This is a genomic window from Streptomyces sp. NPDC054834 (genome assembly GCF_053611185.1).
Genome location: NZ_JBSGZV010000003.1, coordinates 56527 through 171200 on the forward strand (window position 1 = coordinate 56527; position 114674 = coordinate 171200).

The window sequence follows — 114674 nt, forward strand, 5'->3', positions numbered from 1 at the left end:
CTGGGTGCCGTAGGAGTTCATCGTGGTGTCGCCGGCCTTGGCCGGACGCCCGCCCTCGTTGCTGACGTAGAGCTTGTCGCCGACCATGGCGATGCCACGGGGGGCGTTGCCCACGGCCCAGCTCTGCTTGACGGTCCCGGTCGCCGCGTCGATGGCGACCACCCGGTTCTGGCCGTTGACCGCGGAGTACACGGTGGAGCCGTCGGCCGAGAACACCGCCGCACCCACCAGTGCGTGCTTGGAGCCGTCGGCCGGGATCGAGACGGTCGTCGGGTTGGAGAGGGTACCGTCCGCGTTCACGGTGAACTTGGTGTAGCCGTCGCTCTGACCCAGCCACAACTGCGAGCCGTCGGGCGAGTACGTCGGGCCCTCCTGGCCGACTGAGCCGCTGCTGATGCGCAGGTCGTCCGCCTTGTTGGTGCCGACCTTCTGCTTCACCTGCCCGGTCCCCAGGTCCATGATGACCAGTGACGCATCGCCGTCGGCGACCGAGGCGGCGAGGTGGGTGCCGTCCGGGCTGACCGAGGACGACATGATCTTGCCGTCGTTGATGACGGTGCGGTTGCCGTACGGGGCGATGTACTGGTCCGCGGAGACGACCTGGCCGTCATCGGTGACCTGGCCGACCTGCTGGGTGCCGAACTGGTGCGTCGAGGCAACCGCGGTGCCCGTGACGGCGAGGGCGACCGCGATGCCCGCCGTCACCAGCAAGGTCCGGCGGCCGACGCGTCTGCCGAGAAGGCTGACCTGCTCCTTCTCACTGATCCGACGCTGCCGTGTTACCTGCATGGAGCTGTCCCTTCGAGGGAGGGGTGGAGGTCGGGGGGGTGGAGATCAGGGGGTGGAGATCAGTTCGACGTTGCCGTCGAACTGCCACAAGGGGTTCGGCGCGTCCCCGGTCGGGGTCCGCACAAGGAAGTAGCCGTTCACTTCCTTCGGTCCGTCGCCATCGGCCACGAACCGCCCGTCGGCAGTGACGTCGAGTTGGTAGATGGCCTGCCCGGTGACCTGAACGCCGGGCAGGTGCCAGGAGACGACGCACCGCCAGTCGTTGCCCGGGCCCTCGGCCGCGCGCTGGCCGGCGCCCTTGTTGCACGCCGCCTCGGCCCGCAACTGCGCCTCGGTGACGGCGGGGCGGTTGAGTTGCTCGGTCTGCAAGCGGTAGAGGTGCGCGAATGCCGTGGCGACGGACCGCTGCACCTTGTCCTGCTGGATGCCGGAACCCGCGGACGGGGTTGCCGCGGCGACGACCGCGACCGTGAGAGCGACCAGTCCGGCCAGCGGCAGGAGTCCGGTGGTGATGGCGCGGCGCCCGGAGCCGTCGTAGGTCAGGTTGGTGAAGTCGCGCCGCAGGAAGAGCAGGTAGGCCAGCGCGGTCGCCAGCACGGCCCACAGCAGGCTGACAACGATGCCGATCAGCAGCGGGCCGGGCTGTGTCGGGCTGGTGAACAGGCCGTTCCAGGCGATGAAGGCGTAGCTGGGCAGGGCGAGGCGTACGGCGACGGGCAGCGGCAGCATCTGGGCGAGCTGCATGGCGAGCGCGACGAGTGCGGGCAGCAGCAGTCCCATCGGGGACCGCCCCAGCGCGACCGACCCGAGGAGTCCGATCCCGGCGAGGGCCAGGGTCGGGGCGAGTACGGAGACCCAGGCGAGGACGACCTTCCCGGCGGCGTCCCCCGGCGCCAGCAGGTGGCCGTCGAGGCCGACCAGCGGCTGGTTGCCGACCGCCACGACCCCGCCGGCCGTGCTGGAACAGGCCAGCCCGGCCACGAGCAGCAGAATGACGGTGAAGCTGGCCAGCGCCTTCGCCACGAAGATCCGTCGAGGCGAGCGGACCGCCACGAGCAGGTGGCGCCAGGTACCGAGCCGGTCCTCGGAGGCGAACACGTCACCGGCGACCACCGAGGTCAGCAGCGGGAGCGCCCATGTACCCGCGAAGCCGAGCATCACCAGCGGTCCGGCCCACCCTGTGGCGTGCATCCAGCGGCCGAAGAGGGTGTCGGAGGGGAGCGTGCTCTGCCTGCTCACCGCGGCGACGAAGAGTGCCGGTGCGATCCAGCAGGCGAGGACCAGCAGGCGGATCCGCCATTGCGAGACCAGTTTGACCAGCTCGAAGCGGTAGCCGCGCGGCACCGAGACACGACTGGCGGCAGCAGCACGGTCGTTGACTGTGGTCGCGGTCATCTACCGGCCTCCTGCTGCTCGGTGAGGGCGAGGAACGCGGCCTCGAGGGGTGACACCACGGGGGTGAGCTCGCGCACCGCGATGCCCGCGTGCACGAGCCCCACCACCAGTTCGTCGAGGGCGGGCACCAGCGCGCGCACGACGAGCCTCTCGGCGTCGTCCCGTGCACCGGCGTCGTCGACGACGCGGATCCCGGCCGTGTCGACAGCCACCCGGCGGGCGGCCTGCTGGTCGGAGGTGACCAACCGGTAGTCGAGTTCACGGTTCTCGGCGGCCAGCTTGCCGAGCGGGCCGGAGAAGACGACCCGTCCGGTGGCCAGGATCGTGACCTCGGAGCACAGTGCCTCGAGGTCGTCCATGCGGTGGCTCGAGAGCACGACGCCGGTTCCGTCCGCCGCGAGCCGGGTGAGGACGCCGTGTACGTGTTTCTTGCCGGCCGGGTCGAGGCCGTTGGCAGGCTCGTCGAGCACGAGCAGTCGGGGCTTGCTGAGCAGAGCGGCGGCGAGCCCGAGCCGCTGGCGCATACCGAGGGAGAATCCCCGTGTCCGGTCGTCGGCGACGTCGGTGAGCCCGACCTGGTCGAGCACGTCGTCGATCCCCGCTGTCCGCGCGTCGCTGCCGCGGAGAGCGGCCAGCGCGGCGAGGTTCTGCCTGGCGGTGAGGGAGGGGTAGAGGCCGGGGCCGTCCACGAAGCCGGTGACACCGTCGGGAGCGGCGAGCGCCCTCCCTACCGGCGTACCCAGGATCTCCAGGCGGCCGCGGTCGGCGACGGCCAGGCCCAGAAGGAGGCCGAGCAGTGTCGTCTTGCCTGCGCCGTTCGGTCCGACCAGGCCGTGAATCTGCCCCTGCGTCACATCCAGATCGATGCCGTCGAGTGCGACGACGTCACCGAAACACTTGGTGATCCCGCGAGCCCGGACTGCGTGGAGTGCGTCCATGGATCCCTTCTCTCTCAACGGTCACGGAACATAGGCACGGCACACGACCCAGGCAGGGACTGCTGGTTGAACGTCCATGGAACGGATCGTCAAAGCATCGGCAAGCTCGTTCGTACGGACCAGCCGGTATCGAGCCGTAGTTGGGCGACGCATCGCGGGCGGATTCCGTATGAACCACCCGTGTCCGGCAATTCGGTGCACTTTCAGGACGAAGCGTGCGCCCACCGGCCGTCGTCGAGCAGCGTTCGGGTTCAGGGAGACCGATGGACCTCGTGCTGAGCGAGCCGTAGTGCTTCGGACCTGACGTCGGCGTCCACCTGTGCCGATGTTCTGTCGCCGTATTCGAGGATGTCGTACTCGTCGTCCAGTTCGGCGAGTCGTTCGGCCTGCGGCAGCCCGTGCCCGAAGCGCCGGTGGATCCGGAAGGCCAGCTCGCGGGGCGTCAGCTCGCCGGCCAGCATCCGGGCGGCCAGTGCCCGCGCGGCGGCTTCCTGGCCGGCAACGCTGCCCACCGGGTAAAAGACGAGGCCCAGTTCGTCGAGTGCTGGGGGAAGGAGGTCAGGGACGTCCTGATCCGCCTCCGCGCGCGTGCACGCGGCCAGGATCCGCAGCGCAGGAGTGTCGAGACCGGCGACGAGCGCGTCACAGGCACCGGCGACGACATCGGCCGCACGGATCTCGCCGATGCTCCAGAGAACGGCACGGTCCTGGAACTGACGGGCTGCTGGTCCGGTCGACGGCACCTGCCCATGGTCTCGTCTGCGGGTTGAGCGGGTCGAGCGGGTTTCTCCGCGACACCTGCTCGGCAGCCCCTCGCGGAAGCGCACGGTGAGTACGTGGACCGTGCCGGTTTCGCAGCCGCAGCCGCAGCCGCAGGCCGTTGAACCGGAGGATCGTCACATCTACGTGGTGCGCGCGCGTCATCGGGCACAGCTCGTCCTCACCGGCGGGCAGGCTCGGTGGCGGCTGCGAAGACCGAGCCCGCGCGGCAGGGCCTTCGCCTCCACGTCCCTGGTCCGCGGGGAGTACTCGGACAGCGCAGCGGCGGCGACCGGATGGACGGCGTGAGCGCGGCGGATCGTACCCGGGGCCGCCTCGGACAGGCCTATGTAACGGATCTTGCCCTCCGTGACGAGGTCGGCGAGGGCACCGATGGTCTCCTCGATGGGCGTGTCGGGGTCGATGCGGTGCTGGTAGTACAGGTCGATGTGGTCGGTGCCGAGCCGTTTCAGGGAGCGCTTCCAGCGCGGTGCGGTGGTTCTCCCGGGTGCCGTCGATGTCTCCCACGCGGTCGGTACGGTGCGCGTACATGCCGAACTTCGACGCGAGGACGACCTGGTCACGGCGGCCGCGCACGGCACGGCCGACGAGTTCCTCGTTGACGAAGGGGCCGTACGCCTCCGTCCTGTCGAGGTGGGTGACGCCTGGGTCTGCCGAACGCTCATGACAAAATCAGCGGGTGCAGATCGGGATGCTGGGTCCATTGGAGGTTCGCGGGGACGATGGCGGCTTGGCCGACGTGCCGGGCGCGCGGTTACGCGGACTGCTGATCGCCCTCGCGCTCAAGCCGGGTCACGTGGTCCCGAAAGCGTCGCTCGTCGACTGGATCTGGGGGGAACACCCGCCCGCCGATGCGACGAACGCCCTGCAGCGCTTGGTTTCCCGGCTGCGGAAGGCATTGCCGGGCGGGGTGGTCGAGGGGTTGACGGACGGCTACCGGTTGGCCGTGGAGCCCGATGCCGTCGACAGCGTGCGGTTCGAACGCCTCGTCGTCGCGGGCCAGGTCCGTACCGAGGACGGTTCCCGGCGGGTGCGGCTGCTGCGCGAAGCCCTCGAACTGTGGCGCGGGGCGGCCCTGCAGGACGTCGGGCTCCAGGACAGCGCCGCGTTCGACGCCGCGGTCGTCCGGCTGGAGGGGCTGCGGCTGACTGCCACCGAGGAGCGGGTCGACGCGGAGGTCGCCCTCGGACGCGGGGCGGAGCTGGTCACGGAGCTGACCGACCTGGTGGCCGCGCACCCGCTGCGGGAACGGCTCGTCGCCGCGCTGATACGCGCCCTCGCCGCGGCCGGCCGCGACAGCGAGGCGCTGCTGGTGTACCAGCGCGCGCGGGAGGCCCTCGCCGACGCGCTGGGCGTCGACCCCTCTCCGGAGCTGGCCGCGCTGCATGTCGCGCTGCTGCGGGGCGAGTTGGGGCGGCGGGAGGAGAGTCGCAGGACCAACCTGCGCGCCGAGCTGACCAGTTTCATCGGCCGGGATGCCGATGTCGCCGCGGTGCGCGAGCTCGTCGCCGGGCATCGGCTCACCACCGTGATCGGGCCGGGCGGCGCGGGGAAGACCCGGCTGGCCACGGAGACCGCGCGCACACTGACCGGCGAACTGCCCGACGGGGCCTGGCTGGTGGAGCTCGCCGCCATCGGCACGGACGGCGACGTGGCACAGTCGGCGCTCGCCGCGCTCGGCCTGCGGGACGCCCTGCTCGGCGGGGCCCCGAACGCGGAGCCGGCCGACCGTCTCGTCGCCGCGATCCGCGAGCGGGAGGCGCTGCTGATCCTGGACAACTGCGAGCACGTGATCGAGTCCGCGGCCGTCTTCGCCCACCGGATGCTCGGCGAGTGCCGACGGCTGCGGATCCTGGCGACGAGCCGGGAACCGCTCGGCATCACCGGCGAGGCGCTGTGGCAGATCGAGCCGCTCGCCCTGCCGGAGCGGGACGCGGGACCGGGCGAGATCGAGGCCGCACCCGCCGTCCGGCTGTTGCGGGACCGGGCGGGTGCCGTGCGCCGGGACCTCGCGGCCGACCCCCGCACGCTGGCGACGATGGGGCATGTCTGCCGGGCGCTGGACGGGATGCCGCTGGCGATCGAACTGGCCGCGGCCCGCCTGCGCACCATGTCCGTCGACCAGCTCGCGGGCCGGCTCGACGACCGGTTCCGCCTGCTGACCGGCGGCAGCCGGACCGCGCTGCCGCGGCACCGGACGCTGCGTGCGGTGGTCGACTGGAGCTGGGGACTGCTCACCGACGCCGAGCGGACGGTGCTTCGCAGGCTCTCGGTGTTCGCCGGCGGGGCGAGCCTGGAAGCGGCCGAGCGGGTCTGCGCGGGCGACACGGTCGAGCCGGATCAGGTCCTCGAACTGCTCACCGCGCTGACCGAGAAGTCGTTGCTGCGCGCCGACGGCGACGGCGCCCCGCGCTATCGGATGACCGGCACGATCAGGGAGTACGCCGGGCAGCGGCTCGCGGAGGAGGGGGAAGCGGAGTCGGCGCGCCTCGCGCATCTCGCTCACTTCACCGAGCTCGCCGAGACCGCGGAGCCGCATCTGCGCCGCTCCGAGCAGCTGGAGTGGCTGGCCGTGCTCGCGGGCGAGCACGACAATATCGGTTCGGCGATGCGCGGTGCGCTCGCGGCCGGTGAGGCGCAGGCGGCGATGCGGCTGGCGGCGGCCGCCGGCTCGTACTGGTGGCTCGGCGGGCACAGGGCCGAAGGCTTCGAGCTGCTCACCGCGGCCTCCAGGATGCCCGGCGAGGTGACCGACGAGGCCCGGGCCATGGTGTACGCGCTGGTCGTGCTGTTCGTGAGCGACGGACGGGGCGGCGAACAGCAGGCCGCGGAGTGGATCCGTGAGGCGTACCGGTTCAGTCGGCGCATCCGGCGCCGCCCCCCGATGTTCGGGCTCGTCGACGCGCTGGAACGCCTGCTGCGGACGCCCGGTCCGTCCGCGTTCGAACCGCTCCTCGACAGCGAGGACCCCTGGGTGCGCGCGCTGGCCCGGCTACAGCTGGGCAAGATGCGGATCGTTCTCGGCCGTGGCGGGCGGGACGCGGACGCGCACCTGGAGAAGGCGCTCGCCGAGTTCCGGGCGCTCGGCGAGCGGTTCGGGATCATGTTCGCCCTGAGCGAGCTGGCGGGCCGGACCGCCGTGCGCGGTGAGTTCGCCGGTGCGTGCGCGTACTACGAGGAGGCGGTCGCGGTCGTCACCGAGGTCGGTGCCACCGAGGACGTCATCCGGTTGCGGTCGCAGCAGGCCTGGCTGTACCGGCTGCTGGGCGACGAGGACGCCTGCGCGGCCGCCCTGGGCGAGGCGCAGCGGTACGCGGAGCGAGTCACCTGGCCGGACGCACTGGCCGAGCTGGCCTTCGTGAAGGCCGGACTCGCCCGGTGGGACGGCGACATCGAGGAGGCCCGCGAACAACTCGACGCTGCGATGGCCTTGTTGGGTGACCAAGCGGAGCTGGCGCACATGCGCGCGGTGCGGCACGACCTGCTCGGCTACCTCACCGACGACCTCGACGAGGCCCGAGCGCACCGTGCGGCGGCCTGCGCGGCGGCGGCTGAGTCGGGATACCCGCTGGCGATCGGGCAGGTGCTCATCGGGGTCGCCGAACTGGCCCTGCGCCGCGATGAGTTCGAACAGGCCGTACGGCTGCTCGCGGCGAGCGCGGCCGTACGGGGCCTGAAGGACCGCTCCCATCCGGACGTGGCCCGCATCGAGCAGGTGGCACGGAGCCGCCTCGGCGACGCGCGGTTCGCCGAGGCGGCCAGGGAAGGGACGCGGACCGACTGGTCTCAGCTGGTCGAGGTCACGCTCGCCTCTTGAAGGTGGCGACCGCGCACACGTATCCGATGACCGCGAACCCGACGCACCAGGCGAAGGCCGCGATCATGAGGCCGGTCGACGGGTGGCCGCCCGACAGCAGCCCGCGCAGCGTCTCGACGATCGGGGTGAAGGGCTGGTACTCCGCGAACTGCCGCACACCGGTCCCCATCGTGTCCGCGGGCACGAACGCGCTGCTCAGGAAGGGCAGCATGATCAGCGGGATGGTGGCGAAGGCCGCCGACTCCACGGTCTTCGCGGCCAGTCCCAGGGCGACCGTGAGCCAGCTGGCCCCGAAGCTGAGCAGCAGCATGATGCCGACCGCGCCGAGCCAGCCGAGGAAGCTCGCATGCGAACGGAACCCCATCGCGAAACCGACGCCGACGATGACCGCGTCGCCGACCAGGCAGCGCACCGTGGTGGAGACGACATGACCGGTCAGCACGGCGCCGTGCGAGACATCCATAGTCTTGAACCGGTTGATGATGCCCTTCGTCATGTCGTCGTTCACGGCCGTCGCGGTGGCCCCCAACCCGTAACTGATGGTCATCACGAGCAGGCCCGGCAGCGCGTAGTCGACGTACTTGCCCTGGACTTTGAAGGCGCCTCCCAACACGTAGACGAACATGAGCATCATCACGACGGGAAACAGGACCGAATTGAACAGCGTGACCGGATTCCGGACCGAGTGCTTGAAGTTGCGGCGAAGCATGATCGCCGAGTCGCCGAACGACGTCGAGACACTGCTCACGGTGCGATCACCTCCGCGTCGGCGCGCCCGGTCAGCGCGAGGAACACGTCGTCCAGGTCGGGGGTGTGCATCGTCAGCGCCTCGGCCTGGATGCCGGAGCCTTCGAGTACGTCGAGCACGGCGCGGAGTGCGGGGATGCTGCCGTCGCTCGGGATCTGGAGGGCGAGCGCCTCGTCGTCGCGCGTGACCGTGCTGAGCGCGAGGCGGTTCTGGGCGGCGTCCATCTGCCGGACGTCGTTGAACTGGAGGCGGATGTGGCCGCCGGGGACCTGGCGCTTGAGCTCCTGGGGGGTGCCCTCGGCGACCAGCCGGCCCTGGTCGAGCACCGCGATCCGGTCGGCCAGCTGGTCGGCCTCGTCGAGGTACTGGGTGGTGAGGAAGATGGTGGTGCCGTCGGCCACCAACGCGCGGACGATCTCCCACATCGTGCGCCGGCTACGGGGGTCAAGACCCGTCGTCGGCTCGTCCAGGAAGATGATCCGCGGGCTGCCGACCAGCGTCATCGCCAGGTCCAGCTTCCGGCGCATGCCGCCGGAGTACGTCGATGCCAGCTTGTCCGCCGACTCCACCAGGTCGAACCGCTCCAGCAGCCCCGCGACCACCCGGCCACCGTCACGCACCCGCTTCAGATCCGCCATCATCCGCAGGTTCTCCCGGCCCGACAGCAGTTCGTCCACCGCGGCGAACTGCCCGGTCACACCGATGACCGCACGCACCTCCTTGGTCGCCGTCGCCACGTCGTGCCCGCCGACGTACACCGTCCCGGCGTCGGCCCTCGTCAACGTCGCCAGGACGTTCACCGCCGTCGTCTTGCCCGCCCCGTTCGGGCCGAGCATGGAAAAAACCGATCCCGCGGCAACATCGAAGTCGATGCCGTCGAGCACGACCTTGTCGCCATATGCCTTGCGCAGCCCTGAGACCGCGATCGCCGAACTCTTCATGCGCCCACCGTCACCGGCGGGCCTGACACCCGCCTGTCACGCCTCTGACACGACCGCTGACATGACCGCTGCCACGGCGTTCGGCTTCCCGTGACGTGCCTGCGCCGACAGCCGGTCCAGGAGCACCATCGCCTGGTGATCCGGGGTGCCAGTTCGCCGATGAGCGCCACCAGGTCGGGGCATCCGGCTCGATTCCGCGCAGTCCGCGCGGCCACGCAACGACGCAGCGCACGGCGTCCTGCCACCGAACAGATCGCGGGCCGCCGGGTGTGCGACGACGTACCGGGCCAGGTTCCGCCGCTCCGAAGGCCACTCCTCCAGCCCAGCGAACAGCCCCAGCCCGCCGGGATGCGCGGCGAGCGGGCCGAAGGAGCGTCCCACGACGTAAACGGGGTGCGGACGCATGCTGCCGAGGTGCCATGCCCTCAGGCAGTACGTGACCCGAACGCCGTATACGCAGACCTCGCGGCCTATGACCCGGCGCCGAAGAAGCCGGACTTCAGATCCCCGATGATGGCGTCGAGGGGATGTCCACTGACGATGAACGGTCCGTTCCAGGGCGCGCTGAGTGCGAAGAGCAACGCCAGGCTCAGCCCGACCACGCTCGCGACACCCGCGATGAGCAGTGACGTTCGCAGGCTGCTGCGGAAGACCAGCGCGCCGGCGTTCACGATCAGGGCCAGTCCGCTGGCCACGAGCGTGATGACGTAGAGCACGGGTACGGCGCGCGAGGCGGCGGCGATGCGGGCGCGACGACCATTGGTGACACCGTCCAGGGCAGCCACCAGTTCCGTGCCGGCCGGGGTTCCCACCTCGGGCCGGGCCGCCTCGGCGCGCACTGTGCGTTCCAGCCCTGCGATCGCACGAGCGGTCTCCGGGTCGTCGCCGGACGCCGCCGCACCTTTCCATTCCCTGGCACGCGTCGTCCGCAAGTATTCCATCAGCGCCGCGTGGATCGGCTCCGAATCGACTCTCGGACTTGTCGCCGCCCACGCCAGGCGCGAAGCTGCGGCCGCCTCGTCGCTCACCAGCCCCTCCGCCGCACGCAGGTAGCCGGACTCGCTGGCCAGTGTGAGTGCCGCGAAGATCGCGAAGGCGGCTCCGAGTGTCGGCATCAGGGGCGTGACGATCTGCGGTACCCGGTCCTGTTCCGCGACCGGTACGAGCGCCCGGACACCGATCCGTGCCAGGGCCGCGACCAGGAAGGCGAGCAGAAGCCCGCCCACAACCAGCACCACCGCCGGCAGCGAGGTCAACCAGTTCACCACATCACCTACAGCCCATTGCCCCGGGCACCGGGCGGCGGCGACACATCGACCTCCGCGACCTGGCGCTCCTCGTCGATCGCCTTCACCGAACGCTCCATGATCACAGGTAGAAGACCTTTGAGGCTCGCGACGCCCGGCACGGCATGTCGCTTTGTTGTAAGGGGCCGTCCGAGCGTGGCCGCGTTTCAGATGTCGTCAGGTGTTCAGGGCGTCGATGAGCGCCTTGATGACGTCCTCGGCGATGATGAGCGTGGCGAGGGAGAGGTAGATCGTCGCGCCGTCGAGGTTGAAGCTGTAGCCGGTCGGTACGACCAGCCCCACCGTGGACTTCTCGGCCCCCATGTAACCGCAGCTTGCGCATCAGCCCGGGGAGGGCCGGTCCGCCGTGGACGTGCCCAGGATCAGTAAGAACTCCTCCTTGAAGCAGCGCACGAGCTGGAAGATGTTCAGCTTCACGTATGCGGCGAGCACGCCGCCGAGCACGACCACGACGAACAGGGCGGAGGTGACGCAGAAGAGCAGGATCAGCGAGCCGGGGCTGGTCAGCGTGGACAGGCCGAACTTCCCGATGACGTACGACAGCACCTTGAAGAGAGGGGGTCCACGACCAAAAACCGATGCCCCGTACGGGCCGGGCCTATCAGTTCGCGGACGACGTGTCCTCGGCGAGCCTGAGGTCCGTGGTGCGTGGCCCGGGTGCCGATCGGCATGCGGCGACCATCATCACGGCGAGCCCGGTCAGGACGATGGCCGCGCCGACGTACAGCGGAGCCGTGTAGCCCAGACCGGCGCTGATGGCGAGGCCGCCGAGCCAGGCGCCCAGGGCGTTGCCGATGTTGGAGGCGGATACGTTGGCGCTCGCGGCGAGCGGAACCCCGTGGGCGTGGTCGGTGACGCGGGTGATGAAGCCGGGAACCCCGGCGAAGCCGAACAGCCCCGTCAGAAAGACCAGGACCGCCGATGCCGTGGGGCTGGCGGCCAGCAGCCCGAACAAGGCGAGGGTGGCACCGAGACCGGCGAGGGAAGCCACCAGGGTGAGGTCGCGATTGCGGTCGGCGGCCCGTCCGCCGGCCATGTTGCCGATCACGAGACCGGTGCCGTACACGACGAGCAGCCAGGCGACGTCGGTGCTGGAGAAGCCGGTGACCCGGGTGAAGGTGTACGCGAGGTAGCTGAACGCGCCGAACATCCCGCCGTAACCGAGCGCGGTGGCGGCGAGGGTCAGCCAGACCTGTACCGACCGGAAGGCGCGGAGTTGGGCACGCAGCCCGTCCGCCCGTCCGGTGGCCGTGCCGGAACTCTCCGCGTACTGCGGCCGGTCGACGGCGCCGGCCCAGCCCGGCACCAGCACGGCGATGGCGACCGCGGCGATGACACCCATGCCGGTGATCGCCCAGAACGTGGCGCGCCAGCCCCACCGTTCGCCGACGAGGGCGCCGAACGGTACGCCCAGCACGTTCGCGACCGTCAGCCCGGCGAACATCACCGCCACCGCCCTCGACGCCCGCTCGGGAGCGACCATGCGCCGCGCGACGAGCGAGCCGATGCCGAAGAACGAGCCGTGGCACAGTGCCGCGACCACGCGCCCGAGCATCATGACGGGGTAGTTCGGTGCGACGGCGGACAGCAGATTGCCGACGACGAACAGCGCCACCAACCCGACGAGGACGGCCTTGCGCGGCAGGCCGGCGGTGGCGGCGGTCACCACGATCGCGCCGACCGCGACCGTCAGGGCGTACCCGGAGATCAGCCACCCTGCCGCGGCCTCGGACACCGCGAGGCTCCGCCCCACTTGCGGTAGCAGCCCGGCGATCACGAATTCGGTCAGGCCGATCCCGAACCCGCCGAGAGCGAGCGCGACGAGCCCGGCGGGCATCTGCCGTGCACTGCCGATCGGTTGAATGGACATCCGCCCATCATCATGCACGGACGACGGCCGGAGAGAAGGAGTTCGGGGTCGCCCGCCGGCCGTCGGTCATGAGGAGGGCGCGATCCGCCGCGGAGACTGTCCTTCCTGCGTCGAGTGGTCCGGTCCGCTCTTCGGGGCGTCGTCGTCGGCGCGTTCGTGGCCGCCTCGCAGGGCCGAGGCCAGGGCGGAGACCAGGGCCATGCCCGCCGCGACGCCGAAGACGATACCCAGGCCGTGGTGGAAGGGCCCGGAGACCAGTTCCGGGAAGAAGGTGTGGCCGGTCAGGGTGGCGCGCTGGGCCGCGGTGAGATGGTCCAGGGTGCCGCCGGCGCCGAGCAGATGGCCGATGGGGTTGTCACCCAGGAACGTCGCGAACAGGGTGCTGACCGGCGGCAGCGAGGCCACGTCGTGGGCGGTTCCGGCGGGTACGCCGTGTGCCTGGAGGCCGCTGCTGAGGGTGGCGGGCAGGGAGGAGGCCAGCCCGGACACCATCAGCGAGAAGAAGACGCCGATGGACAGGGCCGTGCCCGAGTTCTGGAAGGTGGAGCGCATCCCGGAGGCCACGCCCCGGTAGCGGGCCGGGACACTTCCCATGATGGACGAGGTGTTGGGCGAGGAGAACATGCCCTGGCCCAGACCGTTGAGGAACAGCAGCGCGGCGAACAGGCCGTACTCGAAGTTCACGGGCAGCGCCAGCAGGCCGAGGAAGGAGGCGGCGACCACGATCAGGCCGGCCGTGGAGAACAGCCTGGCGCCGAACCGGTCGGAGAGGTAGCCGGAGACGGGACCGGCGATCAGGAAGCCGAGGGTCAGCGGCAGCATGAAGATGCCGGCCCACAGCGGGGTGTCCTCGAAGTCGTAGCCGTGCAGCGGCAGCCAGATGCCCTGCAACCAGATGATGAGCATGAACTGGAGGCCGCCGCGGGCGATCGAGGTGAGCAGGGCGGCCAGGTTGCCCGCCGCGAACGCCCGCACGCGGAACAGGGACAGCCGGAACATGGGATCGGCGACCCGGGTCTCCGCGACGCAGAACACCAGCAGCAGGAACACGCCACCGATCAGGCCCGCGAGTACCCAGGGATTGGTCCAGCCGGTGGGGTGGCCGCCGTAGGGCTGGACGCCGTAGGTGATGCCGGCCAGCAGGATGCCCGCGCCCGTGGCGAAGGTGATGTTGCCCAGCCAGTCGATGCGACCCCGTCCGCCGACCGCTGTCTCGCGCAGGCTCAGATACGACCAGACGGTGCCGGTGACGCTGACCGGGACGCTGATCCAGAACACCGCTCGCCAGTCGACCGCGGCGAGCAGACCGCCGGCGAGCAGACCGAGGAACTGCCCGGCGAGCGCGGTGATCTGGTTGACGCCGAGGGCCATGCCGCGTTGCCGGGCCGGGAAGGCGTCGGTGAGGATGGCGGCCGAGTTGGCGGTGAGCATGGAGCCGCCGAAGGCCTGGACGATGCGCCACAGGATCAGCCACAGCGCGCCCGCGCCGGCCCGGAACGGGTCGAGGGACAGGGCGACGGAGGCGCAGGCGAAGACCAGGAAGCCAAGGTTGTAGATGCGGACCCGGCCGAACATGTCGCCGAGGCGGCCGAGGACGACGACCAGCACGGCCGAGACCAGCAGGTAGCCGAGGATCATCCACAGCAGATAGCCGATGTTGCCGGCCGCGAGCGGGTCCAGACCGATCCCGCGGAAGATGGCCGGCAGGGAGATGATCACGATGGAGGCGTCCATCGTGGCGATCAGTACGCCCAGCGTGGTGTTGGACAGGGCAACCCACTTGTAGCCGGGGCCCGGGGGTGTGTCCCGGTGGCGGGCGGAGTGGGCGAGCAGCCGGCCGCGGAGCCCTTCGGCGGGGTGCCCGCCCTCCGGAGCGGGCGTCGGCCCGCTCACAGCCGTTCCGCCAGCCGGTCGAGGAGGGGCAGGGCGGCACGGAGCGACTCGCGTTCCTCGGGCGCGAGCTCGTCAAGGGCCTCGGCGAGCCGGCCGAGGGACTCGGAGCGGCGCTCCTCGAGCACGGCCCGGCCCTCGTCGGTGATCGACACGATGGCCCTGCGTCCGTCAGTCGCGTCCGGGGTGCGACGGACCAGCCCGCGCTGTTCGAGCCCCGCGAGCGTGGTGGCCATCGCCTGCGGCCTGACGCGCTCGAGCTCGGCGAGCGAACCGGGCGAGTCCGGTCCGGTGCGGGCCAGCCGGGCCAGTACCGAGACACCGGAGAGGGAGACGTCCCCCACGGCGTGAGCCTGGCGCAGTCGGCGGACTATCCGGCCCATGGCCAGCCGCAGTGCGCCGGCGAGTGCCGCCGTCTCCGGCGATCGGTCGCGGCCGCCGGTGTGGCCGCCGGTCTTGTCCAGCACATCCATGGTTACTAACCATAGGTTTATCAGTCTGGACTGTTCAATCAAGTGTTAGTAATTGATTCCGATTCCACCTCGTCCCAGCTGCCGCCGGAGGCCACCACGGGCGACCGGGTCAGTCCGACGATGCCCGCCGCCATGAGGCCGACCCCCACGGCCTCGGGCAGCATGCGCCAGCCCAGCGCGATGCTCTCCCCGAACAGCAGGCCGCCCAGGGTGATGCTGATCAGGGCATCTCCCAGGGTCAGGGCCGGCTGGGAGGCCGCCAGGGTGCCGGCCCGCAGCGTCCACTGGAGCAGCAGCACGCTCAGCAGGCCGGTGACGGCAGCGGCGTAGGTGTGCCAGGTGGTGAGGACCGCGGTGGGCCCCGCCGCGAATCGCCCGGTCACCTCCTTGATGAGAGCGGCGGTGACCGCGAAGCAAGCGGCGGTGGCGGTGCCCAGCGTGGCGGCCTGCAAGGGGCCCCGCATACGGCGGGCGGCTGCCAGCAGGACGGCGACGCAGCACGCCAGCCCGCCTCCCACGACGAGCCAGCGCCAGTCGTCGGCCCGTTCACTGCCGGGCGACGGGGACGCGCTGAGCAGGAAGAGCGCCAGTCCGCCGGCGAGCATCACGAAGGACCGCCAGGTCCCGGCGCCGGGGCGGTGACGGAACACCGCCGCGCCCACGAGCAGGGTGAACAGCAGTTCGCTGGCCAGCAGGGGCTGCACCACCGACAGTTGCCCGGCGTCCAGGGCGATGACCTGGAAGACGGCCGAAAGCATCAGGGCCGCCGCTCCGGCCCACCAGTGCGGATGGCTCAGGAGCCCCGCCAGGCGGGCCATCGCCGCCTTGGCTCCGCGGCCGGTGACTTCGTCCGGTTCGACGGCGGCCCTGCGTTGAAGGACGGACGCCGTCGCGTTGGACAGCGCCGAGAGCAGGGCCATGACGACCGTGAGCACGTTCATGCGCATGCCTGCCGTTGACGGGATGTACGCGGTGATAAACCTACCCATACCGGCGGTGTCCGTTAGCCGGCCGGTGCTGCGGATACCTGTTGCTCACTGCTCGAAGCGAGGTGACCATGCCGCGGACGTGCCCTTGCCGCCTGTTGGTGGTCAGCGCGAGCATGGGGTCGGGCCACGACGCGGTTGCCGTGGAGCTGGCCCGGCGCCTGCGCGAGGCCGGGCACGAGGCGTTGCACACGGACGTACTGGAGATGCTGCCCGCCCGCGTCGGGGCCGGGCTGCGCGGTTTCTACCGCGCGACGGTCCGGCATGCCCCGCTGCTGTACTCGGGCATCTACGCCGCCTTCTTCCGTACCGGCGGCGGTCCGCGGCCGGGCAGTGCGCCGCTCGCGGCGCTCGCCGAGGACCGGTTGCGGGCGGAGGTGGCGGGCGGGCGCGCCGACGCGGTCGTCGCGGTCTTCCACCTCGCCGCCCAGCTGACCGGCCGGATGCGGGCACTCGGACGGCTGCCGGTGCCCAGCGCGGTGGTCATCACCGACTTCGACGTCCACCGCCAATGGCTGCACCGGGGCAACGACCTCAACCTGTGCCTCACCCCGCAGATCGCCCGGAACGTGCGGCACGGACTGGGCCGGCCGGCCATCGCCTGCGGCCCGCTGCTCTCCGACCGCTTCCGCCCGCATCCGGCGGGCGCGGCGTACTGGCGGCAGCGGCTCAAGGCCGGCGACGGGCGCCTGCCCGTGCTGCTGTCCGCGGGCGCGTGGGGCGTGGGAAGCCGGCTCGACGCGACGGCCCGGCTGCTGGTCGGCGCCGGCTATCTGCCGGTCGTCCTGTGCGGGCGGAACGAGCGCCTGCGCCGCCGGCTGGCGCGGGTGCCGGGAACGCTCGCCATGGGCTGGGTGGACGACATGCCGGGCCTGATCGCGGCATGCGGGGCACTGGTCGACAACGCCGCGGGGCAGACCGCGCTCGAAGCACTCGCCGTCGGTGTCCCCGTCGTCGGGTACCGTCCGATCCCCGGCCACGGCGCGGAGGGGGTACGCCGGATGGCGGCGCTCGGCCTGACCGATCACGCCGCCGACTCCTGGCAGCTGGTGCAGTCCCTGGACCGCCTCACAGCGGGCGGCACGGTACCCGGTCGCCCGGCCCCCGCCGCCCGCCGTCTCTTCCAGGGCGACGTCGTACGTCCGCTGGAACAGCTCTGCGCCTGAGGAGCGACCTGACGGTCGGACGGCGGTGCCGGGCGGCAGACCTGACCATGTGACGGAACCCGGCCGCCTGCTCGATCAGTCCCGGTCCGCGACGCGGTGCTCGCCGAGCGGCCCGACTGCCAGGCCCGCCGCCCGGCACGCGCCCACCAGCCGGGGCAGCGCGCCCAGCGCCGCCCGCCGTCTCTTCCAGGGCGACGTTGAGGAGCGACCTGGCGGTCGGACGGCGGTGCCCGGCGGCAGACCTGACCATCTGACGGAACCCGGCCGCCTGCTCGATCAGTCCCGGTCCGCGACGCGGTGCTCGCCGAGCGGCCCGACTGCCAGGCCCGCCGCCCGGCACGCACCCACCAGCCGGGGCAGCGCGCCCAGCGCCGCCCGCCAGCAGCCCGGTGCCGACTGGCGGTCGGTGTCGTGCAGCACCACCGTGCCGCCGCCCCGCAAGTCCGCCAGGACGGTCGCCGCCACGGACTCGGCGGTGGCACGGTCCGTCCAATCGCGGCCCCAGGCCGTCCACAGGACCGGGCGCAGTCCGGTGCGGCGCGCGGCCAGTAGCCGGTCACCGGTCAGGATGCCGTACGGGGGCCGGTACCAGGTGGGGATCACACCGGACACCTCCGCCACCGCGTGCGCGGCTCGCGCCAGCTGTCGGGCCTCCCGGGCCGGTGCCGGCCGCCAGGGGCGGTTGTGCGTCCAGCCGTGGACCGCGAGTTCGTGACCGCGCCGGACGATGTCGTGGCTCAGCCGCCGGTGGCGCAGCACCTGCTCGCCCACCACGAAGAAGGTGGCACGGACCGACAGCTCGTCCAGCGCGGCAAGGAAAGCGGGGGTGGAACGGGGATCGGGCCCGTCGTCGAAGGTGAGCGCCACGTGGTCGTCGCCGCCGACGCCCGCCAGGGCCGGCAGCCAGGCGCGCCGCGGACCGGGGAGCCAGGTCCCGGCGGGCACGATGTGGGCCGCGGCGACGAGCGCCGGGACGACGGCGACGGCCGTGGTGAACAACCGGCCGTGATCGACGCTGCCTCGCATGCCCTCCTCGCCTCAGCCGAACCGAGCCGCCAGGCGCCGGTACGAGGAGGGCGCGAGGCGGCGAACCACGACCGGCACACGGAGCCAGCCGGGCACGAACACCTCGTCGCGTTCCCCGCGCAGCGCCGCGACGACCGCTGCGGCCACCCGCTCGGGCGGGATCGGACGCGGGCGGCGGCGGGAGTAGGGCGCCCCTCTCCGGGTGAAGAAGGGAGTGTCCACCGCGCCCGGCACGACGTGGGTCAGCCGCACGCCGGTGCCGTCGAGTTCGTACCGCAGCGCGTCGGCGAAGGCGCCGAGTCCCGCTTTCGCCGCGGAGTACACCGCTTCCTCCCGCACCCCGACGCAGCCCGCGATGGAGCCGATCAGCACCAGCCGGCCTCGGCGCCGCGCCACCATGTGCGGCAGGGCCTGCCGGACGAGATGCACCACCGATGCCAGATCCACGGTGAGCAGCCGGTCCACCTCGCCGCCGGGCATCGAGGTGAACGGCCCGGCCCAGCCCACACCGGCCGCGGCGACGAGCAGATCGATGCCCGGTACCTGCCGAAGGGCCCGGTCGACCAGCTGCCGGGCGCCGTCGGCGCCGGACAGGTCGCAGGGAATCGCGACGCCCGACGTCTCGCGGGCCACCGCGTCCAGCCGGGCCCGGTCACGGCCGGAGACCAGCAGCGCCCACCTCTCGTTCGCCAGGGCCCGCGCGACAGCCGCCCCGATCCCGGAGGAGGCACCCGTCACCAGCGCCACACCTGTCCCGGGCGTGCCTGGCAGGACGGTGGACGGGGCCGGGCCCGGATCCGCCGCCGTGGTGCGTCCCAAGCTGACCTCCCCGCCCGCACCCGCGCATCCGACGATGACTACGACCATCGAGGGGTAGCCGGAGCTGACGGCTTTCAAACGTGGGGCAGCGCATGGACGGCACAGTGATGAGCCACGTGGGTGTCTTTGCGCAACGCTCGCGGCCGGGCCCCGGCCGTACAGGGCCTCCGTGCGGTCCGGGCAGGAGGATGACAGGCCGTGGTGTACCTCTTCAGCCTTCCCGCCGCGTGCCTGCTGGGCTTCGGCTTCGTGCTCCAGCAGCACGCGGCCGAACGCGAACCGCTGTCCTTGATGTTGTCCTTCCGACTGCTGCTGGACCTTGCGCGGGTGCCACTGTGGCTGGCGGGCATCGGCTGCATGGTCGTGGGCCAGATCCTCGGGGCGCTCGCGCTGACGCGCGGCAGCCTGGCCCAGGTGGAGCCGTTGCTCACCACAAACCTGCTCTTCGCGATGGCCCTCGCCCGGTGGATGGGCGATCAGCCGCTCGGCCGGTCGGGGTGGCTGGGGGCACTTGCCCTCAGCGGCGGGGTGGCGGCCTTCGTCCTGGCGGGGCACCCGCACAGCGGTCAGGGCCAGGTCAGTGCGTTGCGGCACTGGCTCGTGATCGGCTGCGTACTGGGGCTGGCCGGGGTCCTCGTCGCCGTCGCCCAGCACCTGCGGCTGCTGCACCGGCCGCCCTTCCTGGCCGCCGCGGCCGGCACGCTCTACGGCCTCCAGGACGCGCTCACCCGCGTCAGCGGCGGCATCGTGGGTGAGAGGGGAATCACCGGTCTGCTCGTCTCGTGGCAGCCCTGGGCCGTCGTGGCGCTGGCGGTGGTGGGACTGCTGCTGGTGCAGAGTGCCTTCGAGGCCGGGCCGTTGCGCCTGTCCCTGCCGGCGCTGACCGCTGCCGAACCACTGATCGGTATCGCCTGCGGCATCGGCTTCCTCCAGGACGAGTTGCGCACCGAGCCCGGCGCACTGGCGTGGCAGGCCGCCGGGGTGGTCGCGGTGATCACCGGCGTCTTCGTCCTCGGGCGACACCCTGTCATGCCGAGCGGCGAGCGGCGCGGGCCCTGAGCCGGGAGTGGTCGCTCACGCCCTGATGCCGCCGGTGTTCCCGGGGGTTCTCGGGGCGCGCGCCGCGAGTGCGTCCAGGAGCAGGTCCACGGACTCCTCGAAGGAGCTGTCCGCCATCCCGGGCAGCTCGCTGCGGGTCGCGGTCAGCGCCGGGTAGGACTCGGGGTCCAGACCCTGGTAGACGTCCCGCCAGGCCCGCTGGTCGGCTTCGCGCTGCTGCCGGGGAAGCGCGTGGAACGCCGCGTCCGTGGCGGCATGGCTGAGCACGGTGTCGATGAAGGCCAGGTAGAGCCGTACGGCGCGGGCGGGTTCGAAGCCCGCGGACAGCAGTAGCCCGATTCCCGTCTCCACGGCCTGGATCTCGTTCTCGCGCCGGGTCACCCGGTGCGAGGCCATGGCGGCCGCCCGGGGATGGGCGAGATATCCGACGCGCACCCGCAGCGCCATCTCGCGCAGTGAGGCCACCCAGTCGTCCCCGGGTACGAACCCCGCCATCGCGTCGCCGATGATCCGGTCGGCGATGGCGAGCACCAGGTCGTCGGTGTCGTGGAAGTAGCGGTAGAGGGCGGTCGGATCGCAGCCCAGTGCCGCCCCCAGCCGGCGCACGCTCAGTGCCTCGGGGCCGTGTTCGCCGATCAGCCGGAGGGCGGTCTCCACGATCAGGTCCTCCGACAGCAGGACGCCCGAGCGGGTGGGCCGTCGGCGTCTGCGTTCCTGCGGGACACGGGTGGGCATCCGGGGTTCCTCTCGTCCGGGCCGGCACAGAGCGGCGTACCCGCAGTGAACGACCCCCGCCCTCCTTACGTCAACAGGATTGACGGAATGCGGGCGCCGGATGTTCCATCGCATTCCCGCGCGGCTCTTCCCCTGCCCCCGTCCTGCGAGGAGCCCTTCATGTCCGCCACGTCCTCCCCGTCCTCTCCGTCCCCCGGGTCCTCTCCGAGACCGCAACCGTCCGCCGAACCACGCCCCGCCCTGCGCCGTTCCCTCGGCGTCGTCGACGGCGTCGCCCTCGCCGCATCCAGTACCGCCGCCACCACCAGCATCGCCATCGGCATGGGCACCATCGCCTCCATCGTGGGCCTCCAGGCTCCGGCGCTGTTGCTGCTGGCCTTCCTGCCGGTCCTCGGCATCGCCATCGCCTACGCCCGGCTCAACCGCTCGGAACCCAACTGCGGCAACGGCTACGTGTGGGTCGGCAAGTCCCTCGGCCCGTGGCCCGGCTTCCTGACGGGCTGGGTCACCCTGGTCGGCTCGGTCATCTTCTGCGCCTACACGAGCGCGGTCATGGGCTCGGTCGTCCTGATCCTGGCCAACAGGGCCGGGCTGCACAGCCTCGTCGGCATCACCCTCGATCCGGGGTCGACCGGTGTCAGTACGGCGGTCGGTCTGGTCATCCTCCTCGCCCTCGCCGCCCTGACCGTCACCGGGATGCGTGCCGCCACCCGGTTCCAGTTCTCCCTGCTGGTCTTCGAGTACACGGTGCTGCTGGCCTTCTGCGGCTGGGCCCTGGTCTCCGGCGGCCACACCATCTCCTTCTCCTGGTTCAACCCCTTCGACATCTCCGACGGCACCGCGTTCGCCCAGGGCATGGTGCTCGCGGTGTTCTTCTTCTGGGGCTGGGACGCCGCCTTCAGCGTCACCGAGGAGACCAGGAGCGTGGACGACTCCGCCCGGGGAGGCTTCATCGCCCTGTTCGCCATGCTGGGGCTGTTCCTCTTCGCCTCGGTCGCCTTCCAGCGGGAGATGAGCCTGCCCGAGCTCGTCCGGAACGGTCCCCAGGCCCTCCCCTACCTCGGTTCGAAGCTGGCCGCCGAGCCCTGGGCAACCCTGCCCCTGGTCGCCCTGATGTTCTCCGCGGTGGCCTCCGTCCAGGCCACCCTGATCCCGACGGCGCGCGGGCTGCTGGCCATGGGCCGGGACCGGACCATGGGACAGATGTGGACCCGCGTCCATCCGCGATACGGCACTCCCGCCGTCGGCACGGTCGTCGTGATGGCCATCGCCGCCGTGATCGCCCTGCTCGCCGTCGCCATCCCCAAGCTGAGCGACATGCTGCTGACCGCCGTCAACGCCATCGGCCTGGTCGTCGCCCTCTACTACGGCCTCACCGCGCTGGCCTGCGCCGTCCGCTTCCGCTCCGCCCTGCGCGAAGGACCACGCGAGGCACTGCTCGCCGTCGGCATACCCGGCGCGTCCAGCCTGGTCCTGCTGGGCCTCGGCGGCTACCTCGGATACTCGTACCTGACCATGAGCGACCACTTCGAACTCAGCCCGGACAACGGCTGGTTCATGTTCTCCCTGCCCGCCGCCATCGTCCTGTTCGGCCTCGGCATGGCCGCCGTCGCCAAGTACGTCCGCCGCTCGCCGTACTTCACCACGGGACGCGGCACCGATGCCGAAGCCCTGACCCTGCCGATGGACCGCACGGCGGTCTGATCCCCCTCTCCCCCACCCGGAGTTCCCTCACATGACGCATTCCCAGGCCACGGGTCCCGCCGATCTCGTTCTGACCGGCGGTCCCGTGCACACCGTGGATCCCGCCCGCAGCCGCGCCACCGCGGTGGCCGTGCGCGGCGGGCGGATCGCCGCCGTCGGCCACGACGAGGTGCACGAGCTGATCGGGCCGGGCACCGAGATCGTCGACCTCGCCGGAAAGCTGCTGCTGCCCGGCTTCCAGGACGCCCATGTCCATCCGCAGGGCGCGGGCATCGAGCTCGGCCTGTGCCATCTCGGCGACACCGTCGACCCGGCCGAGTATCTGCGCAGGATCAAGGCGTACGCCGACGAGCACCCGGACACCGAGTGGATCACCGGTGGCGGCTGGTCCCTGGAGGCGTTCCCCGGCGGCTCCCCCACGGCCGCCGCCCTCGACGCGATCGTCCCGGACCGGCCCGTCTTCCTGCCCAACCGCGACCATCACGGCGCCTGGGTCAACAGCCGGGCACTGGAGCGGGCCGGCATCGACTCCGGTACCCCGGACCCGGCCGACGGCCGGATCGAGCGTGACGCCGAGGGCAACCCGACCGGAATGCTCCAGGAGGGCGCGGTCCACCTCGTGGGCAGGCTGGTGCCCGACCCCACGCCCGGGGAACAGCTCACGGCCCTGCTGCGCGCACAGGCCGTACTGCACTCCTACGGCGTCACCGCCTGGCAGGACGCCATCGTCGGCACCTACACCAACATGACGGACCCGGCACCCGCCTACCAGGCGGCCCTCGACCAAGGCCTGCTCACCGCCCGCGTCGTCGGCGCCCTGTGGTGGGACCGCGAGCGCGGCGCCGAGCAGCTCCCGGAACTGCTCGCCGGCCGCGCGGAGTTGAGCAGGGGACGGTTCCGGGCCGGGACCGTGAAGATCATGCAGGACGGCATCGCGGAGAACCACACCGCCGCCCTGCTCGACCCGTACCTCACCGGCTGCGGCTGTGCCTCCGACAACAGCGGCATCAGCTTCGTCGAGCCCGAAGCGCTGAAGAAGTACGTCACCGAACTCGACGCGCTGGACTTCCAGGTCCACTTCCACGCCCTCGGCGACCGCGCGGTGCGCGAGGCACTCGACGCCGTGGAGGCCGCCCGCCGGGCCAACGGCCACCGCGACACCCGACACCATCTGGCCCATCTCCAAGTCGTCCACCCGCACGACGTCCCGCGCTTCCGGACCCTGGGGGCGACCGCCAACCTACAGATGCTGTGGGCCGCGCACGAACCGCAGATGGACGAACTGACCCTGCCCTTCCTCGGCGCCGAACGCGGCGCCCGGCAGTACCCGTTCGGCGACCTCCTGCGCGCGGGCACGACGCTGGCCGCGGGCAGCGACTGGCCGGTCAGCAGCCCCGATCCGTTCCAGGCCATCCACGTCGCCGTCAACCGAATCGCCCCGGACGCACCCACGGACACCCCGGCCTTCCTCCCCGAGCAGGGCCTCGACCTGGGTACCGCCATCGCCGCGTACACGGCGGGCAGCGCCTACGCGAACCATCTCGACACCACCACCGGCAGCATCACCGTAGGAAAATCGGCCGACCTGGTCGTCCTCGACCGCGACCCGTTCGCGGCCCCCGCCGAGGAGATCGCCACCACCCGCGTCCTCCAGACCTTCGTCGCGGGCCGACGCGTCCACGCGGCTCCCGACGCCTGATCCGGGGGCCGCACGCGGGGAGTCAGTCCCACCAGAGGGACCACACCGTCGAGCGAACCATGCCGTCGCCGGCGCTCCGCGGGTCCTGCACGGTGTCGTCGCAGTAACCCATCAGTTCTGTGGCGGCCTGCGCAGCGGCCCGCGGATGCAGGGGCGGCCTGTCGACGACCAGTTCCAGGTAGGCGCCGTGAGCGAGGAAGAGCTCGGCGCCCCACCTTTCGTGCCAGCGTCTGAGCAGGGCCGCGTCGTCCGCGGGGGTGAGGATCCGGTCGCCGTACCCGAACCAGTTGCCCGTCCCGATCAGGTGGGGCAGGACCACGGGCACCTCGTAGCCGCCTCGCGCCGGTACGAAGTTGATCCACCGGCGACTCCCGCCCCAGGAGATGTTGTCCAGGTCGCCGGTGCCCCACCGTGACACGCCCACGAGCGGCTCCACCAAGGCGGGGCCCAATCGTGGTGCCAGCCGGTCGGGGTCGTAGTCGTCGCGCCAGCTCTCCTGCTCCTCCACGTCGTCACCGGTGCCGTCCATCACCCACCGGAAGTTCGACACCACGACGGACGCCGCACGTGCGTCGTGGTCCTGGCACACCACCTCGGCCGTCAGTTCCTCGAGGGCGCCGGCATCGACGCCCGCGTGCCGACGGGACCGGGCCACGTCGTCCGGCGACAGCAGGGTGACGTAAGGCCACCAGCCGGTCTCGCCGTGCCTCCTGCGCCACTCGTCCCACACCTCCCGCACCCGGCCACGCGCCACGGACACCCCGATCACCTCGATGCCCGCGTCCGTGGTGGCCCGCTCCAGGCCGTTCTGAGGAAAACGTGCGTGCAGGGCGTGGAAGAGGTCGTCGGCAGGTAGACGCGGCTGGTGGTCAAAGGTGCTCACAAGTGCGGGACCCTACCGGTCGGCCGGTGGGGCTTCAGTGCTGGTGGGCCGCGGAGATCTGGCCGACCAGGACGGCGAAGGGCATGTCGAGGGCGGCGTAGACGGCGCCGGACTCGGTAAGGGCGTTGTCGGCCAGGGCCTCGACCATGAGGGTGGCGTAGTCGCTGACGACGACGCCCGCCTGCTGCATGCGCAGCAGTCCGGCTTCCCGCTTGGCCTGGCTGAAGGTGCCGGAGGCGTCCACGGCGACGTACGCGTCGTACCCGGCGGCCGTCGCGGAGAGCGCGGGCAGCGCCGCGCACACCTCGAGCGACACCCCGGCGAAAATCAGCTTCTGCCGGCCGGTGGCCTCGATGGCCTCGCGGACCCGCTCGTCGTGCCACGCGTTGACCGTGCTGCGGTCGATGATCTTGTGCCCGGCCGGCAGCGCCTCGACCAGTTCGGGGGTGGTCGGGCCCCACATGCTGTCGGCCGCTGTGGTGGTGACGACCAGCGGGACCCCCAACACGGTCGCCGCCCGTGCCAGCGCCACCACGTTGTGCTTCAGCTCGCCGACCGGGATGTCCCGGACGCCGGAGAGGAGGCCGACCTGGTGGTCGACCAGCACCACGGCGGCGTTCTCCCGGGTGATCGGCTCGAGGAACTTGCTGCGCTCGCTCATCTCGCGCTCCTTCGAGGTATGAGCCACAACCTCATTAGTCACTAATCTTGATAGTCATTTTTCGTGACAATTCGAAGCTATACCTCGGCTCCCGCAGGTGCAAGCGCCGCTAAAATCGCAGATCACACCGCACAGTGGCGAAGACCGCCGAGACGGGAGAGGCATTGACCGGGCACCCGACCGCGGAACCGGACCTCGGCGTGCTGGCCGCCCAGGTCCTGCTCTCCGTTCAACGTGAGCTGTTCATCGCGCTCGCCGAGCAGGGGTTCGACGACATCCAACCCCGCGCCGGCGCCGTCCTCGCCCACCTGCGCGCCGACGGCATCCGGGCCAGCGAGCTCGCCCGCGCCTCCGGACAGCACAAGCAGGTCATCGGCTCCCTCATCGACGACCTCGAACGCCTGGGCTACGTCGAACGCAAACCCGACCCCGCGGACCGCCGCGCGAAACTGATCTGCCCCACCGAACGCGGGCTGCTCCAGATGGAGACCGCCGCCTCCATCATGCGCACGATCGAGGAACGCCACTCGAAGGCACTGGGCAAGCAGGAGTACACCGCCTTCAAGACGGCCCTCCACCGCGTGGCCGAACTGCAACGCCAGGCCAGTACGCCGGCCGCAGCACCGGGACACAGGCAGAGCAACTGATCAGGCGGCCTCGGCCGGCCCGCGGAGTTCTTCGCGCAGGCCGAGGGCGAACATGCGGCTGAAGGCACGCGACGGCCCGTACACGGTCTCGTAGGGCGTGGGCACGGTGGCGGAGAGGGACGAGGTGATCAGGATGCGGCCGCGCCGGTTGGCCTCCATGTGCCGGGCGACGTGCTTGGCCAGGTGAACGACGAAGGTGACGTTCAGGTCGATCAGGCTCAGTTCGTCGTCGAGGTCGGTGTCCAGGAAGGCTCCGCCGATGCTCCGCCCGGCGTTCAGGACTGCCGCTTCGAGTGGCCGGCCGGTCTTCTCCACCGCACGCCACACGGTTTTCCCTCGCCGGCGCACCCCTGACCCCGTTCACGGTCGTATCTCGTAGACCGCGTTGAACACGGTCACCGCGGCCTGCCGGAACCGGGTGAAACCGGCCTGGGTGGACAGTTCACGCACCGCCGACTCGCCGGCCTGCGCACCCAGTGCGTAACCTCCTTGCTGCGAAAGGGAGTTGGGCACGCAGAGGAATATGGAGCCGCTGTAGTACAGCCGGCCCACCGGGTTGAAATTCTCCTCGACCCGGTCGGATGCCAACGGTTCCACCAGCAGCCAGGTGCCGTCCTCCGCCAGTGCCTCCCGCACCCGGCGGGCGGCTCCGAGGGGATCACCCATGTCGTGCAGGCAGTCGAACATGGTCACCAGGTCGTAGTCCGACCCCGCGAAGGTCTGGGCGGTGGCGACCTCGAAGGTGACCCGCTCGGCGACCCCGGCCTCGGCGGCCTTCTCGCGGGCCAGCTCGATCGACTCACGGTGGTAGTCGGAACCGACGACCGTCGTCCGCGGGTACGCCTCGGCCAGCAGCACCGCGGACGAGCCGAGCCCGCAGCCGACGTCGGCGACCCGGGCCCCTTCGGTGAGCTTGGTGTCGATCCCGTCCAGCGCGGGGATCCAGTTGGGGACCAGCTCGGCCTCGTAGCCGGGCCGGAAGAAAGCGTCGACTCCGACGAACACCTCCTCGTCGTGCTGGTGCCAGCCGAAGCCCTCGCCGGCGCGGAACGCGTCGGCGATACGGGGCTCGGCGCGCAGCATGCCCAGGGCGAAGCGGAACGCGGCCGCGACATTGGGACCGTTCGGGTCGGCCAGGCAGAACGCCTGCTCCTCGGTCAGCGCGAACCGGCCGGTTTCCGGGTCGTAGCCGACGTATCCGCCCGCGGCCTGGCCGCGCAGCCACTCGGTGAGGTAGCGCGGATGGCAGCCGGTGCGCTCCGCGAACTCCTCGGGTGTCGTGGAGCCCTCGGCGAGCGCGCGGTACAGGCCGAGCCGGTGGCCGAGCGCGACTGATCCGGCGGCCTCGGTCGCCGCGAGGTCGGTCACGAAGCGGCCCAGGAACTCGTTGATCTTCTCTTGGTCCATTTCCCGTTCTCCCTTTCTGTCGGACCGGCTGTGCGGTCACACCAGGAAGGCTCGGCGCGCACACTGTCACGGCCCTCGCACGGGATATCGTCGTACTAAAACACGTCCAGTTTTATCCGTTTCATACATGGTTGTACTGCTTTGTACGGTCGTGCAGGACACCGGGAGGCGCCATGACGGACGGGCCGCAGCCGCCGTCGGTGCGGGTGGAGGTCCTCGGGCCCCTGCGTCTCCTCGTCGACGGTGCCGCGGTGGAGGTCCCCGGCCCGCGGCGGCGCGCAGTGCTCGCCCTGCTCGCGCTCGCCGAAGGGCGGTCCGTGACCGTCGACCGGCTCGTGGACGCCCTGTGGCCGTCGGGGGTGCCCGCGTCGGGGCGGCAGGCCCTGCACAACCACGTGTCCCGGCTGCGCGGGCACCTCGGTCCCGCGGCGGGCAGGCTGGAGACACGGCACGACGGTTACCGGCTCGTCCTCCGGCCCGGCGAGCTCGACCTGGCACGGGCGCGGGCGATGCTCGCCAGGGCACGGGAGCAGGCGCGGCGGGACCCGGCCGGCGCGTGCGCACTGTTGCGGGAGGCGCACGTGCTGTGGCGCGGGCCGGTGCTCGCCGACCTCACCGACGTCGTCCCCGTGGCCGCCGCGGTCGAGGAGTGCCGGCAGCTGGGCCGCGAGGTGACCGACGCGCTGATCGCCGCCGCCGTCGCCGCGGGGCAGGCCGAGGAGGTGATGGGGCTCGCCGCCGCGCGGGCGGCCGCCGCCCCGCTGCGGGAGCCCGCGGTGCTCCTGCACATGCGGGCACTGGCGGCGACCGGGCAGGCCCCGGAGGCGTTGCGCGTCGGACGGGAGTACCGGCGCCGCCTGGTCGACGAGACGGGTCTCGATCCGTCGCCCACCCTGGACGACGTCGAGAAGGACCTCTGCGGCGTGGGCACCGCGCCCGTGCCCGCCCGGCCGGCCACCCGGCTGTTCGGCCGCGAGTCCGAGGTCGCTTCCCTGCACCGGCTGCTGGCGGCCGAACGCCTGGTCACGCTCGTCGGGACCGGCGGCGTCGGCAAGACCCGCGTCGCATATGAGGTCGCCCGGCAGAGCAGCACGGCGACGGTCCTGCGCCTCGCACCGGTCACCGATCCCGCCGCCGTCCCGCACGCGCTGGCGGCGGCCCTGCACCTGAGGGTCGACCACGGAGACGTCCTCGCCGCCAGCGTGTCCGTGCTGGCCGAGCGGACCGGTCTGCTGGTGATCGACAACTGCGAGCACCTGCTCGACGCCGTCCGGGACATGGTGGACGTGATCCTCGCCCGCTGTCCCGGCACCACGCTGCTGGCCACCAGCCGCGAGCCACTGGGGCAGGCCTCCGAACACGTCTGGCGGCTGCCGCCGCTCCCGCTGCCCCGCCCCGGCCGGGATCCCGCGGAGGCGGCGTCCGTGGCGCTCTTCCTGGACCGGGCCCGCCGGGTCCGCCCCGGCCGGCCCCCGACCCGCGCCGAATTGGCCGCGGTAGCCGATGTCGTGCGGCGTGTCGACGGTATACCGCTGGCGATCGAACTGGCCGCCGGTCGACTGTCCACGTTCTCCCTCGGCGATCTCCGACGGCGCCTGAAACGTTCGCTCGACCTGCTCGGTGGGGGCAGCACCAGCGCGGAGGCCCGGCACCGGACCCTGCGCGCGACCGTCGAGTGGTCGTACCGGCTCCTCACGGAGGACGAGCAGCGGCTGTTCCGGCATCTGTCGGTCTTCGCCGACGGCGTGGACCTCGACACCGCCGAGCGGATCGCCACCGACCTGGAGCCGGCGGGTGAACCCGGCAGCGCGGTGGCCCGCCTCGTCGACGCCTCCATGATCGACGCCACGTTCGACGGGAGCACGCGGTACCGCATGCTCGAGACACTGCGGGCGTTCGGGCTGGACCGGCTCGCGGCCCTCGGTGAGGACGAGGCTGCGGCGGAGCGGATGGTGCGGTGGGCCGTCGAGCTGACCGGACGGTTCCGTGCCGCCATGGCAGCGGAACGGGAGCCGGCGGCCGATGCGGAACTGCGCCGCGAGCTGCCGAACCTGCGGGCCGCATGGCGGCTGGTCCGCAGCCGGGGGCTCCTGGGCTACGCCGTCGCGATGGTCGTCGGACTGTTCGACGCGATCGCCTACCGCGACCTCGTCGAGATCCGGGACTGGGCGGAGGAACTCGCCGCCGACCCGGCGCTCGCCGGCCACCCGGGCGCGGGCCTTGTCCTCGGGGCCGCCGGTGAAGCCGTCTACCACCGCGGGGAGTTCGTCCGCGCGGAACGGTTCGCCCGCGCCGGGCTCCGCGCCGGGCCGGAGAGGAACGCCGGAGGCGAGGCGCCCTGGCAGTGCCTGATGGTGCTCGCCGTGTCCGAGTTGGCACGCGGCGCCCACGACGCCGCGGTGGGGCACGCCCTGGCCGCGGCCGATCTCGTCGGTCCGCACCGGGAGTGCCTCGGGATCGCGGCACTCGCGACGGCTTGTGCGGGTGCCCCTGACGCGGCGCGCCGGCTCAACGAGCGGGGGTGGGCCGACGCGGTGTCGCCCTCGATGCGTGCCTGGGGTGCCTATGTCGCCGGGGAGATCGAGAACCTCGCGGGCCGCGATGAACTCGCCGAACGGCACTACGTCGAGGCCGTCGACCTGGCCTGCGCCTCCGGCGCGACATTCCTCGTCGGCGTCTCGACCGTCGGGCTGCTGTCGGTGCGTGCCGCGCAGGGCCGGGTCCACGAGGCTTTGGAGGGCTACCGCGACGTCATCGGGTACTTCGCCCGCACCGGCAACTGGACCCATCTGTGGACCACCTTGCGCGATCTCGCCGGCCTGTTGCGCGGCCTCGGGGACGACGAGCCGGCGGCCCTGATCGACGCCGCGGCGGACCGGGCCCCGGACGCGCCCGCGGTACCCGGCTCCCGGCGCACCACGACACGTCGGCCGGTCCCCGGCCGGACCGCCGTACTCGAGGTGGCCCAGCAGGCCATCGAGCGGAACCTCACCAGCGGCCGGCTGAGCACCCGTTAGGATCTTGACGGCTCGGAGCGACGGGACGCGGTGGTCATGTGCTGCGCGGTCAGACGGATGAAGCGAGGCGGTCGAGGTCCGGTCAAGCAGTTGTCGGAGATGAGTGAGTGCGAGTATCTCGCCTGCGTCGGGCAGCGGCCCGGCGTGTTCGTCGGAAAGACGTCCTTCCCCCTGCACGTCGCTTTCCTGACCGGCCACGACCAGCATGCAGGGCGACACGGCGGCGCGGGACCGGCCGGCCGGCGTGACCGGCTCGTGGCTCGGCGCGGCCGTGACCGCAACCATGCCTGGCCGGGGCAGGTCCTGCACATCGCCCTGCCCGAGGGCGGGAGCCCCGGTCGCGGGGTCAGGAGGCGCGGCTTAGCGTTGATGGCAGGACGCGTCCCAACGGGGTACGCCAGGGCGGGCGCGTGGTCGGCCTGCTTCGGGAGGAGTCCCAGTGGGTACCGTCTCGTTCCTGCTCGTCGTGGTCGTCCTGACGGCTTTGGCCTTCGACTTCACCAACGGGTTCCACGACACGGCCAACTCGATGGCGACATCGATCGCCACGGGGGCCCTGAGACCGCGCGTGGCCGTCGCCGTCGCGGGGGTGCTGAATCTGGCGGGCGCGTTCCTGTCCACGACGGTCGCCAAGACCATCTCCGGCGGCATCGTGGACGATGCCAGAGTGTCCCTGGTGATGGTCTTCGCCGGGCTCGTCGGCGCCCTGTTGTGGAATCTGCTGACCTGGCTCGCCGGGCTGCCGTCGAGTTCGTCGCACGCGCTGTTCGGCGGGCTGATCGGTGCCGTGTGGGTCGGCGCCGGCGGATCCGCGGTGCAGTTCGGGGTGATCGTGGAGAAGATCGTGATCCCTGCCGTCCTCTCACCGCTCGTCGCCTGCGTCGTGGCCGTGCTGGGCACCTACCTCGCGTACGTCATCACCCGACGGTCGGGTCCCGACCGGGCGCGGCGCGGATTCCGCAGGGGTCAGATCGGTTCGGCATCGCTGGTGGCGCTCGCCCACGGCACCAACGACGCGCAGAAGACCATGGGTGTCATCACCCTGGCCCTGATCTCCGCCGGGGTGCTCGCCCACGATTCCGCGCCGCCCTGGTGGGTGGTGCTCTCCGCCGGGCTGGCCATCGCGCTCGGCACGTACGCGGGCGGCTGGCGGATCATCCGCACCATGGGCAAGGGGCTCACCGACATCGAGGCGCCGCAGGGCTTCACGGCCGAGACCAGTGCGACGGCCGTGATTCTCGCTTCGTCCCACATGGGATTCCCCCTGTCGACCACGCAGGTGTGTACCGGCAGCATCCTGGGCGCGGGCCTGGGCCGCAGGATGGCCGAGGTGCGGTGGGGCGTGGCTGGACGCATCGCACTGGCCTGGCTGTGCACGCTGCCCGCGGCGGCGGCCATGGGCGGCACGGCGGCCTGGATAGCCAGTCGCGGCACCGTGGGTGTGGCCCTGGTGGCCGCCGCCGCCGCCGCCTCGGCGGCCGGGTTCTGGGCCCTGTCGCGCCGCCGTCCCGTTACCCCGGACAACGTCAACGAACCGCCCGCGCCACTGCCCGGGCAGGTGCAGCGGACAGCGGCGTGAGGGCCGGGCGGCCGTCGCGTCCCGCGGCGAAAGGAGGCGGGCGATGAACATCCACTGGGGCGGCCTCGGCACCGTGTTCGGTATCAGCCTCGGGATCACACTGCTCACGGTCGTGCTGTTCTCCCTCGGCGTCGCCGCCTGGCCCCGTGGCGACGACGGAGGACGCGCCCGCGGCGCCAACCGGCCGGCCGCCGCAGCGGCAGCGGTGCTGTGCTTCGCCGCGTGCCTGGCGGTCGCCGCCTACGGGCTCGCCCTGATCGTCGGCGGTTGACAGGCCGACCGCCGGAACAAAGGCAGTTGAGTCCGGAGCCCGAACACCCCGGGCAGCTCGGTCCCCCTGCCGCTGCTCGTCGCCGCTCACGCCTCGGACTCGGCGGACGCCGGCTGTGCCGGTCCGGCCGTCCACTTCTCCTCGATCCGGCCGATCTTCCACACCAGCAGGACGCCGGCCCAGGTGGCGAAGAAGAGGCCGACGATGACGTAGCCGGTGATGTTCGGGTCCAGGCCGGAGATCCAGTCCCAGAAGGGGCTGTGCAGGTCCGCGTTCTCGGCGACCAGGCCGAGGAGTTCGACGGTGCCGATGATGAACGGCACCGGCAGGCACAGGATGGCGTACCAGGCCAGCCCGGAGGCCGCGCCCGAGCCGGCGAGGACGAGGAGCGCGATCTCGGTCGCCGTGTCGAAGCCCAGGCCGAGGAGGAGGCCCAGGGGGTACATCTGCCAGGCACGCCGAGGAGGGACGCATCGGCCTCTACACCGGCGCGCTGTCCTCCGTATCCGGACTGATCGTCCTCATCGGCAGCTCGGCCACCGGCTCCCTGCCAGACCTGGACCTCCCGGCCGCCGCCCCCTGGCTCGTCCTCAGCCCGGTTCCCGCTCTGGCGGTGGTTCTGCTTCCCCGCCGCCCCCGTGAACCGAGGAAGAGGACGGATGACGCGCCGGCTTCACCCCGCGTCCGGCCCGAGCCGTGCCCGCGCCCAGTCCTCGTCGCCGAGCCCCAGGAGCCGCTCGACCGTGTCCGCGTCGGGCAGCGGCCCGTGGTCCGCGGTCGTCCTGAGCGCGGCCGACGCCGTGATGTGTCCGAGCCGCAGGGCATGCCGCAGGTCCCCGCCGTTCAGCAGCCCGGCGAGGAATCCGGCGGCGAAGGCGTCCCCCGCGCCGACGGGTTCCACGACGTGCGTTCGCAAGGCGAGTACCGTGCAGGTCCCCTGGTCGCCGAAGGCGGTGGCGGACCGGGCGCCGTCCTTGACGACGAGGATGCGCGGATTCCCCAACAGCCGTCTCACGTCGGCCGCTGCGAGGTCCGCGCCCCACAGGTCCTGTGCTTCGTCGAGACCGACGAAGGCGATGTCGGCGCGGTCGGCGAGGTCGCGCAGCACGGTGGCGGCCGTGCCGTCACGCCAGAGCGCGGGGCGGTGGTTGACGTCGAAGCTGACGGCGTGGGGGCGGGCGCCCGCCGGGGTGTCGAGGGTGCGTTGCACCAGGTTCCGGCAGGAGGGGGACAGCGCCGGGGTCACCCCGGTGAGATGCACGACGGAAGCCGTCCGCAGCCGCTCGTCGTCCAGGATGCCGGGGCCGAGGGCGGAGGCCGCCGAACCGGTCCGGTAGTAGTGGACGCGGGTGCGGGCGGGGCCCGGGTCCTTCACGAGCAGACCGGTCGGCCGGTCCGGGTCGGTGCGTACGCCGGTGACGTCGACGCCCGCGGCGGCGACAGCGGCGCGCACCCGCCGGCCGAACGCGTCGTCGCCGAGCGCCGACAGCCAGGAGACCGGGCGGCCCAGGCCGGCCAGGTGCATGGCCACGTTCGACTCCGCTCCGGCCACCGACACGCGCAGGTCCTCGGCGCTGTCGAGCGGACGGGGTGGTGTGGGAGCCAGGGCGGCCATCGTCTCGCCGACACACACGACGGGTCCGTCCGCCGGACGCCACATGCCCGTCATGCGGCCTCCCCCGCAGGACGGTAGGCGGCCACGGGCGGGCCCGGCACGTCGACCCGCGCGGTGAACAGGGCTCCGTCCTCGGGGCCGGGGTCGGTGAGGCCCACGCGGGCCGAGGTGATGTGCAGGACGTCCCCCTGGAGGCACACTCCAGCGGGCTGGCGCGCGGGCAGCCGCAAGGTGCGCTCCAGCCTGCCGTCCGGCAGGTAACGGCGTACGGTGCCGGTGCCCCACACCGCGATCCACACGGCGCCCTCGAGGTCGACCGTCATGCCGTCCGGGCTGCCGTCCGCGACGGTGACGAACGTGTGCGCCGCGCCGAGTGCACCGGTGGCCGGGTCGACCTCGTGGCGGCGGACGACTCCCCGGGCGCTGTCGGCGAGGTACAGGGTGCCGCCGTCGGGCGTGAAGGCGGGCCCGTTCGGCACGGTGATGCCGTCGAGCACCCGGGTGACCGTGCCGTCGTGGTCGACCCGGTAGAGGGAACCGGCGCCCTCGTCCCCGGTGTACGCCATGCTGCCCGCCCAGAACCGTCCGGCGGGGTCGGCGCTCGCGTCGTTCATGCGCATGGGCAGGGGGGTGTCCGCCTCGGGCCGGTCCAGCCACGTGGTGGATCCGTCGGGGTCGAGCAGGCAGATCCCGGTTCCCGCGGCGGCTATCCAGCTTCCGGGGCGACCGGCCACGGGGGCCACCGCGCCCAGTGGGAAGGGCAGCCGGGCGAGTTGCCGCAGGGGCGCGGTGGGCTCGTCGGGGGCGGCCAGCAGCCGGCCGGTCAGGATGTCGACGAGCACGATGCCGTCGCCGGTCCAGCGGATACCCTCGCCGAGTTCCAGCCGGTCGGGGCGGAGGGTCTCGGTCACGGCGTGAACTCCTCGGCGACGGCACGGAAGGCGCGGGCGCGGGCGCGCAGGCCGGTGATGCTTCCGCCGTCGGCGGCGTCGCCGACGAGGGGGGAGCCGATGCCGACCGCGGTCGCCCCGGCGGTCAGGTAGGCGCGGGCCGCGGCCTCGTCGACCCCGCCCACGGGCACGAACGGCTCGTGCGGGAAGGGCCCGCGCAGGGCCTTGAGGTAGCCGGGGCCACCGGCCTGGGCGGCCGGGAAGATCTTCAGCGCGGTGGCGCCGAGGCCGCGTGCGGTCACGATGTCGGTCGGGGTCAGCACTCCCGCCAGGACCGGCAGACCCGCCTCGATCGCCGCGCCGACGCCCTCGCCCAGCGCGGGGGTGACGACGAAGTCCGCGCCGGCGTCGTGGGCGGCCCGGGCGTCGCCGGCGGTCAGCACGGTGCCGGCGCCGAGGGGGCGGTCGGGGCCGAGGGCCTGCCGGGCCCGCTCGACGACGGTCAGGGCGCCCTTGCCGGTCAGCGACACCTCGATGAGTGCTATGCCCTCGTCGGCCAGGGTCAGTACGGTGCGCAGCGCGGCGTCGGGGTCGTTCCCGCGCACGATGGCGACGAGACGGTGGGCGGTCAGGGCCGCACGCAGGTCCATGAAGCGGGGTCCAATCCACTCGGTTTCGGCGGAGGTCAGGGGCAGGCGCAGCCGTCGGTCAGGGTCAGCCGCCAGTGCACCTCACCGGATGCGGGGACGACGGCCGCTTGCCCGGGGCCTGCCTCGGCGAGGTCGAAGACGCGGCCGAGCATCGGCTCCACGCCGGTACTGCGGTAGGGCTGGCCGGCGGGGAAGCCGCCCAGGTTGCGCCACAGGGCGATCGACAGCGGTTGTCCGTCGGCCTCCACGGACAGGGCCAGCATGTCCCCGTCGTCGTGCACACAGCAGCGGGCGGAGTCGACGACCGCTCCGACCGCGGTGCCGTCGTCCGGTCCCAGGCGGTCCAGCCGGACTCCGCGGGGTGCGGGCCAGCTGCCCTCCACGCACGGCTCCGGGTCGGGGTAGAGGCGGGTGTGCGCTCCTTCGCGCAGGTGCAGTACCGCCCGCGCGGAGAGGTCGAGGAGGGCGTGGGCCGCCCAGACGAAGCGGTGGCCGGGGTCGGCCGTGAGGGCGTAGTCGGCCTCGGCGCCGTCGGCGGTGGGGCGGATGGTCCGGGTCAGCGCGAACCGCTCGCAGCGCACGCTCTGCGTGCCGTTCCCGTGGTCCGTCCAGGCCCGTGACCAGGCGTCGCCGTGGTCGGGTGTGCCGCGGACGGTCGGCACGCACTCCTCCAGTCCGCCGGCGTCGATGAAGGCGTCGCCCGGTGCCACGTCCGCGCGCAGGGGGTCCTCGCGTCGCCACAGCCACTCCCGCGAGCCTGCGCGCAGCGAGGTCCACCGGCCGCCGTTCGCCGGGTCGGTGAGGATGTCGAGTGGCACGTCACCACTCCGCGAAGGAGCCGTCGGCGTGCCGCCACACCGGGTTGCGCCAGGTGTGACCGGTGCGGTCGGCGGCGCGTACGGCGGCCTCGTCGACCGTGATGCCCAGGCCGGGGGCGTCGCCGCGGGGCGCGTGTCCGGCCACGAAGCGGAACGGCTCGGGGTCGACCAGGTAGGAGAGGAGGTCGGCGTCCTTGTTGTAGTGGATGCCCCGGCTCTGTTCCTGGATCAGGAAGTTGGGGGTGGCGAAGGCGACCTGGAGGCTGGCCGCCAGGGCGATCGGGCCGAGCGGGCAGTGCGGGGCGAGCTGGGCGCCGTAGGTCTCGGCAAGGGAGGCGATGCGGTGGACCTCGGAGATGCCGCCCGCGTGGGAGAGGTCGGGCTGGGCCACCGCGACTCCGGCGGCGAGGACGGGGAGGAACTCGGCACGGCCGTAGAGGCGTTCGCCGGTCGCGAGGGGGACAGAGGTGGAGGTGACGAGGCCGGGCAGCAGATGGCTCTGCTCCGGGACGACCGGTTCCTCCACGAACAGCGGGTGCAGCTCGGCCAGTTCGGTCAGCACCCGGCGGGAGGTGGCGGCGGTGAAGCGGCCGTGGAAGTCGACGGCGACGTCGCGGTCCGGCCCGAGGGCCTCGCGTGCGGCGGCCACGCGGGCGACGACGGCCGCGGTCTCGGCGGCCGTGGCGATGGGCGAGGTGGCTCCGGCCGCGTTCATCTTGACCGCGGTGAAGCCGGCCTCCACCTGGGCGGCGATCTGCTCGGTGAGTTCGGCGGGTTCGTCGCCGCCGACCCAGGCGTAGACGCGGACCCGGTCGCGTACGGGGCCGCCCAGCAGGGCGTGCACGGGGGCGCCGTAGGACTTGCCGGCGATGTCCCACAGGGCCTGGTCGAGGCCGGCGACGGCGCTGGACAGGACGGGGCCGCCGCGGTAGAAGCCGCCCTTGGTGAGCACCTGCCAGTGGTCCTGGATACGCAGCGGGTCCTGTCCGAGGAGGTGTTCGGCGAGGACGTCGACCGCGGCCCGGACGACTTCGGCGCGGCCCTCGACGACGGGTTCGCCCCAGCCGACGACGCCGTCATCGGTCTCGACGCGGCAGAACAGCCAGCGCGGGGGGACGAGGAAGGTTTCGATGCGGGTTATCTTCACTGGGCGCGGGAGCCTTCCGTGTCGTCGGGGCCGCCGATGCGGTCCAGGTCGCGTCCGGCCTGGTCGAGCAGGGCCCGCATCGCGGCCTCGGCGGCGCGGGGGTCGCGGGCGCGGACGGCGTCCAGGACAGCGCGGTGGGCCGGGACGGGATCCTCGCTGTGCGGGGAGCTGTGCACGATGCGGTCACGGTGGGCGAGGCCCGATTCGATGACCATCTCCATGCGTTCGAGGAGTTCGTTGTGGGTGGCGGCGAGCAGGGCGCGGTGGAAGGCGAGGTCGGCGTCGACGGCGTGTGCGGCGCCCGCGTCCTCCTCCCCCATCGCGTCCAGGGCGCCGTCCAGGGCGGCGAGGTCGGCGTCGGTGCGCCGCTCGGCGGCGAGGCGGACGGCGGCCGGTTCGATGATGGCGCGGACCTCGGCGAGGTTGTGCAGCAGCGCCCGGTCGGCCTCGGTGGTGCTGCCGCCCTCGAACTGCCAGCGCAGCACGTCGGCGTCGAGCAGGTTCCAGTCGGCGCGGGAGCGCACGAAGGTGCCGCGCTTCTGGCGGGCGTCGACCATGCCCTTCGCGGCGAGCACCTTCAGGGACTCGCGCAGGGCGGTGAGGCTCACGTCCAGCTCGCTCTGCAACGCCACCAGGTCGAGCGTGGCCCCCTCGGGGATGTCGCCGCCGAGGATGCGGCGGGCGAGGGCTTCCACGGTCTGGCCGTGTACGCCGCGGCGGGCGTAGGGCGTCATGTCGTACAGCCTTTCTGCTTCGGCCGGTGCGCGGTCGGCGCGGTCATGCGGAGGCCTTGACGACGCTCCAGCCGCCGTCCACGACGAGGCTGGTTCCGGTGATGTAGGAGGCCTCTTCGGCGGCGAGGAACGCGATGGCCGCGGCCACCTCCTCGGGGGTGCCGAAGCGGCGGGCCGCCGTCTCGGCGACGCTGCGCTCCCGGTCCTCCTCCGACACCCTGTCCCAGGCCGCGGTCAGGATCGGGCCCGGCACGACGGCGTTGACGCGCACCTCGGGCCCGTATTCCACCGCGAGCTGGCCGCACAGGGAGAGCAGGGCGCCCTTCGCGGCGGCGTAGGCCGGGTGGCCGGGGATGCCCCTGCGGGCGTGCACGGACGAGGTGAGCACCACTGATCCGCGGCGTTCGCGCAGGTCGGGCAGGACCGCCCGGAAGCCGAGGAAGGTGCCGGTGAGGTTGACGTCGAGCTGCCGCTGCCAGGAGGGGAGGGTCATTCGGTGGGCGGGCGTGACGTCGACGGTGTAGGCGTTGCTGACGAGGACGTCCACCGGTCCGTAGGTGTGCGCGGCGGCGACGAGCCGGGCCCAGTCGTCCTCGGCGGCGACGTCGGCGGCCACGAAGCCGGCGCGGCCGCCGTTCTTGGTGATCCGCTCGGCCACGGCCGCGCCGCGTTCCTCGGCGATGTCGGCGAGCACGACGGCGGCTCCCTCCCCGGCGAGGCGTGCGGCCGTGGCGGCACCGATGCCGGAGGCCGCTCCGGTGACCAGGGCCGTGCGGCCGGTGAACCGGGCGCCGTGCCGTCGTGCTGGCTGCTCCATCGTGGGGTTCGACTCCTTCGCGTGCGGGACGGGCCCTTCGGAAAACATATGCGCCTCACCGACGTGTCAGCACGACCAGGTCGGCGTCGTGCTCGGCGCTCCATGAGAACGGCAGTCCGTAGTGCAGCAGGTGGGCTCCTCCGTACGTCGTGCCGGTCCGCTCGTCGCGGTAGTGCGCCGCCGGGTCCAGGCCCCGCAGGCGGAGCCGGTCGGGGCGTCCGGGCAGGAGCGGGGCCCCGTCGAGGCGGCCGGTGCTCAGCGCGGCCACGACCGTGCGGTCGCCGCGGTCGTACTGCACACCGCAGGTGGTGTCCTCGGGGGTGCCGAGGAGCCGGGCCTCGCCGTGGTGCACGATGTCGCGCACCTCCTTGTAGCGGGCGATCCACCCGGCGGCCTCGGCCCGCTGCTCCTGGCTCCAGGCGCGCAGGTCGGCGCCGATGCCGAGGACCCCGCACATGGCGTTGACGAAGCGGAAGGCGAGGCTGCGCGGGCGCGGGTCGAAGACGCCGGGTGCGTCGGTGACCCAGGAGCTCATGGTGTGCGGGGCGTGGGCGTGCAGGAATCCGTACTGGATGGACAGCCGGTCCAGCGGGGCGGTGTTGTCGCTGGGCCAGACGACGTCGGTCCGTGCGAGGGTGGCGTGCTCGATGCGTCCGCCGCCGCCCGCGCAGCCCTCGACGGTGACGTCGGGGTGGGCGGTGCGCAGGTGGTCGAGGACACGGAGGTAACCGGCGACGTGCTCCGCGTCCAGGTCGACGGGGCCGGCACCGGGGCGGCCTCGCTCGGTGGGCGGCCGGTTCATGTCCCACTTCAGGTAGCTGATGTCGTACGTGCCCAGGAGCCGGTCCAGGGTGCCGGTGACGAAATCCTGGACGTCCCCGCGGCCGAGGTCGAGCAGGAGCTGGTTGCGGATCAGCCGGGCGGGGCGGCCGTCGAGGCGGTAGACCCACTCGGGGTGCTCGGCGTACAGCCGGCTGGTGGGGCTCACGGCCTCGGGCTCCACCCAGAGGCCGAAGTCGAGGCCGAGGGCGCGTACCTCGTCGACGAACCGGTCGAAGCCCTGGGGGAAGGCCGCCGGGTCCGGGTGCCAGTCGCCCAGTCCGCCGGTGTCGTCGGCGCGGCCGGTGAACCATCCGTCGTCCACGACGAACAGTTCGGCCCCGATGTCGGTGGCGGCCTTGGCCAGCTCCAGCTGCCCGGCCGCGTCGACGTCGAAGCCGGTCGCCTCCCAGGAGTTGTAGAGCACTTTGCGCGGGCGGTGCAGCCGGTCGCCGGCGAGCCGGCGTTCGTAGCGGTGCCAGACCCGGGCGAGCCCGTCGAGGCCGTCCGGGCTGAACGCGCAGGCGAGCCTCGGGGTGGTCAGGGTGTCGCCGGGTGCCAGGCGTACGAAGCCCTCGTGCGGGACCCGTCCGGCGCGGACCCGTACGGCGCCGCCTGGTTCGGCCTCGGCTGTGATGTGCCAGTTGCCCGGCCATGCGAGGGCGATGCCGTAGGCGGCCGGTGCGTCGCCGTCCTGCACGGCGAGCCAGGGCGCGTACGCGTGTCCGGGCACGGCCTGGACGCTGCCCATGGTGAACGTGCCCCGGGGCAGGTCGAGTCGCGTCCTCTGGAACTCCTGGGACCACTGGCCGGTGAGGTAGGTCAGCCGGGCGACGTCCGTGACGGGGATGTTCACGGCGGCCGAGTCGAGCCGCTCCAGGTGGAGTTCGGTGTGCGCGGTGAACTCGGTCCAGCGCAGGATCACGTCGGTGTCCGGCACGGTCTCGTAGCACAGCACGGTCCGCAGGCCCGACCGGGCGTCGTGGAAGGCGAGGCGCAGTGAGTCCTCGCCTTCCTCCGCCCCGGCGAACTCCCACCACACTCCGCGCTCGCCGTCCGGCCGGGCGGCCACCAGGTCGCTGCCGGTGAACGGTCGCAGTCCGAAGGGCAGATATTCGGCGGGGGCGGCGTCGGCGGGTGTGATGAAGTGGGTGCGCCGCGACCAGTCCAGGGCGGAGGGTCCGGTCTCGACGCCGAGCGGGCCCCAGGCGTCGAGTTCGGCCCACGGGCCGTCCGGGGACAGGCGCACGGTGTAGCTCGTGTGCTCCGTGCGCAGGGTCCAGCGCGGGCAGGTCGTCACTTCACCGCTCCCAGGTTGAGGCCGGCCACGAAGTGCCGCTGGAACCGCAGGAACACGGCGACCGTGGGCGCGGCGGCGATCACGGATCCGGCCGCGATCACGTTCCACATCGACACGTACTGGCCCTGGAGACCGATGAGTGCGGCGGTGATCGGCATCTTGGTGTCGCTGCGCAGCACGGTGATCGCCCAGAGCAGGTCGTTGAAGATCCAGGTGAAGGACAGGGCGCTGAGGGCGGCCAGGGCGGGGCGGGCCAGCGGGAGGATGATCCGCCAGAAGATCTGCCACGGTCCGGCGCCGTCGACGACCGCCGCCTGCTGGATCTCCGGCGGTATCGCGCGCATGAAGCCGTGCAGGACGAAGACGTAGAAGCCGACGCCGAAGCCGATCTGCACGCCGACGAGGGCGGGCAGGGTGTCGTAGACGCCCAGCAGTTCGCTGAGTTTGGACACCGGGATGAGCAGGATCTGGGGTGGGAGCAGGTTGCCGCCGAGCATGAGCAGCAACAGCGCGCGGCGGAAGGGGAGTTCGTAGCGGCTGAGGGCGAACGCGGCCATGGCGGCGAGGGCGAGGGTGGCCAGGACGCACGGCACGGTCACGACCAGGCTGTTGATCAGCGCGCGCTGCTGGCCGCCGTTGACCCAGGCCTGGCGGAAGTTTCCCAGGGTGAAGGAGTGCGGCCAACTGCCCAGGCCGTGTGCGGCGATGTCGTCGAAGGTGCGCAGGCTGGTCACCAGGACCAGGGCGATGGGCAGCAGCCAGAGGACGGCCAGGGCGCCGGCGCCCAGGTGGAATCCGGCGGTCGCGGCCCGCTTGCGGCGCAGCGCGCCGGACGTGGCGGATGGGGCGGACATCAGTCGGCCTCCCGGAACGCGCGGACGAGGTAGGAGGCGATGACTCCGAAGGCCAGCACGAAGATGACGACGGCCAGCGCGGAGCCGTAGCCGAGTCGCAGGGACTGGAAGGCGGTCGAGTACATGTACGTGCTCAGCAGCTCGGACGAGTGGTAGGGGCCGCCGCGGGTCAGCGACCACACGACGTCGAAGGAGCGCAGCGAGTCGATGACGATGACGGACAGGACGACCGCGTTGACGCTGCGCAGCTGGGGCAGCGTGACGTGGCGGAAGCGCTGCCAGGCGCTCGCGCCGTCGACCTTCGCCGCCTCGTACAGGGCGGGGTCGATGCCCTTGAGGCCGGCCAGGTACAGGACCATGACGTAGCCGATCTGGCGCCACAGCGCGGGCACGATCACCGCGTACAGGGCGGTGTCCTGGTCGGCGAGCCAGGCGTGGCGGAGGCTGTCGAGGCCGACGGCGTGCAGGAGCTGGTTGAGGACGCCGTCCGGCTGGTAGATCGCCTGCCAGACGAGGGCGGTGGCGACCAGGGAGAAGACGACGGGCAGGAACAGGGCGCCCCGGTAGAAGCCGACGCCGCGCCGCTCCTGCTGGAGCAGCAGGGCGGCGGCCAGACCGAGCACGGCGGACAGTCCGCCGAAGAGCGCCAGCCACAGCACCGTGTGGCCGGCCGCGCTGCGGAAGACGTCGTCGTGGGCCATCTCGCGGAAGTTGTCCAGGCCGATGAACTGCGGTGGGGAGACTCCGTCCCACTTGGTGAGGGCGAGGTAGAAGCCCTGGAGGGCGGGCCAGAACACCCACAGTGCCTCGGCGAGGAGCGGGACCAGGACGAAGGCCAGGACCAGGGGTGGGGTGCGCCGGGGGCCCCGGGCCCGCCTGCCGCTCACGGGCACGCGGGCCGGGGACTTCCGGTCGGGGGCGGTCAGGACGGCCATGTCAGGCGGCCCAGATCTTCTCGGCATCGCGCTGCCAGTCGGTCAGGATGCTGCCGATCGACTTCGGTTTGGCCAGGAACTTGGTCAGTGCGGTGTCCGCGGTGGGCTGGAGGGCGTCGCTGGAGTCCCGGTTGAAGAACTGGGTTATCTCGGCCGCCGCCTCGATGTGCTTGCGGCCCTTCTTCACGAGCGCGGTGCCGGCGTCCTTGGCATCCGGGTTGCAGGGCAGGACGGTGCCGGAGGAGCCCTTGATGTACGTCTCCTGGGCCTCGGCGGTGGCGAGGTAGCGCATCAGGTCGAAGACCTGGTCTCGGCGGCCGGTGCGGGCGCTGGCGAAGTAGCCGTCGGTGGGCGCCTCTTCGGCGAGCGGGACCTTGGCGTCGATGACGGGGAAGCGGAAGAAGTCGATGTCGTCCAGGGCGCTCTTGGGAGCCGCGTCGGCGAAGAAGGTGCCGATGAGCATCATGCCGCTGCGGCCGTTGAGCAGGGCGGTGGTGGCGTCCTGGAAGGGGACGGCGGCGCCGTTCGGGTCGAAGTACGGCAGCACCTCCTGCCAGCGGTCGAAGACCTTGCGCACCTCGGGGTCGTCGAACCGGTGCTTGCCCGCGAGGAGTTCACGGTGGTACTCGGCGCCGTTGATGCGGATGTCGAGGTAGTCGAACCAGGCCGACGCCACCCAGGCCGTGTTGCCGCCCGCGCCGAGTCCGATCGGGGCGACGCCCTTGCTCTTGAGCTTGTCGCACAGGTCGAGGAAGTCGTCCCAGCTCTTGGGCTCGCTCACGCCCCACTTGGCGAAGTTGGACTTGCGGTAGAACATGCCCCACCAGTAGTAGGTGGCGGGCACGAAGACCTTCTTGCCGGAGCTCGACGTGCACAGCGAGTTCAGCGCCTTGGAGTAGCGCTTGAGGTCGGGCGACGAGGTCCACACCTCGTCGAGGTCCAGCAGCAGCTTCTTCTTCGCGTAGGCGTCCGCCACCGAGCCGGGGTACCAGGTGAGCACGTCCGGCGGGTTGGCCGAGGTCAGATACGTCGGCAGCTGGGTGCGGAAGGTCTCCGCGGCGACCGTGTTGAGGCTCGCCCGCCCGGACCCCTTCTTGCCGTACGCCGCGACGAGGTCCTCCATCGCGGCCTTGGCCTGCGGGGCGGAGAGGTTGGACTGGAGGGTGACCGCGCCCTTCGAGGAACTCCTGGCGGAGGAGGTGGAGGTGACACAGCCGCTGAGCAGTGCCGCTGACCCGGCGGCACCGAGTCCGGTGAGGAACCGGCGTCGGCCGATCTGGTGGTTGGCCATGATTGATTCCTAATTTATTTGAATTGGGTTCGGTGCACATAGCCGTCGACTCCGCGGAACACCGCGTCGACCGCTCCGTCCGGGCCGGCGACCGCACCGAGCGCACCGTCGAAAGCGGCACTCGGGAACTCCTGCCGCTTGCTCCAGCCCTGCCAGGCACCGTCGGCGTACCGCTGCTGCCAGAGCGTGTAGTCGGCGGCCCGCGCGTACAACACCACCGTGTCCCCTGTGGCGACCAGCGTCGGGCTCCCGCTGACGGTCCCGCCGAGCGACGTCCACGCGGACCACTCCCCGGAGGTGTCCCGCGACCGTGTCCACACGTCGTCGGCCGCGGTGCGTACGGCGACATGGACGCGTCCCTGGCTGTCGACGACGGCGGACGGTCGTCCGTACGTCGGCCGGTCACCGGGTGCGCCGAGTGACGACCAGCCGAACGCCGGGCCGCGCTGCACGACCGTGCCGTCGGAACCTCGCGCGAACAGCGTCCAGTGCGTGGGGTCGCTGAAGGCCACGGACGGCGCGTCGGTCAACTGCCCGCCCAGGTTCTGCCATCGGCCCCAGCGTCCGCCGGTGAAGACCCGCCGGTACGCCCGGGAATCGGCGCCGCGTACGAAGACGTCGATCCGGCCGCCCGCGGAGGCGTACGCGGCGGGCTGGCCCAGGATCTTGCCCTGTGCGGGACCGCCGAGGTCCTTCGCCTCCCCGTCCGCCTTCGCGACCAGCGAGCCGTGCGGCCCCCGGTAGAACGTGGTCAGCGTGGAGCCGCCGCGCACGACGGCCGGGCTCGCCGTGGCCTGCGCGCCCAGGTTCGTCCCCGGCAGGGCATCGGTGCCGGTCAGCTTCAGGAACGCGGTGCCGTGCGCGGGGACCTCGACGGTGTACGACCCCGTGTGCGTGCCCCGGCCGGCATGCGCCCGCAGGTCGCGGACCTGCACGGGGCCGCCGAGGCCGGTGTCGGCGAACCGCACCGTCCGCTCCGCGGGCTGGTCGGAGCGGTTGAGCAGCACGACCGCGCGCCGTCCGTGCGCCTGGAGGACCTTGCTGTACACGTCGCCGACCGAGTCCGTGGCCACCCGAACGCCCTGGACGGCGAGGGGGTCCTGGTCGACGGCGATGATCTCCGGGTTGCGGAGTGTCTGGATCATCGCGTCGGACAGGGTGCGCGGGTCGGAGCCGATGACGAGCGGTGAGGCCATCTCGGCCCACATCACCAGTTGGGTGGTGGACTCCTCCTGCGTCAGCTCGTACGACCCGTCGGTCATGCGGCGCATCGGGATCAGGTAGTCCGGGTCGTTGTAGTGGCCGGGGCCCTGCGCCTCGGGGTGCCAGGCGTTTGCGTCCATGTTGCGCAGCACGTTGGGCCACTGGCCGGGGCTCGGGGAACCCCAGGCGATGTCCGTGCCGGTGCGCCAGGAGTCGGCGATCGTGGGGGCGTAGACGTAGGTGTTGTGGGCGTCCTGCTCGGGCGTGTGCGGCAGGCCCCAGTCGTCGGTGAGCGGGTTGCACAGGTTCAGCAGCATCTTGCGGCCGGACTTGGCGACCGCGTCGCTGAACTCCTTGAACGCCGGGCCCGGATGGAGCTTCGCGCCGATCCCGCACAGGAAGTCGACCTTGACCGCGTCGATCTTCCAGCTGGCGAACTGCCGCGCGTCCTGCTCGTAGTACCCGCGGCTGCCCAGACCGCAGCTCTTGCCTCCGTCGTAGGTGCCGGCGTCGGTGTAGATGCCGGCCCGCAGGCCGCGCTGGTGCAGGTAGGAGACGAGCGCCGGGATGCCGGACGGGAAACGGTCCGGGTTGGCCACCAACCGCCCTTGAGTGTCACGGGGGTTGTCGGCCTGCCAGCCGCCGTCGAGCCAGACGATGTCGTAGCCGCTGTCGCGCAGCCCGCCGGCGACCAGCTTGTCGGCCACGGAACGCACTTCCTTCTCGGTGGGTGCGCCGAGTCCGTAGTACGTGTTCCAGCCCATGTAGGGCGTGGGGGCGAGGCCGCTGTCGTAGTACGTGGGTGCGCCCTGGTCCTGGGCGGCCCGGGCCGTGGCCGCGGGGGCGGCGGTGACGGCGAGGACGGTCGCGACGGCGGCCGTGGTGGCCCGGCGGCCGAGTCTGTGGCCTGCGGTCTTGCGGGTGTGCGGGTGTGAGGTCACGTGCCTCTCCGGATGGCTGGGAAGCAAGGAGCGTGTGACGCGGGCCGCTGCGGGAGGGTCCGACCGCGTCACGCCGAAGACTGTGGCGCGCGGCCGAAACCCTGTCAATATTAATTCCTAATTTATTCAAACTAGGGCTTCGTCCGGCTGGAAGTCTTGACAGTCCCGTACCGCCGGTGCAGGGTTCGGCAACGTTGTCAAAGCCTCTCGGCAGCGGTGTCCGCCAGCCGCCTCAGCCCGGTCCCCGTCCGTGAACGTCCCTGATCGGAGCCGCAGTTCATGTCGGATCAGTCGTCCAGACCCTCCCGTCGCGCCGTCCTGTCCACCGGCTCCACCCTGCTCGCGGGCTTCGGGCTCGGCACTGCCCTGCCCGCGGACGCCTTCGCATCCGATTCCGGACAACCGAACCGGCCTGCGACGCCCGGCGACCTCGCGGTCCACCGCCCCGTCTCGGTGTCCTCCACCGACTACGCGCCCACCCCCGGCGCGTTCGCGGTCGACCGGCTCGACGCCGTCGGGGTGCGCGGCACGGGATGGCGTGCCGGGGCCGGCGACCCCCAGTGGATCTCCGTAGACCTCCAGGCCCTGTGCGAGGTCGAGGCCATCCGCCTCACCTTCGAGGCGACGGCCGACGACCCGCCGTACGTCGACGCACCCGGCGGCAACCCCCGGGACAACACGACCGGGCAGGAGATCCTCTCCAGCTGCGCGGTCGGCTTCGTGGTCGAGACGTCACGGGACCACGAGGCGTGGACGGCCGTCCACCGCACCGACTCCGGCAAGGGCGGAGTCGTGGAGATCGCCCTGCCCGAGGCCGTCACCGCCCGCTGGGTCCGGCTCACCGTGCACAAGCGCTCCAACGCCAACCCGCTCGGGCTCAACGGCTTCCAGGTCCACGGCACCTGCCGCACCGCGCGCCCCGCGGCCACCGGCTGGACCGACTGGGGCTCCCAGCACCGCACTCCCCCGGCCCTGAAGGTCGCCGACGACGGCACGGTGCCACTGGAGTCGGGCTGGGACCTCACGCTGGACGACTGGGCCGGTGCCGACGGCCCGGCACTGTCCCGCGCCCCGGTGGACACCAGTCGCTGGCTGCCCGCCACGGTCCCCGGCACCGTCCTGGCCTCGCTCGTCGACCAAGGCCGCCTGCCCGACCCGGTCGCCGGCTTCAACAACCTCCATGTCCCGGAGGCCCTGTCCCGCCACTCCTGGTGGTACCGCCGTGAGTTCCGCCTCCCCGAAGAGCTGCCCACGGGTGCCGGACGCCATGTCTGGCTGGAGTTCGACGGGGTCAACCACAAGGCCGAGGTCTGGCTCAACGGCAGCGCCGTCGGCGACCTCTCCCATCCCTTCGCCCGGGCCGCCTTCGACGTCACCGGACTCCTCGCCGACGGGGGCGAGCAGGCGCTCGCGGTGCGGATCACGCCGATGCCGTTCCCCGGCAGCCCGGGCGACAAGGGGCCTGCGGGGCTGGCGTTCGTCGACGCCGGGGCGAACATGATGAACCGCAACTCTCCGACCTACCTGGCCTCTTCGGGGTGGGACTGGATGCCGGCGGTCCGGGACCGGGCGGCCGGCCTCTGGAACCACGTCCGGCTGCGCTCCACCGGCGCCGCGGTCCTCGGTGACCCCCGCGTCGACACCCGGCTGCCCGACCTGCCCGACACCTCCGCCGCCGAACTGACGATCGTCGTCCCGGTACGGAACGCGGACAGCGAGAGCCGGAACGTCACCGTCTCCGCGGCCTTCGACCGCGTACGGCTGAGCCGGACCGTCACCGTCCCCGGCGGCGGTACGGCCGACGTGACCTTCGCGCCCGCCGATCACCCCGAACTCAGACTGCGCGACCCCGAGTTGTGGTGGCCGAACGGCTACGGCGACCCGCATCTGCACCCCCTCACCCTCACGGCGTCGGTGGCCGGCCGGGAGAGCGACCGCCGCACCACCCGCTTCGGCATACGCCAGTTCGGCTACGAGTACGACATGCCGCTCGTCTTCCAGTCCGGCGGCGACGCCTACGCGCAGACCGTGCGGCTCACCCGCGCCAAGGCACGCTACGTCCGCGTCATGTGCCGCACCCGGGCGACGAACTGGGGCTCCTCGATGTGGGCCCTGTCCGTACAGGACAGCTTCGCGCCGGACACCGACCTGGCCCGCGGCAAGCAGGCCACGGCGTCCTCCGTCGACGACCCGGCCGACCAGCCCGGCAACGCCACCGACGGCGACGCCGGCACCCGCTGGTCCAGCGCGTACGAGGACGACCAGTGGATCCAGGTCGACCTCGGCTCACCGGTGGCCTTCGACCGCGTCGTCATCACCTGGGAGCAGGCCTACGCGAAGACGTACACCGTCCAGATCTCCGACGACGGCGAGAACTGGACGGACTCGGCCTCGGTCGACAACTCGGCGGTGCCGCTGCCGTTCCGCACCGGAGGCGCGGCAAGCCTTCAGAGCGTGGACTTCGGGGCGCGCACGGCCCGGTACCTGCGGGTCATGTGCCGTACTCGGGCGACCAGTTGGGGCTCCTCGATGTGGAGCCTGTCGGTGCTGGACAGCGCCGCGCCGGACACCGACCTGGCCCTGCGCAGAACGGCGACCGCGTCCTCGGTCGACGGCACCAACGAACCCGCGAACGCCACCGACGGCAACCCGGGCACCCGTTGGTCCTCCGCCTACGCGGACGACCAGTGGATCCAGGTCGACCTCGGCTCACCGGTGGCCTTCGACCGCGTCGTCATCACCTGGGAGCAGGCGTACCCGAAGACGTACACCATCCAGGTCTCCGACGACGGTGACGACTGGACGGACGTCAAGTCCGTCGACAACTCCCCCGTCCCGCTCAAGATCAGCGTCAACGGGGTCCGCGTCTTCTGCCGGGGCGGCAACTGGGGCTGGGACGAGCTGCTGCGCCGGATGCCGGCCACCCGCATGGACACCGCCGTGCGGATGCACCGGGACATGAACTTCACGATGATCCGGAACTGGGTGGGCAGCAGCAACCGCGAGGAGTTCTACGCGAGCTGCGACGAGCACGGGCTGCTGGTCTGGAACGACTTCCCCAACGCCTGGGCCATGGACCCACCGGACCACCAGGTCTTCCTCGACCAGGCGCGCGACACCGTCCGCCGCTACCGCATCCACCCGAGCGTCGTCGTGTGGTGCGGTGCCAACGAGGGGAACCCGCCGGGTCCCGTGGACGACGGCATGCGCGCGGCGGTGCGCGCCGAGGCACCGGACGTGCTGTACCAGAACAACTCCGCGGCCGGGATCGTCTCCGGCGGCGGCCCCTACGGCTGGGTCGAGCCCGAGCGCTACTTCTCTCCCACCACCTACGGCAGCGGCGGCTTCGGATTCCACACCGAGATCGGCATGCCGGTCGTGCCCACGGCCGAGACGATGCGCCGGCTCGTCGGCGACGAGCCCGAGTGGCCGATCGGCGGCGCCTGGTTCCACCACGACTGGAGCACCAGGGGGAACCAGGCACCGCAGAACTACCGCGCCGCCGTGGAGACGAGGCTCGGCGCCGCCGAGGACCTGGCGGACTTCTGCCGCAAGGCGCAGTTCGTCAACTACGAGAACCACCGCGCCATGTTCGAGGCCTGGAACGCCCGGCTGTGGGACGACGCGAGCGGGCTGATGCTGTGGATGTCCCACCCCGCCTGGTACAGCACGGTGTGGCAGACGTACGACTACGACTTCGACGTCAACGGCGCCTACTACGGGGCCCGCAAGGCCGCTGAGCCCCTCCACGTCCAGGCCGATCCGGTGAACGGCCGGGTGATCGCGGTCAATCACACACCCCACGCCGTCAGGGGCGCCACGGTGCGCGCCTGCCGCTACGACCTCGCCGGCCGCCGACTCGCACCCGAACGCCGCACGTCGGTCGACCTCGCACCCTCCGGCACGGCGGCCGTGTTCACCCTGGACGCGCTGCCCGGCTTCCACCTGCTGCGTCTGCGCCTGACGGACGCGCACGGTGAACTGCTGTCGGAGAACACGTACTGGCGGTACGGCAAGCCCGAGGACATGCGGGCGCTCAACACCGCCGGGCGGTCCCGGGTGTCCGTCGAGGTGACCGCGACGGACCGCTCGGGCTCCCGGCACGCTGTCACGGCAAGGCTGCGCAACCGGGGCACGTCGGTCGCCGCGATGGTCCGCGTCTCGGTACTCGACGCGAGGACCGGCCGCAGGGTGCTGCCCACGCAGTACAGCGACAACTACCTGTGGCTGCTCCCCGGCGAATCAGGACTTCTCACCGCCTCGTGGCCCGCCGACGCACCGGGCTCGACAAGGCCGAAGCTCCACGTCGAGGGCTACAACGTGCCGGTGGCCACCGCTCAGCCATGACGGCAAATCCCGTTGCTGGGCTTGCTTCCTGGTGTGCTCAAGACTGAGGCCATGCCCGGATTCGCCAGCACGGACAACGAAGCCCTCGTCTCCTGTCTGGGCGACCCGCAGGGCGCGGTCGCGGCCTACCACGCTGCTCAGGCGCGGTCAGGACGCGATGAGCGCCATCCACGCCGGCCTGCGCCATGAGAACGCGGCAGTTCGCGAGGGCTGCTGCCGACTCCTCAGGAGTCGTCCCACACCCAGGACCCGAGCCAGCCGTCCGAAAGAAGGCGGGCTGGTACACACCCGGAGGGCCCCTCTACGAACGGACCGCCCAACTCGGCCCGAAGCAACGGGAGCGCACCGGGCGGTTCGGCGTGAAGTAACGATACTGCGGTGAAGATGGGCTTTCGGCCGGTCCCCTGGGCGCGGCGTAACCGAAATCCGTTCACATGTGCACTAAAATGCAAAACGCCCGGACGGTGCCGCCGCAACCGTGAACTGTCAGGCGCTCAGGAAGCGAGGGATCGCGGCTCGCCGGGTCTTCACGTCCGCGAATCAGATGATGTCGACTGCCTGGTTGGAGCCGCAACCCGGCGGCCTCGGTCGCTGGGTCTATACCCCTCAGGGAGGCCCCCGTGTCGAAGTCTTCTTCCGCCGCCTGCGTCGAACCCCGTGTCCCCAGCCCGCGACGGCTGGGCGGTTCCGAGGCAGTGGTGATCGTGATCGTCATCTGCCTGAGCTCCGTTCTGGCAACGGTCGCCGGGATGACCGTCCCCGACGTACTGCGCCTGCTGGCGGGAGCCGGCACGGTCGCCGCCCTGGTGATCGGCCTGGTCACCCAAGCACCGCTGCGGAGCCTGCGCCGACTGCTGGGCGCTCTGCTCGCTCCATCGCTCTGAGCACTCCGTTCGGGCGAGGACGTCACGGCGTCCTGGGCGGACCCGCACACCGGGCGGCGCCTCCGGGACGCCGTGGCAGACCGCGCCCCTGGCATCTCCATGATGTCCGTAGCAGAGGAGGGCACATGGAAGACCAAGCGCAGCAGGAACAGGCGAGCCCCGAGGTGCAGAAGCCCATCCGTGCCGGAGCCACCAGCGCCATCGCGGACAGCGCCGGCGGGTACGCCGCCTACACCCTGTTCCCCGAGGACACCGACGTTCTCACCGTCGAGTACAAGATCAACCTTCTGGCGCCCGCCGTCGGCGACCACATCGAGGCGGTCGGAACCGTCCTGAAGGCCGGTCGCACCCTGACGGTATGCCAGTTGGAGGTGTTCGGCGTCCAGGACGGCCGGCGGCAGCTCGCCGCCAACGGGCAGCAGACACTGATCCGCGTGAACAGGCCCGAGCAGTGAGCCCCCAGCCGCCGTTGCCGTCCTGGGTGACCTGGCGGCGAAGGCCCTTCCCCGATGCCAACCTGCTCCTGCTGCACGGCCGGCAGCCGGCCCTGGTCGACAGCGGGTTCGTCGCCCACGCGGAGGAGACCGCCGCCTGGGCCCGCGCGCACGCCGGGGACGTCGGCCTCGTCGTGAACACCCACTGGCACTCCGACCACGTGGGCGGCAACGCCCTCCTCCAGGCGAACGGCGCCGCCGTCGCCGCCGGAACCCCGGAAGCGGAGGCGATCGCCCGCCGGGACCCCGGCTGCTGCGCGGCCGAATACCTCGACCAGCCGGTCGCCCCCTACTCGGTCGACATACCGCTCGACGACGGACAGGTCCTCCGGCTCGGGGACGCCGACTGGGAGGTCGTCCGCACCCCTGGCCACACTCCCGGGCATCTGGCGCTGTGGCAGCCGGAGGAGCGACTGCTGGTGTCCGGCGACGCTCTGTCGGACTACGACATCGGCTGGGTCAACCTCGCCCTCGACGGGCCCGGTGCGGCGGCCACCGCGCTCGACTCGCTGGAGCGGATCGCCGGCCTCGGCGCCCGGGTGATCCTTCCCTCGCACGGGCCGGTGCCCGCCGACCCCGGCGCGGCCTTCGCCACTGCGCTGCGCCGTGCCCGGCGCCTCGTCGACGACCCGGACGGTGCGGTCTGGTACGGCGCGCGGCGCATCTTCGCCTTCGCCCTGATGATCCGCGGCGGGATCCCGGCCGGTGAGGTCGAGCCGTACCTGCACGCGCGGGCCTGGCTGACCGACGCCGCACGGCTCCTGGACCGCACACCCGAGACGCTCGCCTCCGAACTGACCGCCACGATGCTGCGCAGCGGCGCCGTCGTTCTGCGTGCGGGGCGCCTGCACGCCACCGCGGAACACACACCGGTCCGGGCGGAGTCGATGCGTGTGCCCTATCCCCGCACCTGGCCGGATGCTCCCCGGCCGCGGGAGCGGTAGACGAGGTAGGGCCGGACCGCGTAGGCGAGCGGCGGCGCGAACGCGTGGACGAGGCGGCTGAACGGCCACAGGGCGAAGAGGGCCAGGGCCAGCAGAGCATGGCACTGGTGGACGAGCGGGGCGTGCGCCATGGCGGTGACGTCGGGGTCGAGGGTGAACAGGCTGCGCAACCGGACGGCGACGCCGAGCCGGTAGTCGTAGGGGTTGGTCACCGAGGAGGCGGTGGCGGTGAGGCCGGCGAGCAGGACGAGGACGAGCAGCGGGGAGGTGGCCCGGTCGCTGCGGCTGGTCGCGCGGCGTACGGCGGGTACGCGCAGCCGGCGGTACAGCAGGAGGGCGAGGCCTGCGACGGCCGCGATCCCTGCCGTGCCTCCCATGGTCAGGGCCGCGGCGTGGTACTGCTCCTCGCTGATCCTCAGGCGCCGGGTGAGTGCTTCGGGGACGAGCAGGCCCATGACGTGGCCGCCGATGACGAGGAACAGCGCGTGGTGGAACAGCGGGCCGCCGATGCTCACCAGCCGGGACTCGCGGAGCCGGCTGGAGCGGGTGGTGAAGCCGAAGCGGTCGTAGCGGTAGCGCCAGGCGGTGCCGGCGACCGGCACGGCCAGGCAGAGGTGGCGCAGTACGCCTCACAGCGCGATGCGCAGGTGCGTCATCAGTGGCGTACTCCTTGGTCGAGGGTGGCCCGGACGGCGCGGATCACGTCGAGATAGGGGCTGCCCTGGGCGGCGAGGCCGGCGGCGAGCAGGGCGAGGGCGCCGCGGTGGTCGTGCAGCACGGCATGGCCGGCGGCCGGGCAGCGCGCCGCGAACTCCAGGACGGCGGGGAGGTGGTCGGGCAGTTCACCGTCGGACGGCTCCCAGCCGTACTGCCGGTAGCGGGCCTTGAGCGCGGCGAGCGAGGCGCCCCGGCGCCGGGTGTCGCCGTCCGTGTAGTGGGTCAGGTGCAGGGTGCGGCGGCGGCTGCGGTCGAAGGTGGTGACGTACTGGGCCGCCAGTTCGAGCAGCGGGATGTCGGCGGTGCGGCGGCAGAACCGCAGCAGGAATTGCGTCGCCGGGCCGGACAGCCCGTCGATCGACTCCAGCACCTGGGCGCGGTGGGCCGGCCAGCGCTGGTCGGGGTAGTGCAGGAGCAGGGAGGCCGCCTGGTGGACGGCGCGGTGCTGGTTCATCGGGGCGGCTCGGCCTTCCGTTCGGGGAACAGCCCTCGCGGCCGGCCGAGCCCGTTCCAGTTGAGCAGATTGACCCGGCCGCGCAGACTGCCCCGCGCCCCGGGGTCGGCGCCCGCACGCCGCCACGGGATCGCCGGGCCGTGCGCGGGGCTCGCGGTACATCTCCAGGAGGACGCCTCGCGCGTGCGGGTGGCGCACGCGCGTCGGCGAGTAGGTGTACCAGGAGAAGGACGCGCCGCGCGGGCAGCCGCGCGGTTCGTACCCGGGCCGGTCGGGGCCCGTCGAGGGGTAGTCGGTCTCCTGGGTCTCCCAGGTGATCAAGCCGTCCTTGACGTACACCTTCCACGAGCACGAGCCGGTGCAGTTCACGCCGTGGGTGGAGCGGACGACCTTGTCGTGGGCCCAACGCTCCCGGTAGGGAGCGTCGTTGACGCCCTGATCGGTGCGGAAGACCGCCCGCAGATCAGGTGTGGTCTCGGTCCGTCGCAGCTTGCTTCCCGCTCGCAGCGGTTGATCGGCGGCCAGCGCCGCCGCTCGTTCCGCTTCCCGTCGGGCACCGCGCCGTCCCACTGTGCTCACTCCCTCTGCCGTCGGCAAATCACGCGGGCCCCGACGGCCAAGACCGTCGGGGCCCGCGTTCCGCTTCTGCAAGCGTCGGACACCGTCACGCTATGCGTTCATGCAACTACGCAGAGTTGATGATGTCTATACGGTACTTTTCTTGCTCTTTGCAATAGCTGTACATGGCACGGGGATTCGGGGCGGGGCGGGGGGCTTTACTCGTGCACCGGTGCCCGCTCGTCCAGGAGACCCTCGCTTCGCAGGTCGTCCCAGATCTGCGCCGGGATCTTCACGCCGAACGCCGCCACGTTGCGCCGCACTTCGTCCGCGGTACGCATGCCGACGACGATTCCCGCGACGGCCGGGTGGCGGAGCGGAAAGGCCATCGCCAGCTCCGGGAGCGTCACGCCGTGTGCCTCGCAGACATCGGCCATGCGATGCGCGCGCTCCAGCATCCGCGGTTCCGCGGGCGCGTAGTCGAAGGTGGCGCCTTCGGCGGGCCGGGCCGTGGCGAGCAGACCGGAGTTGAAGATCGACGCGGCGAGGACCGAGACGCCCCGGTCCGTGCACGCGGGCAGCAGTTCGTCCAGAGCGCTCTGGTCCAGAAGTGTGTAGCGGCCGGAGAGCATCACCACATCGACATCCGACTCCTCGACCAGCCGGGTCAGCTTGCCGGGGTGGTACATCCCCGCGCCGATCGCGCCCACCACCCCTTGGGCGCGCAGTTCGGCGAGGGCCGGACAGCCCTCACGCAACGCGTCCTCGAAACGCTCCTCCGCGTCGTGCAGGAACAGCACGTCGATACGGTCGACGCCCATCCGCTCGAGCGAGTCCTCCACGCTGCGCAGGACACCGTCGCGTGTGAAGTCCCACACGCGGCGGTGCGTGGCGGGCACCGCGAAGCTCTCGTCCATCCGGCCCGCCGGGTCCTGCGGGACCAGCAGTCTGCCGACCTTCGTCGACAGCGTCACCTCCTCGCGGGGCTTGCCGCGGACCAGAGCACCCGTGCGGCGCTCGGAATGCCCGATGCCGTAATGCGGAGAGGTGTCGAAGTAGCGGATCCCGCTGTCCCAGGCCGCTTCAAGCGCTCCCGCAGCGGTCTCGTCGTCCAGTGGCGCGAAGAGTCCGCCGAGCGGACCGCCACCGAAGCCCAGCTCCGTGACCCGCACCTTGCTCTTCCCGAGCCGGTTCCGCCGCATCCACCGTTCCCCTCGTTGGTTGGTGACGCGCGATCATCTTGCCGTGGCCCGCCGCACTCACCAAGGGAATTTCCGCCGGCGCGGGCACAGCATGGCTGAGGGACCGGCTGTCCCCTTCTGTGCCCGCATCGAGATCCTTCCGCAACGCTCCGGGGCGCACGTTCCGACCGCACGCGGCGTCACAGTCACAGTCACAGTCACCGTCACAGGAGACGGCGTCGACCGGCACAGGGGGCGAACAAAATGGAGCAGTTCCGGATGAAGCGGCTGCGCGGCGCGCTGCTCGCGCTGACGGCGGCGGGGGGCCTGCTGCTCACCGGGTGCAGCGCGGGTGACGCCGATTCCAGCGTCGACGGCCCGAACCACGGGGCCCTGCGGGCCCCCGCCCCCGGGCAGAGCCAGGGCTCCGGCGGGCGGCAGGGCGCGACGGCCGACTCGGACTCCCCGTCCGACCGTCTCTCCACCTTCGCCCTGGACGTGGACACCGCCTCCTACGGCTACGCGCGCCGGCTGCTCGACGAGGGGCGCCGGCCCGCGCCGTCCACGGTCCGGCCCGAGGAGTTCGTCAACAGCTTCCGCCAGGACTACCGCCGCCCCGACGGCAACGGTTTCTCGGTGACCGTCGACGGGGCCCGCACGGACAAGGCGAACTGGTCACTGATCCGGGTCGGCCTCGCCACCCGGGAAGCGGACCCGGAGGGCGAACGCCCGCCCGCCGCCCTCACCTTCGTCGTGGACGTCTCCGGCTCCATGGACGAGCCGGGCCGCCTCGACCTGGCCAGGAAGTCCCTGGACACGATGACGGACCGGCTGCGCGACGACGACTCGGTCGCGCTCGTCACCTTCAGCGAGAAGGCGGAGACCGTCCTGCCGATGACTCGGCTCGGCGGACACCGCGGGGAGGTCCACGACGCGATCGACGGCCTTGAGGCGCAGTCCTCCACCGACCTCGGCGCGGGCGTCGAGACCGGATACGCCACGGCGGTCGAGGGCCTGCGCGAAGGCGCCACCAACCGCGTCGTCCTCATCTCCGACGCCCTCGCCAACGACGGGGACACCGACCCCGATTCCATCCTCGAGCGCATCGCGACGGCCCGCCGCGAACACGGCATCACCCTCTTCGGCGTCGGTGTCGGCAGCGACTACGGCGACGCCCTCATGGAACGCCTCGCCGACAAGGGCGACGGACACACGGTCTATGTGTCGGACACCGATGACGCGCGGAAGGTGTTCGTCGAGCAACTCCCGCAGAACATCGAGCTGACCGCCCGCGACGCCAAGGCCCAGGTGGCCTTCGACCCCGCGACGGTCGCCGAGTTCCGCCTCGTCGGCTACGACGACCGTCGGGTCGCCGACGACGACTTCCGCGACGACCACGTGGACGGCGGCGAGGTCGGCCCCGGCCACACCGTCACCGCCCTCTACGCCGTGCGTACCCGGCCCGGACGCGACGGTCACCTCGCCACCGCCACCGTCCGCTGGCTCGACCCCGGCACGCGAGCACCGCACGAGGCCACCGGAGAACTGGAGACCGGCGCCCTGCGCACATCCGTCTGGACCACCGGCCCCCGCTTCCAAGTCGCCGCCGTCGCCGCCTACTTCGCCGACGCCCTGCGCTCAACGGACTCCGACCGCACCACCCTGCCGGGCGCCCCGGGCCTCGAGACCCTCCACCGCCACGCCACGGCCCTGGCCCGCGCCACCGAGGACCCCGCGGTACGGCAACTCGCCCAGGCCATCGAGGAGGCCGGCCACGACCTGGACTGACAAAAGTGAGGTGCAGACCCAGAGCGACGGGTCCGGGCCTGCACCATGCCTTTCGTCTTCCAGTGCCGGACAGCTACGGCTCAGCGCTCTTGGGCCGGCTCGTCAGACCGGACGCCGTCCGACATCGCGTGGTCGGTCTCTGTCTTTTGGCCCTTGTCGAACCCCGAGCGCCCGCCTTCAGACTGACCGTCAGGCCGGGAAGCGCACTGGCCCACCTGCTTCATGGCTCCCATGTTCCCAGGCAGAACGACCAAGAGGAGTTCTTCGAGCCGCCCCTGCGTCTGCTTGACCGACACCTCGCACGTCTCATGACGTGCGGTGCCCTCAGGCGGTGCGGGGCTGTCGGCCGCGGCGGGTGCGGCCGAGGTCAGGGCCGCGGCAAGGCTGATGACGGCGGCAGTGGCCGAGTGCGCCACGGATCGCCGCAGACAGTGCATACGAGGAGTCTTCATGATCACACTCTGAGTGGAGAGAGACTCAGGAGGAGTGCACGACGGGCCCTCGAACAGGCAATTCAACCCGAACGTACGATCCCCGCCGACGGGCTGACGTCGCATCAGCGGCGTTGCCCCCAGGCCATCATCATGCCCGGCGCGAGTTCCGCGAGCCCGGGTGAGGCGAGGTATGCCATCGCCTCATCGATGACGGCGGTGTCCACCCGGCCGGTGTTCACCAGTGCCGGCCGCATCCGGCCCCAGGTCTCGGACCAGAAACGAGCCAGGGGGTCGCCCACGACCAGTGGTGGGCAGACCAGTTCCGCGGCCACACTCCGCAGGCCTTCCTCTCTCAGGAAGTGCGGGTACGCCGGGACGGACGAGATGTCCGTTCCGATCGTCGACTTCAGCGCCTGCCACATGGCGTCCATGGTCCGCCGGTAGGCGGACGAGGTGTCCAGGGCATTCGGCACTTCCACGGCATCGCCCAGCACCAGCCAGCCTCCCGGGTTCAGCCAGTGCGCCAGCCGCGAGATGAGGCGGCGACGTTCGGGCAGGTGCATGAGGACGAATCTGGCATGGATCAGGTCGAAGCCGCCGGGCCGCAGGCTCTCGTCGGTGATATCGGCGGTGACCACTTTCAGCCGGGGGCCCGCGAGGGCGGCCAGGGCGCTGGTGTCCCGGTCCAGGGCGACCACCTCGTCGACGCGTGCCTCTTCCAGCAGCCAGCGCGCCAGTGTTCCGGTCCCGGCCCCAACTTCCAGGCAGCGCCTGCCCGGCCCCGCGCCCAGTGCCCGCAGACGGGGCGTGGTGACGGAATCGTAGACCTGCGCGGCGGCGTCGATCCGCTCGGCCTCCCGGGGGTGTTCCGGATCGAACAGTTCCTTGCCGTAGCGGCCGTCGCCGCAGTCCTCGCCGTTCCCTGTGCCTCTCGACGCCATGCCTCTCCCTGATCATCGGAGGTCCGCAGCAGCCACGATGACAGGCTTCGGGACCAACCCATCAAGGGCATCGGCCACTTGGCGGTTCCATCGACCCCATCGGGCGAACGACGTCCGGGAGACGGCCGCGGACGGGCGGCAGCGCAAGGTACTGCGCCACGTGTGCAAGCAAGCACGCTTCGCACTGCCGAGCACAGGCGGGCACCGGCGCGTAGCGTGGAAATGCCGGGCCTTTTCGGACAACTTTCCGGAAGGAAAGCGCGATGACCACCAGATCGACCCATGTAACGCTCAACAATCACGCCACTCTGGCAAGGGGGTCCGACCGCCGGGATCTGAAGCTCAGGCGTACCGCGATGCGCCTCGATCGCGGTGAGTGGACCGCGAGTCCGCCGGAACTCATCAGCGACAGGGGGGAGTGGGAGTTCCGGGCCGACGAACTTGCGATCGGTGCCGGGGGGCAGGTCATCTACCGGTTGGAGGATCCGGACGGTGCGCCCGCGGGTGAGGTACGCGTGCGCTGGGGCGACTCCTCCGCCGCTCCGGGCTCGCCGGACCTGGGCGCCGCTCCTGCGGCCGTGGTGGAGACCGAGCTCGGTTCCACGGTGCTGCACACCGAGGACGGCGGCGACGCCTCAAACGTGATCTTCGAGGTACGCGACGACCTGCGTGAAATCAGCGATGAGGAACGCTCCACCGGCGTCGCCACGGTCGCGGATGTGCTCGAGGCGATCGACATGCAGCGCTTCGCCGCGATCTGGGAGCTGTCCCCGGGACCCTCGTTCCACGCGATGCATGGTCTGACTTCCGGGCAGTACCAGCAGAGATTCAACGTCCTCGTCGGTCAGGGCTTCCGGCCCGTGCAGGTCAGCGGTTACTCCAGCGGCGGCGTCGACCTGTTCGCGGCGATCTTCGAACAACGCCCGGGACCGCCCCTGCAAGCCCGCCACGGACTGACCGCGGACCAGTACCAGCAGACCTTCAACGACCTCGTCGGACAAGGCTTCCGCCCGGTGGACGTCAACGGCTACCTGAGCGCCGCCGGGGGTGAGCGGTTCACCGCGATCTTCGAACAACGCCCAGGACCGGCCTTCCAGGCCCGCCACGGACTGACCGCGGACCAGTACCAGCAGACCTTCAACGACCTCGTCGGACAAGGCTTCCGGCCGATACGCGTCAGCGGTTACTCCAACGGCGGCGTCGACCTGTTCGCGGCGATCTTCGAACAACGCCCGGGACCGCCCCTGCAAGCCCGCCACGGACTGACCGCGGACCAGTACCAGCAGACCTTCAACGACCTCGTCGGACAAGGCTTCCGCCCGGTGGACGTCAACGGCTACCTGAGCGCCGGTGGCGGCGACCGGTTCACCGCGATCTTCGAACAACGCCCAGGACCGGCCTTCCAGGCCCGCCACGGACTGACGGCGGACCAGTACCAGCAGACCTTCAACGACCTCGTCGGACAAGGCTTCCGGCTGCTGCACGTCAGCGGCTACCGGAACGGCTGAGCGTCCCGGCGACGCTCGTGTGCCGTCCGGATCCGAGCTGCTCGAGGGCCGCACGGGCACGGCCCTCGAGCGCGTGCTGTCAGTGCAGGATGTTCACGGCACGGGCGACCACCAGGACCACCGTGACCAGGGAGACCGTCGACTGAAGCATCATCAGCATCTTGGCCCAGCGCGACAGGGGCATCACGTCGGTCGGGCTGAAGGCGGTGGAGTTGGTGAACGACAGGTACAGGTAGTCCAGGAACGCCGGCTCCCAGTCCGGGGGCGCCAGCTCCGGGCTCTGCATCTGCACGAAGAGGAAGTCGGCGAACTGGCGGTTCCCCAGGGCCCTTGCCCTCGGCCCGCCCCGGTCCCACTCCCAGTACCACAGGGCGAACACGATGACATTGGTCAGCCAGATCCCGCCTCCGGTCAGCAGCAGCGGCCCGGCGTCGCTCCCCTCGGTGCCGTTCACCAGACCGGCCACCAGCCGGGCCGCCGCCCAGCCGTTGGCCAGGCTGATCACGCAGATCAGGGCCAGGCCCAGCCATCGCAGCCAGGAGGTCCGGGGCTCGACCCGGCGGGGGTTCGCCGCGACCAGACCGGCCAGCAGCGCCAACTCGAGTACCGGCAGCGCCCAGTACGGCTGGAGGGTGAGCCGGTGCGGCAGCATCATCTGGAGGGTGACCGCCACCAGGATCACAGCGGTCACCGCCCAGCGCGGCTCACCCCGCGTGGCCCGGCGCCACGCCGGAATCAGATCGCGCTCGCCGGTCTCCAACAGCCGCTCGATCCTGGCCAGACGGCTCTCGGCGTCGTCCGTACCGTCGCTCATGCCTTTTCTGCGTCTTCTGGCTTGCCGAAGCGCAGCACGAAGCGTCGCTGCCAGGGTGTCTCCACAGCACGAGGGTGGTAGTGCCGGCGGACGAACGCGACGGCTTCGTCGGCCGGGACTCCGTCAAGGACGGCCATGCACGCCAGCGCCGTACCTGTCCGTCCGCGCCCGCCTCCGCAGGCGATCTCGACGCGTTCGTTCGTCGCCCGGGTCAACGCCTCCTTCAACACGTTCCGTGCTTGCCGGCGGTCCTTGGGAAGCCGGAAGTCGGGCCACGGCAGCCATCGGGCTTCCCAGTCGGTGAGTGGGGGCTGCTTGCCGAGCAGATGGACCGCGAAGGACGGCGTGGGTCCCGCGGGCAGGGGATGACGCAGTCCCCGGCCACGCACGAGCACGCCTGAAGGGAACCGTATGGTCCCGGCATCGGCAGAGTTCCAGCTCTCAGCCATGCGAGCACCCTACCGAGGCACGGCCGTCGACCTGGCGTACCAACGGCCGTCATGCGATTCGACCCGGATGGGCCGCCCGAAGCAGGCGGTGAAGTTCTCCGAGGTCAGCACCGACTCCACGGGACCCGAGACCAGTTCACGGCCTTCCCGCAGCAGGAAGGCGTGCGAGGTGGAGGGCGGCAGTTCCTCCGGGTGATGGGTGACGGTCACCGTGGACAGTCCCGGCCGGCTGGTCGCAAGGCGGTGCAGCGCGTCCACCAGGTCCTCCCGCGAGGGAAGGTCGAGGGCGTTGAACGGCTCGTCGAGAAGCAGCAACGACGGGTCGGACATCAGGGCACGTGCGATGAGGATCCTGGCGCGCTGCCCACCCGAGCAGTCACCGTAGGCGCGCCCGGCGAGTTCCTTGCAGTCCAGTTCGGCCAGGAGCTCCTGGGCGCGTTCCCGGGCAGCGGTGTCGTACATCCGCCACAGCGGCTGCACCGTGCCGGTCACGCCGGTGAGGACCACCGTGCCCGCGCCGGCGTCCAGAGGCACCTTCTGCGCCGCGTTGACGAAGCCGATGCGGGCACGCAACTCCCGTACGTCCACCCGGCCGAGGCGGTGCCCGAGCACGTCCACGGTTCCCCTCGTGGGATGGATCGAGGCTCCGGCGAGACGCAGCATGGTGGTCTTCCCAGCCCCGTTCGGCCCGAGCAGCGCCCAGTGCTGTCCCTCATGTACGGTCCAGTCGACCGCGTCCAGGATCACCTCCTGGCCCGTCGTACGACGGTGAACGCTCACCCCGGACAGGGCGATGACGGGGCGAGAATCGCTGTGGCCTGTGAAGGGACCTGTCATCCGGGCAGCCTACCGGTCCGACGATCCCTGACGGTTCAGCCCTCCTCCGCCCCCGTCCGCCGGTCGGCGAGACGATCCCCGTCGGCGGCGTCGGCGGTACGAGCCTCGGTACGCCGGCCTCTGGCCAGGTAGTCACGGACGATCAACTCGACCGCGTCCTGCGGACTTTGCGTACCGGCCAGCAGCATCACTTCGATCGCCAGATCGCTGTCAAGGCTGATGGTGACCTTGGCCAAGGCACTCCCCCTTTGAGCGGTGTCGGCCGCATGGTGTCACCATTCTCTCCTGCAAGTCGTCGAGATGGGCCGAGACCGGGCCGAGGGTGAGCAGGCCGCTGCCCGCGCCGGCCAGTTCGCCCGCCGCCGGGGCGAGGGCCGTGCGGGCGCGTTCCATGGTCTGCCGGTCGTCGAGGGCCAGCGCCGCCCGGGCTGTGAGGCACCACAGGGCCTCCTGCAACAGGTCACGGGGCGGGTCGGGGACGACGCGCAAGGCTTCGGCGGCCTCGGACCGGCGGCCTTGCTCGATCAGGAGCAGGGGGCGGACCCAGGGAGCGTACGGTCCCCGATCGGTGTCGTCCGTGAAGGTCTCCACACCGAACCCGAGGGGCAGGGCACGCCGCAGTCTCAGGCACAGCAGCGCGAGCGGCAGCAGGCCCTCCGAGAGGCCCGGCATCCCCGCATCGTCCAGCAGGGAGGCCGCGCCCCGGTAGGCCGCCTCCACCTCCCCCACCGGCGCCCGGCCGGCCGCGTCGAGCCGGAGGGCGGCGTACCACCCGGTGAACACGCGCACCAGCGGCCGTTCATGACGTGCGGCGAGGCGGTCCGCGGCGGTCGCGTGGCGGTCGGCCCCGGCGAAGTCACCGAGGGCGCTGTGGGCCTGAAGGCGGACGAGGTGGCCGAGGACCTCGAACGCGGCCAGGCCGTGCCGGGCGGAGACGTCCACCAGTTCCGCGCCGATCTCGTCCCGGCGCGGGGCCAGTCCGGCGCGGTGGAAGCACTGCATGAAGGCGGCGTCGAGGGCGAACACCAGCAGCGCCGGGTCGTCCAGGCCGCGGGCCAACTCCTCTGCCTGGCGGGCCGCTTGGGGGCCGCGCATCCGCCGGGTGCCCCGCGACTCCAGGGCGATCGTGGCCAGCAGCCGGGCCTTGGCGGCCTCGTGGCCCTCGGCGGGCAGGGCGACGAGTGTGCGCTCGGCGGCCGCGACGACTCGCGCCGCCTGTTCCGGGTCGTCCAGGCGGGTCCAGACCGCGGGGACGTCGTAGGCACCGATCACGCGCGCGGTCAGTTCCGCGTCCCCCAGTTCCTCGGCCGCCGTGACGGCCTCGACCCGGTGTTCGCGGGCGGCCAGCAGACCGCTCCCGCCGGTCAGGGCGAGGCCGCGCAGCAGGCCCACCGTGGACTCCAGCCGGGCCCGGGCGCCGGGGGCCACCGTGCGGTCGTAGGCGGCGGCAGCCCGCTCCCACACCCGCTCCGCCGTCGGACCGGGACCGGAGGCGTGGTCGAGGTGGGCCGCCTGCTGGAGGATGTCGGCCTCCAGGGCGCGCAGTGCCGGGCCCGGGTCGATCCCCAGCTGCTCGGCCAGCAGTGCGCGGGCCCGGCGCAGCACGGCCAGCGCGTCGGCCTGGCGGCCGGTGCGGTACAGGGCCAGCGCCAGCAGGCGCCAGGCGTTCTCCCGCCAGGGGTGCCGGGAGGTGTGGGCGTCCAGGTCCGCCGCCGCCCGGTCGGCCAGGCCGAGGGCCAGCAGGGCCTCCGCACGGCGCTCGACGGCGTGCAGCCGCAGCTCGGCCAGCCGGCGGCTGTCGGCCCGGGCCCACGTCTGATCGGCGAACTCGGCGTAGGCGGGCCCTCGCCACCAGCCGAGCGCCTCCTCCAGCCGTGCGTCCACCTCCTTGGGCGGCAACGTCGCGACGGCCGCGACCGCCTGCTCGAACCGCCAGGCGTCCACGGCGTCGGCGGGTACGCGCAGCGCGTAGCCGGGCCCTTCGGTGACCAGCAGCCGGGCCGGGGTCCGGGGCGGGCGATCCGGTTCCAGGGCGCGGCGCAGCGCGGCGACGAACGTACGCACCGCGCCCACGGCGTCGGCGGGCGGCTCCGTCCACAGGTCCTCGACGAGCCGGGAGACCGGCACGACCCGCCCCCGGGCGACGACCAGCCGGGCCAGCACCGAGCGGTGCCTGGGCCCCTTCAGGGCGATGGGGTTCCCGTCTCCGTCCCAGGCCGCCACGGATCCGAGCACACCTATGGCGAGCCGCATCCCTTCCACCGCCCTCCGCCGCCAGGCCGCCCTGGTCCGGGGCTGACCGGCGTCGCTCATCCAATGCTCATCCGTCCCCCGCAGGATCGAGGAACCCACCCCACCGTATGCACCGAGAGGAGCGGAGCCGTGACCACACCTGTCATTGCCGGCTTCGACCAGCAGTACGTCCCCGTCGCCGACGGGGTGTCCCTGAACGTGGCCGTCGGCGGCTCGGGCACGCCCGTCGTGCTGCTGCACGGCTTCCCGCAGACCCACCTCATGTGGCGGCACGTGGCCGCCGACCTCGCCGCCGACCACACCGTGATCTGTCCCGACCTGCGCGGCTACGGAGCCAGCGACAAGCCCGCGGAGACCGACGGCGCCGTGTACGCCAAGCGCACCATGGCCGCCGACGTCGTCGCCCTGGCCCGCGCCCTCGGGCATGAGCGCTTCGCCCTGGCCGGGCACGACCGCGGTGCCCTGGTGGCCTTCCGTGCTGCGCTCGACCACCCCGACACGGTCACGCACCTTGCCTGCCTCGATGTGCTGCCGACCCTGGACATGTGGGAGGCGATGCACGGCGTCACCGCCGCCGTGGGTTTCCATCTGTTCCTGATGGCGCAGCCGCCCGGTCTGCCGGAGCAGCTGATCGGCTCCGCCCCGGACGCCTTCTTCGGTCATTTCCTCGACATCTGGACGTCCGGCCAGCGGGCCGTACCGGCCGACGTACGCGCCGCCTACCTCGAGGCGTGCCGCGCGGCGGTGCCCTCGATCGTGGCCGACTACCGCGCGTCGGCCGGGATCGACATCGAGCACGACCGGGCCGACCGGGCCGCCGGGAACCGGCTGCGGATGCCGGTCAGCGTCCTCCAGCAGGACTGGGGTGCGGTCCTCGGCTTCGATGCCGCCGCTCTGTGGGGGCCGTGGGCCCTCGACCTCCGGCACAGCACCGTCGGTTACGGCCACTTCATGGCGGAGGAGGCGCCCGAGAATGTCGCCAAGGCGCTGAGGGACCTGCTCGCCCGCTGAGCCGGGCGGCGAAACGTGTGTGTTCCGGGTGTCTCGAAGCACCCGGAACACACACGACGCCGGAGCGGCAGCGGGCCTACCTGGTCAGTTCGGCCGGTTCATCGAGCCGCGTCAGCTTCCGCGGATTCGCCATCGCGTGGATCCGGGTGATCTTCCCGTTCTCCACCACAAGGCTCACCGCCGCCAGCCGGCCGTCGATCTCGATCCGGGCCGCGGGCGCGCCGTTGAGCCACGCGGCCGACACCACGCGGTCCGGGCGGGCGAGCAGCTTCGCCACGAGTTGGGCGCCGTGGATCGGAGCCTGAGCGGCGTCCGCGAGCCCACCGCCGTCGGCGATCAGGACCACGTCCGGTGCCATGACGTCCAGCAGTTCCTGCAACCGGCCGGTGCGCAGCGCGTCCAGGAACCGCTCCACCACGGCCTGCTGCTCCGACCGGCTCACGGGCACCCGGGGCCGCCGGGCCGCCACGTGCTCGCGGGCCCGCCGTGCGATCTGCCGCACCGTGGCCGCGGTTTTGCCCGTGGCCTCGGCGATCTCGCCGTACGGCAGCTCGAAGACCTCGCGGAGCACGAACACCGCGCGTTCGGTCGGCCCGAGCGTTTCGAGGACGGTCAGCATCGCGATCGAGACGTTCTCCGCCAGCTCGACGTCTTCGGCGACGTCGGGGCTGGTCAGCAGCGGCTCCGGCAGCCACGGGCCGACGTACTCCTCGCGGCTGCGCGACATGGTCCGCAGCCGGTTGAGGGCTTGCCGCGTGACGGTTCGGACGAGGTACGCCCGCGGTTCCCGCACCTGCGAGTGGTCGACGTCGGCCCAGCGCAGCCAGGACTCCTGGAGCACGTCCTCCGCGTCGGTGGCCGAGCCGAGCATCTCGTAGGCGACCGTGAACAGCAGGCTGCGATGGGCGACGAACGGGTCCTCGGTCATGCCGTCGACGCCACGCCGGACGTCTCATCACGCGCGGCCAGCGGAATCTCGCAGGCGTCGGAGTAGCCCTGCGATGTGATCCCGTGCGCCGTGTTGCACCTGGTCGCCATGTTGGCGAAGCCGATGAACACGGTGAGTTCGACCAGCGCCGCCGGGCCGAGCCGGTCGAGCAGGCTCGCGGACAGCTCGTCGGTGACGGCCGGCGGTGTGCTGGTCATGGCTTCGGCGTACTCGAGGACGTCACGCTCCAGCGGCGTGAACACCTCCGACTGCCGCCAGCGCGGCACCTGGCTCGCCTTGGCCAGGTCCAGGTTCTGGTTCAGCGCGTGGAAGTAGTTGACGTCGAGGCACCAGCTACAGCCGACCTGTGCCGCGACGGCCATGTGCGCGAAGGTCTTGAGACTCGCGTCGGCCGCGTCCCACGTGCCCACCTTGGCCGAGAACTCCTGGTTGGCCTTGGCGAGTTCGGGGTTGTTCCACAGCACCTCGGTGGGCTCGGGCACGGCCCCGAACAGCTTGATCATGCTTTCGCGGAGCTCGGGGGCGAGCTCGGCCTTCGGAACGCGAAGCGTCACGGTGTTCTCCTTGTACGTGTGCCTGTGTGGCCGTTCGCCATGAAGACACCGCCGAACGCGCACATGTGACAAGGAAGTCGGACGTACTCCAGCGTGATCTGGATTACATCGCCGCTCATAGGAATTGGCCCCCGCGTGGCCCGCCGTCCCGGGACCGGCGGGCCGACGCCTCAAGGGCGCCGTCGCGAGGTACGCGGAATCTACGCTTCCAAGAACTGAAACGGAAGCCCAAATTCCTCTTGACCCTCCGACCTGCACCGACGCACCCTGAACCCCACCCGCAGGAAGGAAGCACAGGATGAGTCGGGCCACCACCACACACCGCATCGTCGAGTACTGGACGGACAAGGGCACCCACGTGATCTTTCCCGTCGAACGGAGTGACGACGTGGACCGCATGAGCGACGAGCAACTGATCGCGAAGTACGGGGACCCCGGAGACGGGGCGGCCGCCCGCATCGTCCGGTAGGTCACTCCACGGGGGCGCGAGCCCGCGGTGGCCAACAGGCAGGCGTCGGTGGCGAACCGGGCGGCGAGGGCTCCCCGACAGCCGCGGCGGTCCCCCTGAGCCGGATGTCCGTGAGTCCGCCGAGAGACCTCCGTGTGACGTCCTCCATTGCGCACGCCGCGCCGGAGTGGCGAACCTCTCGTGGAACAGGTTTCCGAAGAACTGTTATCCGCGTCCCGCCGCGGGATCTCCCAGTCATCGGACACCATCGTTCGGCGTCGAGGACAGGGGAGCTTTTGATGAGTACGCAGCACGCGGGGGACCCGGCGGGGCTGGTGAACGCTGCCCGAGCCGGCGATCCAGAGGCTCAGGACGCACTGGTCAGCGCGTACCTCCCGCTCGTCTACAACATCGTGGGCCGGGCCCTCAACGGCTCGGTCGATGTCGATGACGTGGTGCAGGAGACCATGCTCCGTGCCCTCGACGCGCTGGGGGGTCTGCGTACTGCGGAAAGCTTTCGCTCCTGGCTCGTGGCCATCGCCATGAACCAGGTCCGGGCGCACTGGCAGGGCTGGCAGAGCGCGCCGGACGCCGTGGAGGACGCCGTGGACCTCGCGGATCCGGGTGCCGACTTCGTGGACCTGACCATGGTGCGGCTCCAGTTGTCCGGCCAGCGTCAGGAGACCGCGCGCGCCACGCGCTGGCTGGAGCCGGACGACCGGGGACTGCTGTCTCTGTGGTGGCTGGAGTGCGCCGGCGAGCTGACCCGGACCGAGGTGGCCGCTGCCCTGGAGCTGTCGCCTCAGCACACGGCGGTCCGGGTGCAGCGGATGAAGGCGCAGTTGGAGGCGGCCCGTGTGGTGGTGCGGGCGCTCGACGCGCAGCCGCCGTGCACGGAACTGAGTGGTGTGCTGGCCTCCTGGGACGGCCGTCCCTCGGCGTTGTGGCGCAAGCGAATAGCCCGGCACGCCCGTGACTGCGTGAGCTGTTCCGGCCTGTGGAGCGGCTTGATGCCCGCGGAGGGACTGCTGGCCGGACTGGCGCTGGTCCCGGCGTCGGCAGCGTTGCTCGGGAAGCTGGGATCCGCCTCCGGCGGAATGGCTCCGGTCGGCTCGGCGTCGCACCTCGACGCGGTCCAGAGCCGTACCGGACCGGACCCTCGGGCCGGGTCCCGCGCCCCGTCCGGTCGCACGGCCTCCCGCGGCGCGGCCCGACGACGCCGGCGCATCCGGCGCAGGGCCGTAGGCGGCGCCGTCGTGGCGGCCTGCGTGGCAGGGGGCGGCCTCTGGTACTTCGGCACGGACTCCGGGACCGGGCCCGACGCTACGACCTCCGCGCGGGCCACCGGCGATCCCGTCGTCGACCTCTCGGCAACCCGTGCCGTCGAGACCTCGCCGCCGGCGTCGCCATCGCCGTCGCCGAGCGCGTCCAAATCGAGGAAGACGACCGCTTCCAAGACGCCCGGGCCCACCAGGAAGAGCACCCCGACCCCCGAACGATCCGCCCGGCCGACGCCGCGTCCGTCCAGTACACCGCCGACTCAGGTGGCCTCGTCGGGCACCGTGGCGCAGGTGGTCACGCTGGTCAACAAGGAACGTTCGGCCGCCGGGTGCGGTCCGCTCACGGAGGACCCGCAACTGGAGGACGCCGCGCAGCGCCACTCCGATGACATGGCCGCCCGCAACTTCTTCGACCACACCAACCCCGACGGTGCCGACCCCGGGCAGCGCATCACCGCCTCGGGCTACCGCTGGTCCACGTACGGCGAGAACATCGCCCAGGGTCAGCAGACTCCGCAGGCGGTGATGGACTCCTGGATGAACAGCCCCGGCCACCGCGCCAACATCCTCAACTGCTCGTTCAAGGACATCGGCGTGGGCGTCCACAAGGGTTCGGGCGGCCCGTGGTGGACACAGGACTTCGGCGCCAAGCTGTGATGCCACCCACGCTGTGCCGTTCGTGGTGACCGGACAACTACATTCTGTGGGCACATGTGCGGCCGAGGGCCGTCTGCCGGCCTCCACGAGGTCCCTCACCTGTGAATCGCCTCAAGATTTACGCTGATCCGGCAATGGGTTTGTTAGATTGCGCAACTACGCAATCCAAGTGGAGCCCCGCTTCACCTGCCTGTATCGCCGCTCACGTCGGCCGCACACCCACGGCCCGGCCTGAAGGGCCCGACCGTTCATGGGAGTGGGAGATGAGCGACCCGTGGGACGGCTCGGGCGGCCAGGCCGCGCGCAGCCGCACCGCCCAGGTGCCCGGACCGCGTATGAGCCAGGACGGCGGTGTGCCCCTGCCGGGCGGCCGGGCCGCGACCCGGGCGGCCTCCCGCTCGCGCGGCGGTGCCCGGTCCGGACACCGGAGTCGTCCGGTGCGGCGCGGCAGGCGCGTGCTGAAGATCATGGCGATCTGCCTGTCCGTCCTGGTCCTGGTCACCGCCGGCGCCGGATGGTGGTTCTACGAGCACCTGAACGGCAACATCAACAGCGTCTCGCTCGACGGAAAGGGCGGGACCGAGAAGGCGGACGCCTTCGGCCGCACTCCGATCAACATCCTCGTCATGGGCTCGGACGGCCGGACCAGCAAGACCGACTGCAAGCTCGGCGGCGGCTGCTCGAAGACCGGCGTGCAGACCGGCAGCAACGCTGACGTTGAGATGGTGGTGCACATATCCGCCGACCGCTCCAACGCCACGGTGATGAGCATCCCTCGGGACACCATGACCAAGGTCCCGGCCTGCAAGGACAGCGAGAACGGCCAGTCCACGACCGGCTACTACGGGCAGATCAACAGCGCGCTCCAGTACGGCCCGGCCTGTCAGGTGGCCACCGTGCACCAGCTCACCGGCATCCCCATCGACCACTTCGTCAAGCTGGACTTCTCCGGTGTGGTGAAGATGTCCGACGCGGTCGGCGGTGTCTCCGTGTGCGTCAGTGCCGACGTCTACGACACCTACTCGCACCTGAAGCTGTCCAAGGGCAGCCACACCCTCAAGGGCGTCGCTGCGCTGGAGTTCGTGCGCTCCCGGCACGGCTTCGGCGACGGCAGCGACCTCGGCCGTACCATCTCCCAGCACATCTTCCTGAGCGCGATGATCCGCAAGTTCAAGAGCGCGGGCACGCTCACCGACCCCACCGCCGTCTACGGCCTCGCCGACGCCGCCACCAAGGCGCTGACCGTGGACGACGGCCTCGGCAGCGTCAAAAAGCTGATCTCGCTCGCCGCCGACGTGAACAAGGTCCCCACCAAGCGGATGACCTTCACCACCATGCAGACCGCCCCCGACCCGACCAACGACGACCGTGTGGTGGTCGGCGCGGGCGCCAAGACCCTCTTCGCCTCCATCGCCGACGACCAGTCCCTGACGACCGGCTCGGGCAAGAAGTCCGCGGCGGCCTCCGCGACCGCCAGAGCGACGGCCACCGCCTCGGCCGTGCCCGCCTCCCAGATCGCCGTGACGGTCGAGAACGGTACGACCATCACCGGCCGCGCCTCCGTCATCGCCGGCGCGCTCACCGGCCAGGGCTTCAGCTCCGGCACGACCACGGCCAACGCCCCGAACCCTTCTGCCACGACCACACTCACGTACGGCTCCGGACAAGAGGCCGAGGGCAAGACCGTGGCCAAGGCACTGGGGCTGTCGGCCTCGCACCTCAAGGAGGGGATCGGCACCGGCCTGACCCTGGTGATCGGCGGCGACTGGCCCAGCGGCGCGAGCTTCCCGGGCGGCACCTCCACGCCCGCGCCCGCCGACACCAAGGCCGCCGTCGGAGGCGCCCACGCCCAGACCGCCGACCAGGCCAAGACCTGCGCCAAGGTCAGCCCCTACAAGACCGTCTCGCTGAACGGCGTCCCCATGACCCCGTCACAGGCGTACGCGGCGGCGGAAGGCAAGCCCGACTCCGACGACTGAGGGGGGTGGCCGGCCTCCAGGCATCCGCGTCGTCAACGCCTGGCAGGCGGCACCCTGACCAGCCACTGCTCAGCACCGTCATGCGCGCGGTGCGAACCCTGAGGGCCGACCAGGCGCCGGGAGCGGTCGGCGTGGCGATGGGAGGGGTGCAGGACAACCTCGCTCGGAAAGGAGCCGTCGACCGGGCGGACGCTCCAGCCGTCCTCGCGCCGCATGAGCGAGACGATGTACAGGGGCGGTGCCTCGATCCGCCAGAAGGCCCGTGCCGGCGCGGACAGGGCATGGACGAGCAGGGCCTTGACGACGGCTGGCTCGGCGACGGCCACGGCGCCGCCCGTCTGGTAGGGCAGGCTGTTGAGCCAGTGCGCGGCCCGGTGGCAGAGTTGACGTAGGGATTCGCCGCCGTGTGGCGCGGCATCCGGGTCCGTGAGCCAGGCGCTGAGGCCGTGCGGGTCCGCAGCGGCGACTTCGGCCATCGTGCGGCCGCGCCACGTCCCGTAGTCGATGTCGCGCAGCGCCGGATCCACTGTGGTCTCCAGTCCAAGGACTGCCGAGGTCAGCGCGCAGCACCTGGAGGGCGACCGCACGGTCGGCGTGCGGAGAGGAGTCGCCGACAGGACAGCACCTGCCTCGTGCAGGTCGTCGTCACGGAGAGCTCCGTGACCGAAGACCGTGTCCGCGGTCCCGTTCGTGGTGTGCCCGCATACAAGCGTCAGGCGGATCGTCATGCGACTGCCCTCCTCCATGGCCCACCGTGTGCTCCGTTGTGCTCCTGTTCTCAAGGATTCGCCTGCTCCCGGGGCCACGACCATCCGGCAGGGGTCCGGAAACGTCCCCGTCGACCGGCGGGCGGCACCCCCGCCGCCTGGGCGGTGCGGGCGCGGGAGACTGCGGGGCGCCGGCCGGCGTGGTACGAATCGGAGAGTGATCCGATGATGAGTGGAGCACGCGTGATCCGGGTTCTGGTGGTCGACGACGAGGCCCTGATCCGTACGGGCTTCCAGCGCATCCTGGACGCCGCGGACGACATCGAGGTCGTGGCGGCGGTTTCCGGCGGCGAGGCGGTCCGGACGGCGCAGGCGATGGGTCCGGACGTCGTACTGCTGGACATCCGCATGCCGGACGTCGACGGGCTCACCGTCCTGTCCGGTCTGCTCCGGCTTGAGCCGCCCCCGGTGGTGGCCATGCTCACGACGTTCGACATGGACGAGTACGTCGTCACGGCCCTGCGCTCGGGCGCGGCGGGCTTCCTGCTCAAGGACACCGATCCGGAGGAGCTGCCGTTTCTCGTGCGCGCCCTGGCCGACGGTGGCTGCGTACTGTCGTCCAAGGTCACCCGGTCGGTCGTGGACCGCTACCTCCAGGCCGGCTCTCCGGAACGTGCCGCCCGCAGCCTGGACCGGCTGACCGACCGCGAGCGCGCCGTGCTGGTCCTCATCGCCGAGGGACTGTCCAACTCCGACATCGCCGTCCGTATGCACCTGAGCACAGGCACGGTCAAGGACCACGTGAGTGCCGTCCTCGGCAAGCTGGAGGTCAGCAGCCGCGTCCAGGCCGCCCTGCTGGCCGAACGGGCCGGACTCCTGACGCCACCACGGGACCTGGAACCGGGATGACGTCCCGCCGACTCGCCGACGCACTCCAGGATGCCGCGCTGATCGGGGCAGCACTGCTCGACGTGTGGGTCAACGTCGATCCCGGCGACTCACTGCGCATGGCCGTCGCCCTGCTCGCCGCCTGCATGCTCGTGGTGCGCCGGCGCCTGCCGCGGCTCACCTTCGTACTCACCATGCCCGCTGTCCTGCTCTCGGACGCGATCTTCGCTGCCCTGGTGGCCCTGTACACACTCGCCACGATCACCCGGCGCCGGATTGTGCTGGCCCTCTGTGCCCTGGCGTTGACGCTCAGCGACATGGCGACCGCCTCGCCGTCGCTGCGCCTCGATCTGTGGAAAACCTCGGCGCTGATCACCCTGGGCTATACCGCGGCCACAGCTGCGGCTCCCGTCTTCCTCGGTCAGCTCGTCCAGGCCCGGCGTGACCTGTCGCTGCGGCTCGCCGAGATCTCCCGGGCGCGTGACCACGAGCGACGGCTGACCGAGCAGGCCGTCCTGGCCAAGGAACGCGCACAGCTCGCGCGGGAGATGCATGATGTGGTCTCCCACCAGGTCAGTCTGATCGCGGTGCGGGCGGGAGCGCTCCAGGTCGGCACGCGGGACGCCGACGCCAAGGAGGCCGCGGCCACCATCCGGCGGCTGAGCGTGCAGACGCTGGACGAGCTGCGGCACATGGTCAACGTCCTGCGCGACTCGCAAGGCCGCCCCGCGGAACTGACTCCGCAACCCTCGCTCAGCGACCTGCGGCGGCTGATCGACGCCAGTGGCATCGACACCGACCTGAAAGCGGACCTGCCCGGCGGCCTCTCGCCGGCGCTCCAGCGCGCTGTCTACCGCACCGTTCAGGAGGCGCTGACCAACGTCCGCAAACACGCGCCCGGCGCCAGCGCGACCGTGCACGCCTCCCACGAGGGCGACACCGTGCGTGTCACCGTCAGCAACACCGCACCGGTCCGGCCGCCCGTCCCCCTGCCCAGTTCGCACTACGGCCTGGTGGGCCTGCGGCAGCGCGCCGCCCTGCTCGGCGGAACCGTCACCAGCGGCCCCACCGCCGACGGCGGGTACGAGCTCCGGCTGGAACTGCCCACCGAACAGGCGCCGTGACCCGGGGGGCACGGCCCCTGACTGGCCGCGGTCAGGATGTGGTGGGAAAATAGTAATCAGTTGTGAAAGTCAGGATTTATCAAATCCTTCTCCATACGTGCTCCGTATAGATGTTATGACGTCAGATTCGAAGCTCACGTCACGCGCGGCCCGAAGCGGTGCCAGCAGCGGCCGACCGGAAGACGAACCCGTCATCGGGGAAGCGCCGGCCGGTGCGGGACCTTCGCCATCCCAACAGGTCCCGCCGCCGGACGAAGGGCAGGGCGCGCCGCCACTGGAACAGGCTCTCGCGGAAGTGATGGCCGATCTGGTGTCCGTCTCGGAGGTGCCGCCGGACAGTCACTTCTTCGACGACCTGGGAGCCGACTCCCTGGTGATGGCGCATTTCTGCGCGCGGCTGCGCAAGAGGGCGGATCTCCCCTCGGTGTCGATGAAGGACGTGTATCAACATCCCACGATCAGCGGCCTGGCGGCAGCGCTGCCGGACACCACGCCGGCGCGCCCGGAGCCGCGGGAGGCGCCGGGGTCGCGGGCCACGGCCCCGTCGCCCGAGGTGGCGGGCATGACGCCGTACGTCCTGTGTGGATTCCTTCAGGCAGTTGCCTTCCTCGGCTATGCCTACCTGCTGGCGCTGGCCACCGCTTGGGGATACGAGTGGATCTCCCGCGGGACGAGTGTGCTCGATGTGTACGCCAGGTCCGTGCTGTTCGGCAGCGCCGGCTTCCTGGGTCTGTGTGCCCTTCCCATCGTCGTGAAGTGGACGTTGGTCGGGCGCTGGAAGCCCGAGGAGATCCGTATATGGTCCCTGCGATATGTCCGCTTCTGGATTGTCAGGACGCTGATCCGTTCGGACCCGCTGGTGCTGTTCGTCGGCTCACCGCTGTATGCGTTCTATCTACGGGCGCTGGGTGCGAACATCGGGCGGGGAGTCGTGATTCTCTCCCGGAACGTGCCTGTTTGCACGGACCTGCTCACCATCGGTGAGGGCACCATCATCCGGAAGGACTCGTTCTTCTCCTGTTATCGCGCTCATGGGGGCGTGATACAGCCGGGCCCGGTCAGCATCGGCAAATCGGTGCTCGTCAGCGAGGCCACGGTGATCGACATCCGGACGGCGCTGGGTGACGGGACCCAGCTCGGGCACGCCTCCTCGCTGCACAGCGGGCAGGTGGTCCCCGGGGGCGAGCACTGGCAAGGGTCTCCGGCGGACCGGGCCTCGGTGGACTTCCAGATCGTGGGCGAGATGCCCCGCGCCGCGCTGCGCCGGGCGACGCACACCGTCATGCAGCTGGCAGGCGCGTTGCTCGTGTACGTGCCGCTCACGGTCGGTGGGACGGTCATGCTGCTGGTCGGGGTTCCGCAGATGAGAACGGTCATCGAGCCGGGACCCGCGGTGCTGGCCAGCGCGACGTTCTACCGTGATGTGGCGGTGGCGGCGGCTGTGCTCGTCGTCGGTGGTGTGGTACTCGGCCTGTTGCTCGTCAGCATGCTGCCCCGCGTGCTCGGCCGAGTCCTCGAACCGGGGCGCGACTACCCGTTGTACGGATGGCGTTACTCGGTACAGCGAGCCATCGCGCGGCTCACCAACAGGAGAGTCCTCACCCGACTGTTCGGTGACAGCTCCTGCATCGTCCACTATCTGCGGGCCATCGGCTACGAGTTCTCCCACATCGAGCAGACAGGGTCGAACTTCGGCACGGAAGTCAGGCATGAGAGCCCCTTCCTGAGCTCCGTGGGCAGCGGGACGATGGTCGCGGACGGCCTGTCGATCATGAATGCCGACTTCTCCGGCACCGCGTTCCGGGTGTCCAGGACATCGATCGGCGCGCACAGCTTCCTGGGGAACCGGATCGCCTATCCGGCGCGGTCACGGGCGGGCGACAACTGCCTTCTGGCGACGAAGGTCATGGTCCCTGTCGACGGCGAGATGCGGGAAGGCGTGGGGCTACTGGGCTCCCCCAGCTTCGAGATCCCGCGGACGGTGCTCCGCGACAGCCGGTTCGACCGGTTCCACAGCGGTGAGGAGCTTCGCCGCGGTCTCGCGGCGAAGAACAAGCACAACGCGGCCACCATGGGCTGGTACCTGCTGTCGCGTTGGGTCTACGTTCTGGGTGCCGCTCTGATCGTCGCCGGGGCCACGGACCTGTATGCCTCGCTCGGAGCGCCCGCCCTGGCGCTGGCCGATGTTCTCGGCCTGCTTTTCACCGCGGTCTATTTCGTGCTGGTCGAGCGTGCCGTCACCGCTGCGCGCCGTCCGGGCCCCTTGTACTGCTCGATCTACGATCCCCGGTTCTGGTGGCGCGAGCGCTATTGGAAGGTGCCCTCGGAGACATACCTCCGGATTTTCAATGGCACTCCGTTCAAGAACGTGATCTGGCGGCTGCTGGGCGTGCGCATCGGGAGCAGGGTGTTCGACGACGGCTGCTACCTGCCCGACCGGCCGATGGTGGCCATCGGGGACGCGTGCACGCTGAACGCCGGGAGCATCATCCAGTGCCACTCGCAGGAGGACGGCACGTTCAAGTCCGACACCACCACGATCGGCAGCGGCTGCACACTCGGAGTCGGCACGCTCGTCCACTACGGCGTGACGTTGGGCGACGGCGTGGTGCTGGCCCCGGACTCCTTCCTCATGAAGGGCGAGGTGGTCCCCCCGCACTCGCAGTGGGGCGGGAATCCGGCACGGGAGCTGGACCGGGCCCGCCAGGACGCGGGGAGGTGCGGTCGATGACCGTCGAATCCAGCGCCCGTACGTTCCGGCCCGACGATCCCGGGGACGCGGACTTCTGGCGCGCTGTCCTCAACGGCGGTGGTGTCACCACCGTTCCGCGCTGGTCGCTCGTGCCGGTGCAGGTCGTCGCGGAACACGAGGCGGTCATTCCCGAGGACACCATGACCGCCGTTCACCGGTTGGCCCACGAGTTGACCGTGCCGACCAGTTCGGTCCTGCTCGCCGCACACGCCAGAGTGCTGGCCGCGTTGTCCGGCGAGCAGGAGGTCACGACGGGCTACATCGCCGAGCCGGGCGGTCGGCCGCTGCCGTGCAGACTGACGACAGACCTCCCGTCGTGGCAGTCACTGATCAGGGAAGCCCGGCGTGGCGAGGTGGAACTGCTGGCTCACCGGCACTTCCCGGTCGGGGACCTCGAACGCGAGCTGGGCCTTTCCGGACCGCTGAGCGAAGCCTCGTTCGATCCGCTCCCCGCAGCCGGCGGGGCCGGCTCCGGCCCAGGTCTCGAACTCCCGGCCGGCACGGTGTTGCAGGTCGGGACCGCCTGGCACGACAGCGGCACCGTCCTGCGGCTGCGGTACCGCCGCGACGCACTGGACGCCAGGTACGCCGCGCGCGTCGCGGGATACCACCTGGCCGCGCTGGCCTTGATGACCGTCGCTCCAGACGCCCCGCTCGAGCCACAGAACCTGCTGTCCACCCAGGAGATCCGCTTCCAGCTCGACGCGCTCGCCGGTCCGCGGCGAGAGCTGCCGCGGCACTGTGTCCATGAACTGATCGAGCAGCGCGTCCAGGACGACGGGAACGCCGTCGCCATGGTGCACGGGGCCCGGCAGTGGACGTACGCGGAACTCGACGAGCGTGCCAACAAGGTGGCACGGGCCCTGCTCATGCGCGGGGCGGGGCGCGAGGACGTCGTCGCGGTGGTGGCGGAGCGAAACCTGGACTGGGCTGCCGCCGTGCTGGGCGTCTTCAAGGCCGGGGGTGTCTACCTGCCCGTCGAGCCGCACTTCCCCGCCGATCGCATCGCGACCACGCTGTCGCGCGCCGGGTGCCGGCTCGTGCTGACCGAGCGGGGCAGCACCACCACCCTCTCCCAGGCCGTGGAGATGCTGCCCGAGGTACGGACGCTGCTGATCGAGGCGGCGTACGAGGAGACGCACGCTGCCGCGAACCCCGGCGTCGACGTGTCCTTGGACCAACTCGCCTACATCTACTTCACCTCCGGCTCCACCGGAGAGCCCAAGGGCGCGATGTGCGAACACGCGGGGATGCTCAACCACATCCATGCCAAGATCGACGACCTGCGCATCGGCAAGGGACAGGTCGTCGCCCAGACGGCGCCTCAGTGCTTCGACATCTCGTTGTGGCAACTGCTGGCGGCGCTCGTGGCCGGGGGGCGGACTCTGCTGGTTCCCCAGGAGGTGATCTGGGACGTCCCGCGCTACATCGACACCATCGCCGACGGCCGGGTCAACGTCCTTCAGGCCGTGCCCTCGTACCTCGACGCCGTGCTGTCGTTCCTGGAGCGGTGCCCGCGCGAACTGCCCGACCTCCGCTGCGTATCGGTCACCGGCGAGGCGTTGAAGAAGGAGCTCGTGGAGCGCTGGTTCGCCGCACAGCCAGGCATCCGGCTCGTCAATGCCTACGGGCTCACCGAGACCTCGGACGACACCAACCACGAAATCCTCGACGGAATACCGGACACCGCGCGGATCCCGCTCGGCCGTCCCGTCAACAACGTGCGGGTCCGCGTCGTCGACGACAATCTGTCACTGGTCCCGCTCGGCGCGCCCGGCGAGATCGTGTTCTCCGGGGTCTGCGTCGGCCGCGGCTACGTCAACGATCCCGAGCGCACCCGGCAGTCGTTCACGACCGATCCCTATCGCGCCGGCGACCGGCTCTACCGAAGCGGCGACTACGGCCGTTGGCTGCCCGGGGGCAAGCTCGACTTCCTCGGCCGCCGGGACAGTCAGGTCAAGGTTCATGGCTTCCGCATCGAGATCGAGGATGTCGAGAACGCGCTGCTGAAGGTGCCCGGCGTACACGCCGGCGCGGTGGCCGTCGCCCAGGGTGAACGCGACAGGCGCCTGGTGGCCTTCTGCTGCGGTGAGCCACCGCTCACGGACTCCGCGATGCGCGACCAGCTGGGCAGGTGGCTGCCCGCCTACATGATCCCCTCGGCCTTCCACTGGCGCGGTGACCTCCCGCTGACCGTGAACGGCAAGGTCGACCGCAATGCGCTGGCCGCGCTCGCCACGGGGCTCGACGACACCGGGCCTCCCAGCGCCTCCGATGCCACCGCCGGGGAGTCCGACGAAGCCCCGCGGACACCGGCGGAGCAGCGCCTGGCCGCGGCATGGGCCGCGGTGCTCGGCATCCCGCAGTACCGGATCGGCCGTCACGATCACTTCTTCGGCAACGGCGGAACCTCACTCACCGCGGTACAGCTCGCCATCCGCCTCGACCGCGTGCTGACCCTGAACGACCTGACCCGGCATCCGGTCCTCGCCGACCTGGCCCGGCTGCTCGAGGCCAAGGTGGCGTCGTCCCCGACCGTTGAACCGTCACCGGAGGCAATCTGAGATGTCCTCCTCATTCACCAGCCGACCGCTGGAGCCGGACGTGCGGCTCGACCGGGTACCGATCCTGACGACCGGTCCGACCGATGATCCGTCCCGTTGGGCGGCCGAACACCGGGAGAAGCTGCGGAGCCTCGTCACCGAGCACGGTGCCGTTCTCGTCCGCGGTCTCGGTCTGCACGATGCGTCCGCGACAGCCTCGGTCTTCAGTGGGCTGGCCTCCGGCCTGATGGACGAAAAGGAAGCGTTCGCGGCACGGCGGTCCTACGGCAACGGCGTGTACTCGTCGTCGAAGTGGCCGCCCAACCAACCGATGTGCATGCACCATGAGCTCAGCTATGCCCTCCGGTTCCCGAGCATGCTGCAATTCGCCTGCCTGAGTGCGCCCGACAGCGGCGGTGCGACGGCGCTCGCCGACTCACCGACCGTACTCGACGCCCTGCCGGACGGGCTCGTCGAGCGGTTCGAGCACGAGGGATGGCTGCTCACCCGGAACTACAACGACGACATCGGCGCCTCCTGGGCCGATGCGTTCGGCACCGACGACCGTACGGCCGTCGAGAGTTACTGCCGCGCCGCCGCGATCGAGTTCACCTGGCAACCCGACGGCGGTCTGCGCACCGGCCAACGCCGCAGCGCCGTCATCCGTCACCCGCTCACGGGGCGGCGCTGCTGGTTCAACCAGATCGCGTTCCTCAGCGAATGGACACTGGATCCCGAGATCCGCGAGTACCTGGTGGATGTCTACGGCGCCGACGGACTGCCGTTCAACACCCGGTACGGGAACGGCGACGCGATCTCGCGGGAGACCGTCGACCTCATCAACCGGGTCTACCAGGTCAACACCGTACGTGAACCGTGGCGGGACGGTGACCTGTTGCTCGTCGACAACCTGCGCACCGCGCACAGCCGAGAGGCCTACGAAGGACAGCGCGAGGTGCTTGCCGCCCTGGCCGACGCGGTACAACTGGCCGACTGCTCGCCGACCGTGGAGGCGATCCCGTCATGACCACCACCTACTCCCCCGCTGCCCGGTGCACACCCTCCGGGACGCTGCGTGTGCCTCCCTTCGCCGTCATCTCCGGCGCCCAGGTGCGGGGCGTGCTCCAAGGGCAGGAACAGCGGATCGTGCAACTGGTGGAGGACGCCTACCGGCTGCACGCCGAAGGGGACTCGGTGAACCCGCCCTCCTATTTCCTGCGTTTCGACGATCGTCCGACGTCCCGGATCATCGCGCTGCCCGCGTCGCTCGGGGGCGAGACACGGGTGGACGGCCTCAAGTGGATCTCCAGCTTTCCGCAGAACGTCGCGGCCGGCATCCCCCGGGCATCGGCGGTACTCATCCTCAACGACCACGACACCGGCTATCCGTTCGCCTGCCTCGAAAGTTCGATCATCAGCGCTTCCCGAACGGCCGCGTCGGCATCGCTGGCGGCCGACCGGCTCACCCGGGGCCGCCCGCGCCCGGCGAGCGTCGGCTTCGTCGGCACGGGACTGATCGCCCGTTACATCCACACGTTCCTGGCCGGCACGGGCTGGTCGTTCGAGAACATCGGCGTGTTCGACCTGTCCCGCGAGAACGCCGCGGCCTTCCGTTGCTGCCTGGAGCAGTCCGGAACCACGGGGCAGATCACCGTGCACGACAGCGCCGAACAGGTGATCCGCCTCAGCGACCTGGTCGTCTTCGCCACGGTCGCCACCCGTCCCCACATCCACGACCCGGCATGGTTCGCGCACCGTCCTGTCGTTCTGCACGTGTCCCTGCGCGACCTGGCGCCCGCTGTGCTGCTCGCGTCGGCCAACTTCGTGGACGACGTCGAACACTGCCTGCGAGCCGACACATCACCGCATCTCACCGAACAGCTCACCGGAAACCGCCAGTTCCTCGACGGCACACTGGCGGATGTCATGGGTGGGCTCGTTACACCACCTGCGGACCGCCCGGTGGTCTTCTCACCCTTCGGCCTGGGGGTGCTCGACCTCGCCCTGGGCAAGTACGTCTACGACCGACTCGCCGACTCCGGAGAGCTGCATGTTGTCGATGACTTCTTCCACGAGCTGAACCGCTACGGATGAGCGGTCGGCGGCACCATCAGGCGCTGAGCCGCTCTCACCAACGGAGGCCATCGTGCCAGTCATTTCGGAACCCTCGGGCTTCAACGAGGAAGATCTCTATGTCGACCTGCGGTCGGTCTTCGGGCTTCCGCTGTTCCTGAAATGCGAAGGCTTCAATTTCGCCGGCTCCATCAAACTGAAGCCTGCGAAGGAGATGGTCGAGGCCGCGGAACAGGAGGGGCTCATCACACCCGATTCGATCCTGGTGGAGTCCTCGTCGGGCAACATGGGCGTGGCTCTGAGCGTGATAGCGGCCAGCAGGGGATACCGGTTCCTGTGTGTGACGGACTCCCGCTGCAACCTGTCGACCCGGTTGTTGATGGAGGCGCTCGGCGCCCATGTCCACGTCGTCACCGAGCCGAGCCCGGACAGTGGTTTCCTCGGTGCTCGTCTGGAGTACATCCGCGGGCTGTGCCTCCGGGACGAGCGGTACTTGTGGCTGAGCCAATACACCAACGCACACAACTGGAAGGCTCATTACCACTGGACGGCACCGGCCATCGCTCGCTGGTTCCCTCATCTTGACGTCCTGTTCGTCGGCGCGGGCACCACCGGAACGCTCATGGGATGCGCCCGCTGGTTCAGGCACTGGCACCGCCCCGTGCGGATCGTCGCGGTCGACACGGTCGGCTCCGTGACCTTCGGCGGCGCGCCCGGGCGCCGGATGCTCCCCGGGCTGGGCATGAGCATCCGGCCGCCCTTGCTGGACACGTCGTACGTGGACGAGGCGATTCAGGTGGAGGAGGCCGACACCATCCGGGCCTGCCATCGTCTGGCCAGCCACGGTTTCCTCTTCGGCGGTTCCACGGGCACCGTGGTCAGCGGGGCGATCGACTGGCTGTCCCGCCGGGACGACCAACGCCCCACCGCCGTCGCCATCGCCCCGGATCTCGGCGAGCGCTATCTCGACACCATCTACCAGGCCAACTGGATACACGCTCTCTACGGCGACGACCTCCTGCCCACCGGTACGCGGCCCGAGGCTGATCCCCGTCAGGCCCGACCGGCACCGTCGGCGCGGTCGCCCGGCACGCCATAGGCGCCGGTCGCGCGGGCTCCCGCCCCTCGCGACCGTGCCACCGTCACGGCCGTCAGCACAAAACCGGCGCGAACCGCGAACCGCCCGTCGAACCCGGCCGGCGCCGCCGGGTCGATGACGGGCTCGGCAAGACGCCCGTGGAAGGTCTCGTCGGACGGGTCCACGGTGAGGAACACGTCCGTGAAGTCCAGCCACCTACGGGTCAGCGGGAACCACGCCTTGTAGACGCTCTCCTTGGCGCTGAAGAGGACCCTGTCCCAGTGGGCGTGCCCCCGCGGCAGGTCGTCGAGAGCCGCCACTTCCGCATGGCTGGTGACGGCTTGCAGGACACCGGCCGGCAATCTGTCGTGGGGTTCGCCGTCGATGCCCAGCGAAGCCAGGTCCTGCTCCAGCGCCACCGCCGCGGCGCAGTAGCCGCGGCAGTGCGTGATGCTGCCGACAACGCCCCGCGGCCACACCGGTTCTCGATGCGTCCCGATCAGAATCGCGGCGGCCGGCCGCCCCAGAGCCCGCATGGCGCGCCGGGCACAGGTCCTGCCGGCGGCGAACTCCCACTCCCTGACCTCCGCCACCCGCCCCAGAGCCGCGGCCTCCTCGGGCAGCAGCCGCACGTCGCTGTTGCGCCCCACGATCTGCGCGGCGCGCGCGACGGCGGGCAGGAGCCCGGTGATCGACTGCGACGGCCAGGTCATATCAGCAGTTTCGCCCGCCCGCATGCGCCGCGCATCTTTCCACCGCACCGCCTGCCCGGCGGTTCACTCGGGGCCGACGAGCGAGCGCCGCTCCAGCGCCGCGCGGAGCGTGGCCATGGTGGCAGCCGTGCGGGCCAGTTCGTCGGCCGGGACGGCATCGGTCAGTGCGGCGAGTTCGCGGCCGACGGTGGGACGGGACCGCGCCAGCAGCCGGGCGCCCTCAGGGGTGAGGTCGAGCACCGACGAGCGCCGGTCCTGCGGGTGGGCGCTGCGCACGCACCACCCGGCGGCCTCCAGCCGGTCCACCGCCTTGCTGGCCGCTCCCACGGTGATCGCCACCTCGCGGACGATGTCCAGCACCCGGCAGCCCGGCACGCGATCGATGATCTCCAGGCACTCGAACTGCCCCAGGCTCAGCCCCTGTTCGGCCCGCAGTCGGGAGCTCACCGCGTTGTAGAGCCGGGTCTCGACACGTACGAGGTCGGTGAACATCTGGGTGACGTAGCTCACAGGCACTCCATTGGATTCCAAGGAATCATCTTCTTGGGAATCCAGTTGGTCTCGGCAGATGGATTCCTCGGAATCCATCCTCCCATCACGACTCCACGGAGGCCCCGGATGACCCGACAGCAGCGTGACGCACTGGAGGCCCTGCTCCGCTCGGCCCCGCGCGACCCGCACCCCGGTCCCGAGGCGCAGCGCAGCGGCTTCGCCAAGGCCCTGACCCGGCCGGCGCCCGACGACGTCATCACCGGCCGGACGACGCTGGGCGGGCGCCCGGCCCTGGAGCTGGAGCCCGCCGAGGCCGCTCCCCGGGGCCGGCTGCTCTATCTGCACGGCGGCGGATACGTCGTCGGCTCGCCGGACACACATGCCGGCCTCGTCGGGGAGCTGGCCCGCCGGGCCGGAGTACGCGCGACGTCGCCGGCCTACCGGCTGGCGCCCGAACACCCCTTCCCGGCGGCAGTGGAGGACGGACTCGCGGCCTACCGCGCCCTGCTGGACAGCGGCACGGACCCACAGGAGCTGGCCCTGGCCGGCGACTCCGCCGGCGGAGGCCTGGCGATCGCCACCCTCCTCGCGGCCCGGGAGGCCGGACTGCCGCAGCCGGCGGCCGTCGCCGTCCTGTCGCCCTGGGCGGACCTCACCCTCAGCGGCGAAAGCGTCCGCTCCAAGGAGGAGATCGACCCCATCTTCACCACCGACCAGGTGCGGGCCTACGCCGACCGCTACCTCGGCGACCGCGACCGGGCGCAGCCCCTGGCCAGCCCGGTGTTCGCCGACCTCACCGGGCTGCCCCCGCTGCTCATACAGGTGGGCTCGCGCGAGGTGCTGCTGGACGACGCCGTCCGGCTGGCCGGACGCGCGGGCGCCGACGACGTCGACGTCACCCTCGAGGTCTGGCCCGAGGTCCCGCACGTCTTCCAGCACCACTACGGCCGTCTCGACGACGCGGACGCCGCACTGGACCGGACCGCCCGCTTCCTCGCCGAGCGGCTGCGCTCAGCTCATTCGGGGCCCGCCGACGCGGTATCCGTGACGTCGCCGGCGTAGACGAGGGCCACCCGGTGGTTGTACTGGACGGTGTACATCTTCTTGCCGCCGAGAACGACCCTGCCGCTGGAAGGGAAGTAGTCGTCGGTGACGGCCGGGGGCTGCGTGGCGACGTAGGCCTGGCCGGCCGGGACGGTGTACTGGGCCAGCGGTGCCTGGGTCGAGGCGCCCAAGCCCGACGGGTACTCGGAGGCGTCCGGGTAGCTGGAGCCGTAGACCGACACCGGCGCGTCACCGGAGGGACGGACGACAGTCACGCCCTCGGCGCGGGTGGTGTTGCAGCCGTCCGGGTTGTGGAACCACACCTTGGACCCGCTGAACCAGATCGCCGTCCAGTCACCCTCCTGCCCGGCGACGACGAACTGCTGACCGGCCTGTGCGGTGCTGCCCCAGTCGTTGATCCGGTCGGTGCCCGCGGCGTTCGGGTGCAGCGCCTGGTCGCCGAAGAGCGGGGCGTCCGCCTGGGGCGCGGTGCGCAGGTACACGAAGTTCGCCGGACCGGGCCGCTCGGTGCACTCCGTGGTGGCACCGGTCGGGTCGTCGGACGGGCAGATCTGGACCGTCTGCTGGTTGCGGTCGAATCCGGGGGTGATCGTGACCACCGAGCCGGCCGGGCCCACGCCGTGGCGCCCGGTGACCGGAGCACCGAGCAGACGCATGAAGTGCTCCCAGTCCCATGCCGGTCCCGGATCCCAGTGCATCCCGGAGACCAGCGCCGTGTTGGGCCCGGCCACGTTGTCGTGTCCCAGGATGTGCTGCCGGTCCAGCGGTATGCCGAAGCGGGCGGCCAGGTACTTCACCAGTTCCGCCGTGGCCTCGTACTGGGCCTCGGTGTACTAGGTACCGCCGTGGGCGGCGTAGCCCTCGTGTTCGATGCCGATCGAGTGCATGTTGGCCGAGTAGTTGCCCGCGTGGAACGCGAGGTCCTTGGTCGGCACCATCTGCGTCACCGCGCCGTCGGAGGACCGCATCACATAGTGCGCCGCACCGCCGCCGGGGGTCTGGAAGATGTTGATCGCGGACTCGTAGGACGTCTCGGTGTCGTGGATGACGATGGAGTCGATACGGATGCCGTTGGCGGGGCGGTTGGAGACCTGCCCGTTCGAGGGGGACGCCGCGACGAAGGTGCACGACACGGTGACGGGACACTCCGCCGTGGTGCCCTGGGTGGTGACCGACTTCCGCACGGTCGACCGCGAGCCGGCCGTACGCGGGTCCGGCACGGCGCCCAGGGTGACCCGCTGGCCGTCGTCGGTGGTGCGCGAGGCCCCCTTGCGCAGGGTCGCGTAGACCCGGTCGGCGTACGCGGCTGCCGCCCGGCGCTCGGTGGAACCGCTGAACCGGGCCACCGCCTCGTACCAGGCGCCCGGGTCCGGGGACAGCTCACCGGTCGATTCCTTCTGATACGACGCCAGAAGCGCGGCGCCGCCGCGTATGTTGGCCGCCGGGTCCGTACGCAGCGCACGGGCCGTCAGACGGGTCAGGCGGGCCGCCTTTTCGAGGGTGTGCAGCGCCGGGTCCGCCGCCGTCTTCGCCAGATCCGCCCGGCCGACCGCGCCGGTGTCACCACCGGCCAGCATCGCCGGCGTGACGTCCGTCAAGTGCATGGGGCCGTAGCCGCCGTCGGCGCTGTACCTGCCTTGATGCGCCTCCCAGGCCGACTGCTGGTACGCGACGGCCAGCAGGACCGCCACCGGCACCTTGTACTCGGCGGCAGCGGCGGCGAACTGGTGCTGGCGCCGGGATGCCGCGTCGGTGACCGCGGATGCGCCGCCGGGCGCGGCGACCGCCACGGAGGGCGCGGACACGCCGGCCGCGGCCAGCAGCCCGGCAGCGACGAGCGCGGTGCCGCGGCTCCGCGCAGGGGTGATGCGTCTCATCAAGGTTCCTGGACTCTCCTGGAGGAGGCTGAGCTCAGGTGCGGCATCCAACCCCCCACCCTGACTGGGCAGTTGACGAAACTAGCACATGCCTCGCCACTGACAGGGGCAGGCTCCTGACGGGGCTCGCGTCGCCCGAAAAGCCGTCAATTCGGGCATAAAAGACACTTAGCCATTACTGTCATTTGACATGATTTCAAACTATGAGAGTAATCGGCTCCAGAACAGCGGGCCGAACAAGCGGCGTCGCCTGGCGCTCGGGCTGTTCCCGCTGGTCGCGGCCTTGCTGACGACCGCGACTGCGTCCGCGCAAGCCGCGCCTGCCACGGCCCTGGGCACCGACTGGGATGCCATCGCGAGATGCGAATCGAGCGGGAACTGGCACGCGAACACCGGCAACGGCCACTACGGAGGCCTCCAGTTCAAGCAGTCGAGCTGGATCGCCGCCGGCGGACTCAGGTACGCCCGCCGCGCAGACCTGGCGACGAAGAAGCAGCAGATCGCCGTGGCCCGGCGCCTCGCCGCCCTTCAGGGCATGAATGCCTGGACATGCGCGTAGAGCCGCGGCCCCATACTGTCCGTATGGCCGAACTGACCCCCGAGCAGCGGGTCCTCGCCGAGGCGATGTCCGAGGTCTCCGAGTCGGCGTACTGCGCCGGCTGGATGGATGGCTGCGAGTACGACGTGTGGCGGCTCCTCCACGAGGGCGGGGACTGGGGCATGGCGGACGCCGAGCAGCTGGCGCCGCTCCTGACCGAGGTGCGTACCGCCCGCGACCGGGCGGGATGCTGGATTGCGTGGGGCGACGACGATCCCGACCAGTGGGCGGTCCCGCTCGCCGAGTGGCTGCCCAGGTACGAGACGTGGGCGGCCGCGTCCCTGCCTCGCAGGACTCGGTGACCAGTCGGGAGGGTGACGCATCGCCTTCAGCGGACCGCAGGGTCCGCGGCTTCGTGCGGTGCTGCCGGTCCGGCGCCGCGGCAGTGGGAGGCCGGCCCCTGGACTGTGTGCCGCAGCCAGCGGGCGTCGATCTCGCGGCCGTCCCGCAGGGTGTGGCGTGGCGGCCCGTCGTCCGCGACGAAACCGGCTTTGGCCAGTGCCCGCGCGCTCGCGGTGTTCGCCGGCTCGCATCCTGCCCGCACCGTCCGAAGCCCCAGGTGGGTGTGGCCGAGTAGCGCGGCGGCCCCGAACAGCTCCGTGCCGAGCCCCTGGCCACGCGCATGGGGGGCCAGCCATCCGCCGATCTGTCCGGTGGCGGTGTCCACCTCCGTGGCTCCGGCGTATCTTCCGTCGTCCAGGCGTACGCCGATCAGTATCTGTCCCACGTCGGGGTCGGGTGCGAACGGTTGGGCCAGCAGGCGCTGGGCCATCCGGGAGGGAAGTCGGGAGCCGGCATCCCCGGGGCCCAGTCGGAGCAGGGCCTCGCGGAGGCGCGCGTCGGTGACGATGCCTTGGTCCCACCCGAGCCAGCGCTGGGCGTCGGGGTCCGAGGCACCGGCCAGGACAGCGGCGATGTCCAGCCCGGTCTCCGGGGTGTAGAGCAACAGACGCTCCGTGCGCAGGGTGTGCCGCCGATGGCCGCACACACCGGGCAGAGGAAGCTTGGGCGTCGCCCGCCGGCGACGCAACCCTGACCACATCATGTGCCCCCTGAATGACCCCACGGCCGACCCTGCCGGGTTCGGCGCAGGCCGGAGTCCAGTGCCGCCGACGCGGGTAGCCATCGGCCGCGAGGCCCGACCGCCCCCAGACCAGGCAGGAGCCATACCGGTGGGACACACCACGCCCGACGAGTGGGACGCGCACTACACCAGCGGCCGGACCTTCCGGCATCTCAGCGACGCCGAGCGCGAGCTGCTCGCCACGTACGCTCCGGCGCCCGAAGGCGGTCTCGCCCTGGATGCCGGCTGCGGACTCGGCGAACTCGCCCGCCATCTCGCCGCCGCAGGTTACACCGTCGACGCCATCGACCACGCTCCCGCTGCCGTCGACCTCGCCCGGTCCGACACCGAGGACGGCTGGAGCATCGGCTACCAGTGCTTCGACATCGAGCGCGATTCCCTCGACGACCTGCCCCATCCCGCGTACGACCTGATCACCTTCCGGCTCAGCTGGGCCTTCGTCCGCGACCGCACCCGCATGATGAACCGCCTTCGCGAGCGACTGCGCCCCGGCGGCACCCTCTGCGTCATCACGCCTGTCGCCGAGCAGGTGCCGGACGGCAAGCGGGCCATCGCTCTCGACGAGGACGAGCTGGGCCTGCTGAGCGCAGGCTGGGCCGTCGCCGAACGCCATGACGCGGAGGGCCTCGCCTTCCTCGTCCTGCGTGAACCCGTCCCGGCCCAGGCCGCGTACGCCGACAAGCGGCAGCCCTCCCCGCACGCTCTCACCGGCGCCGGCGTCGTCGTCACCGATGCCGTGGGGCGGGTCCTGCTGGGCTGGTCGACGCGCGGGGTCTGGGAGTTGCCCGGCGGCAAGAACAGCGCCGACGAGGACTTCCCCGAGGCGGCCGTACGGGAACTGGAGGAGGAGACCGGCCTGAAGGCGAGCCCCACGGACGCGCGGCTGCTGGCCCTCCTGATGGACTCCACCCATGGCATGCCCCGTATGACGGCCGCCATCCGCGTCCTCGCCCACACCGGTGAACCAGCGGTCACCGAGCCGCACTTGATCCACCGCTGGGAATGGCACGAGCCCGCCGACCTGCCCGCCCTCGCCCAGCCACTGTTCACTCCGAGCGCGCACGTCATCGACACCGTCTGGCCCGGCCTGCTGACCGGCCTGCCCCCCGTCCACCGCTACCCGATCGGAACCCACGTGGAGCCGGGGTGACTCCGATTGCCCGACCTTCACCATTCATGCACCAAGTCGCCACCTCGCGGTCGCCTTTTGTGTAGGCTCCAGGCGCTTCATCCGCACCGTCGAGGGGGGATTCCTCATGCGTACCCGTTACGCCGTGGCCACCGCCGCCACCGCCGCCATAACCGCCGTGCTCACCGCCGCGCCCGCGCAGGCCACCGAGTACACCTCCGCCCTGAAGATCAAGGGCGTTCAGTACGACGCTCCGGGCCCGGACTCCAACCGATGCTCCGGCGGCAACACCAAGGACGAGTACCTGACGATCAAGAACTACTCGCACAGCACGACGGTCAACCTCAAGGGTTATGTCGTCAAGGACGCCACCGGCAACCGCTTCACCTTCTCCACCAACCACTACCTTCAGCCTGGCGACTACGTGAAGCTGCGTGGCGGCCACGGCACCGACTCCGACGCCCACAACGTGGTCTACCGCCAGAACTGCAACTTCATATGGAACAACGACAAGGACACCATCTACCTCTTCAAGCCTTCCGGAGCCCACGCCGACACCCATTCGTACACCAAGGCCGGCTCCGACCCGGACGGCAACGGCTACATCACGTACCACGGCTGACCGCGGGCCGCGGCCCAAGCCGGGGGCAACGGCCCGACAACGCCCCGATGACGCAGGTCACGGCTTGGCCAACGCCTTCCCGGACATGGGTCACATGTTCACTCCTTGCCTCTGATGGCAGAGCGGCGCCGGGCGGAGAGTGATCGGCGGTCCGGTTCCCCCACCCGGACCGACCGTCACTCCGAAGAGCGCTTCCCTCCCTCACGAAGGGGCGACCCTGGCTGAGTTGACGCGTCGCAGACTCCTGGGCTCGGCCGCCGGCGCACTGGGCGGCGCCGCGGCCTTCTCCCGTCGGTGCAGCACCAGGCATGAAACGGCGGTGCGGGCGGCAAGATGGACCATCTGCGACAACTACTTCTGTTCGGTGTTCGGCCCGTCGCACCGGAAGGTACCGGCGTGGCACCACCACACTCATCACCAGCGCCGACGGCGGGTCCCGGATCTCGGCCGAGGACCTTGCCGTGGCCATCCTCGACGAACTCGAAAATCCGGGTGAGGACAGGCACTTCACCGTGGCTTACTAGGCGCTCCGCAGCGGAATCAGTCCGGCAGGAGACAGTGTGAGCACCCGGAAGATCGAAGCCGTCGAGACCGCCCGGCTGAGTCTCGTGCCGCTCGCCGTCGAGCACGCGGACGAGATGGCCGAGGTGCTCTCCGACCCCGCTCTGCATGTCTTCATCGGCGGCGCCCCGCACTCTCCGCAAGCTCTGCGGGCACGGTACGAACGCCTGGTGGCAGGCTCACCCGGCCCCCTGGAGACGTGGTGGAACTGGGTGATCCGGCTCCGCGAGGAGAACCGCCTGACGGGAACGGTGCAGGCGACGATCACCACCACCGGGCACGGCTCCGCGGCCGGAGTCGCCTGGGTGGTCGGCACCCCGTGGCAGGGACGCGGCATCGCCACGGAGGCGGCGCGAGGACTGGTCGCCTGGCTGCGGGAACAGGACGTGCGGGTGATCCGTGCCCACATCCATCCGGACCATCGGGCATCCGCTGCCGTTGCCGCTGCCGCGGGCCTGGCTCCCACCGGTCACTGGTATGACGGCGAGACCAGGTGGGAGCTCCGATCGGATGGGCCTGGCAGAGCACCGGAACGCGCTGGATGACGTTGTTGGCGAAGCCGCCCCGGTTCCAGGCCTGTTCGAGTGGCTGGGTGTTCCCCGCCTCGTCCCGGGCACGGGCGCTGAGGACGTGGTCGCCGGGGACGGCACGCCACATGCGGGACCGGCGGCGCCAGGCCCAACGGTGTCCACGATCCGGTTCGAGCTCGGCCGGGTGCCGGGTCGCACCACCGTCCGTACTGGCCTCCACCCAAGTCACCGGGGCGCGTCCCGGCCACGCCCGTCCTTCGAGGAGGACCGGGCCCGGCGCGACCACCCGCGTGCGGGACATGAAGTCGGGGAAGCCGGCCGGTATCAACAGTGCCCGGGGAGCGATGCGCGTGACCGGCTCCCCCGCCTCCCCGGACTCGTGCACCGGGGTCATGCCGTACCAACCGGGCACCACGAGGCGCAGCGGTGCTCGACTCCGCGCTCCACACCGTGATCGGCGCCCGTGAACACGACGTCGACCGCGACACCGGCCTCGTCGAGGAGGAGCGCAGTTCCGCAGCCGAGAGTGTCAGCGCGCGGCGCACGCGTCCGCCCACCGTCAGCCGCCAGGCGGCTTCGTCCGGCACGTGGGGGATGTCGTAGTGCGTCAGGACGTGGTGCAGGCCCAGCGGGGTCAGGTCGTAGCGCATGGCCTCCAACGGAAGCCCATGATTCCGGGCAGGCGGGAGTGCTCACATCGGTGAGTCGGCGCCCCGCGCCCTGACTATTGGCTTCCGTCTCCGCTCCCGCGCGGTCACGCGCCGCTCGTGCCGGTGCGGTGGTGGGTGCGGGCGGAGAGCCGGCGGTAAGCGGCGCCGAGCACCGCTGCCTGGACGAGGGCGCCGACGACGACCCCGATCCCCACGAGCGGGCCGGGCAGGAACAGGAAGAGCCAGGACGTGGGCGCCGTGACCACGAAGGCCCACACTCCGGCGAAACTGGCGTCCTGGTGCTCGACGAACAGCAGGTCCGCTCCTACCCAGACCAGGACGGCGGCCACCACAGTCAGATAGCCCACGGCCGCCGGATTGAACAGGCAGTGCCGTACCGTCGCGGTGAAGGAGCGCTGATCCGCGTCCATGTCGTGCCTCCTGGGATCGTTTCCGGGTTCCCACGATCCCGTGGGCCGGCGACGGTGGCCTGAGTACCCGTACTCACATTCGTACACTCGCTCAACCCAACTGCATCTCTGCCGTGATCACGGGAAACTTGAGAAGCAGCGATCGACGAGCGGACCGGGAGGCGAGGGATGTGATCGCCGTCAACCCGACGGACAGCGCGTCGCTGCTCGCCGCCTTCGGCGCGCTGGGGGTCCTGCTGGTGATCTTCGCCGAGTCGGGCCTGCTGGTCTTCGGGTTCTTCCTGCCCGGCGACACGCTGCTGTTCCCGGCCGGTGTGCTGTGCGCGGCGAGCGGTGACCAGGATCCGCGGCTGGAGCTGTGGCAGGTGCTGGTGTGCGCGGCCGTCGGCGCCGTGGCGGGCGGGCAGGTGGGCTATCTGATCGGACGGCACGGCGGGCGCCCCCTGCTGGCCCGTACCTCGAGGCGGCGGGTGAGGGAAGGGGCGGCACGGGCGGAGCGGCTCCTGGCCCGCTACGGATACGGCAAGGCGCTCGTGATCGGCCGCTTCGTCCCGATGGTGCGGACCGTCCTGCACCCGGCGGCGGGCGCGCTCGGCGTGCCCGCGCGGACGTTCACCGTCTGGCAGATCGTGGGCGGCCTGCTCTGGTCCCAGAGCCTCGTACTCGCCGGATACCTGCTGGGTTCGTCGGTCGCCCACATCGACGACTATCTGCTGCTGCTCGTCGCCGTGATCGTCGTCCTCTCCCTGCTGCCACTGCTGGCGGAGGCCCGCCGGTCGCGGCACGACCGGCGGGACCCCTCCCGTCCGGCCGGGAGCTGACCGCGTCGGTCACGTGCGCCGGCGCGCCAGGCTCGTCTCGCGGATGAGCGCCCAGGCGTCCGCCACGGGACCGATGTGACGGAGCTTGTCGGGGTTGAGCACCGTGCGGATCGTCTGGATCCGTCCGTCGAGGATCTCGAGCGTCCAGATGTTGATGACCTTGCCGTCCCGGTCGCGGAAGACCGCGCCCGGCCGGCCGTTCACCTCGTGGGGCTGCACGACGCCGCCGATCTGGGCGAACGGCGAGACGAGAGAGGCCAGCACCCGGGCCACGTCCTCGATACCGGTGATGCGGTCGGCGAACTGCGGGGCCTTGCCTCCGCCGTCGCCGACCATGTGCACGTCGGCGGCGAGCAGTTCCCGCAGCCCGTCGACGTCCCCGTCCCGGAAGGCTTCGAGGAACCGCCCGGCGAGTGCGTCGCGCTCGCGTCGGTCGGCCTCGAACCGGGGCCGGCCGGCATCCATATGGCGGCGCGCCCGGACCGCGAGCTGGCGGCACGCCGCCTCCGAGCGCTCCACGGCCGACGCGATCTCCGGGAAGCCAAAACCGAACACCTCTCGCAGCACGAACACCGCGCGCTCGAGCGGGCTCAGCCGCTCGAGCAGCAGCAGCGCCGCCATCGACACCGAGTCGGCCAGCTCCGCCGAGCGCTCCGGATCCTGGTACGGGTCGGTCAGCAACGGCTCGGGGAACCACGGCCCGACGTACTCCTCCCGCCGCACCCGGGCCGACCGCAGCACGTCGATCGAGAGCCGGGTCACGACGGCCGAGAGGAAGGCCTTGGTCGAGGCGGGCTGGGTCGGGGAGGCCTCGTAGCGCAGCCAGGTCTCCTGGACCGCGTCCTCGGCCTCGCTCACGCTGCCCAGGATGCGGTAGGAGATCGCGAACAGAAGCGACCGCAGCTCCTCGAACTCCTCCACCCGGGTCACGCCAGCTCCTCCTTGAAGCCCTGCCGCCACGAGGGGTGGCGCAGCTCCCAGCCGAGTTCCCGCTTGGCCTTGGCGTTGGAGAAACCCCGCCCCTCGGTCATCATCACCACCGCCTGCTCCCCCGCCAGCAGCCGGGCCAGCCACACCGGGACCCGCATCGGCCGCTTCGCACCCGCGCACGCGGCCAGGTAGGGCAGCCACTCGCTCGCCGGGGCGGGTTCGTCGTCGACGACGTTGAACACGCCCGTCGCCTTCTGCTCCAGGGCCAGGACGGTGGCGCTCGCCGCGTCGTCGAGATGCACCCACGAGCTGTAGCCGGTGGCGCGCCCGACGAGCGGGTACTGCCGCTTGCGCAGCAGCTGGACCTGGTCGTCGATGGCGCCCGGGCCATAGAAGGCGCCATAGCGCAGGACCGCACCGCCGGCCTCGATGACCACGTCCTCGACATGGCCCAGCGCTTTCAGCCCCCTGTGCGCCGCCGTCCCCTCGAGCAGGTCCAGCGGGTCCTCCTCGGTCTTCACCCATCCGCCCTCGCGGATTCCGTTCCAGCCGGCGTAGCCCTGTGCGACCACGTGGGAGACGCCGGTCGCCTCGGCGGCGGCCAGCAGGTGGTCCGTCCCCTCGGTGCGCAGCCGGTTGGTGGTGGCGAACCATCGATCCGGGTGCTTCAGATCGGGCTTGCCCGCGTGTGCCGGGGAGATCGCGGTCATCTGGTGCACGATCGCGTCCGGCCGGGCGGCCGCCACGGCCTCACCGACCGACACCGCGTCCAGCCCGTCCATCACGACACCGTCCGCGCCCAGCCGCGTCAGCGAGCCCAGCTTGGCCGCGCTCGTCGTCGTGGCCGTCACGTGGTGGCCTCGTGCCACGAGCTGCGGTACCAGCCGCCGTCCCAGAACCCCGGTCCCGCCCGCCACGAACACCCGCATGATCGTCACCTTCCCGACGCAGAGCCTGTCTCTTCGACACCCCAGACGAGACGGCACCGGCCGTTTGTGACATGGGGAGCGAAGCCCGGGAAGGAAGTCGGGTCATTCCGGCGTCGCCGTCACCGAGCACCGTCCGGTTTCCGCCAGGTCATGATCTCGGTCGGCGGGAGATGTTCCGCGAAGCGGCCGTCGGGAGACGCCTGCCGCAGTACCGCGCACAGGTCCCGCTCGAATTCCCCCAGCCGGTCGCCGAACAGGTGAGGGGCGGAATCGGATCGGGAGAACACATACGCCACGATGTCGTCGGCGCTGCGGTTCACCACCTCACCGGCCGGCACGACATGCCGTTCGAAGTCGCCGAAACCGGCCCGCGCCAGGACGAGGTCCTCCCGGCCCGGCGTGCCGTTGACCAGCGTTCCCCGCCCGGCGCGGCGCACCGGGCCCAGGTATCGCCGCACCAGCTCGCTGATCCGCGCGTACGGCGGATCCGGCGGCGGCAGGGGCGTCGGTGCGGCAGGCGGGTTCTTGTGGTCGCTGATGTGGACGAAGGCACCTCCCGGCTCCAGCATCCGCAGCACTGTCGCGGCGACCCGATCGCGCTCGGTCCAGTGGAAGGACTGGGCGAACACCACCGCGCGGAACTCACCCAGACCGGCCGGGAGGTCCTCGGCACGGGCCGGCACCCAACGCACGTTGGTCACCCCGCGACGCCCGGCCCGCCGCTCGGCCTCGGCCAGCATGCCCTCGTCCGGGTCCATGCCGACCGCCTCGGCGAAGAACCGCGCCAGGGCGAGCGTCACGATGCCCGGCCCGCAGCCCACGTCGAGGACCCGGCCCCGCCCGTCCAGTCCGAGAGCCGTGGCCAGTGTTTCGTCGAAGCCCGGGGCGTACGGCAGCCGGCCGCGCTCGTAGTAGGCCGCGCTTCCCCGGAACAGCGTGCTGTCCCACTGCCATCCGTCGGGCATGTCGATTCCGCTCCACGAGTCGGCGAGGTCTCCAGCAGATCGAAGCCCATCGTCGGTGTCGGCGCCACCCGGTTTCGGAGCGTGGTCCTACCGTGGCGCGGTAGGACCACGACCGAAGGACATCGCATGAACGGCACCCCGGCCGGCATCGTCGAGGCGGCATTCCGGTACTACCTGTCACAGGACCGCGAGGCCGCCTTCCCTCTCTACGCCGACGACTTCGCCTTCACGAGCCCCCAGGACGACCACATCGGCAAGGCGGCGTTCTTCGAACGCTGCTTTCCCACAGCCGACCGGGTCAGGGAGCAGCGGCTGCTGCACGTCACGCCCGCGAGCGAGGAACTCGTCCTCGTGTACTACGAGTACGAGCTCACGACGGGCGACCGGCACCGGAACATGGAGGCGATCACCGTACGCGACGGACTCATCCGAGACGTACAGGTCTTCTTCGGCGGCAAGGTGTGAACCGACCGCGAGCGGAGCGCCCCGGAGTTGTCCGGGGCGCCGTTCCGCGACAGCCGCTTCTCCAATGACCGCGGAGTCCCCGCCCGTTCGGCGAGGGCAGTCCGAGAGTGCCACGCCGGACGGCAAGAGTGGTGACCACCGGCCCGGAGGTCAGAGTCTCGTAAGGTCCGTGCCCGACCATGCGGGAACCCCGTCGTCTACCCCACCCTCTTCCGCCGCCTCCCCACCCTGCGCCTGGCCACCGGCCTGGACCGGATTACCTTCAAGTACGACTCGGTGATCTACGGCGTGTACGAACTGCCGGTCACCTGGTAGCCCAGGCATCGCCGTGGTCGTACCGCGCAGCCTCAGCAGGATGCGCGGTACGGCACGTCCCGCACGTACGTCCGCCATTCGGATCGTGGCAGGCCGGTGCCGACCCGTCGGCAGACCTCGCCTGCCACCTGGTCCGGAGCGATGTCGTAGCTTTCCAGCGGTACGTGCTGGCCGGAGACGTACAAGGTGCGGTCGTCCGCCCGGAAGGCCAGCGCCGTGACGCGCCCGCCTGAGCTGGACAGGGCCGAGCCGATCGGCAGGCGGGTCGTGACATCCCACAGGTGCACGTTGCCGTCGCCCGTGCCCACGGCCAGAGTGCTGCCGTCGTGGGAGAAGGCGATCGCCGAAACCGCCGCGCTGCCGTCGTTTCCCCCGTCCGACGTGGCGGCGGAGGTGACAGGCAGCTCGCCCAGGCGCCGCCGGGCGCGGCCGTCCCAGAGGGTGACCCATCCGTCTTCGTCGCCCGCCGCGAGGCGGTCGCCGTCGTGGCTGAGGGCCACCACGGTGGGCGACCCCTGAGTGAGGACGTGCCTCGTCATCCGGCCCGTTGCGAAATCGATGACCTGCCCGTCCGGGGTGACCAGGAAGCGGCCGTCGTCCGGCACGGCCAGGGCCTCTCCGGAGGCGTTGGACCATCGACCGGTTCTTGCGTGACGGCGCATGTCCCATCGCTCGATCCCGTCACCGGACAACGACAGCACCACGGCTCCGCTGTCGCCCAGTGCCAATGCGTCGATGCTCGCCTCGTCATCGGATGGTGCGGGGACGCGGAAAGTGGTGCGTCCGCCAGGACGGCTGGTGTCCACGGCGGTGAGCCTGAGCCCATCGTCTTCGTCCCAGTTCATGGAGGAGTAGAGGAGGGTCCGGCCGTCAGGCGACAAGGCCACCTTGTCCGTACAACCCGGCTCCCCGTCTTCGACGGGGCATGGAGCCGTGGGCAGACGATCGGTCAGCACCTTGTCGCGCGTCACGTCGATCAGTCTCAGGCGGTGTCGGCCGCCCGACTGCCGTGCCACGGCGAGCAGTCGGCCGTCCGAGCTGAAGGCGGCGCCGGTCGTCACGTCCTGCCGGTAGCCCGCCGGCAAGGCATGACCGAGGGAGAGCGACCTCACGGTGGTGCTCGCACCACTCGACACGTACCGGATCAGACCGTCACGCTGGTCGAGCGCCAGATCCGAGGGGGTCTGTGCCGTCACCGGAGCCCGGAACACGGGAGTCTGCGGTGCGTCCAGCCGCCACAGGAGCACCTCGTGATCGTCGCAGGCGACGACGAACCGGCCGTCCGGCGTGTACGCCGCCGCCTCGAGGCCGCGATGTCTGATTCCCGTGCGTTCCTTTCCCGATGGCACGTCCCACATACGTGTGCCGTTGTTGGTGGTGATCGCCAGTTCGTTGCCGGCCGGGACGAAACGAATGCCCGCGGATGCGCACTGATCGCTGTGCACCGCTGTCCAAGGGCCCGGTGACCGGCGGTGTGTCGCGACGTTCCAGACCTCGATCCTGTCGTGGGAGCAGTCGGCGAGGAAGCGGTCGTCGGTGCTGACGTCCGCGGCGCCACCGCGTATGAACGCCGTGACGTAGGAACCGACACCGCTGCCGAGGAGCAGCCCGGTACCGAGGTCGAGGATCTCTCCCGGGCGGGGCGCCTTACCGGTCTGGAACAGGAGCTTGTGACGGCGTACGTCCCACAGTCGCGTCACGTTGATCTCCGTGGCGGCGAGAAGCAGGGTGCGCCCGCTCGGGCCGAAGGAGAGGGATGCCACTTCTATGTCCGGCAGCCGCCCGGTCCGCCGCCCCGTGCGCACGTCGTACAGGTTCACGTACCGGCCGGTGCCGACCGCCAGGGTCCGTCCGTCCGGTGAAAGGGCGCTCCTCACCGTGGCCGTCTCCTCGGCCGAGGGGATGCGGAAAGAGGAGAGCCGATGATGTGCGCGCACATCCCATTCAGTGGCTCGCCCGCTTTCGACGGACACGGCGATGCGTCCGCCGTCGCTGAGATACGTGGCGCCGGTGTCGGCGTCGGCAGGCCCCGGTATCCGGAAGGCATCCTGGTTCTTCTGGGCCATGGCCCCCTGCAACGCCGAACGCGTCTCGGGCAGGTCGGCGATCTTCCAGGCGGCGAGACTGAGCCGCATGGCGGTCACCGGGTCGGAGGCACGCAGGCTCTCCGCCACGGCAGCGATGCGGCGTGCCTCGGCCTGCACCTTTCTCCGCTCGCCGGCGCGATTCTGCTGCCAGGCCACCAGCCCGGCCACCAGGGCCATGGCGACGACCGCGGAGAGGACCATGACGAAAGTACGGGTACGCCGTGCCGTACGCGCCGCCGACCGGCGCTCGTGCTCCGCGGCCTCGATCCCGGCGGACAGGAAGGACCACTCCAGCTCGGTCAGAGCGGTGCGCTGCCCGGGGGCGGCGAAGGCCTCGGCGGCCGTCGCCAGACGCGTGCCGCGGTACAGCGCCCCGGGGTCGCGGTCCAGGTCCTGCCAGACGCGTGCCGCTTCGGTCAGCCGGCGGTGAGTGCGAAGGCGGTCGCGTTCGGCGTCGATCCAGCCACGCAGTCGGGGCCAGGCACTGATCACGGCCTCGTGCGCCAGGTCCACCGTATCGCCGTCCAGGGTGATCAACCGGGCGGCGGCGAGGCGTTCCAGGATCACGGCGGCATCGTCCCGGGCGTCCTCGGGTGCCGAGCCCACGAGTTCGGCGCGATCGGCAGGACGGCGGGTGTCGGACGTCCCTTCACCGGGGCTGATCAGGCGCAGCAGTATGCGCTGGGCCAGAGCGGACTGGGTGGCGGTGAGCCGGCCGAAGGCCTCCTCCGCGGTGCGGGCGATCGCTCCGTGCAGGCCGCCGGCCGCCGCGTACGCCCCCTCGTTCAGGGCGCGGCTCCTGCGGCGGCGCCAGGTCTCCAGCAGGGCGTGGGACATCAGCGGCAGTGCGCCCGGTTCCCCCTCCACCTCGGTGAGAAGACGTGCGGTCAGGGGACGTTCGACGATGCAACCCGCTGCCTGGGCCGGTTTGACGATCGCCTCCCGTAACTCGTCCCGGTTCATCGGGGCGACCAGCAGCGTGGCGTCCTGGAGCGCGGCCGTCAGGCCGGGGTGAACCGCACACCGTCCCAGGAAGTCGGCCCGCACACCGATGACCACGCGCAGCCGGCTCGCGGGGTCCGTGGCTGTCAGGAGCCGGTCGATGAACCGGTCGCGTTCGGCGGAGTCGTCGCACAGCGTGTAGAGCTCTTCGAACTGATCCACGATCAGCCAGGTGTCGCCGTCCGCGTCCTTCGGCACGAGGCGGTCGGCGTGGACACGCATCGGGTGGCCGCCGGGGGTGAGGACGCGCAGCGCGGCCGGCCGCGGGCCCTCCCGGTCCGCGGTGCGGAGCCGGGGGATGAGGCCGGCGCGCAACAGGGAGGACTTGCCGCTGCCGGACGGTCCGAAGACGGCGGTGAAGCGGCTGGTCCGGGTCAGCTCGACCAAGCGGTCGGTGAGTCGGTCCCGGCCGAAGAACAAGGCGGCGTCCGCGGCTTCGAAACGGGCCAGGCCCCGGTAGGGCGGCTCTGCCTCCGGCTCGTCGGCGCGGGGCTCGGCCGCCGTTTCGGCGTGAGCCGTGCGCCACCGTTCCTCCCACTCCTCCTGGTCGCCGGCACAGGCACGCACGTAGGCCAGGACGACCGGCAGGGTCGGCAGCCGCTCGCCGGCGGCTGCCTGTGACAGCGTGCTCGCTCCGTGGCCGGTCCGCTCCGCCATCGCCCGGTAGGTGGGGCTGCCGGCCTCGGACCGTAACTTGCGCAACTCGAACGCCAGCCGTTGCACCGGGCCCGCGCTCGGATCCAGCGGACTCTCAGGACGCCCCGCCATCGATCGCTCCTCTCCCCCGCCTCCCCCGTGGCGGCGCAGGGGCGGACAACGTACGCATCCTCGTGGTGGCAGGGCAACCCGGCGGAACAGGCCGCCCGGCCAGGGAGGGCGGCGGCGGGAGATCGGACGTGGCGGGGGGCGTCAGGCATGGCGGCGGCTGGACGCCTACTGGACGTCAGCCTGGCTTACGAACTGGCCCGCAGGCCCGAGTGATTGAAACCGTTCAATCCGTCCGCCGCGGAGTCACTCCGGGTCGCGGCCTACGCAAGGCTCCTCTACGCACGCAGCAAAGAAAATCGAAGCACGGCAATTGACCGCACCACCGCACGCCCCTACGGTTACCACGCCTACCTAATTTGAATCGATTCATCCACTCGGTGTGAGGAGTCGTAGTGATCAGTAGGAGGAACATCCTGGGGGGAGCGGCGGCCACGGTCACCGCCGCGGCCACCGGCGCCGTACCGGCCGCGGCCGCACCAGCGTCCGCATCCGCATCCGTCAAGGCCGGCGCGCGACGCAGCGCCCTGCGAGTCACCGCGCCGACCGTCGAGTACGTCCGGCACCCCCTGGGCCTGGACGCGGAGCATCCCCGGCTGAGCTGGCCGATGGCCGCGGACAGGCCGGACATGCGGCAGAGCGCCTATCAGATCCGTGTGGCCTCCAGCGCGTCACGCCTGTCGCACCCGGACGTCTGGGACAGCGGAAAGGTCACGTCCGCGGAGTCCGTCCTCGTCCCGTACGCCGGCCCGCGACTCACGCCCCGGACACGCTACTTCTGGTCCGTACGCGTGTGGGACGCCGACGGCGACGTCTCCGACTGGAGCGCGCCGTCGTGGTGGGAGACCGGTCTGATGGATGCAGCGCAGTGGTCCGCGGCATGGATCTCCGCTCCCGCGGCCCTCACGGACGCGCCGTCTCTCGAGGGCAGCGACTGGATCTGGTTCCCCGAAGGCGATCCGACGAGCAGCGTCCCGGCGGAGACCCGTTGGTTCCGCCGCACCGTCGAATTCCCGGACGGGATCACGGCGGCGACGCTGGCCATCAGCGCGGACAACGTGTTCGCCGTGTCCGTGAACGGCAGCGAGGTGGCACACACCGATCTGGCCACGGACAACGAGGGATGGCGCCGCCCGGCCGTCGTCGACGTACTCGACCGGGTTCGATCCGGCACGAACGTCCTCGCGGTCTCGGCGACCAACGCGACCCAGGGACCTGCCGGTCTGATCGCCGTCCTCACCCTCCGCACGGCATCCGGGGAGCAGAAGCTCGTCACCGACGGATCCTGGAAAGCGACGGACGAGCAACCCTCCGGCGACTGGCGCGGACCCCGCTTCGACGACAGCGGCTGGCCCGCGGCGCGGGAGGCGGCCCCGTGGGGGGCAGGGCCATGGGGGAAGGTCGTCCCGACCTCCTACGCCGTTACCCAGTTGCGGCACGAGTTCCGGCTGCCCACGCGCAAGAAGGTGTCCCGGGCCCGTCTCTACGCCACCGCGCTCGGCCTGTACGAGGCCCACCTCAACGGAAGCCGCGTGGGTCGTGACGAACTCGCGCCCGGATGGACCGACTACCGCACGCGCGCCCAGTACCAGGCACACGACGTCACCACGCTCCTGCGGCCGGGCGGCAATGCCATCGGGGTGTACCTCGCGCCTGGCTGGTACGCGGGCAACGTGGGCATGTTCGGGCCTCACCAGTACGGCGAACATCCGGCACTGCTGGCGCAGTTGGAGGTGGAGTACACCGACGGCAGCAGCGAACGCGTCACCTCGGGAACGGACTGGCGGGCCGCCTCCGGGCCGATCGTCGCCGCCGACCTGCTGGGCGGCGAGACGTACGACGCGCGCAAGGAGACACCCGGCTGGACCTCCCCCGGTTTCGACGACCGCGGCTGGCTCGGCGTCCGCGAGACGGACTCCACCGCACCCGGCGCGATCGTCGCGCAGGTGGACGGCCCGGTGCGCGTGGCCGGCGAACTGCCGGCCAAGAAGATGAGCGAACCCGAACCGGGCGTGTTCGTCTTCGATCTGGGTCAGAACATGGTCGGCTCGGTACGGCTGCTGGTCTCGGGCGATGCGGGAACGACCGTGCGGCTGAGACACGCCGAGGTCCTCAACCCGGACGGCACCCTCTACACCGCCAACCTGCGCTCCGCCGCGGCGACCGACACGTACATCCTCAAGGGCCGTGGCGAGGAGACGTACGAGCCGCGCTTCACCTTCCACGGTTTCCGCTACGTCGAGGTGACCGGATTCCCCGGCACACCCTCGCTGAAGACCGTGACCGGGCGCGTCATGCACACGTCCGCTCCGTTCACCCTGGCCTTCGAGACCGACGTCCCCCTGCTCAACAAGCTGCACCGCAACATCACCTGGGGGCAGCGCGGCAACTTCCTGTCCATTCCGACGGATACGCCCGCGCGCGACGAGCGCCTGGGGTGGACCGGTGACATCAATGTCTTCGCGCCCACGGCCACCTACACGATGGAGTCGGCCCGCTTCCTCGCCAAGTGGCTCGTGGACCTGCGGGACTCCCAGACCGCGGAGGGGGCGTTCACGGATGTGGCGCCGATGGTCGGCACGCTCGGCAACGGCGTCGCGGGCTGGGGCGACGCCGGCGTCACCGTGCCCTGGTCGCTGTATCAGGCGTACGGCGACCGGCGGGTTCTGGAGGACGCCTGGCCGTCCGTCCAGGCCTGGCTGAAGTACCTGGAGAACCACAGCGACAACCTGCTGCGGCCGGCCGCGGGATACGGTGACTGGCTGAACGTCTCCGACGAGACGCCGAAGGACGTCGTCGCCACCGCCTACTTCGCCCACAGCGCCGACCTCGCCGCCCGGATGGCCGAGGAGCTCGGCAAGGACCCCGCCCCTTCCGCCGACCTCTTCGCGCGTGTGCGCAAGGCGTTCCAGAACGCCTATGTCACCGCCGGCGGCGAGGTGAAGGGTGACACGCAGACGGCCTATGTACTCGCCCTCTCGATGAACCTGCTGCCGGACACACTGCGGAAGGCGGCAGCCGACCGGCTCGTCGCTCTGATCCAGGCCAGGGACTGGCATCTGTCGACCGGGTTCCTCGGCACCCCCCGGCTGCTGCCCGTCCTCACCGAGACCGGGCACACCGATGTCGCCTACCGACTGCTCCAGCAGCGGTCCTTCCCCAGCTGGGGCTATCAGATCGACAGGGGCTCCACCACGATGTGGGAACGCTGGGACTCCATCCAGCCCGACGGCAGCTTCCAGACGCCGGACATGAACTCCTTCAACCATTACGCCTACGGCTCGGTCGGGGAGTGGATGTACACGAACATCGCCGGCATCTCGGCGGGCCGGCCCGGGTACCGGGAGATCGTCATCCGTCCCCGCCCGGGCGGCGACGTCACCTCTGCCCGTGCCACGTTCACCTCCGTCCACGGCCCGATATCCACGCAGTGGCGGCAGCGGTCCGGTCGCTTCCGTCTGAGCTGCACCGTGCCGCCCAACACCACCGCCGAGGTGTGGATCCCCGCGTCCGCTCCGGACGCGGTCACCCACTCCCACGGCACACTGCTGCGCCAGGAGGACGGCTGCGTGGTGTACCGGGTCGGCTCCGGCACCCACCGCTTCACCGCGTGAGGGACCCCGCGGGGAACGGCTGCCGGCTCGCTTCGGATCATGACGGCAGAGCGAGCAGAAGGAGCGTCACGTCGTCGTCGTGGGTGGCGGTGTCCGGGATGAGGGTGTCGATCAGCCGGGCCGCTGCCTGATCGAGGATCTCCGGGTCTGCGGGAGCACCCTTCAGCGCGACCTGGAGGGTGTGGGTGAGGACGTCGATCTGGGCGTCGATGTCGGTGCCGGGCCTCTCGACCAGCCCGTCGGTGTAGAACGCGAGGGTGCTGCCCGGCGGCAGCGGGTGGGTCGTCTCCTGGAACGGCACCGCCCCACCGGACGGATCGTTGACGCCCAGCGGCACGTTCACCGGTGCCCGCAGGCGGTGGGCAGGGCCGTCAGGGGACAGGACGATGACCGGCAGGTGTCCGGCCGAGCACAGGCTGACCTCGCTGGCTGCCTGGTCTATGACGAGGTAGACGCAGGTGACGAGCTGGTCCGCCAGGTCGCTGACGAACGCGTCCAGTCCGGCCATGAGCCGGCTGGGCGGTATGCCCGTGCGCGCCAGTGCGTGTGAGGCCGCGCGCAGCTGGCCCATGACGGCTGCCGCCTCCAGGCCGCGGCCCATCACGTCGCCGATGACGACACCGGTGCGGTCCTGGTCCAGCGGAATGATGTCGAACCAGTCTCCGCCGACTCCGGGGTCCTGCACGGACGCCAGGTACCGGTGGGTGCTGGGCAGGTGCGGCAGGCGGGGCGGCTCGCCCATCAGGCTGTGCTGGAGGGTGTAGGCGATACGTCTGTGCTGCTCGTAGCGCTCGGCGCGTTCGGCCTCGGTCTGTCTGCGTGCGGTGATGTCCCGTACGGTCAGGAACACCAGCGTTTCCTGTTCGGCCTGGAGGCTGCTGACGCTCACCTCCACGGGGAACTCACTGCCGTCGCGGTGCAGTCCGCACAGGCCCTTGTCCAGGACCATCGGCTTCGGGTCGCGCAGCCGCAGGTAGGCGGCGAGGAGCGCGCTGTGCCGCCGGCGCCCCGAACGGGGCACGAGGTCGGTGACCTCGGTGCCGGTGAGGTCGCCCGGCCCGTGACCGAACAAGCGTTCCACCTGGGCGTTGGCCATGACGATGGTGCCGCTGCCGTCCGTGATCAGGGTGGCGTCGGGCGCGGATTCCAGCAGTGCGAGGAAGCGCCGGTTGGCCCGCTGGACCTCGCGCTGGGCCGCGACCCTCTCGGTGATGTCGGTGACGACACCGCATACGGCGTAGGGCGTACCGGACGGCTCCTTGAGAGGGAAGAGGGTGGTGAGGAAGTCCTTCGGGCCTTCCGGCAGGGCGAGGAACTCCTCCCGCTGCACGGGAGCTCCCCGAGCCAGCATCTCCAGGTCCGCGGCCCACCCGAGACGCGCGAGGTCGGCCGGCATGACGTCCTTGTCCATACGGCCCAGTACCCGCTCGCGGGGCAGGTGCGTGCTCTCCTCGAACTTCGCGTTGACCGCCAGGTAGCGACCGTCCAGGTCCTTGATGAACACCACTGCGGGCGTGTGGTCCATGAACGCCTGAAGCAGTTCGGTCTGCCGCACCTGCCACTGGGCACGGGCGTGCGCCACCTCGACACGGCAGCCCACGGCCAGGGCGCCGAAGATGACCGTGGAGAACACGACCGCGTGGCCGCACACCAGCAGCGCGGTGCCCAGCCGTGACCCGTACAGTCCCGCGTCCTCCCCTGCCAGGACGACCCAGCCCAGCAGCAGCGGCGCCACCAGGGCGGTGGCGAACAGCCGGCGGCCCAGCGCGCCCGTGGTGCCCGCGTTCGTCAGCAGGCCCGCGACGCCTTCGTCGGGCCGGGCCAGGAAGGCGGCCATCCCCAGCAGGACCAGGGCCAGCCCCGTGTGCAGGGCCATGGCCGTGTAGCCGCCGAACCGTTCCAGTTCGGGGACGTGGTAGGCGAATGCGTAGAACCGCATCATGCCCAGGCCGAGGACGGCCAGGCCGGGGATCTGGCTCGTCCAGGCGGGCAGGCGGGGGGTGCTCGCGCACCATGACGCCAGGCTCGCCAGCGCCAGCGCCATGGCCGTGTTGGGCGCCATGCGTCCGGGCACACCGGTCGCCACCCGCGCGGTGTCGTCGTCGAAGAGGAGCTCGTCGATGCCCAGGCGGGCTCCGGTCACGTACTCGGTGATGGTGAACACGGCGATCAAGGCGGCCAGGACGGCTGCCGCCCGGGCCACTGCGATCGTTCGCCGGGTCGCGGGTCTGCGGACCACCATGAACAGGGAGACGCCCAGCGCCAGGAGAGCCACGGCGGTGTTCGGCTTCATGGACGCGTCCACACCGGGCAGCACGCTCTTCAGCACACCGATACCGAGGATCCACCCGCTCAGGCCCACCGCTCCCAGCATGGCGGCCACCACAGACGCAGCCTGAGCAGCGGAGCGGGCGGCGGCCAGGGCGGGCTGGTGGAACGGCAGGCCCTCGGCCTGCACTGCACCGGGCGCGCGGGGCAGCTCGGACGTCGACTGCTCTTTCGTCACCAATTTCTCATCCTCGTGGATGAACGGCTCCATCAGCACTCATCAGCTTAAATGCTGCGAAAGATGCACATAGGGCAACGAAGAGCATCGCATCAGGCGGGTTCGGCCGTGGTACCGCGCAGGACGAGGCGCGGGTTCAGTACGACCTCTCGGGGCTCGGTGCGGTCCCGGTCCAGGCGTTCGACGGCGGCGGTCACCGCGTGCCGGGCCTGTTCCCGGGCGCTCTGACTGACGGTGGTCAGGTTGAAGCAGCTCAGCCGGGAGAGCGTGTCGTCGTCATAGCCGGCCACGGACACCTCTCCCGGGACGGCGACACCGGCCCGGGAGAGGGCGGTCAGGACGCCGATGGCGCACTGGTCGTTGAACGCGACGACCGCCGTGGGCGGTTGGGGGCCGCCGAGGAGATGACCGACGGCGCGTTCACCGGCCGCTTCGGTGTTGTCCCCGGTGAGAACCCGGATGTGGCCGTCCAGGCCGTGGCGGCGCATGGCGGTGCGGTAGCCGCGGCGCCGGTCGGTGGCGATGACCCCCTTGCCGCCGTCCACGTAGACGATGTCGCGGTGGCCGAGTCCGGCCAGGTGGTCGACGATCTGGCCCACACCGTCGTCGTCGGCGGTGCGTACGACGTCCAGGGCGGCACCGGCGATGCGGCGGCCGACGACGATGACGGGGGCCTTGTTGTCGAGGGCGGCGAGCGCGTCCGCCGGCGCGGTCGGGCCGAGCAGGATCAGCGCCTCGCTGCGGAAGGCCAGCAGGGTGTCGACCGCACTGTGCTCGTCGCGGGTGCGGGTGAGGGTGCTGAGGACCAGGTCGTAGCCGACCTCTTCGGCCGCGGTGTGCAGGTGCTCGACCAGCTCGGCATGGAAGGGGCTGTGGATGTCGACCATGACGCCGAGCAGCCGGCTGCGCCTGCTGGCCAGGGTGCTGGCGGTACGGTCCACCTGGTACCCGAGGTCGGCGGCCGCCTTCAGGACGCGCTGCCGGGTCCGTTCGCTCGGGCCGGGCACACCGCGCAGCACCAGGGACACCGTTGCCGTGGACAGGCCCACCCGTGCGGCCACGTCCTCCAGCCTGGGGCGTTTGTGCGCGCCGTTCCGGTGACGTACGGAACCGCTGTCGTCCACTTGTGCCTCCCCGCGGCAGATCTCCTCGCGCGACGCCCTTGACGCCCTCAGAAAACAAGGCCGATGATACCAGTCTTTAAAGCGCTTTAAATCATGGCGTGGGCGGCCGGGGCCAGGTGATCCGTGAACCAGTCGCGGGCCAGGTCGGTGACCGCCTCCAGGGCGCCGGGCTCCTCGAAGAGGTGGGTGGCACCCGGGACGACCGCGAGCCGGTTCTCGCAGCGCAGCAGGCCCTGGGCCTGGCGGTTGAGGCCGAGCACCGTGCGGTCGTGGCCGCCGACGATCAGCAGGGTCGGTGCCGCCACGGCAGGCAGGCGCGGCCCGGCCAGATCGGGCCTGCCGCCGCGGGAGACGACCGCCGCCACCCGCGTGCCCTGCTCCGCGGCGGCGCACAGGGCGGCGGCCGCGCCGGTGCTGGCGCCGAAGTATCCGACCGCGAGCCCTTCGCTCTCCGGCTGTCCGCGCAGCCAGGTGGTGACGTCCACCAGGCGCCCGGCCAGCAGATCGGTGTCGAACACGTTGGCCCTGTCGCGCTCCTCGTCCCGGGTGAGCAGGTCGAAGAGCAAGGTGCCGAGGCCGGCTCGGTTGAGCCCGGCCGCGACGAATCGGTTGCGCGGGCTGCGGCGGCTGCTGCCGCTGCCGTGTGCGAACACCACGAGCCCCATCGCGCCGTCGGGCACGGTCAGATCTCCGCGCAGCCGCAGGGCACCGGCGGCCATGTCGACCTCCCGGTCCGGTGGCACGGTGTCCGCGGCGGTTCCGTGCGGTCGGCCCGCCGCCTGTTCCAGGAGGGTGACGACCTCGTCGTCGCCGAGCTGCGAGAAGTCGTCGTAGAACTGGCCGATCGCGTAGAAGCGCCTGGGCGTGTCCAGGCAGACCAGTTCGTCCGCCTCCCCGCCGAGCCGCTCGGTCCAGTCGCGCGGTGCCACGGGCACGGCCAGCACGATCCGCGCCGCTCCTCGTGCGCGGGAGATCCGGCAGGCCGCCCGTGCGGTCGACCCGGTGGCGACACCGTCGTCGACCACCACCACCGTCCGCCCCGCCAGCTCGACCGGCTCCCGCTCGCCCCGGTATCGCCGGGCGCGCAGCTCCAGCACCTCGCGCTCGCGGTGCTCGATCTCGGCGAGCGCCTCCCGCGTGACCCGCGCGCCGCGCATCACCTCGTCGTTGATGACCCGGACGCCGTCCTCACCGATCGCCCCCATGCCCAGCTCCGGCTGGTACGGCACCCCCAGTTTCCGTACCAGGCACACGTCCAGTGGGGCGTTCAGCTCCCGGGCGACCTGTGCCGCCACCGGAACCCCTCCTCGGGGAAGTCCCAGCACCACCACGTTCTGGTCCTTGAGGTACGCCAGCCGGGAGGCCAGCCGCTGCCCCGCGTCGAGACGATCCGTGAAGAACATGACCGGCCTCCTCGTCGGCGCCTGCGTCCCCGCCTTCCATTTTCCGCCCGCGGGGAAGCCCGGACGACCGCTTAGCCTGAGAGTATGCGCGGGGGCCTGGTCACCCTGTTCCTCTGTGGTGACGTGATGCTGGGCCGAGGTGTCGATCAGATCCTTCCGAACCCCGGGGACCCGGCGCTGCGGGAGACGTACGTCCATGACGCCCGTGGCTATGTCGAGCTGGCCGAGGCGGTGAACGGGGCGATTCCCCGGCCGGTCGGATTCCCCTGGCCCTGGGGCGATGCGTTGCGGATCCTGGACGAGGCCGCGCCCGACGCCCGGATCGTCAATCTGGAGACCAGCGTCACGCGGGCGGGCCGGTTCGCGCCCGGCAAGGCGGTGCACTACCGGATGAGCCCCGCCAACCTGCCCTGCCTGGCCACCGCCCGCCCCGACGTCTGCGTCCTGGCCAACAACCACGTGCTGGACTTCGGGCTCGGCGGGCTCGACGAGACGCTCGGCGCCCTGGCCGGCGCGAAGCTGAGGACGGCGGGGGCGGGCCGGGACGAGGACGAGGCGAAACGGCCGGCGATCGTCCCGGTCGGCGGAGGGGGCCGGGTGCTGGTCTTCTCGTGCGGGACGGCGTCCAGCGGCATCCCGCGCGGATGGGCCGCTACCGGCGAGCGCGGCGGTGTGGCCTTCCTGGCCAAGCCGTCCGATGCTGCCGCCGCCGGGATCACCAGCCGTGTGCGGCAGGTGAAGCGGCCGGGCGACATCGCGGTCGTCTCGATCCACTGGGGGGCGAACTGGGGCTACGGCGTCTCCCGTGACGAGGTCGGCTTCGCTCACGCCCTCGTCGACGGCGGGGCGGACATCGTGCACGGGCACTCCTCGCACCATCCGCGCCCCCTGGAGGTCTACCGGGGCAAGCTGATCCTGTACGGCTGCGGCGACTTCGTCGACGACTACGAGGGCATCAGCGGCTATGAACGCTTCCGGGACGATCTGCGGCTGCTGTACCTCGTCGCAGTGGATCCGGACACCGGCGCGTCCACCGCTGTGCGGATGGTGCCGCTCCAGGCGCGGCGGATGCGGCTGGAGCACGCTTCCCGTGCCGACGCGGAGTGGCTGCGGGCCGTTCTGGAGCGGATCAGCAGCCGCGACTTCGGGTCGCACGTCGTCCGCGAGCCGGACGGCACTCTCCTGCTGCGGTCACCGCTCGAGCGGCAGCCGTGATGGGGCCCGTGGTTCCGAGGGCCCCGTACGAGCCGTCGTCGGTCATGCCGCCGCCGAGGGGTGGATGTTCTGGTCGAGGCGGAACCGCACCCTGTGCTCGGCGGCGTCGCCGGGGAAGTTGACGTACATGGTCCCGTGGCCGTGATGTGCGATGTCCTTGCGGGTGTGGCGGGCCCAGGCGACGTGGGCGTCGAAGTCCGTCGCGTCGGGGGATCGCGCGATCACGTTGCACAGCACGCTCGGCTCCCGCTGGCTGAGGGCCGTTGTGTCGGCGGGTACGCGGGCGTAGGCGCCGCCCAGTTGGTGCAGGTGCAGTTCACTGGAGGTCGTGGGCGTTTCCAGGCGGTGGCGCAGCAGGGCGCCGATCGTGGCGTCGGACGGCTCGATGAACGTCGACATGAAGTAGTTGTGCGCGCCGGCCGTCCACAGGGGTCGAGCACCGACTGCATGCCGGTGTACGGCATGGGGCCCATGAGGTCGGCGACGGGGCTGCCCGGCCTGCGCGGCGGACCGACGACCGATTCACCGGCCGCGGGGTCGCCGGAGTACAGGCCGACGAGCACCAGGACGCGGGTGCCGTGCACCTCGGGGGGGCAGGAACGGCAGCGGAGGTGCCGTCGTCAGGTTGATCAGTGTGGTCAGCTCGTCGGGCATGTTCGCGATCAGCTCCCGCCAGCCCGTGATCGCCTGCCGGGCCTGGGCAAAGGGGTAGACGATCAGGCCGCCCAGGATCTGGGGCCCGACGGGGTGCAGCTGGTACTCGAACGACGTGACGACACCGAGGTTGCCGCCGCCTCGCAGCGCCCAGAACAGCTCGGAGTTCGCGTGCTCGTCCGCGCGCACCACACGGCCGTCCGTGGTGACGACCTCGGCCGCGTCAGGCCGGCGCCGGTGGATCGCCACGATCTGCGCGCCGATGTCCTCCAGCTGGGAGCCGTCACCGAGGCGGATCGCCAGTCCGGCCTTCCCCATCAGCGCTCTCGCCCGCTGCGGTGCGGGCGCCGGGGCGGCGGCCAGGGCGTCGTCCAGCCGGCGCCGGCCCTCGGCGAGGCGCCCGCGTTCGGGCAGAACGATCGCAGGGCGACCGCCAGACGCAGCGTTCGACGCGGCCGTCTGGTCGAGGTCCGGCCAGAAAAGGTCGCAGCGCCGCTCCCGGTGCATCCGGTGACCGCGCACTTCGTCGGCCATGGCTGCCCTCGCGAGCAGGCTGCCGCCTGACCGGATCGAGGACCCGTCGGTGGACTACAATATTCACCAGGTGATGAATTGAGCTCTACTGAAGGGGAGGCCTGCGATGGAACGGACCACGTGTTGCGTAGTGGGGGGCGGCCCCGCGGGCATGGTGCTCGCGCTCCTGCTGGCCCGGGCGGGCATCGACGTGACGGTGCTGGAGAAACACGGTGACTTCCTGCGCGATTTCCGCGGCGACACCGTGCACCCCTCCACGCTGGCACTGCTGGACGACCTGGGGCTGGCCGAGCGCTTCGCCCGGCTGCCGCAGCGCCGGGTACGCACCATCCAGCTGCCTGTCGGGAGCGGCCGGGCGAACGTCACGGTCGCGGACCTCGCGGTGCTGCGCGGCCCGTACAACTACGTGGCGATGGTGCCCCAATGGGATCTGCTGGACCTCCTCGCGGACGAGGCCGGGCGCGAGCCTTCCTTCCATCTGCGGATGAACACCGAGGCGACCTCGCTCCTGATGGAGGGCGGTCGGGTGACCGGGGTGCGCTACCGCACCTCCGACGGCCGTGCCGGCGAGCTGCGCGCCCTCCTCACCGTCGCCTGCGACGGCCGCGGATCACTGGCGCGCTCGCTGCCGGAGCTGGGACAGCGCCGCTTCGACTGCCCGATGGACGCGTGGTGGTTCCGGCTGCCGCGGCGCGAAGAGGACCCACGTGGACTCGTCGGTGGAGCCGGTGACCGCTTCCTCACCGCGATGATCGACCGCGGGGACTACTGGCAGTGCGCCGCGCTCATCCCCAAGGGCACCGACAGCCGGCGTCGCGCCGCCGGCCTCGACCGCTTCCTCGCCGACTACGCCGCCGCCGTGCCCTGGATCGCGGACCGGACGCATCACCTTCGCTCGTGGGACGACGTCAAGCTCCTCGATGTGCGCCTGGACCGGCTGCGCCGCTGGCACCGCCCCGGCCTGCTGTGCATCGGCGACGCCGCGCACGCGATGTCCCCGGTCTTCGGCATCGGTATCAATCTCGCCGTGGAGGACGCCGTGGCCACCGCCCGCCACCTGGTCGAGCCGCTGCGCCACGGGCGGGTGGGACTGCGCGACGTACGCGGTGTGCAGCGCCGCCGCCGTCCCACCACGGTCGTCACGCAGGCCCTCCAGCGGGTGGCCCATGCCCGCGTCATCACTCCCGTCCTCCAGGGGCAGCCACCTCTCGGCAGCGTCGACAGGGCGCGGCACATGGCGGCTCTGCTCGCCGGGTCACGGTTCGCACGCCGCCTTCCCGCGTACTTCATCGGATACGGCGCACTCCGAGAGCGTCCCCCGGCCGCGGCGGTCCGGAAGCCTTAGGCCCAACTCGGCCAGGCGTCCCGGCCTTCGGACCTGCGCGCCACCAGGCACGCGTCCGGCGGGGGTGAGCAGTGCGCGGGATCTGCCGGGCGACCGCCGAAAGCGACACCACACGCGGGGCCATGGTTACCGGGTTCCTGGGCCACGCCCCCGGCGGCAGCCTCCTCGACGGCTGCCTGACGCGCCGGCTCCCGGAGGCCGTTGCTCCTCTGACCGGACGGCTCCGCTCATCCGCACGGCCCGCCCGAGTGCCTAATCCGCCGAGACCCCCGTTCCAGGGTTGACGGCGGAGAAGAGCTTGCCGATGGCGTCCCGGGAGCGGCGCGGGTCCCCTTCGTCCAGTGCCGCGAGGGCGGCGGCAGCGGCCACGCGTACGGGGGTGGGCAGTGCGGCCTCGGCGGCGATCCGGTACGCGGCGTCTCGACGGGCGAATCGCTCCTCGGCGGTGACTCCCCCGACGCTCATGGGAAAGACGGCCGCTTCGTACTGGGCGACAACGGTCAGGAGGCCGTGGGAGAGGCCTTCGGCATAGCCGCGAGCCATCGCCTCCTGTTCCGCCACGGCGAACTTGGTCATGACACGCCGCCGCACGAACACGGAGCCGGACATGCAGACGGCTCCGGCCGACAGGCCGGCGAGGACCGACGCCGTCCAGCCGCCGAGGAGCGCACCCAGCACCCCGCCCGCCACCACGACCAGGCAAGTGATGCCGCTCCAGAGCAGTACGAGGGCGCGAGCGGGTGTCAGGGGCGTCATGCCGTGCAGTGTGCCAGGACCCTCGGGGCCGGGTTGAGACAGGTCCGCACCCCGAACTCCGTTGCCCGCACACACCCTTGACGAGTACACGCACAACGCGAAGAATGAGCGCGCCGCTCTGACAACGTTGTCCTAGGGAGGGTACGGACGCCCATGAGATGGACTCAGCGCATTCGCGGTGCGGGCACGGTGATCGCGGCGGCCGCTCTCCTCGGCGGGGCCCTC

At 71.3% G+C, this 114674-nt stretch carries 98 protein-coding genes and 8 pseudogenes (2 of these 106 only partly in view); 41 read left to right on the forward strand and 65 right to left on the reverse strand.

Features of this window, described 5'->3' with window-relative positions; all coding sequences use genetic code 11:
- The 5 genes and pseudogenes from ACWGJM_RS05220 to ACWGJM_RS05240 form a co-directional block, all read right to left on the reverse strand.
- A protein-coding gene (locus tag ACWGJM_RS05220; protein WP_453410307.1) for an alkaline phosphatase family protein crosses the window boundary here: on the reverse strand, positions 1-789 show its start. Its footprint begins 1965 nt before the window's first position; the window shows 789 of its 2754 coding nt (coding positions 1-789); the start codon lies at positions 787-789; its stop codon lies beyond the left edge, outside the window.
- 45 nt (positions 790-834) lie between these two features.
- Positions 835-2184: an ABC transporter permease gene (locus ACWGJM_RS05225; RefSeq protein WP_453410308.1), complete on the reverse strand. Its 1350-nt coding sequence runs from the start codon at positions 2182-2184 to the stop codon at positions 835-837.
- Positions 2181-3122, reverse strand: coding sequence for an ABC transporter ATP-binding protein (locus tag ACWGJM_RS05230; protein WP_453410309.1), 942 nt, complete (start codon positions 3120-3122; stop codon positions 2181-2183). The genes ACWGJM_RS05225 and ACWGJM_RS05230 overlap by 4 nt, the downstream gene beginning before the upstream one ends.
- 251 nt (positions 3123-3373) lie before the next feature.
- The gene (locus tag ACWGJM_RS05235) at positions 3374-3949 is read right to left on the reverse strand and encodes a hypothetical protein (protein ID WP_453410310.1); all 576 of its coding nucleotides are present in this window, start codon (positions 3947-3949) and stop codon (positions 3374-3376) included.
- A gap of 144 nt (positions 3950-4093) precedes the next feature.
- Positions 4094-4562 (reverse strand): annotated as a pseudogene (locus tag ACWGJM_RS05240) (aldo/keto reductase); the annotation flags it as partial.
- A 19-nt stretch (positions 4563-4581) separates the two neighbouring features.
- Here ACWGJM_RS05240 and ACWGJM_RS05245 point away from each other — a divergent pair.
- Positions 4582-7719 carry a BTAD domain-containing putative transcriptional regulator gene (locus tag ACWGJM_RS05245; RefSeq protein ID WP_453410311.1) on the forward strand — a complete coding sequence of 1046 codons (3138 nt, stop codon included), beginning with the start codon at positions 4582-4584 and terminating at the stop codon, positions 7717-7719.
- Here ACWGJM_RS05245 and ACWGJM_RS05250 read toward each other — a convergent pair.
- From ACWGJM_RS05250 to ACWGJM_RS05295, 10 genes are all read right to left on the reverse strand, one after another.
- A complete protein-coding gene (locus tag ACWGJM_RS05250; protein ID WP_453410312.1) occupies positions 7703-8467 on the reverse strand; it encodes an ABC transporter permease in 765 nt (254 codons plus the stop codon). The genes ACWGJM_RS05245 and ACWGJM_RS05250 overlap by 17 nt on opposite strands.
- A complete protein-coding gene (locus ACWGJM_RS05255) occupies positions 8464-9408 on the reverse strand; it encodes an ATP-binding cassette domain-containing protein (protein ID WP_453410313.1) in 945 nt (314 codons plus the stop codon). The genes ACWGJM_RS05250 and ACWGJM_RS05255 overlap by 4 nt, the downstream gene beginning before the upstream one ends.
- A 36-nt stretch (positions 9409-9444) precedes the next feature.
- Positions 9445-9813, reverse strand: a complete 369-nt coding sequence (locus ACWGJM_RS05260) for an MmyB family transcriptional regulator (RefSeq protein ID WP_453410314.1) — start codon at positions 9811-9813, stop codon at positions 9445-9447.
- Positions 9814-9878: 65 nt separating this feature from the next.
- A complete protein-coding gene (locus tag ACWGJM_RS05265; protein ID WP_453410315.1) occupies positions 9879-10673 on the reverse strand; it encodes a bestrophin-like domain in 795 nt (264 codons plus the stop codon).
- A 198-nt stretch (positions 10674-10871) separates the two neighbouring features.
- Positions 10872-11018: a cation:dicarboxylate symporter family transporter gene (locus ACWGJM_RS05270; RefSeq protein WP_453410316.1), complete on the reverse strand. Its 147-nt coding sequence runs from the start codon at positions 11016-11018 to the stop codon at positions 10872-10874.
- 18 nt (positions 11019-11036) lie between these two features.
- On the reverse strand, positions 11037-11261 hold the full coding sequence (locus ACWGJM_RS05275; protein WP_453410317.1) for a hypothetical protein: 225 nt from the start codon (positions 11259-11261) through the stop codon (positions 11037-11039).
- 55 nt (positions 11262-11316) lie between these two features.
- On the reverse strand, positions 11317-12552 hold the full coding sequence (locus ACWGJM_RS05280) for an MFS transporter (protein WP_453410655.1): 1236 nt from the start codon (positions 12550-12552) through the stop codon (positions 11317-11319).
- Positions 12553-12651: 99 nt separating this feature from the next.
- Positions 12652-14319, reverse strand: coding sequence for an MFS transporter (locus ACWGJM_RS05285; protein WP_453410656.1), 1668 nt, complete (start codon positions 14317-14319; stop codon positions 12652-12654).
- Positions 14320-14474: 155 nt separating this feature from the next.
- On the reverse strand, positions 14475-14948 hold the full coding sequence (locus ACWGJM_RS05290) for a MarR family winged helix-turn-helix transcriptional regulator (protein ID WP_453410318.1): 474 nt from the start codon (positions 14946-14948) through the stop codon (positions 14475-14477).
- A gap of 38 nt (positions 14949-14986) precedes the next feature.
- Positions 14987-15889 carry a DMT family transporter gene (locus ACWGJM_RS05295; RefSeq protein WP_453410319.1) on the reverse strand — a complete coding sequence of 301 codons (903 nt, stop codon included), beginning with the start codon at positions 15887-15889 and terminating at the stop codon, positions 14987-14989.
- A 161-nt stretch (positions 15890-16050) separates the two neighbouring features.
- On the opposite strand from ACWGJM_RS05295, the gene ACWGJM_RS05300 reads away from it, so the two are divergent.
- Positions 16051-17100 (forward strand): MGDG synthase family glycosyltransferase, encoded by a 1050-nt coding sequence (locus ACWGJM_RS05300; protein WP_453410320.1) that lies wholly within the window; start codon positions 16051-16053, stop codon positions 17098-17100.
- A 276-nt stretch (positions 17101-17376) separates the two neighbouring features.
- Here ACWGJM_RS05300 and ACWGJM_RS05305 read toward each other — a convergent pair whose 3' ends face one another.
- Positions 17377-18126 (reverse strand): polysaccharide deacetylase family protein, encoded by a 750-nt coding sequence (locus ACWGJM_RS05305; RefSeq protein ID WP_453410321.1) that lies wholly within the window; start codon positions 18124-18126, stop codon positions 17377-17379.
- A 12-nt stretch (positions 18127-18138) separates the two neighbouring features.
- Complete coding sequence (locus tag ACWGJM_RS05310; protein WP_453410322.1) at positions 18139-18945, reverse strand: SDR family NAD(P)-dependent oxidoreductase; 807 nt, start codon at positions 18943-18945, stop codon at positions 18139-18141.
- Positions 18946-19143: 198 nt separating this feature from the next.
- Here ACWGJM_RS05310 and ACWGJM_RS05315 point away from each other — a divergent pair, with 198 nt between their 5' ends.
- Positions 19144-20004 carry a DMT family transporter gene (locus tag ACWGJM_RS05315; RefSeq protein ID WP_453410323.1) on the forward strand — a complete coding sequence of 287 codons (861 nt, stop codon included), beginning with the start codon at positions 19144-19146 and terminating at the stop codon, positions 20002-20004.
- Between the two features lie 15 nt (positions 20005-20019).
- Here the strand turns inward: ACWGJM_RS05315 and ACWGJM_RS05320 are convergent, their stop codons facing one another.
- Positions 20020-20739 (reverse strand): TetR/AcrR family transcriptional regulator, encoded by a 720-nt coding sequence (locus ACWGJM_RS05320; RefSeq protein ID WP_453410324.1) that lies wholly within the window; start codon positions 20737-20739, stop codon positions 20020-20022.
- Positions 20740-20898: 159 nt separating this feature from the next.
- Here ACWGJM_RS05320 and ACWGJM_RS05325 point away from each other — a divergent pair, with 159 nt between their 5' ends.
- Together ACWGJM_RS05325 and ACWGJM_RS05330 are read left to right on the forward strand one after the other, a co-directional pair.
- A complete protein-coding gene (locus tag ACWGJM_RS05325) occupies positions 20899-22443 on the forward strand; it encodes an APC family permease (RefSeq protein ID WP_453410325.1) in 1545 nt (514 codons plus the stop codon).
- Positions 22444-22474: 31 nt separating this feature from the next.
- On the forward strand, positions 22475-24142 hold the full coding sequence (locus tag ACWGJM_RS05330; RefSeq protein WP_453410326.1) for an amidohydrolase: 1668 nt from the start codon (positions 22475-22477) through the stop codon (positions 24140-24142).
- 22 nt (positions 24143-24164) lie between these two features.
- On the opposite strand, the gene ACWGJM_RS05335 is transcribed toward ACWGJM_RS05330, so the two are convergent.
- Together ACWGJM_RS05335 and ACWGJM_RS05340 are read right to left on the reverse strand one after the other, a co-directional pair.
- Entirely contained in the window at positions 24165-25025 is an 861-nt protein-coding gene (locus ACWGJM_RS05335; RefSeq protein WP_453410327.1) for a DUF4253 domain-containing protein, read from the reverse strand.
- Between the two features lie 34 nt (positions 25026-25059).
- The gene (locus ACWGJM_RS05340) at positions 25060-25686 is read right to left on the reverse strand and encodes an isochorismatase family protein (protein ID WP_453410328.1); all 627 of its coding nucleotides are present in this window, start codon (positions 25684-25686) and stop codon (positions 25060-25062) included.
- Between the two features lie 164 nt (positions 25687-25850).
- Between ACWGJM_RS05340 and ACWGJM_RS05345 the strand changes: the two genes are divergently transcribed.
- Positions 25851-26333, forward strand: a complete 483-nt coding sequence (locus ACWGJM_RS05345) for a MarR family winged helix-turn-helix transcriptional regulator (RefSeq protein ID WP_453410329.1) — start codon at positions 25851-25853, stop codon at positions 26331-26333.
- Here the strand turns inward: ACWGJM_RS05345 and ACWGJM_RS05350 are convergent, their stop codons facing one another.
- Together ACWGJM_RS05350 and ACWGJM_RS05355 are read right to left on the reverse strand one after the other, a co-directional pair.
- A complete protein-coding gene (locus tag ACWGJM_RS05350; protein ID WP_453410330.1) occupies positions 26334-26648 on the reverse strand; it encodes an SDR family NAD(P)-dependent oxidoreductase in 315 nt (104 codons plus the stop codon).
- A gap of 45 nt (positions 26649-26693) precedes the next feature.
- Complete coding sequence (locus ACWGJM_RS05355; RefSeq protein ID WP_453410331.1) at positions 26694-27740, reverse strand: class I SAM-dependent methyltransferase; 1047 nt, start codon at positions 27738-27740, stop codon at positions 26694-26696.
- Positions 27741-27913: 173 nt separating this feature from the next.
- Here ACWGJM_RS05355 and ACWGJM_RS05360 point away from each other — a divergent pair, with 173 nt between their 5' ends.
- The 3 genes from ACWGJM_RS05360 (at position 27914) to ACWGJM_RS05370 (ending at position 32607) form a co-directional block, all read left to right on the forward strand.
- On the forward strand, positions 27914-30757 hold the full coding sequence (locus ACWGJM_RS05360) for a BTAD domain-containing putative transcriptional regulator (RefSeq protein WP_453410332.1): 2844 nt from the start codon (positions 27914-27916) through the stop codon (positions 30755-30757).
- A gap of 439 nt (positions 30758-31196) precedes the next feature.
- On the forward strand, positions 31197-32336 hold the full coding sequence (locus ACWGJM_RS05365) for an anion permease (protein ID WP_453410333.1): 1140 nt from the start codon (positions 31197-31199) through the stop codon (positions 32334-32336).
- Positions 32337-32379: 43 nt separating this feature from the next.
- Positions 32380-32607: a hypothetical protein gene (locus ACWGJM_RS05370; protein ID WP_453410334.1), complete on the forward strand. Its 228-nt coding sequence runs from the start codon at positions 32380-32382 to the stop codon at positions 32605-32607.
- Positions 32608-32693: 86 nt separating this feature from the next.
- On the opposite strand, the pseudogene ACWGJM_RS05375 reads toward ACWGJM_RS05370, so the two are convergent.
- The 13 genes and pseudogenes from ACWGJM_RS05375 to ACWGJM_RS05435 all read right to left on the reverse strand — a co-directional run.
- Positions 32694-33065 (reverse strand): annotated as a pseudogene (locus ACWGJM_RS05375) (HoxN/HupN/NixA family nickel/cobalt transporter); the annotation flags it as partial.
- Positions 33066-33280: 215 nt separating this feature from the next.
- Entirely contained in the window at positions 33281-34276 is a 996-nt protein-coding gene (locus ACWGJM_RS05380) for a sugar kinase (protein ID WP_453410335.1), read from the reverse strand.
- Complete coding sequence (locus ACWGJM_RS05385; protein WP_453410336.1) at positions 34273-35133, reverse strand: SMP-30/gluconolactonase/LRE family protein; 861 nt, start codon at positions 35131-35133, stop codon at positions 34273-34275. The genes ACWGJM_RS05380 and ACWGJM_RS05385 overlap by 4 nt, the downstream gene beginning before the upstream one ends.
- Positions 35130-35762, reverse strand: a complete 633-nt coding sequence (locus tag ACWGJM_RS05390; protein WP_453410337.1) for a bifunctional 4-hydroxy-2-oxoglutarate aldolase/2-dehydro-3-deoxy-phosphogluconate aldolase — start codon at positions 35760-35762, stop codon at positions 35130-35132. Before ACWGJM_RS05390 ends, ACWGJM_RS05385 begins: the two co-directional genes overlap by 4 nt.
- 35 nt (positions 35763-35797) lie before the next feature.
- Positions 35798-36580 (reverse strand): hypothetical protein, encoded by a 783-nt coding sequence (locus tag ACWGJM_RS05395; RefSeq protein ID WP_453410338.1) that lies wholly within the window; start codon positions 36578-36580, stop codon positions 35798-35800.
- A gap of 1 nt (position 36581) precedes the next feature.
- Positions 36582-37727 (reverse strand): galactonate dehydratase, encoded by a 1146-nt coding sequence (dgoD, locus tag ACWGJM_RS05400; RefSeq protein WP_453410339.1) that lies wholly within the window; start codon positions 37725-37727, stop codon positions 36582-36584.
- Complete coding sequence (locus tag ACWGJM_RS05405; protein WP_453410340.1) at positions 37724-38461, reverse strand: FadR/GntR family transcriptional regulator; 738 nt, start codon at positions 38459-38461, stop codon at positions 37724-37726. The genes dgoD and ACWGJM_RS05405 overlap by 4 nt, the downstream gene beginning before the upstream one ends.
- Before the next feature lie 43 nt (positions 38462-38504).
- Positions 38505-39278, reverse strand: coding sequence for an SDR family NAD(P)-dependent oxidoreductase (locus tag ACWGJM_RS05410; RefSeq protein WP_453410341.1), 774 nt, complete (start codon positions 39276-39278; stop codon positions 38505-38507).
- A gap of 55 nt (positions 39279-39333) precedes the next feature.
- Positions 39334-41397 (reverse strand): alpha-galactosidase, encoded by a 2064-nt coding sequence (locus ACWGJM_RS05415; RefSeq protein WP_453410342.1) that lies wholly within the window; start codon positions 41395-41397, stop codon positions 39334-39336.
- Positions 41394-42251 (reverse strand): carbohydrate ABC transporter permease, encoded by an 858-nt coding sequence (locus ACWGJM_RS05420; protein ID WP_453410343.1) that lies wholly within the window; start codon positions 42249-42251, stop codon positions 41394-41396. The genes ACWGJM_RS05415 and ACWGJM_RS05420 overlap by 4 nt, the downstream gene beginning before the upstream one ends.
- Positions 42251-43186 (reverse strand): carbohydrate ABC transporter permease, encoded by a 936-nt coding sequence (locus ACWGJM_RS05425; protein WP_453410344.1) that lies wholly within the window; start codon positions 43184-43186, stop codon positions 42251-42253. Before ACWGJM_RS05425 ends, ACWGJM_RS05420 begins: the two co-directional genes overlap by 1 nt.
- A 1-nt stretch (position 43187) precedes the next feature.
- Entirely contained in the window at positions 43188-44477 is a 1290-nt protein-coding gene (locus ACWGJM_RS05430) for an ABC transporter substrate-binding protein (protein WP_453410345.1), read from the reverse strand.
- Between the two features lie 14 nt (positions 44478-44491).
- A complete protein-coding gene (locus ACWGJM_RS05435) occupies positions 44492-46621 on the reverse strand; it encodes a glycoside hydrolase family 27 protein (RefSeq protein ID WP_453410346.1) in 2130 nt (709 codons plus the stop codon).
- A 279-nt stretch (positions 46622-46900) separates the two neighbouring features.
- Between ACWGJM_RS05435 and ACWGJM_RS05440 the strand changes: the two genes are divergently transcribed.
- From ACWGJM_RS05440 to ACWGJM_RS05455, 4 genes and pseudogenes are all read left to right on the forward strand, one after another.
- Positions 46901-50968 carry a discoidin domain-containing protein gene (locus tag ACWGJM_RS05440; protein ID WP_453410347.1) on the forward strand — a complete coding sequence of 1356 codons (4068 nt, stop codon included), beginning with the start codon at positions 46901-46903 and terminating at the stop codon, positions 50966-50968.
- A gap of 620 nt (positions 50969-51588) precedes the next feature.
- On the forward strand, positions 51589-51852 hold the full coding sequence (locus tag ACWGJM_RS05445; RefSeq protein ID WP_361438895.1) for a hypothetical protein: 264 nt from the start codon (positions 51589-51591) through the stop codon (positions 51850-51852).
- A 158-nt stretch (positions 51853-52010) separates the two neighbouring features.
- A pseudogene (locus tag ACWGJM_RS05450) lies at positions 52011-52307 on the forward strand (PaaI family thioesterase); the annotation flags it as partial.
- Positions 52304-53290, forward strand: coding sequence for an MBL fold metallo-hydrolase (locus ACWGJM_RS05455; protein ID WP_453410348.1), 987 nt, complete (start codon positions 52304-52306; stop codon positions 53288-53290). The pseudogene ACWGJM_RS05450 and the gene ACWGJM_RS05455, both read left to right, overlap by 4 nt.
- Here the strand turns inward: ACWGJM_RS05455 and narI are convergent.
- The 4 genes and pseudogenes from narI to ACWGJM_RS05475 form a co-directional block, all read right to left on the reverse strand.
- The gene (narI, locus tag ACWGJM_RS05460) at positions 53245-53913 is read right to left on the reverse strand and encodes a respiratory nitrate reductase subunit gamma (RefSeq protein ID WP_453410657.1); all 669 of its coding nucleotides are present in this window, start codon (positions 53911-53913) and stop codon (positions 53245-53247) included. The two genes, ACWGJM_RS05455 and narI, sit on opposite strands and share 46 nt — an antisense overlap.
- A gap of 32 nt (positions 53914-53945) precedes the next feature.
- A complete protein-coding gene (narJ, locus tag ACWGJM_RS05465) occupies positions 53946-54461 on the reverse strand; it encodes a nitrate reductase molybdenum cofactor assembly chaperone (RefSeq protein ID WP_453410658.1) in 516 nt (171 codons plus the stop codon).
- A gap of 117 nt (positions 54462-54578) precedes the next feature.
- A pseudogene (locus ACWGJM_RS05470) lies at positions 54579-54986 on the reverse strand (nitrate reductase subunit alpha); the annotation flags it as partial.
- Between the two features lie 251 nt (positions 54987-55237).
- Positions 55238-56221 carry an aldo/keto reductase gene (locus ACWGJM_RS05475; protein WP_453410349.1) on the reverse strand — a complete coding sequence of 328 codons (984 nt, stop codon included), beginning with the start codon at positions 56219-56221 and terminating at the stop codon, positions 55238-55240.
- Positions 56222-56464: 243 nt separating this feature from the next.
- Between ACWGJM_RS05475 and ACWGJM_RS05480 the strand changes: the two genes are divergently transcribed.
- Complete coding sequence (locus ACWGJM_RS05480; protein WP_453410350.1) at positions 56465-57988, forward strand: YfbK domain-containing protein; 1524 nt, start codon at positions 56465-56467, stop codon at positions 57986-57988.
- A gap of 80 nt (positions 57989-58068) precedes the next feature.
- Here the strand turns inward: ACWGJM_RS05480 and ACWGJM_RS05485 are convergent, their stop codons facing one another.
- Entirely contained in the window at positions 58069-58440 is a 372-nt protein-coding gene (locus ACWGJM_RS05485) for a hypothetical protein (RefSeq protein ID WP_453410659.1), read from the reverse strand.
- A 104-nt stretch (positions 58441-58544) separates the two neighbouring features.
- Positions 58545-59363 carry a class I SAM-dependent methyltransferase gene (locus tag ACWGJM_RS05490; protein WP_453410351.1) on the reverse strand — a complete coding sequence of 273 codons (819 nt, stop codon included), beginning with the start codon at positions 59361-59363 and terminating at the stop codon, positions 58545-58547.
- A gap of 263 nt (positions 59364-59626) precedes the next feature.
- On the opposite strand from ACWGJM_RS05490, the gene ACWGJM_RS05495 reads away from it, so the two are divergent.
- Positions 59627-60871 carry a hypothetical protein gene (locus ACWGJM_RS05495; protein WP_453410352.1) on the forward strand — a complete coding sequence of 415 codons (1245 nt, stop codon included), beginning with the start codon at positions 59627-59629 and terminating at the stop codon, positions 60869-60871.
- 79 nt (positions 60872-60950) lie between these two features.
- Here ACWGJM_RS05495 and ACWGJM_RS05500 read toward each other — a convergent pair whose 3' ends face one another.
- From ACWGJM_RS05500 to ACWGJM_RS05520, 5 genes are read right to left on the reverse strand one after another with little or no spacing between them, the layout of a single operon-like run.
- Positions 60951-61685 carry a hypothetical protein gene (locus tag ACWGJM_RS05500; protein WP_453410353.1) on the reverse strand — a complete coding sequence of 245 codons (735 nt, stop codon included), beginning with the start codon at positions 61683-61685 and terminating at the stop codon, positions 60951-60953.
- Positions 61682-62134: a protein-tyrosine phosphatase family protein gene (locus ACWGJM_RS05505; protein ID WP_453410354.1), complete on the reverse strand. Its 453-nt coding sequence runs from the start codon at positions 62132-62134 to the stop codon at positions 61682-61684. Before ACWGJM_RS05505 ends, ACWGJM_RS05500 begins: the two co-directional genes overlap by 4 nt.
- A gap of 9 nt (positions 62135-62143) precedes the next feature.
- Positions 62144-62971: an ABC transporter ATP-binding protein gene (locus ACWGJM_RS05510; protein ID WP_453410355.1), complete on the reverse strand. Its 828-nt coding sequence runs from the start codon at positions 62969-62971 to the stop codon at positions 62144-62146.
- A gap of 35 nt (positions 62972-63006) precedes the next feature.
- A complete protein-coding gene (locus ACWGJM_RS05515; protein ID WP_453410356.1) occupies positions 63007-63207 on the reverse strand; it encodes a hypothetical protein in 201 nt (66 codons plus the stop codon).
- Entirely contained in the window at positions 63182-65224 is a 2043-nt protein-coding gene (locus ACWGJM_RS05520; RefSeq protein WP_453410660.1) for a BTAD domain-containing putative transcriptional regulator, read from the reverse strand. Before ACWGJM_RS05520 ends, ACWGJM_RS05515 begins: the two co-directional genes overlap by 26 nt.
- Positions 65225-65353: 129 nt before the next feature.
- On the opposite strand from ACWGJM_RS05520, the gene ACWGJM_RS05525 reads away from it, so the two are divergent.
- Positions 65354-66235 carry an alpha/beta fold hydrolase gene (locus tag ACWGJM_RS05525; protein ID WP_453410357.1) on the forward strand — a complete coding sequence of 294 codons (882 nt, stop codon included), beginning with the start codon at positions 65354-65356 and terminating at the stop codon, positions 66233-66235.
- Between the two features lie 76 nt (positions 66236-66311).
- Here the strand turns inward: ACWGJM_RS05525 and sigJ are convergent, their stop codons facing one another.
- A complete protein-coding gene (sigJ, locus tag ACWGJM_RS05530) occupies positions 66312-67163 on the reverse strand; it encodes an RNA polymerase sigma factor SigJ (RefSeq protein ID WP_453410358.1) in 852 nt (283 codons plus the stop codon).
- Positions 67160-67738, reverse strand: a complete 579-nt coding sequence (locus tag ACWGJM_RS05535) for a carboxymuconolactone decarboxylase family protein (protein WP_453410359.1) — start codon at positions 67736-67738, stop codon at positions 67160-67162. Before ACWGJM_RS05535 ends, sigJ begins: the two co-directional genes overlap by 4 nt.
- Before the next feature lie 298 nt (positions 67739-68036).
- On the opposite strand from ACWGJM_RS05535, the gene ACWGJM_RS05540 reads away from it, so the two are divergent.
- From ACWGJM_RS05540 to ACWGJM_RS05550, 3 genes are all read left to right on the forward strand, one after another.
- Complete coding sequence (locus ACWGJM_RS05540) at positions 68037-68207, forward strand: hypothetical protein (RefSeq protein WP_453410360.1); 171 nt, start codon at positions 68037-68039, stop codon at positions 68205-68207.
- A gap of 278 nt (positions 68208-68485) precedes the next feature.
- The gene (locus tag ACWGJM_RS05545) at positions 68486-70123 is read left to right on the forward strand and encodes a sigma-70 family RNA polymerase sigma factor (RefSeq protein WP_453410361.1); all 1638 of its coding nucleotides are present in this window, start codon (positions 68486-68488) and stop codon (positions 70121-70123) included.
- A gap of 263 nt (positions 70124-70386) precedes the next feature.
- The gene (locus ACWGJM_RS05550) at positions 70387-72102 is read left to right on the forward strand and encodes an LCP family protein (protein ID WP_453410362.1); all 1716 of its coding nucleotides are present in this window, start codon (positions 70387-70389) and stop codon (positions 72100-72102) included.
- 32 nt (positions 72103-72134) lie between these two features.
- Here the strand turns inward: ACWGJM_RS05550 and ACWGJM_RS05555 are convergent, their stop codons facing one another.
- Positions 72135-72830 (reverse strand): histidine phosphatase family protein, encoded by a 696-nt coding sequence (locus ACWGJM_RS05555; protein WP_453410363.1) that lies wholly within the window; start codon positions 72828-72830, stop codon positions 72135-72137.
- Between the two features lie 222 nt (positions 72831-73052).
- Between ACWGJM_RS05555 and ACWGJM_RS05560 the strand changes: the two genes are divergently transcribed.
- The 7 genes from ACWGJM_RS05560 (at position 73053) to sbnA (ending at position 83288) form a co-directional block, all read left to right on the forward strand.
- Complete coding sequence (locus ACWGJM_RS05560) at positions 73053-73718, forward strand: response regulator (RefSeq protein WP_453410364.1); 666 nt, start codon at positions 73053-73055, stop codon at positions 73716-73718.
- A complete protein-coding gene (locus ACWGJM_RS05565; protein WP_453410365.1) occupies positions 73715-74821 on the forward strand; it encodes a sensor histidine kinase in 1107 nt (368 codons plus the stop codon). Before ACWGJM_RS05560 ends, ACWGJM_RS05565 begins: the two co-directional genes overlap by 4 nt.
- A gap of 115 nt (positions 74822-74936) precedes the next feature.
- Positions 74937-77552 carry a Pls/PosA family non-ribosomal peptide synthetase gene (locus ACWGJM_RS05570; RefSeq protein ID WP_453410366.1) on the forward strand — a complete coding sequence of 872 codons (2616 nt, stop codon included), beginning with the start codon at positions 74937-74939 and terminating at the stop codon, positions 77550-77552.
- The gene (locus ACWGJM_RS05575) at positions 77549-80137 is read left to right on the forward strand and encodes a non-ribosomal peptide synthetase (protein WP_453410367.1); all 2589 of its coding nucleotides are present in this window, start codon (positions 77549-77551) and stop codon (positions 80135-80137) included. The genes ACWGJM_RS05570 and ACWGJM_RS05575 overlap by 4 nt, the downstream gene beginning before the upstream one ends.
- A 1-nt stretch (position 80138) precedes the next feature.
- Positions 80139-81143, forward strand: a complete 1005-nt coding sequence (locus ACWGJM_RS05580; protein WP_453410368.1) for a TauD/TfdA family dioxygenase — start codon at positions 80139-80141, stop codon at positions 81141-81143.
- A complete protein-coding gene (gene sbnB, locus ACWGJM_RS05585) occupies positions 81140-82210 on the forward strand; it encodes a 2,3-diaminopropionate biosynthesis protein SbnB (protein ID WP_453410369.1) in 1071 nt (356 codons plus the stop codon). Before ACWGJM_RS05580 ends, sbnB begins: the two co-directional genes overlap by 4 nt.
- 52 nt (positions 82211-82262) lie before the next feature.
- Positions 82263-83288 carry a 2,3-diaminopropionate biosynthesis protein SbnA gene (gene sbnA / locus ACWGJM_RS05590; RefSeq protein WP_453410370.1) on the forward strand — a complete coding sequence of 342 codons (1026 nt, stop codon included), beginning with the start codon at positions 82263-82265 and terminating at the stop codon, positions 83286-83288.
- On the opposite strand, the gene ACWGJM_RS05595 is transcribed toward sbnA, so the two are convergent.
- Positions 83243-83980, reverse strand: coding sequence for a 4'-phosphopantetheinyl transferase family protein (locus ACWGJM_RS05595; RefSeq protein WP_453410371.1), 738 nt, complete (start codon positions 83978-83980; stop codon positions 83243-83245). The genes sbnA and ACWGJM_RS05595 overlap by 46 nt on opposite strands.
- Before the next feature lie 63 nt (positions 83981-84043).
- Positions 84044-84490, reverse strand: a complete 447-nt coding sequence (locus tag ACWGJM_RS05600) for a MarR family winged helix-turn-helix transcriptional regulator (protein ID WP_453410372.1) — start codon at positions 84488-84490, stop codon at positions 84044-84046.
- 108 nt (positions 84491-84598) lie between these two features.
- Between ACWGJM_RS05600 and ACWGJM_RS05605 the strand changes: the two genes are divergently transcribed.
- Positions 84599-85534: an alpha/beta hydrolase gene (locus ACWGJM_RS05605; RefSeq protein ID WP_453410373.1), complete on the forward strand. Its 936-nt coding sequence runs from the start codon at positions 84599-84601 to the stop codon at positions 85532-85534.
- Here ACWGJM_RS05605 and ACWGJM_RS05610 read toward each other — a convergent pair.
- Positions 85489-87414 (reverse strand): annotated as a pseudogene (locus ACWGJM_RS05610) (N-acetylmuramoyl-L-alanine amidase). The gene ACWGJM_RS05605 and the pseudogene ACWGJM_RS05610 overlap by 46 nt on opposite strands.
- Before the next feature lie 190 nt (positions 87415-87604).
- Between ACWGJM_RS05610 and ACWGJM_RS05615 the strand changes: the two are divergent.
- Both ACWGJM_RS05615 and ACWGJM_RS05620 read left to right on the forward strand, forming a co-directional pair.
- Complete coding sequence (locus ACWGJM_RS05615) at positions 87605-87973, forward strand: transglycosylase family protein (RefSeq protein WP_453410374.1); 369 nt, start codon at positions 87605-87607, stop codon at positions 87971-87973.
- A gap of 23 nt (positions 87974-87996) precedes the next feature.
- Positions 87997-88314 (forward strand): hypothetical protein, encoded by a 318-nt coding sequence (locus ACWGJM_RS05620; protein ID WP_453410375.1) that lies wholly within the window; start codon positions 87997-87999, stop codon positions 88312-88314.
- 26 nt (positions 88315-88340) lie between these two features.
- On the opposite strand, the gene ACWGJM_RS05625 is transcribed toward ACWGJM_RS05620, so the two are convergent.
- Positions 88341-88958 carry a GNAT family N-acetyltransferase gene (locus ACWGJM_RS05625; RefSeq protein WP_453410376.1) on the reverse strand — a complete coding sequence of 206 codons (618 nt, stop codon included), beginning with the start codon at positions 88956-88958 and terminating at the stop codon, positions 88341-88343.
- A gap of 226 nt (positions 88959-89184) precedes the next feature.
- Between ACWGJM_RS05625 and ACWGJM_RS05630 the strand changes: the two genes are divergently transcribed.
- From ACWGJM_RS05630 to ACWGJM_RS05645, 4 genes and pseudogenes are all read left to right on the forward strand, one after another.
- Positions 89185-90246, forward strand: coding sequence for a bifunctional class I SAM-dependent methyltransferase/NUDIX hydrolase (locus tag ACWGJM_RS05630; protein ID WP_453410377.1), 1062 nt, complete (start codon positions 89185-89187; stop codon positions 90244-90246).
- A 106-nt stretch (positions 90247-90352) separates the two neighbouring features.
- A complete protein-coding gene (locus ACWGJM_RS05635) occupies positions 90353-90847 on the forward strand; it encodes a lamin tail domain-containing protein (RefSeq protein ID WP_453410378.1) in 495 nt (164 codons plus the stop codon).
- 377 nt (positions 90848-91224) lie between these two features.
- Positions 91225-91371, forward strand: a pseudogene (locus tag ACWGJM_RS05640) (NADH-flavin reductase); the annotation flags it as partial.
- 36 nt (positions 91372-91407) lie between these two features.
- The gene (locus ACWGJM_RS05645) at positions 91408-91953 is read left to right on the forward strand and encodes a GNAT family N-acetyltransferase (RefSeq protein WP_453410379.1); all 546 of its coding nucleotides are present in this window, start codon (positions 91408-91410) and stop codon (positions 91951-91953) included.
- 40 nt (positions 91954-91993) lie between these two features.
- Here the strand turns inward: ACWGJM_RS05645 and ACWGJM_RS05650 are convergent.
- Positions 91994-92332, reverse strand: a pseudogene (locus ACWGJM_RS05650) (sulfite oxidase); the annotation flags it as partial.
- Positions 92333-92364: 32 nt separating this feature from the next.
- Between ACWGJM_RS05650 and ACWGJM_RS05655 the strand changes: the two are divergent.
- Positions 92365-92541, forward strand: a complete 177-nt coding sequence (locus ACWGJM_RS05655) for a hypothetical protein (protein ID WP_453410380.1) — start codon at positions 92365-92367, stop codon at positions 92539-92541.
- Positions 92542-92692: 151 nt separating this feature from the next.
- On the opposite strand, the gene ACWGJM_RS05660 is transcribed toward ACWGJM_RS05655, so the two are convergent.
- Positions 92693-93019 (reverse strand): SCO4225 family membrane protein, encoded by a 327-nt coding sequence (locus tag ACWGJM_RS05660; RefSeq protein ID WP_453410381.1) that lies wholly within the window; start codon positions 93017-93019, stop codon positions 92693-92695.
- Between the two features lie 170 nt (positions 93020-93189).
- On the opposite strand from ACWGJM_RS05660, the gene ACWGJM_RS05665 reads away from it, so the two are divergent.
- Positions 93190-93840, forward strand: coding sequence for a DedA family protein (locus ACWGJM_RS05665; protein WP_453410382.1), 651 nt, complete (start codon positions 93190-93192; stop codon positions 93838-93840).
- 9 nt (positions 93841-93849) lie between these two features.
- On the opposite strand, the gene ACWGJM_RS05670 is transcribed toward ACWGJM_RS05665, so the two are convergent.
- The 3 genes from ACWGJM_RS05670 to ACWGJM_RS05680 all read right to left on the reverse strand — a co-directional run bounded on the left by ACWGJM_RS05670 (position 93850) and on the right by ACWGJM_RS05680 (position 96664).
- Complete coding sequence (locus ACWGJM_RS05670) at positions 93850-94770, reverse strand: RNA polymerase sigma-70 factor (RefSeq protein WP_453410383.1); 921 nt, start codon at positions 94768-94770, stop codon at positions 93850-93852.
- On the reverse strand, positions 94767-95699 hold the full coding sequence (locus ACWGJM_RS05675; RefSeq protein ID WP_453410384.1) for an NAD-dependent epimerase/dehydratase family protein: 933 nt from the start codon (positions 95697-95699) through the stop codon (positions 94767-94769). Before ACWGJM_RS05675 ends, ACWGJM_RS05670 begins: the two co-directional genes overlap by 4 nt.
- A 119-nt stretch (positions 95700-95818) precedes the next feature.
- Positions 95819-96664 carry a class I SAM-dependent methyltransferase gene (locus ACWGJM_RS05680; RefSeq protein ID WP_453410385.1) on the reverse strand — a complete coding sequence of 282 codons (846 nt, stop codon included), beginning with the start codon at positions 96662-96664 and terminating at the stop codon, positions 95819-95821.
- Positions 96665-96790: 126 nt separating this feature from the next.
- Between ACWGJM_RS05680 and ACWGJM_RS05685 the strand changes: the two genes are divergently transcribed.
- Positions 96791-97129, forward strand: a complete 339-nt coding sequence (locus ACWGJM_RS05685; protein WP_453410386.1) for a nuclear transport factor 2 family protein — start codon at positions 96791-96793, stop codon at positions 97127-97129.
- A gap of 192 nt (positions 97130-97321) precedes the next feature.
- A pseudogene (locus tag ACWGJM_RS05690) lies at positions 97322-97444 on the forward strand (cytochrome P450); the annotation flags it as partial.
- A 32-nt stretch (positions 97445-97476) separates the two neighbouring features.
- Here the strand turns inward: ACWGJM_RS05690 and ACWGJM_RS05695 are convergent.
- A complete protein-coding gene (locus ACWGJM_RS05695; RefSeq protein WP_453410387.1) occupies positions 97477-101301 on the reverse strand; it encodes an nSTAND1 domain-containing NTPase in 3825 nt (1274 codons plus the stop codon).
- A 392-nt stretch (positions 101302-101693) separates the two neighbouring features.
- On the opposite strand from ACWGJM_RS05695, the gene ACWGJM_RS05700 reads away from it, so the two are divergent.
- The gene (locus tag ACWGJM_RS05700) at positions 101694-104912 is read left to right on the forward strand and encodes an alpha-L-rhamnosidase (protein WP_453410388.1); all 3219 of its coding nucleotides are present in this window, start codon (positions 101694-101696) and stop codon (positions 104910-104912) included.
- A 37-nt stretch (positions 104913-104949) separates the two neighbouring features.
- Here ACWGJM_RS05700 and ACWGJM_RS05705 read toward each other — a convergent pair whose 3' ends face one another.
- From ACWGJM_RS05705 to ACWGJM_RS05715, 3 genes are all read right to left on the reverse strand, one after another.
- Positions 104950-107418, reverse strand: a complete 2469-nt coding sequence (locus ACWGJM_RS05705) for a SpoIIE family protein phosphatase (RefSeq protein WP_453410389.1) — start codon at positions 107416-107418, stop codon at positions 104950-104952.
- A gap of 92 nt (positions 107419-107510) precedes the next feature.
- The gene (locus ACWGJM_RS05710; RefSeq protein ID WP_453410390.1) at positions 107511-108542 is read right to left on the reverse strand and encodes a LacI family DNA-binding transcriptional regulator; all 1032 of its coding nucleotides are present in this window, start codon (positions 108540-108542) and stop codon (positions 107511-107513) included.
- An 86-nt stretch (positions 108543-108628) separates the two neighbouring features.
- Complete coding sequence (locus ACWGJM_RS05715) at positions 108629-109945, reverse strand: phosphoribosyltransferase family protein (RefSeq protein WP_453410391.1); 1317 nt, start codon at positions 109943-109945, stop codon at positions 108629-108631.
- Between the two features lie 84 nt (positions 109946-110029).
- Here ACWGJM_RS05715 and ACWGJM_RS05720 point away from each other — a divergent pair, with 84 nt between their 5' ends.
- Positions 110030-111160 carry a CapA family protein gene (locus ACWGJM_RS05720; RefSeq protein ID WP_453410392.1) on the forward strand — a complete coding sequence of 377 codons (1131 nt, stop codon included), beginning with the start codon at positions 110030-110032 and terminating at the stop codon, positions 111158-111160.
- Positions 111161-111202: 42 nt separating this feature from the next.
- On the opposite strand, the gene ACWGJM_RS05725 is transcribed toward ACWGJM_RS05720, so the two are convergent.
- Both ACWGJM_RS05725 and ACWGJM_RS05730 read right to left on the reverse strand, forming a co-directional pair.
- Positions 111203-111559 (reverse strand): hypothetical protein, encoded by a 357-nt coding sequence (locus ACWGJM_RS05725; protein WP_453410393.1) that lies wholly within the window; start codon positions 111557-111559, stop codon positions 111203-111205.
- A 123-nt stretch (positions 111560-111682) separates the two neighbouring features.
- Positions 111683-112348 carry a hypothetical protein gene (locus ACWGJM_RS05730; RefSeq protein WP_453410394.1) on the reverse strand — a complete coding sequence of 222 codons (666 nt, stop codon included), beginning with the start codon at positions 112346-112348 and terminating at the stop codon, positions 111683-111685.
- 106 nt (positions 112349-112454) lie between these two features.
- On the opposite strand from ACWGJM_RS05730, the gene ACWGJM_RS05735 reads away from it, so the two are divergent.
- Positions 112455-113693, forward strand: coding sequence for an FAD-dependent oxidoreductase (locus ACWGJM_RS05735; RefSeq protein WP_453410395.1), 1239 nt, complete (start codon positions 112455-112457; stop codon positions 113691-113693).
- A gap of 252 nt (positions 113694-113945) precedes the next feature.
- Here the strand turns inward: ACWGJM_RS05735 and ACWGJM_RS05740 are convergent, their stop codons facing one another.
- Positions 113946-114449 (reverse strand): hypothetical protein, encoded by a 504-nt coding sequence (locus ACWGJM_RS05740; protein WP_453410396.1) that lies wholly within the window; start codon positions 114447-114449, stop codon positions 113946-113948.
- Between the two features lie 153 nt (positions 114450-114602).
- Here ACWGJM_RS05740 and ACWGJM_RS05745 point away from each other — a divergent pair, with 153 nt between their 5' ends.
- Positions 114603-114674 carry the 5' end (the start) of a GH92 family glycosyl hydrolase gene (locus ACWGJM_RS05745; RefSeq protein ID WP_453410397.1) on the forward strand. 2256 nt of this gene lie beyond the right edge of the window, so the window shows 72 of its 2328 coding nt (coding positions 1-72); the start codon lies at positions 114603-114605; its stop codon lies beyond the right edge, outside the window.

Bases quoted from the DNA above. Each gene is read 5' to 3' on its own strand.
- ACWGJM_RS05300 (WP_453410320.1), top strand. From the start codon at position 16,051: ATGGGGTCGGGCCACGACGCGGTTGCCGTGGAGCTGGCCCGGCGCCTG.
- ACWGJM_RS05340 (WP_453410328.1), bottom strand. From the start codon at position 25,686: ATGAGCGAGCGCAGCAAGTTCCTCGAGCCGATCACCCGGGAGAACGCC.
- ACWGJM_RS05475 (WP_453410349.1), bottom strand. From the start codon at position 56,221: ATGCGGCGGAACCGGCTCGGGAAGAGCAAGGTGCGGGTCACGGAGCTG.
- sigJ (WP_453410358.1), bottom strand. From the start codon at position 67,163: ATGACCGAGGACCCGTTCGTCGCCCATCGCAGCCTGCTGTTCACGGTC.
- ACWGJM_RS05260 (WP_453410314.1), bottom strand. From the start codon at position 9,813: ATGCGTCCGCACCCCGTTTACGTCGTGGGACGCTCCTTCGGCCCGCTC.
- ACWGJM_RS05740 (WP_453410396.1), bottom strand. From the start codon at position 114,449: ATGACGCCCCTGACACCCGCTCGCGCCCTCGTACTGCTCTGGAGCGGC.
- ACWGJM_RS05725 (WP_453410393.1), bottom strand. From the start codon at position 111,559: ATGTCGACGTTCATCGAGCCGTCCGACGCCACGATCGGCGCCCTGCTG.
- ACWGJM_RS05735 (WP_453410395.1), top strand. From the start codon at position 112,455: ATGGAACGGACCACGTGTTGCGTAGTGGGGGGCGGCCCCGCGGGCATG.
- ACWGJM_RS05680 (WP_453410385.1), bottom strand. From the start codon at position 96,664: ATGCCCGACGGATGGCAGTGGGACAGCACGCTGTTCCGGGGAAGCGCG.
- ACWGJM_RS05480 (WP_453410350.1), top strand. From the start codon at position 56,465: ATGGAGCAGTTCCGGATGAAGCGGCTGCGCGGCGCGCTGCTCGCGCTG.
- ACWGJM_RS05410 (WP_453410341.1), bottom strand. From the start codon at position 39,278: ATGGAGCAGCCAGCACGACGGCACGGCGCCCGGTTCACCGGCCGCACG.
- ACWGJM_RS05505 (WP_453410354.1), bottom strand. From the start codon at position 62,134: ATGGCTGAGAGCTGGAACTCTGCCGATGCCGGGACCATACGGTTCCCT.
- ACWGJM_RS05660 (WP_453410381.1), bottom strand. From the start codon at position 93,019: ATGGACGCGGATCAGCGCTCCTTCACCGCGACGGTACGGCACTGCCTG.
- ACWGJM_RS05695 (WP_453410387.1), bottom strand. From the start codon at position 101,301: ATGGCGGGGCGTCCTGAGAGTCCGCTGGATCCGAGCGCGGGCCCGGTG.
- ACWGJM_RS05620 (WP_453410375.1), top strand. From the start codon at position 87,997: ATGGCCGAACTGACCCCCGAGCAGCGGGTCCTCGCCGAGGCGATGTCC.
- sbnB (WP_453410369.1), top strand. From the start codon at position 81,140: ATGACCACCACCTACTCCCCCGCTGCCCGGTGCACACCCTCCGGGACG.
- ACWGJM_RS05305 (WP_453410321.1), bottom strand. From the start codon at position 18,126: ATGCGAGGCAGCGTCGATCACGGCCGGTTGTTCACCACGGCCGTCGCC.
- ACWGJM_RS05225 (WP_453410308.1), bottom strand. From the start codon at position 2,184: ATGACCGCGACCACAGTCAACGACCGTGCTGCTGCCGCCAGTCGTGTC.
- ACWGJM_RS05370 (WP_453410334.1), top strand. From the start codon at position 32,380: ATGAACATCCACTGGGGCGGCCTCGGCACCGTGTTCGGTATCAGCCTC.
- ACWGJM_RS05570 (WP_453410366.1), top strand. From the start codon at position 74,937: ATGACGTCAGATTCGAAGCTCACGTCACGCGCGGCCCGAAGCGGTGCC.
- ACWGJM_RS05330 (WP_453410326.1), top strand. From the start codon at position 22,475: ATGACGCATTCCCAGGCCACGGGTCCCGCCGATCTCGTTCTGACCGGC.
- ACWGJM_RS05440 (WP_453410347.1), top strand. From the start codon at position 46,901: ATGTCGGATCAGTCGTCCAGACCCTCCCGTCGCGCCGTCCTGTCCACC.
- ACWGJM_RS05230 (WP_453410309.1), bottom strand. From the start codon at position 3,122: ATGGACGCACTCCACGCAGTCCGGGCTCGCGGGATCACCAAGTGTTTC.
- ACWGJM_RS05730 (WP_453410394.1), bottom strand. From the start codon at position 112,348: ATGGCCGACGAAGTGCGCGGTCACCGGATGCACCGGGAGCGGCGCTGC.
- ACWGJM_RS05595 (WP_453410371.1), bottom strand. From the start codon at position 83,980: ATGACCTGGCCGTCGCAGTCGATCACCGGGCTCCTGCCCGCCGTCGCG.
- ACWGJM_RS05555 (WP_453410363.1), bottom strand. From the start codon at position 72,830: ATGACGATCCGCCTGACGCTTGTATGCGGGCACACCACGAACGGGACC.
- ACWGJM_RS05685 (WP_453410386.1), top strand. From the start codon at position 96,791: ATGAACGGCACCCCGGCCGGCATCGTCGAGGCGGCATTCCGGTACTAC.
- ACWGJM_RS05380 (WP_453410335.1), bottom strand. From the start codon at position 34,276: ATGACGGGCATGTGGCGTCCGGCGGACGGACCCGTCGTGTGTGTCGGC.
- ACWGJM_RS05360 (WP_453410332.1), top strand. From the start codon at position 27,914: ATGACGGACGGGCCGCAGCCGCCGTCGGTGCGGGTGGAGGTCCTCGGG.
- ACWGJM_RS05720 (WP_453410392.1), top strand. From the start codon at position 110,030: ATGCGCGGGGGCCTGGTCACCCTGTTCCTCTGTGGTGACGTGATGCTG.
- ACWGJM_RS05255 (WP_453410313.1), bottom strand. From the start codon at position 9,408: ATGAAGAGTTCGGCGATCGCGGTCTCAGGGCTGCGCAAGGCATATGGC.
- ACWGJM_RS05270 (WP_453410316.1), bottom strand. From the start codon at position 11,018: ATGGGGGCCGAGAAGTCCACGGTGGGGCTGGTCGTACCGACCGGCTAC.
- narJ (WP_453410658.1), bottom strand. From the start codon at position 54,461: ATGAACCAGCACCGCGCCGTCCACCAGGCGGCCTCCCTGCTCCTGCAC.
- ACWGJM_RS05715 (WP_453410391.1), bottom strand. From the start codon at position 109,945: ATGTTCTTCACGGATCGTCTCGACGCGGGGCAGCGGCTGGCCTCCCGG.
- ACWGJM_RS05295 (WP_453410319.1), bottom strand. From the start codon at position 15,889: ATGAACGTGCTCACGGTCGTCATGGCCCTGCTCTCGGCGCTGTCCAAC.
- ACWGJM_RS05605 (WP_453410373.1), top strand. From the start codon at position 84,599: ATGACCCGACAGCAGCGTGACGCACTGGAGGCCCTGCTCCGCTCGGCC.
- ACWGJM_RS05495 (WP_453410352.1), top strand. From the start codon at position 59,627: ATGACCACCAGATCGACCCATGTAACGCTCAACAATCACGCCACTCTG.
- ACWGJM_RS05510 (WP_453410355.1), bottom strand. From the start codon at position 62,971: ATGACAGGTCCCTTCACAGGCCACAGCGATTCTCGCCCCGTCATCGCC.
- ACWGJM_RS05420 (WP_453410343.1), bottom strand. From the start codon at position 42,251: ATGTCCGCCCCATCCGCCACGTCCGGCGCGCTGCGCCGCAAGCGGGCC.
- ACWGJM_RS05285 (WP_453410656.1), bottom strand. From the start codon at position 14,319: ATGGACGCCTCCATCGTGATCATCTCCCTGCCGGCCATCTTCCGCGGG.
- ACWGJM_RS05550 (WP_453410362.1), top strand. From the start codon at position 70,387: ATGAGCGACCCGTGGGACGGCTCGGGCGGCCAGGCCGCGCGCAGCCGC.
- ACWGJM_RS05280 (WP_453410655.1), bottom strand. From the start codon at position 12,552: ATGCCCGCCGGGCTCGTCGCGCTCGCTCTCGGCGGGTTCGGGATCGGC.
- ACWGJM_RS05575 (WP_453410367.1), top strand. From the start codon at position 77,549: ATGACCGTCGAATCCAGCGCCCGTACGTTCCGGCCCGACGATCCCGGG.
- ACWGJM_RS05485 (WP_453410659.1), bottom strand. From the start codon at position 58,440: ATGAAGACTCCTCGTATGCACTGTCTGCGGCGATCCGTGGCGCACTCG.
- ACWGJM_RS05325 (WP_453410325.1), top strand. From the start codon at position 20,899: ATGTCCGCCACGTCCTCCCCGTCCTCTCCGTCCCCCGGGTCCTCTCCG.
- ACWGJM_RS05320 (WP_453410324.1), bottom strand. From the start codon at position 20,739: ATGCCCACCCGTGTCCCGCAGGAACGCAGACGCCGACGGCCCACCCGC.
- ACWGJM_RS05520 (WP_453410660.1), bottom strand. From the start codon at position 65,224: ATGCGGCTCGCCATAGGTGTGCTCGGATCCGTGGCGGCCTGGGACGGA.
- ACWGJM_RS05675 (WP_453410384.1), bottom strand. From the start codon at position 95,699: ATGCGGGTGTTCGTGGCGGGCGGGACCGGGGTTCTGGGACGGCGGCTG.
- ACWGJM_RS05540 (WP_453410360.1), top strand. From the start codon at position 68,037: ATGAGTCGGGCCACCACCACACACCGCATCGTCGAGTACTGGACGGAC.
- ACWGJM_RS05405 (WP_453410340.1), bottom strand. From the start codon at position 38,461: ATGACGCCCTACGCCCGCCGCGGCGTACACGGCCAGACCGTGGAAGCC.
- ACWGJM_RS05490 (WP_453410351.1), bottom strand. From the start codon at position 59,363: ATGGCGTCGAGAGGCACAGGGAACGGCGAGGACTGCGGCGACGGCCGC.
- ACWGJM_RS05390 (WP_453410337.1), bottom strand. From the start codon at position 35,762: ATGGACCTGCGTGCGGCCCTGACCGCCCACCGTCTCGTCGCCATCGTG.
- ACWGJM_RS05545 (WP_453410361.1), top strand. From the start codon at position 68,486: ATGAGTACGCAGCACGCGGGGGACCCGGCGGGGCTGGTGAACGCTGCC.
- ACWGJM_RS05290 (WP_453410318.1), bottom strand. From the start codon at position 14,948: ATGGATGTGCTGGACAAGACCGGCGGCCACACCGGCGGCCGCGACCGA.
- ACWGJM_RS05580 (WP_453410368.1), top strand. From the start codon at position 80,139: ATGTCCTCCTCATTCACCAGCCGACCGCTGGAGCCGGACGTGCGGCTC.
- ACWGJM_RS05355 (WP_453410331.1), bottom strand. From the start codon at position 27,740: ATGGACCAAGAGAAGATCAACGAGTTCCTGGGCCGCTTCGTGACCGAC.
- ACWGJM_RS05500 (WP_453410353.1), bottom strand. From the start codon at position 61,685: ATGAGCGACGGTACGGACGACGCCGAGAGCCGTCTGGCCAGGATCGAG.
- ACWGJM_RS05425 (WP_453410344.1), bottom strand. From the start codon at position 43,186: ATGGCCGTCCTGACCGCCCCCGACCGGAAGTCCCCGGCCCGCGTGCCC.
- ACWGJM_RS05565 (WP_453410365.1), top strand. From the start codon at position 73,715: ATGACGTCCCGCCGACTCGCCGACGCACTCCAGGATGCCGCGCTGATC.
- ACWGJM_RS05430 (WP_453410345.1), bottom strand. From the start codon at position 44,477: ATGGCCAACCACCAGATCGGCCGACGCCGGTTCCTCACCGGACTCGGT.
- ACWGJM_RS05615 (WP_453410374.1), top strand. From the start codon at position 87,605: ATGATTTCAAACTATGAGAGTAATCGGCTCCAGAACAGCGGGCCGAAC.
- ACWGJM_RS05635 (WP_453410378.1), top strand. From the start codon at position 90,353: ATGCGTACCCGTTACGCCGTGGCCACCGCCGCCACCGCCGCCATAACC.